At 73.2% G+C, this 114,439-nt stretch carries 103 protein-coding genes and 4 pseudogenes (1 of these 107 only partly in view); 55 read left to right on the top strand and 52 right to left on the bottom strand.

The genetic code is table 11. From position 1 onward, the window contains the following. Both QCD66_RS13175 and QCD66_RS13180 read left to right on the top strand, forming a co-directional pair. Window positions 1-511 carry the 3' portion of a methionine ABC transporter permease gene (locus QCD66_RS13175; protein ID WP_364217725.1) on the top strand. 146 nt of this gene lie to the left of the window's left edge, so 511 of the gene's 657 nt are visible here — the last part of the coding sequence; its start codon lies off the left edge, out of view; its stop codon occupies window positions 509-511. Window positions 512-578: 67 nt separating this feature from the next. Beyond that, entirely contained in the window at window positions 579-1,397 is an 819-nt protein-coding gene (locus tag QCD66_RS13180; RefSeq protein ID WP_357534798.1) for a MetQ/NlpA family ABC transporter substrate-binding protein, read from the top strand. 98 nt (window positions 1,398-1,495) lie between these two features. Here the strand turns inward: QCD66_RS13180 and QCD66_RS13185 are convergent, their stop codons facing one another. Further along, window positions 1,496-2,332 (bottom strand): siderophore-interacting protein, encoded by an 837-nt coding sequence (locus QCD66_RS13185; RefSeq protein WP_375736212.1) that lies wholly within the window; start codon window positions 2,330-2,332, stop codon window positions 1,496-1,498. Between the two features lie 88 nt (window positions 2,333-2,420). Beyond that, a complete protein-coding gene (locus QCD66_RS13190; protein ID WP_375736211.1) occupies window positions 2,421-2,654 on the bottom strand; it encodes a hypothetical protein in 234 nt (77 codons plus the stop codon). A 111-nt stretch (window positions 2,655-2,765) separates the two neighbouring features. On the opposite strand from QCD66_RS13190, the gene QCD66_RS13195 reads away from it, so the two are divergent. Further along, the gene (locus QCD66_RS13195) at window positions 2,766-3,431 is read left to right on the top strand and encodes a hypothetical protein (protein ID WP_407567143.1); all 666 of its coding nucleotides are present in this window, start codon (window positions 2,766-2,768) and stop codon (window positions 3,429-3,431) included. A gap of 9 nt (window positions 3,432-3,440) precedes the next feature. Here QCD66_RS13195 and QCD66_RS13200 read toward each other — a convergent pair whose 3' ends face one another. Continuing rightward, complete coding sequence (locus QCD66_RS13200; protein ID WP_407567144.1) at window positions 3,441-4,205, bottom strand: ATP-binding protein; 765 nt, start codon at window positions 4,203-4,205, stop codon at window positions 3,441-3,443. 123 nt (window positions 4,206-4,328) lie between these two features. After that, entirely contained in the window at window positions 4,329-5,534 is a 1,206-nt protein-coding gene (gene hppD / locus QCD66_RS13205) for a 4-hydroxyphenylpyruvate dioxygenase (protein WP_375733757.1), read from the bottom strand. Between the two features lie 136 nt (window positions 5,535-5,670). Between hppD and QCD66_RS13210 the strand changes: the two genes are divergently transcribed. After that, complete coding sequence (locus tag QCD66_RS13210) at window positions 5,671-6,225, top strand: Lrp/AsnC family transcriptional regulator (protein ID WP_375733758.1); 555 nt, start codon at window positions 5,671-5,673, stop codon at window positions 6,223-6,225. A gap of 292 nt (window positions 6,226-6,517) precedes the next feature. Here QCD66_RS13210 and QCD66_RS13215 read toward each other — a convergent pair whose 3' ends face one another. The 3 genes from QCD66_RS13215 to QCD66_RS13225 all read right to left on the bottom strand — a co-directional run bounded on the left by QCD66_RS13215 (window position 6,518) and on the right by QCD66_RS13225 (window position 9,883). After that, window positions 6,518-7,489: a hypothetical protein gene (locus QCD66_RS13215; protein WP_375733759.1), complete on the bottom strand. Its 972-nt coding sequence runs from the start codon at window positions 7,487-7,489 to the stop codon at window positions 6,518-6,520. Window positions 7,490-7,520: 31 nt separating this feature from the next. Next, window positions 7,521-8,177 carry a hypothetical protein gene (locus QCD66_RS13220; protein ID WP_375733760.1) on the bottom strand — a complete coding sequence of 219 codons (657 nt, stop codon included), beginning with the start codon at window positions 8,175-8,177 and terminating at the stop codon, window positions 7,521-7,523. A gap of 65 nt (window positions 8,178-8,242) precedes the next feature. Further along, a complete protein-coding gene (locus QCD66_RS13225) occupies window positions 8,243-9,883 on the bottom strand; it encodes a fibronectin type III domain-containing protein (RefSeq protein WP_375733761.1) in 1,641 nt (546 codons plus the stop codon). Window positions 9,884-10,230: 347 nt separating this feature from the next. Between QCD66_RS13225 and QCD66_RS13230 the strand changes: the two genes are divergently transcribed. Next, window positions 10,231-10,749, top strand: coding sequence for a hypothetical protein (locus QCD66_RS13230; protein ID WP_364217743.1), 519 nt, complete (start codon window positions 10,231-10,233; stop codon window positions 10,747-10,749). A 90-nt stretch (window positions 10,750-10,839) separates the two neighbouring features. Beyond that, window positions 10,840-11,139 (top strand): hypothetical protein, encoded by a 300-nt coding sequence (locus tag QCD66_RS13235; protein ID WP_364217745.1) that lies wholly within the window; start codon window positions 10,840-10,842, stop codon window positions 11,137-11,139. On the opposite strand, the gene QCD66_RS13240 is transcribed toward QCD66_RS13235, so the two are convergent. Continuing rightward, the gene (locus QCD66_RS13240; RefSeq protein ID WP_375733762.1) at window positions 11,055-11,516 is read right to left on the bottom strand and encodes an STAS domain-containing protein; all 462 of its coding nucleotides are present in this window, start codon (window positions 11,514-11,516) and stop codon (window positions 11,055-11,057) included. The genes QCD66_RS13235 and QCD66_RS13240 overlap by 85 nt on opposite strands. Next, window positions 11,513-11,908, bottom strand: coding sequence for an STAS domain-containing protein (locus tag QCD66_RS13245; protein ID WP_364217809.1), 396 nt, complete (start codon window positions 11,906-11,908; stop codon window positions 11,513-11,515). The genes QCD66_RS13240 and QCD66_RS13245 overlap by 4 nt, the downstream gene beginning before the upstream one ends. Before the next feature lie 199 nt (window positions 11,909-12,107). On the opposite strand from QCD66_RS13245, the gene QCD66_RS13250 reads away from it, so the two are divergent. Genes QCD66_RS13250 through QCD66_RS13260 form a run of 3 tightly spaced genes read left to right on the top strand, consistent with a single transcriptional unit; the run spans window position 12,108 to window position 15,773 of the window. After that, on the top strand, window positions 12,108-13,973 hold the full coding sequence (locus QCD66_RS13250) for a PP2C family protein-serine/threonine phosphatase (protein ID WP_375733763.1): 1,866 nt from the start codon (window positions 12,108-12,110) through the stop codon (window positions 13,971-13,973). After that, window positions 13,970-15,001 (top strand): B12-binding domain-containing protein, encoded by a 1,032-nt coding sequence (locus tag QCD66_RS13255; protein WP_375733764.1) that lies wholly within the window; start codon window positions 13,970-13,972, stop codon window positions 14,999-15,001. The genes QCD66_RS13250 and QCD66_RS13255 overlap by 4 nt, the downstream gene beginning before the upstream one ends. A gap of 1 nt (window position 15,002) precedes the next feature. Next, the gene (locus tag QCD66_RS13260; RefSeq protein WP_364217753.1) at window positions 15,003-15,773 is read left to right on the top strand and encodes a DeoR/GlpR family DNA-binding transcription regulator; all 771 of its coding nucleotides are present in this window, start codon (window positions 15,003-15,005) and stop codon (window positions 15,771-15,773) included. A gap of 9 nt (window positions 15,774-15,782) precedes the next feature. On the opposite strand, the gene QCD66_RS13265 is transcribed toward QCD66_RS13260, so the two are convergent. Then, entirely contained in the window at window positions 15,783-16,943 is a 1,161-nt protein-coding gene (locus QCD66_RS13265; protein ID WP_407567145.1) for an SRPBCC domain-containing protein, read from the bottom strand. Between the two features lie 90 nt (window positions 16,944-17,033). Beyond that, complete coding sequence (locus QCD66_RS13270) at window positions 17,034-17,246, bottom strand: hypothetical protein (protein WP_364217757.1); 213 nt, start codon at window positions 17,244-17,246, stop codon at window positions 17,034-17,036. Window positions 17,247-18,084: 838 nt separating this feature from the next. Here QCD66_RS13270 and erm point away from each other — a divergent pair. Next, entirely contained in the window at window positions 18,085-18,846 is a 762-nt protein-coding gene (erm, locus tag QCD66_RS13275; protein ID WP_375733802.1) for an ErmE/ErmH/ErmO/ErmR family 23S rRNA (adenine(2058)-N(6))-methyltransferase, read from the top strand. A 244-nt stretch (window positions 18,847-19,090) separates the two neighbouring features. On the opposite strand, the gene QCD66_RS13280 is transcribed toward erm, so the two are convergent. Next, a complete protein-coding gene (locus QCD66_RS13280) occupies window positions 19,091-20,824 on the bottom strand; it encodes a family 16 glycoside hydrolase (RefSeq protein WP_375733767.1) in 1,734 nt (577 codons plus the stop codon). 237 nt (window positions 20,825-21,061) lie between these two features. Between QCD66_RS13280 and QCD66_RS13285 the strand changes: the two genes are divergently transcribed. Beyond that, entirely contained in the window at window positions 21,062-22,177 is a 1,116-nt protein-coding gene (locus QCD66_RS13285; protein ID WP_364217761.1) for a geranylgeranyl reductase family protein, read from the top strand. 26 nt (window positions 22,178-22,203) lie between these two features. On the opposite strand, the gene QCD66_RS13290 is transcribed toward QCD66_RS13285, so the two are convergent. Continuing rightward, entirely contained in the window at window positions 22,204-23,238 is a 1,035-nt protein-coding gene (locus QCD66_RS13290) for an NAD(P)-dependent alcohol dehydrogenase (protein WP_375733768.1), read from the bottom strand. Window positions 23,239-23,432: 194 nt separating this feature from the next. Between QCD66_RS13290 and QCD66_RS13295 the strand changes: the two genes are divergently transcribed. Then, entirely contained in the window at window positions 23,433-23,972 is a 540-nt protein-coding gene (locus tag QCD66_RS13295; RefSeq protein WP_364217765.1) for an ATPase, read from the top strand. Here the strand turns inward: QCD66_RS13295 and QCD66_RS13300 are convergent. Then, a complete protein-coding gene (locus QCD66_RS13300) occupies window positions 23,956-24,765 on the bottom strand; it encodes a hypothetical protein (protein ID WP_364217767.1) in 810 nt (269 codons plus the stop codon). The two genes, QCD66_RS13295 and QCD66_RS13300, sit on opposite strands and share 17 nt — an antisense overlap. A gap of 302 nt (window positions 24,766-25,067) precedes the next feature. Here QCD66_RS13300 and QCD66_RS13305 point away from each other — a divergent pair, with 302 nt between their 5' ends. Continuing rightward, entirely contained in the window at window positions 25,068-26,021 is a 954-nt protein-coding gene (locus QCD66_RS13305; protein ID WP_375733769.1) for an endonuclease/exonuclease/phosphatase family protein, read from the top strand. Window positions 26,022-26,046: 25 nt separating this feature from the next. Here the strand turns inward: QCD66_RS13305 and QCD66_RS13310 are convergent, their stop codons facing one another. Next, the gene (locus tag QCD66_RS13310) at window positions 26,047-26,481 is read right to left on the bottom strand and encodes an OsmC family protein (RefSeq protein ID WP_357534879.1); all 435 of its coding nucleotides are present in this window, start codon (window positions 26,479-26,481) and stop codon (window positions 26,047-26,049) included. Between the two features lie 350 nt (window positions 26,482-26,831). Between QCD66_RS13310 and QCD66_RS13315 the strand changes: the two genes are divergently transcribed. Beyond that, window positions 26,832-27,431 (top strand): signal peptidase II, encoded by a 600-nt coding sequence (locus QCD66_RS13315; protein WP_375733770.1) that lies wholly within the window; start codon window positions 26,832-26,834, stop codon window positions 27,429-27,431. Here the strand turns inward: QCD66_RS13315 and QCD66_RS13320 are convergent. The 3 genes from QCD66_RS13320 to QCD66_RS13330 all read right to left on the bottom strand — a co-directional run bounded on the left by QCD66_RS13320 (window position 27,370) and on the right by QCD66_RS13330 (window position 30,890). After that, window positions 27,370-28,290 (bottom strand): S1C family serine protease, encoded by a 921-nt coding sequence (locus tag QCD66_RS13320; protein WP_375733771.1) that lies wholly within the window; start codon window positions 28,288-28,290, stop codon window positions 27,370-27,372. The genes QCD66_RS13315 and QCD66_RS13320 overlap by 62 nt on opposite strands. 391 nt (window positions 28,291-28,681) lie before the next feature. Beyond that, entirely contained in the window at window positions 28,682-30,157 is a 1,476-nt protein-coding gene (locus QCD66_RS13325; RefSeq protein ID WP_375733772.1) for a sensor histidine kinase, read from the bottom strand. Beyond that, window positions 30,135-30,890, bottom strand: a complete 756-nt coding sequence (locus QCD66_RS13330; protein ID WP_364217813.1) for a response regulator transcription factor — start codon at window positions 30,888-30,890, stop codon at window positions 30,135-30,137. Before QCD66_RS13330 ends, QCD66_RS13325 begins: the two co-directional genes overlap by 23 nt. Before the next feature lie 321 nt (window positions 30,891-31,211). Here QCD66_RS13330 and QCD66_RS13335 point away from each other — a divergent pair, with 321 nt between their 5' ends. Beyond that, a complete protein-coding gene (locus tag QCD66_RS13335; RefSeq protein ID WP_364217777.1) occupies window positions 31,212-32,105 on the top strand; it encodes an arginase family protein in 894 nt (297 codons plus the stop codon). Between the two features lie 80 nt (window positions 32,106-32,185). On the opposite strand, the pseudogene fecE reads toward QCD66_RS13335, so the two are convergent. Continuing rightward, window positions 32,186-32,361, bottom strand: a pseudogene (fecE, locus tag QCD66_RS13340) (Fe(3+) dicitrate ABC transporter ATP-binding protein FecE); the annotation flags it as partial. A gap of 75 nt (window positions 32,362-32,436) precedes the next feature. On the opposite strand from fecE, the gene QCD66_RS13345 reads away from it, so the two are divergent. Next, window positions 32,437-32,637, top strand: coding sequence for a hypothetical protein (locus QCD66_RS13345; RefSeq protein WP_357534844.1), 201 nt, complete (start codon window positions 32,437-32,439; stop codon window positions 32,635-32,637). Window positions 32,638-32,643: 6 nt separating this feature from the next. Next, window positions 32,644-33,375 carry a helix-turn-helix domain-containing protein gene (locus QCD66_RS13350; protein ID WP_375733773.1) on the top strand — a complete coding sequence of 244 codons (732 nt, stop codon included), beginning with the start codon at window positions 32,644-32,646 and terminating at the stop codon, window positions 33,373-33,375. A gap of 124 nt (window positions 33,376-33,499) precedes the next feature. Here the strand turns inward: QCD66_RS13350 and QCD66_RS13355 are convergent, their stop codons facing one another. Next, complete coding sequence (locus tag QCD66_RS13355; RefSeq protein ID WP_375733774.1) at window positions 33,500-33,895, bottom strand: VOC family protein; 396 nt, start codon at window positions 33,893-33,895, stop codon at window positions 33,500-33,502. Between the two features lie 210 nt (window positions 33,896-34,105). Between QCD66_RS13355 and QCD66_RS13360 the strand changes: the two genes are divergently transcribed. Beyond that, window positions 34,106-35,389, top strand: coding sequence for a citrate synthase (locus QCD66_RS13360; RefSeq protein WP_375733775.1), 1,284 nt, complete (start codon window positions 34,106-34,108; stop codon window positions 35,387-35,389). A gap of 454 nt (window positions 35,390-35,843) precedes the next feature. Here the strand turns inward: QCD66_RS13360 and glgB are convergent, their stop codons facing one another. Together glgB and QCD66_RS13370 are read right to left on the bottom strand one after the other, a co-directional pair. Continuing rightward, window positions 35,844-37,709, bottom strand: coding sequence for a 1,4-alpha-glucan branching protein GlgB (glgB, locus tag QCD66_RS13365; protein ID WP_375733776.1), 1,866 nt, complete (start codon window positions 37,707-37,709; stop codon window positions 35,844-35,846). Between the two features lie 125 nt (window positions 37,710-37,834). Continuing rightward, the gene (locus tag QCD66_RS13370; RefSeq protein WP_375733803.1) at window positions 37,835-39,259 is read right to left on the bottom strand and encodes a glycosyltransferase family 4 protein; all 1,425 of its coding nucleotides are present in this window, start codon (window positions 39,257-39,259) and stop codon (window positions 37,835-37,837) included. Window positions 39,260-39,625: 366 nt separating this feature from the next. Between QCD66_RS13370 and glgX the strand changes: the two genes are divergently transcribed. The 3 genes from glgX to treZ are packed head-to-tail and all read left to right on the top strand — an operon-like array spanning window position 39,626 to window position 45,847. Continuing rightward, window positions 39,626-41,743 (top strand): glycogen debranching protein GlgX, encoded by a 2,118-nt coding sequence (gene glgX / locus QCD66_RS13375; RefSeq protein WP_375733777.1) that lies wholly within the window; start codon window positions 39,626-39,628, stop codon window positions 41,741-41,743. A 1-nt stretch (window position 41,744) separates the two neighbouring features. Then, window positions 41,745-44,111 (top strand): malto-oligosyltrehalose synthase, encoded by a 2,367-nt coding sequence (gene treY / locus QCD66_RS13380; RefSeq protein ID WP_375733778.1) that lies wholly within the window; start codon window positions 41,745-41,747, stop codon window positions 44,109-44,111. Beyond that, window positions 44,108-45,847 carry a malto-oligosyltrehalose trehalohydrolase gene (treZ, locus tag QCD66_RS13385; RefSeq protein ID WP_364217792.1) on the top strand — a complete coding sequence of 580 codons (1,740 nt, stop codon included), beginning with the start codon at window positions 44,108-44,110 and terminating at the stop codon, window positions 45,845-45,847. The genes treY and treZ overlap by 4 nt, the downstream gene beginning before the upstream one ends. A gap of 45 nt (window positions 45,848-45,892) precedes the next feature. On the opposite strand, the gene QCD66_RS13390 is transcribed toward treZ, so the two are convergent. Further along, complete coding sequence (locus tag QCD66_RS13390) at window positions 45,893-46,948, bottom strand: DMT family transporter (protein WP_407567146.1); 1,056 nt, start codon at window positions 46,946-46,948, stop codon at window positions 45,893-45,895. Between the two features lie 215 nt (window positions 46,949-47,163). Here QCD66_RS13390 and QCD66_RS13395 point away from each other — a divergent pair, with 215 nt between their 5' ends. After that, complete coding sequence (locus QCD66_RS13395; RefSeq protein WP_375733780.1) at window positions 47,164-47,502, top strand: DUF3817 domain-containing protein; 339 nt, start codon at window positions 47,164-47,166, stop codon at window positions 47,500-47,502. A gap of 40 nt (window positions 47,503-47,542) precedes the next feature. Here the strand turns inward: QCD66_RS13395 and QCD66_RS13400 are convergent, their stop codons facing one another. Then, window positions 47,543-48,088: a hypothetical protein gene (locus tag QCD66_RS13400; protein ID WP_364217798.1), complete on the bottom strand. Its 546-nt coding sequence runs from the start codon at window positions 48,086-48,088 to the stop codon at window positions 47,543-47,545. A 214-nt stretch (window positions 48,089-48,302) separates the two neighbouring features. Between QCD66_RS13400 and QCD66_RS13405 the strand changes: the two genes are divergently transcribed. The 3 genes from QCD66_RS13405 (at window position 48,303) to QCD66_RS13415 (ending at window position 52,442) form a co-directional block, all read left to right on the top strand. Continuing rightward, window positions 48,303-49,427: a Vms1/Ankzf1 family peptidyl-tRNA hydrolase gene (locus QCD66_RS13405; RefSeq protein ID WP_375733804.1), complete on the top strand. Its 1,125-nt coding sequence runs from the start codon at window positions 48,303-48,305 to the stop codon at window positions 49,425-49,427. 162 nt (window positions 49,428-49,589) lie between these two features. Further along, the gene (locus tag QCD66_RS13410) at window positions 49,590-51,002 is read left to right on the top strand and encodes a hypothetical protein (RefSeq protein ID WP_375733781.1); all 1,413 of its coding nucleotides are present in this window, start codon (window positions 49,590-49,592) and stop codon (window positions 51,000-51,002) included. 234 nt (window positions 51,003-51,236) lie between these two features. Further along, window positions 51,237-52,442, top strand: a complete 1,206-nt coding sequence (locus QCD66_RS13415; protein WP_357535654.1) for a SigB/SigF/SigG family RNA polymerase sigma factor — start codon at window positions 51,237-51,239, stop codon at window positions 52,440-52,442. Between the two features lie 666 nt (window positions 52,443-53,108). On the opposite strand, the gene ctaD is transcribed toward QCD66_RS13415, so the two are convergent. The 3 genes from ctaD to QCD66_RS13430 all read right to left on the bottom strand — a co-directional run bounded on the left by ctaD (window position 53,109) and on the right by QCD66_RS13430 (window position 56,178). Continuing rightward, the gene (ctaD, locus tag QCD66_RS13420; protein ID WP_375733782.1) at window positions 53,109-55,112 is read right to left on the bottom strand and encodes a cytochrome c oxidase subunit I; all 2,004 of its coding nucleotides are present in this window, start codon (window positions 55,110-55,112) and stop codon (window positions 53,109-53,111) included. 86 nt (window positions 55,113-55,198) lie between these two features. Next, a complete protein-coding gene (locus QCD66_RS13425) occupies window positions 55,199-55,552 on the bottom strand; it encodes an STAS domain-containing protein (RefSeq protein WP_375733783.1) in 354 nt (117 codons plus the stop codon). A 137-nt stretch (window positions 55,553-55,689) separates the two neighbouring features. Beyond that, window positions 55,690-56,178 (bottom strand): DUF4383 domain-containing protein, encoded by a 489-nt coding sequence (locus QCD66_RS13430; RefSeq protein WP_375733784.1) that lies wholly within the window; start codon window positions 56,176-56,178, stop codon window positions 55,690-55,692. Between the two features lie 237 nt (window positions 56,179-56,415). Here QCD66_RS13430 and QCD66_RS13435 point away from each other — a divergent pair, with 237 nt between their 5' ends. From QCD66_RS13435 to QCD66_RS13445, 3 genes are all read left to right on the top strand, one after another. Then, window positions 56,416-58,194, top strand: a complete 1,779-nt coding sequence (locus QCD66_RS13435; RefSeq protein WP_375733785.1) for an ABC transporter ATP-binding protein — start codon at window positions 56,416-56,418, stop codon at window positions 58,192-58,194. Window positions 58,195-58,258: 64 nt separating this feature from the next. Continuing rightward, window positions 58,259-60,553, top strand: coding sequence for an accessory Sec system translocase SecA2 (gene secA2, locus QCD66_RS13440; RefSeq protein ID WP_375733786.1), 2,295 nt, complete (start codon window positions 58,259-58,261; stop codon window positions 60,551-60,553). 184 nt (window positions 60,554-60,737) lie between these two features. Then, window positions 60,738-61,244 (top strand): DUF2231 domain-containing protein, encoded by a 507-nt coding sequence (locus tag QCD66_RS13445; RefSeq protein ID WP_357543895.1) that lies wholly within the window; start codon window positions 60,738-60,740, stop codon window positions 61,242-61,244. 73 nt (window positions 61,245-61,317) lie between these two features. Here QCD66_RS13445 and QCD66_RS13450 read toward each other — a convergent pair whose 3' ends face one another. The 3 genes from QCD66_RS13450 to QCD66_RS13460 form a co-directional block, all read right to left on the bottom strand. Then, window positions 61,318-61,995: a nucleotidyl transferase AbiEii/AbiGii toxin family protein gene (locus tag QCD66_RS13450; protein ID WP_375733787.1), complete on the bottom strand. Its 678-nt coding sequence runs from the start codon at window positions 61,993-61,995 to the stop codon at window positions 61,318-61,320. Further along, window positions 61,992-62,339: a hypothetical protein gene (locus QCD66_RS13455; RefSeq protein ID WP_375733788.1), complete on the bottom strand. Its 348-nt coding sequence runs from the start codon at window positions 62,337-62,339 to the stop codon at window positions 61,992-61,994. Before QCD66_RS13455 ends, QCD66_RS13450 begins: the two co-directional genes overlap by 4 nt. 273 nt (window positions 62,340-62,612) lie before the next feature. Then, a complete protein-coding gene (locus QCD66_RS13460) occupies window positions 62,613-63,308 on the bottom strand; it encodes a DUF305 domain-containing protein (protein ID WP_375733789.1) in 696 nt (231 codons plus the stop codon). Between the two features lie 145 nt (window positions 63,309-63,453). Between QCD66_RS13460 and QCD66_RS13465 the strand changes: the two genes are divergently transcribed. Continuing rightward, window positions 63,454-64,968: a hypothetical protein gene (locus QCD66_RS13465; RefSeq protein WP_364218694.1), complete on the top strand. Its 1,515-nt coding sequence runs from the start codon at window positions 63,454-63,456 to the stop codon at window positions 64,966-64,968. A 177-nt stretch (window positions 64,969-65,145) separates the two neighbouring features. Here QCD66_RS13465 and QCD66_RS13470 read toward each other — a convergent pair whose 3' ends face one another. Continuing rightward, window positions 65,146-66,291, bottom strand: coding sequence for a cellulose binding domain-containing protein (locus QCD66_RS13470; RefSeq protein ID WP_375733790.1), 1,146 nt, complete (start codon window positions 66,289-66,291; stop codon window positions 65,146-65,148). Between the two features lie 204 nt (window positions 66,292-66,495). Here QCD66_RS13470 and QCD66_RS13475 point away from each other — a divergent pair, with 204 nt between their 5' ends. The 4 genes from QCD66_RS13475 to QCD66_RS13490 all read left to right on the top strand — a co-directional run bounded on the left by QCD66_RS13475 (window position 66,496) and on the right by QCD66_RS13490 (window position 70,323). After that, window positions 66,496-67,200 carry an MBL fold metallo-hydrolase gene (locus QCD66_RS13475; RefSeq protein ID WP_364218690.1) on the top strand — a complete coding sequence of 235 codons (705 nt, stop codon included), beginning with the start codon at window positions 66,496-66,498 and terminating at the stop codon, window positions 67,198-67,200. 120 nt (window positions 67,201-67,320) lie between these two features. Beyond that, window positions 67,321-68,865, top strand: a complete 1,545-nt coding sequence (locus tag QCD66_RS13480; protein ID WP_364218688.1) for a ricin-type beta-trefoil lectin domain protein — start codon at window positions 67,321-67,323, stop codon at window positions 68,863-68,865. Window positions 68,866-68,933: 68 nt separating this feature from the next. Then, a complete protein-coding gene (locus QCD66_RS13485) occupies window positions 68,934-69,656 on the top strand; it encodes a TetR/AcrR family transcriptional regulator (RefSeq protein ID WP_375733791.1) in 723 nt (240 codons plus the stop codon). Beyond that, window positions 69,649-70,323: a hypothetical protein gene (locus tag QCD66_RS13490; protein ID WP_375733792.1), complete on the top strand. Its 675-nt coding sequence runs from the start codon at window positions 69,649-69,651 to the stop codon at window positions 70,321-70,323. The genes QCD66_RS13485 and QCD66_RS13490 overlap by 8 nt, the downstream gene beginning before the upstream one ends. Here the strand turns inward: QCD66_RS13490 and QCD66_RS13495 are convergent. Beyond that, the gene (locus QCD66_RS13495) at window positions 70,260-70,937 is read right to left on the bottom strand and encodes an isochorismatase family protein (RefSeq protein WP_375733793.1); all 678 of its coding nucleotides are present in this window, start codon (window positions 70,935-70,937) and stop codon (window positions 70,260-70,262) included. The genes QCD66_RS13490 and QCD66_RS13495 overlap by 64 nt on opposite strands. An 11-nt stretch (window positions 70,938-70,948) precedes the next feature. Further along, on the bottom strand, window positions 70,949-72,322 hold the full coding sequence (locus tag QCD66_RS13500; protein WP_364218680.1) for an aminotransferase class I/II-fold pyridoxal phosphate-dependent enzyme: 1,374 nt from the start codon (window positions 72,320-72,322) through the stop codon (window positions 70,949-70,951). Between the two features lie 156 nt (window positions 72,323-72,478). On the opposite strand from QCD66_RS13500, the gene QCD66_RS13505 reads away from it, so the two are divergent. The 10 genes from QCD66_RS13505 to QCD66_RS13550 all read left to right on the top strand — a co-directional run bounded on the left by QCD66_RS13505 (window position 72,479) and on the right by QCD66_RS13550 (window position 81,526). Then, window positions 72,479-73,318 (top strand): nitrilase-related carbon-nitrogen hydrolase, encoded by an 840-nt coding sequence (locus tag QCD66_RS13505; protein ID WP_375733794.1) that lies wholly within the window; start codon window positions 72,479-72,481, stop codon window positions 73,316-73,318. A 14-nt stretch (window positions 73,319-73,332) separates the two neighbouring features. Next, a complete protein-coding gene (hydA, locus tag QCD66_RS13510; RefSeq protein ID WP_375733795.1) occupies window positions 73,333-74,733 on the top strand; it encodes a dihydropyrimidinase in 1,401 nt (466 codons plus the stop codon). A 20-nt stretch (window positions 74,734-74,753) separates the two neighbouring features. Further along, the gene (locus tag QCD66_RS13515) at window positions 74,754-75,782 is read left to right on the top strand and encodes a TIGR03842 family LLM class F420-dependent oxidoreductase (RefSeq protein WP_364218675.1); all 1,029 of its coding nucleotides are present in this window, start codon (window positions 74,754-74,756) and stop codon (window positions 75,780-75,782) included. 70 nt (window positions 75,783-75,852) lie between these two features. Next, window positions 75,853-76,731, top strand: a complete 879-nt coding sequence (locus tag QCD66_RS13520; protein WP_364218672.1) for an ABC transporter permease subunit — start codon at window positions 75,853-75,855, stop codon at window positions 76,729-76,731. Window positions 76,732-76,801: 70 nt separating this feature from the next. After that, window positions 76,802-77,626 carry an ABC transporter ATP-binding protein gene (locus QCD66_RS13525; RefSeq protein WP_364218670.1) on the top strand — a complete coding sequence of 275 codons (825 nt, stop codon included), beginning with the start codon at window positions 76,802-76,804 and terminating at the stop codon, window positions 77,624-77,626. Continuing rightward, window positions 77,623-78,465 carry an ABC transporter permease gene (locus tag QCD66_RS13530; protein ID WP_375733796.1) on the top strand — a complete coding sequence of 281 codons (843 nt, stop codon included), beginning with the start codon at window positions 77,623-77,625 and terminating at the stop codon, window positions 78,463-78,465. The genes QCD66_RS13525 and QCD66_RS13530 overlap by 4 nt, the downstream gene beginning before the upstream one ends. A 79-nt stretch (window positions 78,466-78,544) precedes the next feature. After that, window positions 78,545-79,681, top strand: coding sequence for an ABC transporter substrate-binding protein (locus QCD66_RS13535; RefSeq protein WP_364218666.1), 1,137 nt, complete (start codon window positions 78,545-78,547; stop codon window positions 79,679-79,681). Window positions 79,682-79,832: 151 nt separating this feature from the next. Next, a complete protein-coding gene (locus QCD66_RS13540) occupies window positions 79,833-80,294 on the top strand; it encodes a cysteine dioxygenase family protein (RefSeq protein WP_364218664.1) in 462 nt (153 codons plus the stop codon). Between the two features lie 28 nt (window positions 80,295-80,322). Beyond that, window positions 80,323-80,820, top strand: coding sequence for a rhodanese-like domain-containing protein (locus QCD66_RS13545; RefSeq protein ID WP_375733797.1), 498 nt, complete (start codon window positions 80,323-80,325; stop codon window positions 80,818-80,820). A 46-nt stretch (window positions 80,821-80,866) separates the two neighbouring features. Next, complete coding sequence (locus tag QCD66_RS13550; RefSeq protein WP_364218660.1) at window positions 80,867-81,526, top strand: winged helix-turn-helix domain-containing protein; 660 nt, start codon at window positions 80,867-80,869, stop codon at window positions 81,524-81,526. 22 nt (window positions 81,527-81,548) lie between these two features. On the opposite strand, the gene QCD66_RS13555 is transcribed toward QCD66_RS13550, so the two are convergent. Beyond that, window positions 81,549-82,472, bottom strand: a complete 924-nt coding sequence (locus tag QCD66_RS13555; RefSeq protein WP_375733798.1) for an AEC family transporter — start codon at window positions 82,470-82,472, stop codon at window positions 81,549-81,551. 199 nt (window positions 82,473-82,671) lie between these two features. On the opposite strand from QCD66_RS13555, the gene QCD66_RS13560 reads away from it, so the two are divergent. From QCD66_RS13560 to QCD66_RS13585, 6 genes are all read left to right on the top strand, one after another. Then, complete coding sequence (locus QCD66_RS13560) at window positions 82,672-83,343, top strand: winged helix-turn-helix domain-containing protein (RefSeq protein WP_375733799.1); 672 nt, start codon at window positions 82,672-82,674, stop codon at window positions 83,341-83,343. Between the two features lie 5 nt (window positions 83,344-83,348). After that, window positions 83,349-83,978 (top strand): uridine kinase, encoded by a 630-nt coding sequence (locus QCD66_RS13565; RefSeq protein ID WP_375733805.1) that lies wholly within the window; start codon window positions 83,349-83,351, stop codon window positions 83,976-83,978. Between the two features lie 126 nt (window positions 83,979-84,104). Beyond that, entirely contained in the window at window positions 84,105-84,497 is a 393-nt protein-coding gene (locus tag QCD66_RS13570; protein WP_364218654.1) for a TraR/DksA C4-type zinc finger protein, read from the top strand. Between the two features lie 15 nt (window positions 84,498-84,512). Further along, a complete protein-coding gene (locus QCD66_RS13575) occupies window positions 84,513-85,382 on the top strand; it encodes a DUF72 domain-containing protein (protein ID WP_364218652.1) in 870 nt (289 codons plus the stop codon). A 113-nt stretch (window positions 85,383-85,495) separates the two neighbouring features. Further along, window positions 85,496-85,924 carry a DUF2267 domain-containing protein gene (locus QCD66_RS13580; RefSeq protein WP_357543920.1) on the top strand — a complete coding sequence of 143 codons (429 nt, stop codon included), beginning with the start codon at window positions 85,496-85,498 and terminating at the stop codon, window positions 85,922-85,924. A gap of 307 nt (window positions 85,925-86,231) precedes the next feature. After that, window positions 86,232-87,110, top strand: coding sequence for a bifunctional 5,10-methylenetetrahydrofolate dehydrogenase/5,10-methenyltetrahydrofolate cyclohydrolase (locus tag QCD66_RS13585; protein ID WP_375733801.1), 879 nt, complete (start codon window positions 86,232-86,234; stop codon window positions 87,108-87,110). 996 nt (window positions 87,111-88,106) lie between these two features. On the opposite strand, the gene QCD66_RS13590 is transcribed toward QCD66_RS13585, so the two are convergent. Next, window positions 88,107-88,295, bottom strand: coding sequence for a DUF2795 domain-containing protein (locus QCD66_RS13590; RefSeq protein WP_364218645.1), 189 nt, complete (start codon window positions 88,293-88,295; stop codon window positions 88,107-88,109). Window positions 88,296-88,631: 336 nt separating this feature from the next. Between QCD66_RS13590 and QCD66_RS13595 the strand changes: the two genes are divergently transcribed. Then, a complete protein-coding gene (locus QCD66_RS13595) occupies window positions 88,632-89,492 on the top strand; it encodes a dioxygenase (protein WP_375736553.1) in 861 nt (286 codons plus the stop codon). Between the two features lie 52 nt (window positions 89,493-89,544). After that, window positions 89,545-90,327 (top strand): hypothetical protein, encoded by a 783-nt coding sequence (locus QCD66_RS13600; protein WP_375736554.1) that lies wholly within the window; start codon window positions 89,545-89,547, stop codon window positions 90,325-90,327. Window positions 90,328-90,505: 178 nt separating this feature from the next. Here QCD66_RS13600 and QCD66_RS13605 read toward each other — a convergent pair whose 3' ends face one another. The 12 genes from QCD66_RS13605 to nhaA all read right to left on the bottom strand — a co-directional run bounded on the left by QCD66_RS13605 (window position 90,506) and on the right by nhaA (window position 103,755). Continuing rightward, a complete protein-coding gene (locus tag QCD66_RS13605; RefSeq protein ID WP_375736555.1) occupies window positions 90,506-91,201 on the bottom strand; it encodes a hypothetical protein in 696 nt (231 codons plus the stop codon). After that, the gene (locus QCD66_RS13610) at window positions 91,198-92,166 is read right to left on the bottom strand and encodes an NAD-dependent epimerase/dehydratase family protein (RefSeq protein WP_364218637.1); all 969 of its coding nucleotides are present in this window, start codon (window positions 92,164-92,166) and stop codon (window positions 91,198-91,200) included. Before QCD66_RS13610 ends, QCD66_RS13605 begins: the two co-directional genes overlap by 4 nt. Next, a complete protein-coding gene (locus tag QCD66_RS13615) occupies window positions 92,163-93,464 on the bottom strand; it encodes a nucleotide sugar dehydrogenase (RefSeq protein WP_375736556.1) in 1,302 nt (433 codons plus the stop codon). The genes QCD66_RS13610 and QCD66_RS13615 overlap by 4 nt, the downstream gene beginning before the upstream one ends. Window positions 93,465-93,504: 40 nt before the next feature. Then, window positions 93,505-94,425 carry an endo alpha-1,4 polygalactosaminidase gene (locus QCD66_RS13620; RefSeq protein WP_375736557.1) on the bottom strand — a complete coding sequence of 307 codons (921 nt, stop codon included), beginning with the start codon at window positions 94,423-94,425 and terminating at the stop codon, window positions 93,505-93,507. Continuing rightward, window positions 94,422-95,321 (bottom strand): NAD-dependent epimerase/dehydratase family protein, encoded by a 900-nt coding sequence (locus QCD66_RS13625; protein WP_375736558.1) that lies wholly within the window; start codon window positions 95,319-95,321, stop codon window positions 94,422-94,424. The genes QCD66_RS13620 and QCD66_RS13625 overlap by 4 nt, the downstream gene beginning before the upstream one ends. Beyond that, window positions 95,318-96,046 (bottom strand): nucleotidyltransferase family protein, encoded by a 729-nt coding sequence (locus QCD66_RS13630; protein WP_364218629.1) that lies wholly within the window; start codon window positions 96,044-96,046, stop codon window positions 95,318-95,320. Before QCD66_RS13630 ends, QCD66_RS13625 begins: the two co-directional genes overlap by 4 nt. A 21-nt stretch (window positions 96,047-96,067) precedes the next feature. Then, a complete protein-coding gene (locus tag QCD66_RS13635) occupies window positions 96,068-97,474 on the bottom strand; it encodes a hypothetical protein (RefSeq protein WP_375736559.1) in 1,407 nt (468 codons plus the stop codon). Next, complete coding sequence (pelF, locus tag QCD66_RS13640) at window positions 97,471-98,718, bottom strand: GT4 family glycosyltransferase PelF (RefSeq protein WP_407567147.1); 1,248 nt, start codon at window positions 98,716-98,718, stop codon at window positions 97,471-97,473. Before pelF ends, QCD66_RS13635 begins: the two co-directional genes overlap by 4 nt. Continuing rightward, window positions 98,634-98,906 (bottom strand): DUF3492 domain-containing protein, encoded by a 273-nt coding sequence (locus tag QCD66_RS13645; RefSeq protein ID WP_407567148.1) that lies wholly within the window; start codon window positions 98,904-98,906, stop codon window positions 98,634-98,636. The genes pelF and QCD66_RS13645 overlap by 85 nt, the downstream gene beginning before the upstream one ends. Next, window positions 98,903-101,095, bottom strand: coding sequence for a hypothetical protein (locus QCD66_RS13650; protein WP_407567149.1), 2,193 nt, complete (start codon window positions 101,093-101,095; stop codon window positions 98,903-98,905). The genes QCD66_RS13645 and QCD66_RS13650 overlap by 4 nt, the downstream gene beginning before the upstream one ends. Window positions 101,096-101,333: 238 nt before the next feature. Then, window positions 101,334-102,281, bottom strand: a complete 948-nt coding sequence (locus QCD66_RS13655; protein ID WP_375736563.1) for a spherulation-specific family 4 protein — start codon at window positions 102,279-102,281, stop codon at window positions 101,334-101,336. Between the two features lie 142 nt (window positions 102,282-102,423). Further along, window positions 102,424-103,755 (bottom strand): Na+/H+ antiporter NhaA, encoded by a 1,332-nt coding sequence (gene nhaA / locus QCD66_RS13660; protein WP_375736564.1) that lies wholly within the window; start codon window positions 103,753-103,755, stop codon window positions 102,424-102,426. 213 nt (window positions 103,756-103,968) lie between these two features. Between nhaA and QCD66_RS13665 the strand changes: the two are divergent. Next, window positions 103,969-104,213, top strand: a pseudogene (locus tag QCD66_RS13665) (hypothetical protein). Next, the gene (locus tag QCD66_RS13670; RefSeq protein WP_375737272.1) at window positions 104,210-105,544 is read left to right on the top strand and encodes a cupin domain-containing protein; all 1,335 of its coding nucleotides are present in this window, start codon (window positions 104,210-104,212) and stop codon (window positions 105,542-105,544) included. Before QCD66_RS13665 ends, QCD66_RS13670 begins: the two are co-directional and overlap by 4 nt. Here the strand turns inward: QCD66_RS13670 and QCD66_RS13675 are convergent. From QCD66_RS13675 to QCD66_RS13695, 5 genes and pseudogenes are all read right to left on the bottom strand, one after another. Continuing rightward, window positions 105,510-106,163 (bottom strand): hypothetical protein, encoded by a 654-nt coding sequence (locus tag QCD66_RS13675; RefSeq protein ID WP_364218724.1) that lies wholly within the window; start codon window positions 106,161-106,163, stop codon window positions 105,510-105,512. The genes QCD66_RS13670 and QCD66_RS13675 overlap by 35 nt on opposite strands. Before the next feature lie 171 nt (window positions 106,164-106,334). After that, window positions 106,335-109,033, bottom strand: a pseudogene (locus tag QCD66_RS13680) (FtsK/SpoIIIE domain-containing protein). Continuing rightward, window positions 109,026-110,063, bottom strand: coding sequence for a hypothetical protein (locus QCD66_RS13685; RefSeq protein ID WP_375737342.1), 1,038 nt, complete (start codon window positions 110,061-110,063; stop codon window positions 109,026-109,028). The pseudogene QCD66_RS13680 and the gene QCD66_RS13685 overlap by 8 nt, the downstream one beginning before the upstream one ends. A 6-nt stretch (window positions 110,064-110,069) precedes the next feature. Beyond that, window positions 110,070-110,330, bottom strand: a complete 261-nt coding sequence (locus QCD66_RS13690) for a hypothetical protein (protein WP_364218610.1) — start codon at window positions 110,328-110,330, stop codon at window positions 110,070-110,072. Between the two features lie 223 nt (window positions 110,331-110,553). Continuing rightward, window positions 110,554-110,916, bottom strand: a pseudogene (locus QCD66_RS13695) (hypothetical protein); the annotation flags it as partial. Window positions 110,917-111,066: 150 nt separating this feature from the next. Between QCD66_RS13695 and QCD66_RS13700 the strand changes: the two are divergent. Continuing rightward, entirely contained in the window at window positions 111,067-113,616 is a 2,550-nt protein-coding gene (locus tag QCD66_RS13700) for an ATP-dependent Clp protease ATP-binding subunit (RefSeq protein ID WP_364218608.1), read from the top strand. A 123-nt stretch (window positions 113,617-113,739) separates the two neighbouring features. After that, entirely contained in the window at window positions 113,740-114,090 is a 351-nt protein-coding gene (locus tag QCD66_RS13705) for a DUF3140 domain-containing protein (RefSeq protein ID WP_364218606.1), read from the top strand. Window positions 114,091-114,439 lie beyond the last annotated feature (349 nt).

Genomic DNA, 114,439 nt, shown 5'->3' on the forward strand with positions numbered 1-114,439 from the left:
CGCCCGGCCGGTCAACGCCCTGCTCGGCCTGGTCGTCAACATCGGCCGCTCGCTGCCGTTCATCATCCTGCTGGTCGCCGTGATCCCGTTCACCCGGGCGGTGGTCGGGACCACCATCGGCACCACCGCGGCGATCGTGCCGCTGACCATCGGCGCGATCCCGTTCTACGCCCGGATCGTCGAGACCGCGATCCGCGAGGTCGACCCCGGCGTGGTCGCCGCCGCCCGTGCCATGGGCGCGTCGCGGACCGCGATCGTGGTCAAGGTCCTGCTCCGGGAGGCCCGGCCGGGCCTGGTCGCCGGTCTCACCATCACCCTGGTCGCCCTCGTGGGCTATTCCGCGATGGCCGGCGCGGTCGGTGGCGGCGGCCTCGGCGACCTGGCCATCCGCTACGGCTACCAGCGCTTCGAGACGGAGGTCATGATCGCCACCGTCGTGCTGCTCGTCGTCTTCGTGCAGCTGACCCAGAGCTTCGGCGACTGGGTCGCCCGCCGCCTGTCCCACCGCTGACCGCATTCCCGCATTGCTCGCCAACCGGTGGAGAAGCCACCGGCGAACCGAAAGAAAGGCCTTTCCCGTGCGACGCACCGTCCTCACCCTGCTCACCGCGGCCACCCTCGTCCTGGGTGCGGCCGCCTGCGGCTCCGACTCCGGCGACGGCGCGGCCGGGACCGGCCCGCTGAAGGTCGGCGTCAGCCCGGTGCCGCACGGCGAGATCCTCAAGTACGTCCAGGACAACCTGGCCGCCGCCGAAGGGCTCGAGCTGGAGATCGTCGAGTTCAACGACTACATCCAGCCCAACGTGGCCCTGCGCGACGAGCAGCTCGACGCCAACTACTTCCAGCACATCCCGTACCTCGACGAGGAGAAGGCGGCCAAGGGGTACGACTTCACCGCCCTGGCCCCGGTGCACATCGAGCCGCTCGGCGTCTACTCCAAGAAGGTCAAGAGCCTGGCCGAGGTGCCCGACGGCGGCGTGGTCGCCATCCCGAACGACCCGGCGAACTCCGGCCGGGCGCTGAACCTGCTGGCCGTGAACGGCCTGCTCACCCTCAAGGACGGCGTCGGCGTCAAGGCCACCGAGGCCGACATCGTCACCAACCCGAAGAACCTCAAGTTCGAGGCGCTGGAGGCCGCGCAACTGCCGCGCAGCCTCGACGACACCGCGATCTCGGTCATCAACGGCAACTACGCGATCGCGACCGGGCTCAACCCGGCCACCGACGCGCTGGCGCTGGAGAGCGGCGAGAACAACCCGTTCGCGAACCTGGTCGTGGTGCGGGCCGGCGACGAGACCGACGAGCGGATCGTGAAGCTGGAGAAGCTGCTGCACTCCGCGCAGGTCAAGCAGTTCATCGCCGACAAGTACCAGGGCTCGGTGCTGGCCGCGTTCTGATCCCACCCGGCGGGTGCCGCGGGCGTACGGACGCCCGCGGCACCCGCCGTTCGCGCAACCCCGCCGGTGGCGGTGGATGAGGGCGTCGCGCCCGGCGGTCAGCCGACCGCGGCGGCCTCTTCCTCTTCCACCCGGCGGTTCCAGTCCGCCTTCGACGACTGCCAGCCGTCCTCGTCGGCCCCGAGCCGCCAGTAGCCCGAGATCGACAACTGCTCCCTGGTCACCCCGTGCTCGACCCGCAGGAACCGGCGCAGCTCCTTCACGAAGTGCGCCTCGCCGTGCACGAACGCCTGCAGGGTCCCGGGCGGGAACTCCAGCGCCCGGACCGCCTCGACCAGCGCCGCGCCGACCGGCCGGTCACCCCGGTGCAGCCACACCACCTCGGCCCGCCCGTACGTGGAGAGCTTCTGCTCCTCGTCCGGCCCGGACACCTCGATGAACACCTTCGCCAGGGCTCCCGCGGGCAGCCGCTCGACCGACGCGGCGATGGCCGGCAGGGCACTCTCGTCGCCGGCCAGCAGGTGCCAGTCGGCGTCATCGGCCGGGGCGTACGCGCCACCGGGGCCGAGGAACATGATCTCGTCACCCGGCCGGGCGGCGGCCGCCCACGGGCCGGCCAGCCCCACGTCGCCGTGGTGGACGAAGTCGACCGTCAGCTCGCCGACCGTCGGGTCCCAGCGGCGCACGGTGTAGGTCCGGGTTCGCGGCCACTGCTCGCGCGGCATGTCGCGGCGGATCGCCGCGATGTCGAACGGGGCCGGGTAGTCGACCCCCGGGACCGGGAACAGCAGCTTCAGGTAGTGGTCGGAGTAGGTGCCGGCGCTGAACCCGGCGAGCCCCGGACCGCCGAACACCACACGGATCATGTGCGGCGTGAGCCATTCGGTGTGTACCACCGTGGCCTGGTGGACCTGAGGCGTCCTGCGATCCGTCATAGGGTTAGGTTAACCTAAGTCGGCCGGTAGTCGAGAGGGCACCGAGCGTGGTTCTCGGCGATCCGGTGTCGGAAACTCGCCATCACGCTCACCGCCCGGCCCGGTCCAGCCGGTGTGCCAGCAGCACCTTGCCCCGGTCGCCGGCCCGCTCGCCGTCGTCGCGGACCCCCCGCAGCCACCCCGCCAGCTCGGCGTCGCCGGCCCGGTCGGCCTCGCGCGCGTACGCGTCCATCCGCCAACTGTTCTCCAGCACCAGTTGCAGCGCCGTGATCAGGTCGGTCTCGGTGTCCTCGACGGGCTCCACCAGGTCCATCACGCGCATCACGCACCTCCGTCCGGCGCCTTCCCGCCGGCAGCCGGACTATGCCGGCGGGAGGCGCGGGGCACCCGGGATGGCACGACTACGCCGCCGTGGCGCGGGTAGCCGACCGGTATGGCAGCACAGATCCCGGACCGGCGCCGGTTCGTACGGCAACTCGTCCGCCACGGCGGGCGCGGCTTCGCCGAGGAGTACGGCCTCCCGGTGCTGAACAACCCGGCCAACCTCTACCAGTTGCTCAGCCTGGCCCAGATCCTGCGCGGATCGGCCGACCACCGGCGGGCGACCGCCGCCGCCCGGGCACTGCGCGACCGGGGCTGGAACACCGCCGCCCGGATGGCCGCCAGCCCGGACGGGGAACGGGCCGCCGTGCTGCGCGCGTACGACCAGCGGGCCGCCGGCACGCTCGCGCGACGGCTCGGCGCGACCGCGGCCGCCCTGGCCGAACGGTACGGCGGCGACCCGCGCCGGCTGCGGACCGCCGCCCGCCGCGACCCGGCCGCCGAACGGGCTCTGCTGCGCGAACTGCCGGGCGTCGACGACGGCGTGATCGACCTGTTCTTCCGCGACGTCCAGGTGCTGTGGCCGGAGATCGGCCCGTTCGCCGACCGGAACGCCCTCACCGCCGCCCGCCGGCTCGGGCTCGGCAGTTCGGCACAGGACCTGGCCGACCTGACCGGGCGCCGGGAGTCGGAGAAGCTGGCCTGGCTGGTCGGGGCGCTGGCCCGGATCGAACTCGACGGCAGCTACGCGCAGGCCCGCCAGCTCGCGACCGCCTGACGCGACGCGCTATCCGCGTGCCGTCGGCAGCGCCGCCCAGACGATCTTGCCGCCCTGGGCGGGGATGACCCCCCAGGCACGCGACTGCGACGCCACCATCGGCAGCCCACGGCCCCGCAACGCGACCGGCCCGGCGACCGCCGGGCCGTCGCCGTCCCGGGTCGCGGGCACCGGCGCCATCGCGCTGCGGTCGGCCACCCCCAGCCGCAACAGTCCCCGGTGGCACCGTACGGTCACGTCGATATCGGTCCCGGCGTGCTCGACGGCGTTGCTCACCAGCTCGGAGACGATCAGCTTGGCGTCGTCGACGACGTGCTCCAGGCCCCAGCTCCGGCAGGCGCCGTCGACCAGCTCCCTGGCCCGGCCGGGGGCCTGCGGCGCCGCGGCGAGCCGGGCGTGCGTCCGCCGGACGCCGGGCACGTCGGGCAGCGCGCCGGCCGCCGCGACCGCCTGCGCCCGGGCCGGGAGCACCCGGGGCCCGTGCCGGCCGGCCGCCAGCCGACCGGCGAGCCTCGGCGTGGCACCGTGTGCCAGCACCGACACGCCGGGTAGCCGGGCGCCGCGACGCAGCACCACCGGCAGCAGCGTGGCCGGCACCGCACCCACCATCACCACGTCCGACAGGTCCACGACGACCGCCCGGGGGAAGTGCGCCAGGCACCGCTGCAGGGCGAACCGCGACGCGGCCACCGCCGGCATCGTCAGTGGCCCGCGCAGGGTGAGCAGAAGCGCCCCCGAGTCCACGTCCGCCGACATCACCGCGAAGGCCCTCATCGCCCGTCCACGCTCAAACCCCGTCCACGCATATCCAGCCGCCGGGGATCGAACAGAGCGAGAGCCGACCCGGCGCGCGGGTACAGGTACCCACCGGACGGGCCGGCCTACACCTGATGCCGGTCAGAGATTGCCGCGCCGCTCCTGCTCGCGCTCGATCGCCTCGAACAGCGCCTTGAAGTTGCCCTTGCCGAACCCGAGCGAGCCGTGCCGCTCGATCAGCTCGAAGAACACCGTCGGCCGGTCCCCGACCGGCTTGGTGAAGATCTGCAGCAGGTAGCCGTCCTCGTCCCGGTCGACCAGGATGCCGCGCTTCTTCAGCTCCTCGATCGGCACCCGGACCTGCCCGATCCGGGCCCGCAGCGCCGGGTCCTCGTAGTAGGAGTCCGGCGTCGACAGGAACTCCACGCCCTCGGCCCGCATCGCGTCGACGGTGCGGACGATGTCGTTGGTCGCCAGCGCCAGGTGCTGCGCGCCCGGTCCGCCGTAGAAGTCCAGGAACTCGTCGATCTGCGACCGCTTGCGGGCCACGGCCGGCTCGTTGAGCGGGAACTTCACCCGGTGGTTGCCGTTGGCGACCACCTTGCTCATCAGCGCCGAGTAGTCGGTGGCGATGTCGTCGCCGATGAACTCGGCCATGTTGACGAAGCCCATCACCCGGTTGTAGAAGGCGACCCAGTTGTCCATCTCGCCGAGTTCGACGTTGCCGACCACGTGGTCCAGCGCCTGGAAGAGCCGCTTCGGCGCGCCGTCGCGCCGGACGTACTCGGACTGCCGGGCGACGTAACCGGGCAGGTAGACGCCGGTGTAGCGGGACCGGTCGACCAGCGTGTGCCGGGTGTCGCCGTACGCGCCGATCGCGGCGATCCGCACCGTGCCGTGCTCGTCGGAGACGTCGTGCGGTTCCTCCAGCACCTTCGCCCCCTGCGCGCGGGCGTGCGCCACGCACCGGTCGACGTCGGGCACCTCCAGCGCGATGTCGCTGACCCCGTCGCCGTGCCGGCGGTGGTGGTCGTGCAGCGGGCTGGCCGGGTCGACCCCACCGGAGACCACGAACCGGCACGAGCCGCTCTTGAGGACGTACGCCTTGTGGTCGCGGTTGCCGGTCTCCGGTCCGCTGTACGCGACGAGTTCCATCCCGAACGCCGACTGGTAGAAGTGCGCGGTCTGGGTCGCGTTGCCGACGACGAAGACGACCGCATCCCAGCCGGTGACCGGGAACGGGTCGCCGCTCGCGTCGTACTCGACCAGGCCCACGAGCTGCTTGAGCTGCTGGAGGTCCAGGTCGGCCTGGCGTTCCTGCGGGGTGAGGGTCGGCTGGATCGTCATCGGTCCACCTCCGGGGTTGGTCGTCGTACGCCGATGTGGCGAGCGAACCGCACCCTCCGGTGTTGTGCAACAGTTCGACCGTGTGCTGGTCAGGGTGTACAGAATGCGAAGCCACCTCGTCGGATCACTGTGCAGGATGACTATCGTGGTGCGGGTGAGTGCGGAACTCGACCATCTCGACGCCCGGCTGCTCGACCTGTTCAGCCGCGAGCCCCGGATCGGGGTCCTCGAAGCGTCCCGGCAACTGCGGGTGGCCCGGGGCACGGTCCAGGCCCGGCTCGACCGGCTGCTCGCCCGTGGGGTGATCCGCTCCTTCGCCCCGGAGGTCGACCCGGCGGCACTCGGCTATCCGGTGACCGCGTTCGTCAGCGTCGAGATCACCCAGTCGGTGGGGCACGAGGCCGTCGCCGGCCTGCTGGTGGACATCCCGGAGGTGCTGGAGGCGCACACCATCACCGGCACCGCCGACATGCTGCTGCGGGTCGTCGCCCGGTCGAACGCCGACCTCCAGCGGGTCATCGACCGGCTGGTCGCCACCGCCGCGATCGAGCGGGCCGCCAGCACCATCGCGCTGCAGACCCAGATCCCGTACCGGGTGCTGCCGCTGGTGCACGAGGCGGCGGCCGCCGATCCGGCCGGCGCGCCGGCCGGGGTCAGGCGACGACCTCCCGCACCGGGTGCTCCTGGATGACCGGGCGGTCCCGGTCCCGTTCGGACGTACGACGAGAACCGGGTCGACGTCCCTCCGGCGGGGGAGACCTGCCGGATCGCGAACATGATCTGCGGCATGTCCCAGTCCGGCGACTACGGCCGGTCCCACCGCCCTGCCGCCGCTGACCCAGCTCAACCCGGGGGCCGCGGTCCTCGCCGCGATCGGGATGGTCACCGGCGCCCGGCGCCGGGCCTGGTCCGACCACCGGATCATGGAGTACATCCCGGGCTGAGCGGGCCCGGGGCACCCTCCGGTGCCCCGGGTTCCGCCGTCAGCCGGCGAGCGAGCCCGCGGCGGCGACCAGGTAGAGGCAGCCGCCGATCGCGACCGCCACCCCGGCGGCCGCGGGCAGCCAGGCCACCAGCGTCGACGCCCAGGCCCACCGGCTCGTACGGCCGGACAGCAGCGCGAAGCCGCGGATGGTGATCACGCCGACCCCGGTGAGGGTGAGCGCCATGCCCACCCCGAAGGCGATGACGAGCAGGACGGCGTCCAGCGCCCGCCCGGTGAGCAGGCCGCTGACCAGCACCAGGAAGGCCGAGGGGGAGGGCAGCAGGCCGCCGGACAGGCCGAGGGCGACCAGGCCACGGCGCGACCACGGGTCGGTCGGCGCGGGGGCGGGGGCCGCGGGCTCGGCGGGCGTGGCCGGGGCTTCGGCCGCCCGCTCGGCGACGACGACCTGGCCGGCCTCCTGGCCACCGGCCGGGCCGGCCGGGGAGTGCGGGTGGTCGTGCCCGTGCCCGTGGTCATGCGAGTGGCCGTGCCCGTGATCGTGCGAGTGGCCGTGGCCGTGGCCGTGCCCGTGCCCGTGCGAGTGCCCGTGATCGTGCGAATGGCCGTGCGAGTGGCCGTGGCCGTGCGAGTGGGAGTGGCCGCCGCCCCTGATGTGGCGGTAGGTGAGGTGCACCCCGACCCCGATCACCACCAGGCCGGCCAGCACCTGCATCCAGGCGGTGACCCGCTCGGTGCCGAACCCGGCCAGGCCGCTGACGCCGACCCAGGCCACCGCGAGTACCAGCACCGAGAAGGTGTGCATGATCGCGACGATCAGCCCGAGCCGCAGCGCGTCCCGGTACCGGCCGCGGGTGCCGACCAGGTACGCCGCGGTCACGCTCTTGCCGTGTCCGGGGGCGACCGCGTGGGCGGCCCCGACCCCGAGCGCCACCAGCAGTGCCAGCCAGAACACGGCACCGCTGTCGAAGAGGGCGACCAGCCGGCCCTCGATCCCGCCAAGCCCGTTCATCGCCGGGGTTCCTCTCGGTCGCTGGGGTCGTTCACGCCCGCCGCCCGCGACGGCGGCGTACGAGGAAGAAGGTGATGATGCCGATCGCGGCGACCCCGGTGCCGGCCGCGACCGTCGTGACGGCCGTGGTCATGCCGCCGCCGGACGGGTCGAACCGGATCTGGTGGGTGGTCGCCTCGGCGGTGAAGAGGGTCTGTGTCGGCGCCGCCTTGGCGGTGAGCATCGTGCGGTACGCCGGGTTCAGGTCGGTCAGCGTACGCAGCGTGACGTCGACCTCGGTGACCGGCGCGGGGCAGTCGAAGGTGAACCGGGCACCGCGCTCGAGCAGCCGGTCGAGGGTGTCCAGCGACCCCTCGCAGGCGTTGCCGGTCTGGCTGACGGTGAGGTTCGCCAGCAGGTAGCCGCGTACGGCCTCGGAACGCTCCAGCTTCTGCTCGCCGGTCAGCGTGACGTCGACCGGGCCGGTGGTCGGGTCCTCGAACGCGCCGAGCGACTGGCCGAGCGCGACCCAGTCGTCCTCGGCCGCCTTCCACACCAGTTCGATCCGCGAGCCGTCGACGCGTACGTCGGCGGTCGACGGCGGCCCGAACGGGTGAGCCGAGGCGGGAGCGGCCGGGGCGAGCGACAGCGCGCCCACCAGCCCGGCCGCGGCGGCGAGCAGGGCGCCCGCCAGCGTACGCGTCGTCACCGCGTATCTCCTGTTCCGTGCCGACCGGGGGCGGGCCGGTCGCCCGGCCCGCCCCCGGCACGGTGTCACTTGGTGATGGTGAGAACCGGGCTGGTGATCTGCTGGTTCTTGCTGACCAGGTACACCTGGTAGGTGTCGCCCGGCTTGGCACCGGACGGCAGGGTGAAGGTGTAGTTGAACTTGCCCAGCTCGTCGGCCTTCTTGACCGCGATCCGGGTGCCGTTCTTGTCCTCCGGCTCGGTGGTGCGCCGGAAGTACACCGTCACGTCCTCGCCCGGGTCGTAGCCGTAGGCCTTGAAACCGAGCTTGCTGAGCTGCTGGATGTCGGTCTTGGCGACCTCGACCTGCTCACCCTTGGTGTTCTCCGGGGTGCGGAAGTCGTTGACGGTCCGCTCGCCGGCGTCGTTCTTGCGGATGGTGAAACCGTCGTGGTGCTCGCCGTTGGCGTAGCGGGCCTCGAACCGGATCTGGTCCTTGTCCACGTCGATCATCTGGTAGAGCTGGGTGTTCTGGCTGGTGCTGCGTACCTCGGCACCGTTGCCGGTCCAGTTCTGACCGTTGTTGAGGGCGTACATCTTGCCGCCGGACACCGAGACGACGTAGGCGACACCGTTGTGGACGGTGGTCGACTTGCGCGCGGTCTGGAGGTTGCCCCGGCCGTACGAGTGGTCGTGGCCCTGCAGGACGAGGTCCACGCCGTACTTCTCGAACAGCGGGCCCCACTGGGCACGCACGTTGGGGTTGTTGCGCGAGCCGGTGGTGGAGTAGACCGGGTGGTGGAAGGTGACGACCGTCCACTTGTTCGGGTTGTCCGCCAGCACACCCTCCAGCCACGCGGTCTGCGCGGCCATCAAGGTGGCGTTGCTCTGGTAGTTCGTGTCCAGACCGACGAACCGCACGCCCTGGTAGTCGACGTAGTAGACGGTCTGCTTCAGCTCCGCGGCACCCGGGCCGTTGTCCGGGTACGGGAACTGCGGCCGCCAGAACTGCGACAGGCCACCGCTGTACTCGTGGTTACCCGGCACCGAGATGCTGTTGATCTGGCTGTTGATGAAGCCGTCGGCGTTGTGCCACTGGCCCCACTGCTCTTCGCTGTTGGCGTGGTCGATCAGGTCACCGGCGTTGACGATGACCTTGGCCTCCGGCCGGTCGGCGAACGCCTGCCGGAAGACCCGCGGCACGGCGGTGTCGATGTTGTTCTGCGCGTCACCGTAGTAGATGAACGAGAACGGCGAGGCGTCCGCGGCGGCCGTGGTGAAGTCGATCCACTCGCTCCAGTTGGTGCCGTCACCGACCCGGTAGGAGTAGCGGGTGTCCGCCTTCAGGCCGGTGAACTCGACGGTGTGGTGCGTCGAGGCGTAGCCCAGCGAGGTGTTGACCGAGTTGGTGGCCGAGGCCATCACCTTGGTCGCGGTGGTGCCGGACGGGACGTTGCCGTTCACGAAGGCCCGCGGGGCCTCGATGATCTCGGCCTGCGCCCAGTTCGCCGGCGCCTCGGCGCGCCAGGTCACCTTCTGCGAGGTCGACGGTGTGGTGGTCGGGATGAGGATGATCCGGTCCGGAACCGGGCTCGGCTTGTGGATCTCCGCGGCGGGGAACTTCGCCGGCGGCGAGTCACCGAACGCGGCCGGGCTCATCGCGAAGCCGCCGACGAGCAGCGCGGCGGCGCCGATCGCGGCGAGCTTGGCCTTGTTCGGCGCGCTCACCCACCGTGTCTTGATGTTGCTCAAGGGGTCGTCACCCTTCTCCGATTGCAACTGGCCCACCGGCAGGGGTGCCGGCGGACAACCGCATTCAGCCGGGAGCGACCGACGCAGGTGCGACGTCAGGTTGGCCAACAGATGAATTGATCATGGTCCTGACCAGCTTGAACGGTCCCGTAACCGGGCGGCCGTCCATGATCAACCTGAGGTCCGTGAACCGTTCACCCTGGGCCGCCTAGGATCCGGCGAGCGGTCCGAACGGAACGCTCTGAGCAGGGTGTACGCCCCGGCCGGACGCCATCGACGCGCGTCGCCGCGGGCGGGTGCCCCGGATCCGTGGGAGGTCGGGCGTGGTTGGGGAGGAAGCGGCGTCGGATGCGACCACGGCGCCCGGCTGGCGCCGGCTGCGCTGGCCGCTGCTCGGGCTGGCCGTGGTGCTGGCGCTGCTGCCGGCGACCGAGCCGCTGCGGGCCGCGCCCGTCAAGGGCGACAACTTCATCGACGCCCAGACCGCCGGCATCCTCGACATCGAGGGCGGCGAGTGCTTCTCCGACCCGGCATACCTGGCCCGTGCCGGGGACGTCGTCGTGCTCTACCGGTCCTGCGACGACGGGGCCTACAACCAGTCGTACGGCTTCCTGCACGCCCCCGACGGCCCCTGGAACCGCCCGGCGCTGGCGGCGTTCGCCTGGGCCGGCTGTGAACGCGACTTCCAGGCCCGGTGGGGCAGCCGTGACGAGTCCGGCCTGGACTTCTACCCGATCCTGCCGACCGAGGAGACCTGGGCGAACGGCGACCGGGACGTGATGTGCGCGGTCCACAACCCGGAGGGGGCGCTCGGCGGCTCCAAGCTGCCGCTGGCCCGCTGACCCGACTCATCCGCACCGGGGGAGGGCCGGTCACCCGGCGCGGCGCGACGATCGTGGCGGAAGCCATGATCCCGCGTCGAGAGGCCGGCCATGAAACGCATCATCGAGATCGTTCCCGCCCGACCCGGCTGGTACGCCCGCTGGCGGCAGTCGCCGGAGGCGACCCGCTCGTACCCGGTCACGGTGTGGGCGCTGGTCGAGGACACCGACGTGCCGACGCGTGAGGTGGTCGGGGTCGACTCGATCGGCCAGTGGCCGGGCGCCGACGACAACGAGAGCGGGTGGGACTTCGTCCGGTATGTCTATCAGGCGCCCGAGGCGGGCGAACCCGACGACGCGTCCAACCCGGTGGGTGCCGACGTCGAGGGGCCGAGTCCGGTGCGTGCCTGAATCTCGAACACCTCGTCGAGCCCGGTACGCGCCAGCAGTTGCCGCAGGTGAGGGCCGGCCCCGGCGAGCCGCATCCGGCCGTCGGCGGTGCGGCACAGGTGGGACACCTCGATCAGGGCCCCGAGCCCCGACGAGTCGCAGATGCCCAGCGTGGACAGGTCGACGACCAGGTCTCGGCAGCCGTCGCGCACCACCTGCCCGGCCACGCGCAGCAGGTGGTCGGCACTGTCGTAGTCGAGGTCCCCGGAGAGGCTCAGCCGCGCCGACCGGGGCGGCCGGCGGACGACCTCGACGGTGAGCGTGTCCGGTGCCATCGGGGAGTGATACCCGTCCTCGGACGGGCCGGAAACCTGTCCTGGATTCCGCATGTCGCTCATCCGGTCGACTCCCAGGCGCCTTCGGCGGCACCCCACGCCGCGCCGGGCCGGCCCGGCGGCCGGGCGAGGAGGTCGCCGACGCCGGTGACCTCCAGGATCGCGGCCAGGAACGGCGGCGTGCCACGCAGTTCGAGGGTGGTGCCCGCCTCGTGGCCGACCCGCCAGCCGTGCACGATCACGGCCAGGCCGGTGCTGTCGATGAACCGCAGGCCGGCCACGTCGACGGTGACCAGCGACGGCTCGCCGGCGACCAGCCGGGCGAGTTCGTCCTGCAGCACACCGGAGGTCTGGAAGTCGAGGTCGCCGCCGACCGTCACGACGGGGCGGGTGGGGTCGGTCACATCGACGCGGACGGCGAGCGGCGTGCCTCCGGCGCGTTCGCCACGAAGCATGCCAATCACGCCCTTCCGGACCTTCGAGTGGCGGGATAGAGCCGGATGATGGCTCAGCCTAACCCGAGCCCGCCCGTCCGTACGGGCCGGTCCCGGCCCGGAACCACCCCGGCGGTGCTCCGGTGGCGGCCCGGACGGATCGGCGTAGGGTGGTTGACGCGGGCCCCGGCGACCCGGCCGCCCCACACAGCAGACGTAGTTGTCCAGCGAAGGAGTGGGGCCGGAGCAGGTGGACACCGAGGCCAGGGACACTGACCCGGGCGGGACCCGGATCCGCACGTCGGATCCGGGCGACGCGCCGGGCCGGGCCCGCACGGCTCCGGCCACCCCGTCCGCGCCCGCCGCCGGAGCCGGCGGTGACGCCCCCGACGCGGCCGGCTGGCCCCGGGTCGCCGACAACTTCCGCGAGGGCCTGGTCATCTGCGACGCCGCGCACGTGGTCCGCTACATCAGCCAGGTCGCCGCCCGGCTGCTGCCCGAGCTGACCGCCGGAGAACTCGTCACCGTGGGTCCGCTGCGCGACGCCCCCGGCGGCGACGACGTGCCGGCCGTCGAGTTCGGCCACGGCGGCCGCCGGCTGCGGGCCCGCCGGGTGCCGCTCACCTCCCACCGCTTCGCCTGGTACGTCGAGGACGTCACCGACTCCGTCGAGCGCGCCGACGCCCTTCTCGCCGAGCGGTCCCGGTCCCGGTTCCTGGCCAGCGCCAGCCAGAAGCTCGGCAACCCCCTGCACGAGGACCGGGCGGCCCGCGCCGCCGTCCGTCTCGCCGTACCCACCCTCGGTGACGTCGCCGTACTGGTGCTGTCACCCCGCAAGGGCCGGGTCCGGTGGTGGCGCGCGACCGGGGCCGACGACGACACCACCACCGTCGACGGCGGCACCCTGCCCGAGGACGCCCTGCCCGACGCCGTCGCGCAGGCGCTCGCCGGGGTCGAGGCGCACGCCGCCGACTGGCTCGAAGACCAGCTCACCGAGGCCGGCTGGCTGCCCGGACTGGCCGTACCCGACGTCACCGCCCGGGCGGTCACGCTGCCCGGCAGCGGCGCGCCGACCGGCGCGCTGGTCGTCGCCCGGCCCGCCGACGAAGCGTTCGACGACCCCGACCTGCAGACCCTGCGCGGCTTCGCGGCCCGCGCCGGGGCCGCCCTCAACGCCGCCGTCCTCTACCGCGACCAGGCCGAGATCGCCGAGACGCTCCAGGCCAGCCTGCTGCCCGCACAGCCCGAACCGGTGCCCGGCCTGCAGTGGGGCACCGCCTACCGGCCGGCGCAGGCCACCCTGCGCATCGGCGGCGACTTCTACGGCGCGCACCCGCTGCCCGACGGCGGCTCGCTGTTCTTCCTCGGCGACGTCTCCGGCAAGGGCGTGGAGGCGGCCGTCTTCACCGGCCAGCTCCGGCAGGGCATCCAGGCCCTGCGCCGGGTCGAGAGCGACCCGAGACGGCTGCTGCAGCTGCTCAACGACTCCGTCCTCGAATCCACCCGGGCGCACGGGCAGGGCCGCTTCGCCACCATCGTGCTCGGCGTCGCCCATCCCGCCCGCGACGGCGGCCTGACCCTCACCCTGGCCGGCGGCGGCCACCTGCCACCGCTGCTGCTGCGCGCCGACGGCGAGATCGAGGCCGTCACCCTCAAGGGCATGCTGATCGGTGTCGTCCCCGACCCGCGGATCGGCCAGGCCACCGTGCACCTCGCGGCCGGCGAGACGTGCCTGCTCTACAGCGACGGCGTCACCGAGGCCCGCGGCGGCCGCTACGGCGACGAGCAGTACGGGGCCACCCGTCTCGTCGAGGCCGTCACCGGCTGCCACACCATGCCCGCCCCCGCCCTCGCCGAGCGCGTCGAACAGGTGACCTGCGACTGGCTCGCCGGACGCGACCACGACGACATCGCGGTGCTGACCGTCAAGGCCCACCCGGCCGGCGGCCGCCGCACGTCGGCCGCCCGGCACCTGCACGCCGTACCCGATCAGCGGCCCGGGCCCGAACCGGCCCCGTCCGCCCGGCCGGCCGCCGCCGAGGCGGGCCCGCCCCGCGCCACCGCACCGGAGGACCAGCGCCAGTGACCGCCCCCGCACCGACCGCCGCCGGCCCCGTCGAGGCATATCCGGAATTCCTCGACTGCCTCGCCGCCGCCGACGAATACGCCGCCACCGACGTCGCCCTGCGGCTGCTCGAAGAGGGCGTACCCGCCGAACGGGTGCTGCTCGACCTGATCGCGCCCGCCCAGGAACAGGTCGGCCGGTGGTGGCAGCGCAACGTGTGGTCGGTCGCCCAGGAACACGCCGCCACCCACGTCAGCGAGCGGGCGGTCGCCGCCGTCGCCGCCCACACCCGGGTACGCCCGCACCTCGGCCGGGTCGTCGTGTCGTGCATGGACGGCGAGTGGCATGCCCTGCCCGCCCGCCTGGTCGGCGAGGTGCTCCGGCTGCGCGGCTGGGACGTCGCGTTCCTCGGCGCCAGCGTGCCCGCCGCCCACCTGGTGTCCTACCTGCACCGCGACGACGCGCACGCGGTCGCGCTGGCCTGCGCGCTGCCGATGCGGCTGCCGCACGCCCACCGGATGATCGAGGCGTGCCGGCGCGCCGACGTACCGATCCTCGTCGGCGGCCGCGGCTTCGGCCCCGACGGCCGGTGGGCCCGTCGCCTCGGCGTCCACTGGGCCGGCGACGCGACCGCCGCCGCCGACCTGCTCGCCGACGAGCGGCGGCTGCACCGGCCGCCGTCGGAAGACCTCGACCACCTCGCCGACGACGAATACCCCGGCCTGGTCAAGAGCCGCGCCGACCTCATCGACACCGGCCTGCGCGACCTCACCGCCCGGGTGCCCTCGATGGCGGACTACACCACCGCCCAGTTCGACTCGACGGTCAGCGACCTCGGCCACATCGTCGACTTCCTCACCGCCGCCGTCTACGTCGACGACGACGCCCTGTTCACCTCGTTCATCGCCTGGATGGTCGAGGTGCTCGACAGCCGGAAGGTGCCGCCGCGCACCCTCGACCGCGTCCTCGACGTCTACGCCGAGACGCTGCACGACTTCCCGCGCGCCCACCGGTTCCTGCACGCCGGCCGCGCCGCCGTACGCTCCTAGGATGCTCGCCCAGCAGCGCCAGGCGGTGATCCTGGACCGGGTACGGCTCACCGGCGGCGTACGCGTCACCGACCTCGCCGCCGAGTTCGGCGTCTCCGACATGACGATCCGCCGCGACCTCGAGGTGCTCGCCGACCGCGGCCTGCTCGCCAAGGTGCACGGCGGGGCGACGACCGTCCACCCCGGCGCCACCGACGAGCCCGGATTCGCGGCCAAGTCCGACCGCCAGCGCGGCGAGAAGGCCGCGATCGCCGCCCGCGCCGCCCACCTCGTACGCCCCGGCATGGCCGTCGCCCTGTCCGCCGGCACCACCACCGCCGAACTCGCCCGGTGTCTGGTCGACGTGCCCGGGTTGACGGTGGTGACGAACTCGATCCCGGCGGCCGACATCCTGCACCGGGCCGCCCGGCCCGACCACACCGTGGTGCTGACCGGCGGCGTACGCACCCCGTCCGACGCCCTGGTCGGGCCGGTCGCGGTGGCCGCGATCCGGACCCTGCACCTGGACCTGCTGTTCCTCGGCGTGCACGGGATGAGCGTGCGGGCCGGCTACACCACGCCGAACCTGATGGAGGCCGACACCGACCGGGCCCTGGTCGCGGCGGCCGACCGGCTGGTGGTGCTCGCCGACCACACCAAGTGGGACACCGTCGGGATCTCGTCGATCGCGGCCCTGGACCGGGCACACACCGTGGTCACCGACCCCGGCACCCCGGACGACGCGCTGGCGGCCCTGCGTGAACACGTGCCGGACGTGGTCGTCGCCGGCTGAGGCGCGGCGTCACAGGCCGCTGCACGGCCGCCCGTCGATGGTGCAGCCGGCGGGGCGCTTCGGGCCGAACACCGACTCGCCGGTGACGTCGAACCGGAACCGGGCCGACCCGCCGGGCGGCGCCGCCGCGCCGGTGAACGTCACCGTACGACCCTCCTGGGTGTACTCCGCCCCGGTGACCCCGCCCACCGTCCCCGAGTCGGTGAGGGTGATCGTGACCGTCCAGCGGGCGGCGGTGTCTCCCGGATTCTCGACGGTGACCTCGCCGCGATAGCCGAACGCCGCCGTCGACAGCCGGTTGAACTCGGCCTGGAGGGGTACCGCGGCCGGCACGCCGGCGGTGGGCCGCGCCGACGAGGACCCGCTCGGGCTCGCCGACGGCGACGCCGTGGGCGCGGCCGACGCCGCCAGCGGCGGCCGCGTCGGGGTCGCCGTCACCTCGCCGGGCCCCGACGTCAGCGGCGCCGGCAGGTAGGGCCCCGAGCCGGGCGCCGGCCTCGCCGACCGGTCCGCGTCGTCGCCACCGGACAGCGCGACCACCGCGACCAGCCCGGCGGCGAGCAGGGCGACCGCGACCGCGCCGCCGGCCAGCACCGCGCGCCTGTTGCCGGCCAGCACCGCGCGGCCCTTGCCGGCCAGCGTCGCCAATGGTCCCGACGGCAGCGCCCGCCGGGCACCGCCACGCCGCGTCACCGGGCCCACCCCGTCGGCGTCACCCGCGCCGGCCGGCTCGGCCGGGCCGGCGAGATCGACCTCGGAGAACGCGAGCCAGTCGAGCACGGCCGGCAGGCGCCCGGTCAGGACGTGCTCGTACGTCTCCTCCAGCTGCTCGCGGTGCTCGTCGTACCACTGGTTGACGAAACACGACTGGTGCAGGGTGAGCCGGGAACCGGCGTCGGTCGGCTCCAGCTCGTAGACGACCAGGGTCTGCACGCGGTCCAGCCGCCACTCCATGGACAGCCGGCGCGGCTCGCCGTACTCGAGGAGCCGAGCCACGACCGGGCCGTTGAAGCCGGGCATGTCGGTCGGGCGTAGCTGGAACTGCGAGCCGATCCGCGGGACCATGTCCGTCTCCCCGAACCACTGCCCGAGCAGGCGAGGCTCGGTCAGCGCACGCCATACCCGGGTGGCGGGGTGGGATAGGTCCACATCTACCCGTATGTCAGCCACCGGGCGACTTTACGGCCTCGGTCCAGGCGGCCGAAACCGGCCTCCCCCGGCTGCCTCCACCAGCGCCGACGGCCACCGCCGCCGGGGCGGTCAGTCGGTCTGCGGCAGCCTGTCGAGATCGGGATCCCAGCCGTCGTCGTCGATGTCACCCTCGGTGGTCTCGCCCGGCGCCGACGCCGGTTCCGGCGCCGGATCGGCGCCCGGGACCGGGCCCCCGCCGCCGACGTTGGGCAACACCGCCGTCGGGAACTCCACCGATCCGGGCTCGTGCACGTCGTACCGTCGCGCCGTCATGACTGTCACGCCCACGAGCGTATGCAGCCACCCGTCCCCACCGGGCCGTTTTCCCCCGCACCGCCCCCGTGCCGTCCGCGTACCGTCCGCAGGGTCGGCGCGGGGTCGGGGCGTTGATCAAGGAGAAGTTACGCGACAAATCCGGCGAACCGCCCACGTCTTCTCCTTGATCGGGCCGGGCCGGCGGGGGCGGGCCGACGGGGCGGGCCGGCGGGAAATCGGTTGGGGGACGGCGTGGGGTTGGCTTAGCGTGGCCGCCATGGCAGCCACGCACGCTCTGATCAACAGCGCCGCGCCGGTCCGGTACGGCTCGCTGCTCGTGTCGCGCCCCCGGATCCGGCCCGCCCTGGCCCGCCAGGACGCGTCGGCGACTGACTGACCTCACCCAGCTTCCCGCGCGTCACCGCGCACGCCAGGGCCATCCGAGTCCAGATCCGCTCGGACAGGCCCCGCTTCGTGCTGCCTGTCCACGCCCGCCGCCCGGCGTCCCCGCCGGCCGGCAGACAGGACACCGGCTGTGGCACCACGCGCTTCGCGCCCCAATCTCCCGAACCCCGGGCGGCGACCCGCCGCCTCCCACCCCCCGCAGCACTCGGAGTCGTACCCGGACACTCCCGGCACCGGGCGATCCGACGACGTCGGCCGCCAGCCCTCGGCATCCGACTTCCGGCGGCGCTCCGCCGCGCCGGACTCCGATCGACGTGCCGGCCGTGAGCCGGACCCGGGTCGACGGCCCGTCCCTGATCCGGCCCCCGGTCGGCACACCGTTCCCGCCCCGGACCGGCAGTCCGGCGGCTTCCCACCGCGCCGGGCGCCGAACCGTACCGGTGTCGACCGGACGCGCCGGATCCTGTCGCAGAACTTCCTCACCGACCCGGCCGTCGTCGAGAGCTTCGTACGCGCCGCCCGGCCCGGCCCGGACGACGTCGTCGTCGAGGTCGGCGCCGGTCGGGGCCACCTGACCCGGGCGCTGGCCGGCGCCGCGGGGCGGGTCGTCGCGTACGAGGTCGATCCCGGTCTCGCCGCGGACCTGGCGGCGACGTGCCGGACCCTGCCCAACGTCACCTGCCGGATCGAGGACTTCCTGCTGGCCCGGCCGCCGCGCGGACCGTTCGCGCTGGCGGGCAACATCCCGTGGGCGATGACCGCCGCGGTCGTCGACTGGTGCCTGGCCGCGCCGACGCTGACGGCGGCGACCCTGCTCACCCAGTGGGAGTACGCCCGCAAGCGCACCGGCGGCTACGGCCGGTGGAGCCGGCTGACCGTGCTCACCTGGCCGTCGTTCGAGTGGCGGCTGGCCGGCCGGGTGCCCCGTACGGCGTTCCGCCCGGTGCCCCGCGTCGACGCCGGGGTGCTGCGGTTGGAGCGCCGCCCGCGGCCGCTGCTCCCATCCACGGCGTTGCCGGCGTACGAGCGGCTGGTCGGGATCGGGTTCGGCGGTGTCGGCGGTTCGCTGTACGCCTCACTGCGCCGGCACCATCCGGTCGGCCGGCTGGATGCCGCGTTCCGGGCGGTTCGGCTGGACCGGGCCACGGTCGTCGCCGACGTGTGGCCGGAGCAGTGGCTGACCCTGTTCCGCCTGCTGCACGCCCCCACCCGCCGCCACTGACCCCAAGATCCGCGTGATCAGGGAGTAAGTCGGGCGTGTCGTCGGCGCGCCTCACCACAAACTCCCTGATCACCGGGATCTTGCCGCCGCCCGCCGCCCGCCGCCCGCCGCCCGCCGCCCGCCGCCCGCCGCCCAGCACGAAGATCCGCGTGATCAGGGAGTTTGGATCGAGGCGCGCCGACGACACGCCCGACCTACTCCCTGATCACGCGGATCATGAGGTGGGACGACTTGGGGCTACGGGTCAGGGGATTCGGTCGGCGCCGGGTACGCCCGCGCCGGCCGCCGGGGGAGTGGCCGACGCGTTGCCGGCCGGGTAGCTGTACGGCGGCCGGGCGACGGTGTCGTCCTCGCGCAGCCAGTCGTCCTTCTCCTTGCCGCTGTCGTTGGCCCGGGTGATGGTGGCCGGGTCGTACCAGTTGTTGTCCGTCCAGGTCAGCCGGGTGTCGCCGAAGTCCTCGGTGATCGTCTTGGCGCTCACCACGTAGTTCGCGTCGGCGTACACCTGGCCGCCGACACCGAGCCCGACAAAGTAGTCGTCGACCTCGACGTAGTTGGCGAAGAGGTGGGCGTAGCCGAACCGGACCCGCGGGTGCCGGGTGTTGGAGCCGTCCATCCAGTTGTGGTGGTACGTCACCCGCAGGTAGCCGCGGTCCTGGGCGCCGTTGTTGTCGCTGTGGCCGAGCAGCATCGACTTGTCCGTGCCGACGAACCGGTTGTACGAGGCGGTCACCAGGTCGGAGCCGCGCTTGATGTCCAGCGAGCCGTCGTTGGACGGGTGGAACGTGTTGTGGTCGATCCACACGTGGTGCGAGTAGCACTGCACGTTCACCGAGTCGTCCGGCGAGTTGCGGAAGGACAGGTTGCGGACGATCACGTTCTGGACGGGGGTGAACCGGTCGCGTTCGGCGGGGTCGCAGATGTCGCCGCCCCACGCGATCTCGTCCGGCCCCCAGCCGTTGATGTCGAGCCCGAATCCGCTGATCGTCGCGTTCGTGCCGACGCCGATGATCGTCTTGTTGGAGCCGATGTCGAGCATGTCGGCGCCGGAGCCGGTGATGGTGCCGGAGACGCGGACGATCCGTGGCACGTCGTCGGCGACGGCGGCCGCCAGTTGCGCGTAGCTGGTCACGGTCACGGTCGGCCCGCCGGCGCCGCCGGTGGTGCCGGTACGGCCGTACCCGCTGACGGTGGCGAAGCCGATCAGACCGTCCACGTTGCCCGGCTGGCCGGTCGGCGGCGGCGTGGTCGGCGGCGTCGTCGGGGGCGGGGTGGTGGGCGGGGGAGTCGTCGGCTGGCCGGTCGGGGGCGGCGTGGTCGGCGGTGGCGTGGTGGGCGGGGCCGTGCCGCCGCTGGTCACCACCACGTCGTCGAAGGAGGCCGAGGAGTACGACGTCTGCAGCCCGATGCGGCCCGCGGACGACACCGAGCTGGTGCCGGAGGCGAACTGCGCGCCGTTGACCGACCCGCTGACGGTGGTGCCGTTCGTGGTGATCGACAGGGTGTACCAGGTGCCGTTCGCGACGGTGCGCGAGGAACTGCCGAGTACGGTCACCGAGCTGCCCCGGACCGCCTGTAGTTCGGCCCGGCCGGGCAGCAACGCCAGCCGGTAGAACGTGGTCGACCCGGAGGCCCGTGACAGCAGGCCGACGAATCCGTTGGAGCCGAGGCTGACCGGCTTGACCCGGGCCTGGACGGTGTAGTTGGTCAGGCTGGTCGAGGCGTTGAAGAGGCGGGCGTTCTCACTGTCGGTCTTGGACTGCCGGGCGACCTGCGATCCGTCGGCGACGACGGCCCAGGTGCCGCCGGACTTCGCCCAGCCGCTGATGTTGCGGTCCTCGAAGTTGGCGCTGAACTCGGTGGCCGCGCTGGCGGCGGGGGAGAAGGCGACGGCGGCGGCGGTCAGCGCGCCGATCGTGGCGGCGACGACGGGTATCTTCCGCCTGGATTTCGGGCGCGGGAGACCACGCTGATCCATGGTGGACCTTCCTTGAGCGGGAATTCGGACCGTCCGTCCGGATAATGTGAACTGACTAGGAAAGCGCATTCCTGAAATCAGAACGTAACTTCCGATTTGATGGGTGTCAACGTTATGCAACAATCCTGCAAATCCGTTTCCTGGCGCGCTTTCCGCCCCGGCGGCCGGGGCCGCCCCCGCGCCGGATACCCGGCGGCCTGATCTTGCCCGCCCAGCCGGGTGCCTTACGCTGCCCGCGTGACCGCGTATGACGTAGCCGTCGTCGGCGCCGGGCCCGCCGGCCTTTCCGCCGCCTACACGGCCGCCCGCGCCGGGGCGGGCGTGATCGTCCTGGAGCGGGCCGAACACCCGCGCTACAAGACCTGCGGCGGCGGCCTGATCGGACTGTCGCTCGACGCGCTCGGCGACCGGATCGAGATCCCGGCCCACGACCACGTCGACGCGGTCACCTTCACCCACGACGGCCGCCGCGAGTTCACCCGCCGCGAGCCCGGCCGCACCCTGGTCGCGATGGTGCGCCGGGAGGAGTTCGACGACCGGCTGCGCGCCGCCGCGGTCGCCGCCGGTGCCGAGGTCCGCCAGCGGGTCGCCGTCCGCGCCCTCGAACAGGAGACCGACCGGGTACGGGTACGCCTCGCCGACGGCTCGGAGGTGACCGCCGGCGTGGTCGTCGGCGCCGACGGCTCATCGGGGATCACCGCCCGCCACGTCGGGGTCGAGTACGGCCAGGTCGACCTCGGCCTGGAGGTCGAACTGCCGGTGTCGCGCGACGTACAGGGGCGGTGGTGCGGGCGGCTGCTCATCGACTGGGGCCCGATCCCCGGCTCGTACGCGTGGGTCTTCCCCAAGGGCGACCGGCTCACCGTCGGCGTCATCGCCGCCCGTGGCCAGGGCGACGAGACCCGCGCCTACCTGCGCCGCTTCGTCGACCGGCTGGGCCTGTCCGGCATCGAACCGGCCCACGACTCCGGCCACCTGACCCGCTGCCGCACCGACACGTCACCGCTGCGCGCCGGGCGGGTCGTCGTCGCCGGTGACGCCGCCGGACTGCTCGAACCGTGGACCCGCGAGGGGATCAGCTTCGCGCTGCGCTCGGGTGCGCTGGCCGGAGCGGCCGCCGCCCGCGGCGACCTCGACGGCTACGTGACGGCCGTACACGATTCGCTGGTGCCGTCGATGCGGGCCGGCCGCGACCTGCTCGCCGCGTTCACCCGCCGGCCCGGGATGTTCCACCGCGTGCTCGCCACCCCGCCCGGCTGGCGGGTGTTCACCCGCTTCTGCCGCGGCGAGCCCGGATTCGACCGCCTGGTACGGCGGGCGCCGGTCCGGGCCGCCCTGTCGATGCTCCGCTGACCCCGGCCGGCGCCCGGCCGGTCCGCTCAGGGCACGATCACCGCCCGGCCGCGGATGTCGCCGGCCCGCAGCCGCTCGTACGCGCGCACGGTCTCCTCCAGCGGGAACGTCTCGACCTCGGTGTGCACCCGCCCCAGCCGGGCCAGCGCGATCACCTCCTGCAACTCGGCGCGGGTGCCCCAGAACGGGATCCGGGCGGTCACCTCCAGCGGCACCGGCGGCGGCTCCTCCGCGGTCGGCTTCAGGGTGAGCTGGCCGCCGCCGAGCCCGACCAGCAGCAGGTGCCCGCCGGTGGCGACCACGGTCCGGCCGAGCCGGGTGGTGGCGTCGACGGAGACGAAGTCGAGCACCACGTCCGCGCCGTCCGGCGGGTCGTCGACCAGGGCACGGATCCGGCCGGCCGCCTCGGCGTCGGAACGGAACGTGTGGTGGGCGCCGACCCGGGTCGCCAGTTCCAGCGCGGCGTCGCTGGTGTCGACCGCGATGACGGTGACCGCGGTCGTCGCGGCCAGGATCTGCACCGCCATGTGGCCGAGACCGCCGATGCCGATGACGACGCAGAACGTGCCGGGCCGCAGCGCCGGCCGGACCAGTTCGACGGCGTGGTACGGGGTCAGCCCGGCGTCGGTCAGCGGCGCCGCCTGGGTCAGCTCCAGGTCGCCGGTGGGCAGCAGCCGTGACGCCGGCACGACGACGTACTCGGCGAGCCCGCCGTCGCGGCTGAGGCCGACCCCGCCGACCGGCACCGTCCGGCACTGGTTCTCCCGCCCGCTCAGGCAGCCCCGGCAGTGCCCGCAGCCCTGGATGCCGTAGATCGCGGCCCGGTCGCCGGGCCGCCAGGCGGTGACCCCGTCACCGGCCCGGTCGACGGTGCCGGCGATCTCGTGGCCGAGCGTCATCGGGACCGGGTACGCCCCGGCCGGCGCGTCGAGGATGTGCAGGTCGGAGTGGCAGGCGCCGGCCGCACCGACCTTGATCCGCACCTCGCCCGGCCCCGGCTCGGGCACCGGCACGTCCATCAGCTCCAACGTTCCCGGCCCGGTCAACCGTACGGCGCGCATCACGTTCCCCCCGGCAGGTGGCGGCCGTCGGCCGTACCAGCGGGCCGACGACCTCCACTACCCGCCACGCGACCGATGATGCCCGAACACGGGGCGTGGAAATCGGCCGTGAATTCCCAGAGTGCGGGCTCTACTGCCCGGGTTTTCCGGGAATGCCGCGCGGACCGGTGAAGCAGCGATGCCAGGAGGGGACGATGTCTGGCGGTGTACGGGAACAGGGCATGGAGTTCGCGGTCGTGGACGGGGGCTACGACCCGGAGCAGGTCAACTGCTGCCTGGCCGATCTGGGCCGGCAGCTGGCCCGGCTCAGTGCCCAGACCGAGCAGGTCGAGGCGGCGTACGGCGAACTGGGTGACGCCCGCGCGGAGATCCGCCGGCTGCGCGCCATGCTGCACGGCCGGCCGGCGGTCTACCAGGGTTCGCAACGCATCCAGCAGATGCTGACGATGGCCGAGGAGGAAGCGGCCGAGATCGTGTCGCAGGCGTACGACGAACTCGCCGACGCCCAGCGGGCGGCGATCGAACTGCGCGAGCGGACGTACGAGGAGGCGGTGCAGGCCCGCCGCGACTTCGAGGCCGCCCTGCACGCCCGCCGGTGCCGCGAGCGCGACACGGACCGCGTCCTGCGGATGATCGACGGCTTCCCGGAGCCGGTCGGCGAGGTGGAACTCGTCGCCGACGAGGAGGACGTCTACCGGGCGGGGGAGGCGGTGCCGGTCAGGTCAGCGCCTTGACGATCGTCGTCGCCCGGCTCTCGTGCTTGGCGTACGCGCCGGGGTAGGCGGACTTCTGGACGGCCTGGGCGGCGGCGGTGAGGCTGAGCCGCTGCCAGCCGTCGACCTTCTTCAGTGCCTCGTAGAAGCGGCGGGCGGCGTACTCGGGGTCCATCAGGTCGCGGACGCTGCCCCAGCCGGTGCTCGGCCGCTGCTGGAACAGGCCGACCGAGTCGTGGTCGGATCCGGTGCCCTCGTGCGGGTACTTCTTCGACTCCGGCACGACGTCGCTGGCCAGGTTGCGCAGGTTGGTCTCCTGCATGGCGGTGGCGACCGCGACGACCAGCCCGTCGGTGGGGATGTCGAGTTCGCGGCCGACCTTGACGATCGTGTGCGCGTTGTCCATCTGGGTCTGGTTGAGCCCGGCGACCGGCTTCGGTTTCGCCGGCGGCGCGGGGCTGCTCGGTGCGGCGCTGGCCGACGGGCTGGGCGACGGGCCGGGTGCGGGTGAACGGTCGTACGACCGGGACGCGGCGTCGTCGCCGGCCGCGGCGGCCCGGTCGGCGACGGCGGCCCGGTCGGTGCGTACGTCGTCGACGGCCGGGTCGAAGTCGCGGAGCTGGGCCACCGCCACGACGCCGAGACAGCAGGTCAGGCCGGCGGCGAGGCAGATCCGGACCGGGGTGGAGGTCCGCCGGCGGTGCCGTGCGGCGCGGTGCCGGCCACGGCGACGACCGTCGGACCCCGGCTCCACCGAACGGGTATGCCAGGGGGCGGGGGAGGGCTGCTGATGGGGGGCGTCGTCGGGGTGCACCCGCCGAAACTAGGCAGGATCCCGGCCAGCGAAAACCGTACCGGTTATGGCTCTTCCCACAATTTTCACCAATGGGATGCCAGTAATAGCTTCAAATCAGGGTCAATGTAGCCAGTCGATCAAATCTGGCATGTCCGGCTTACCGGGTGGGCCGGGGTGATTCCGTCGGCCGTTTCCTTCGGTCGGTGCGATCCGGGCGCCTCGCCCGTCCGGCCGACCCGCGACTCGGCTGAGTGGCTGATAGTCGGGTCGGTCGGGCGGGTGGCGGTCTTGCTCACCCTTTTGCCGGGTACGATCCTGCCGTGGTCTTGAGCAAGATCAACAACTCGGCCGGCCGGCCACCGGCACCCACCCCGTCCCGTCGCGGCGGACTCGTCATCACCGCCGCGCTGCTCCTGGCCCTCCTGCTCGCCGGCTACCGTTTCGTGCCCAACGTGCGCGGCCTGGGCAGCATGCTCGACAGCGTCGCCCCGTTCCTCGGCATCGCCGTACCGATCCTGGCCCTGATCGCCCTGCTGCGCCGGGCCCGCCTCGCCCTGGCCGTCGTCCTCGTGCCCGGCCTGCTGTGGGCCGGCCTCTTCGGCGCCGCCTGGCTGCCGTTCGGCGGCGGCGGGCCGGTCCAACTCCGCGTCGTCAGCCAGAACCTCCAGGCCGGCAACCCCGAGCCGGACGGCGCCGTACGCGCCCTCGTCGACATCGACGCCGACATCATCGGCCTGCAAGAGGTGTCCGGCGGCATCCGCGGCACCATCGCCGACACCCTCGCCGACCGCTACCCGCACCAGGCGTACGTCTCCACCGTCGCACTGTGGAGCCGCTTCCCGATCCGCGGCTACGTCGGCGTCGACACCGGCCTCGACTGGACCCGCGCCCTGCGAGCCGTCGTCGCCGCCCCGCAGGGCGACGTCGTCGTCTACGTCGTCCACCTCGGCTCCGCCCGGATCGGCGACACCAGCGTCCGCGACCACACCATCGCCACCCTCGCCGGCCAACTGCGCGGCGACGACGCCGAACGGCTCGTCGTCCTCGGCGACCTCAACACCGCCGCCAGCGACCGGGTGATCACTCCACTGACCGACCAGCTCTCCGACGCGCAGGCCGACGCCGGCTGGGGAATGGGGTTCACCTGGCCCTCGGCACTGCCGGTCACCCGCCCCGACCACGTGCTCTACCGCGGCCTTACCGCCGCGTCCGCCGGCGTGGTGCGTACCGCCGGCAGCGACCACCGCGCGGTCACCGCCGGCTTCCGCTTCTGACCGCCGCCACATCCGCCGGCGGCCGTCACCCGCCGGAGACGACCGCCGGTACGACGGTCAGCGTGTGCCGCGGCTCGCCGGTGCTCGGGAACGGCCACAGCCGGTCCGCGCCCCGCGCCAGATCGGTCAACTGCTGCCGGGTCAGCCCCGCCGAGCCGACCGTGGCCTGCACCTCGGCCCGGTAGCGCCCGTCGGGGTCCCGGGCCAGCCTCGCCCGCGCGTTCACCCGTACGGTGTGCGACTCGTCGCCGATGCCCGCCGCCGCCTCCACCGCCGCGTGATGCAGGCAGGACGCGAACGCGGCGGCGAGAAGCTGCTCCGGCGTCAGCCCGGTGCAGTGGTCCGCCAGCGGCGACGCCAGCGCCGTGGACAGCTCCCCGTCGTCGGTACGGACCCGGCCGCCCTCGGCCGTCGCGCTGGCCTCGAACGCCCCGTCCCCGGTCGACTCCCTGTGCGCCATGGTCACGACCTCCCGCTTCTCCGCCATCGGGCCTACCCGCCCAACGCCCCACCTAACGACCGCACCCCACCCGCGCCGGCGGGCCGGGAGCGCGCGTCGCGGGAGCGCGGGTCGCGGGAGCGCGGGTCGCGGGAGCGCGCGCGGCCGGGAGCGTTGATCAAGGAGTTGTTGTGCGACGAAAAGTGCGAACCGGGCACGATTGGTCCTCGATCGGCGGGGGGTCGGCCCGCCGAGCCTGCACGCAGGGCGGGCCGGGGCCGGCACGCGGGCGGGGCCGGCCGGGCGGAGGGCGGGGGGCGGCGCGGAAGGCGCCGGGCCGGCCTGCGGACGAACAGTGAGAGGATCGTCGGGTGACGGACGAGCAGTCGAAGACCGACGACGCCGCCCCCGCGGCCGTCGACACCACCACCACCACGACCACGCCCCAGGCGCAGCGGTGGACCCACCACGCGCCGTGGATCGCGGCCCTCATCGCGGTCACGGTGATCACCACCGACCAGCTCTCGAAGATGTGGGCGGAAGGCAGCCTCACCCGTGGCGAGCGCACCCCGCTCGTCGGCGACGCGCTGGGTATCCAGCTCACCTACAACCCGGGCGCGGCCTTCTCGATCGGCTCGGGCGCGACGTGGATCTTCACGGTCCTGACCGCCGTCGGTGTGGTCGCGGCGGCCTGGTACGCCTGGCGGGTGCGGTCCCGGGTGTGGGCGATCTGCCTCGGCCTGGTGCTCGGCGGGGCGACCACCCACCTGCTCGACCGGCTGCTGCGTGAGCCGTCGTTCGGGCAGGGACACGTCGTCGACTTCATCGCGTACTTCGACTGGTTCATCGGCAACGTCGCCGACATCGCCATCTTCTTCGGCGCGGTCATGTTCTTCGCGCTCACCGTCTTCAACATCGCGATGCACCCCGCGCCCGCGGATGAGCCGGAGCCGTCCACCAACGGCGCCTAGCACCCGCCACCAGCTCACCCTGATCCGCGTGATCAGGGAGTACGTCGCGCGTGTCGCCGGCGCGCCCCGCCCGAAACCCCTGATCACGCGGATCATCACGAGCCCTGACCGGCCTGCGCGAGCAGCCGGGTGACGACCGACCCGGCGAGGTGTCCGACGGGATCGCGAAGCCCACACCGATGTTCCCGGTGTCCGCACCGGTGGTGGCGATCGCCACCGTGATCCCGACGACCCGCCCGGCGGTGCCGACCACCGCCCCACCGGAGCTGCCGGCGTCGACCGGCGCGTCCGTCTGGATCAGACCCGTCAGCCAGTCCGCCGTACGGTCGACGGCCGACACGATCCCGGCCGTCACCGTCCCCTCCAGCCCCAGCGGGCTGCCCAGCGCCAGCACCGTGCCGCCGACCCGTACCGCCGGGCTGTCCCCGAACACCGCCGGCGTCAGCCCGTCGACCCCCTCGGCCCGCAACACCGCCAGGTCGGTCTCCGGATCGCCGCCGACCACGGTCGCCCGCGCCGTACGCCCGTCCGCCAGCCGCACCGTCACCGGCCCCGTCGCGTCCGCCACCACGTGGTCGTTCGTCAGGATCCGGCCGTCGTCGCTCAGGACCACGCCCGATCCGGTCACGGCGCCGCCGCGGGTGGCGACCTCGACGGTGACCACGCTCGGCGCGACCGACGACGCGACGGCGGCGAGATCCACCACACCGCCCGTCGAGACCGTGCCGGCGGTGACGACCGACGTCGTACGCGGCTCGGCGAGCCGGGCCGCGAGCGCCCCGCCGCCAGCGCGACCGCCACGACCAGGATGCGCCGCCGGCCCGGCCGCGCCGTCGCGACCGGTGGTACGGCCGGCCACCGGTCGGTACCGGCACCGGACCGGCGGACCACGTCACCGAGGCCGGCCCGTGCGGCCCACCCGGCACCGAGGGGCCGACGGTGACGGGGGCACCGCCGGCGGCGAGCGGGATCCGCCCGACGGCGGGCGTCCGCCCGGACAGGTGGTCGGACCGCTGGGCTGCGTCATCGAGTTCGTCATGTCATCCACCGTGGACCCGCCGCCTTCCGGCCGGCTTCGCCGACGCTGTGCGGATCCTGTGCTCCCGCGCCGGACACCGCCGGCCCTCTTCCGGCCTGGGTCCCGGCTGGCCGCGGACTCCTGTGCGACAGTGGGCTCCTGTGCGGCGGTGGGCTCCCGTTCGGCGCCGGGGTTCCGACCCGTCGCCGGCGCAGGTCCGGCCAGCGCGGACCTAGGCCGGCAGCCGCACCGTGAAGACCGTCCGACCCGGGCGGCTGTCCACACCCACCCGCCCGGCATGCGCCTCCACCACCGCCGCCACGATCGCCAGGCCCAGCCCCGTACTGCCGGCCGCCCGGGACCGCGACGTGTCACCCCGCGCGAACCGCTCGAACACCTCCGGCTGCAACTCCGCCGGAATCCCCGGCCCGTCGTCGGCCACCGTCAACACCGCGCCACCCGCCGGCTCCGCCGCCAGCGTCACGGTCACCGTCGTCCCCGCCGGGGTGTGCGTACGCGCGTTCGCCAGCAGGTTCGCCAACACCTGGTGCAGCCGTGCCCGGTCCCCGGCGACCGTCACCGCCTCCTCCGGCAGCACCAGGTTCCACCGGTGCTCCGGACCGGCCACGTGCGCGTCACTGACCGCGTCGACGACCGGCGCCGACAGGTCCACCGGCTCGCTCGCCAGCGGCCGGCCGGTGTCGAGCCGGGCGAGCAGCAGCAGGTCGTCGACGAGCACCGTCATCCGCAGGCTCTCCGACTCCACCCGGCGCAGCGCGTGCGCCACGTCGGGCGGCACCGCGTCCCGCCCCCGCCGCGTCACCTCCGCGTAGCCGCGGATCGCCGCCAGCGGCGTACGCAACTCGTGGCTGGCATCGGCGACGAACTGGCGTACCCGGGTCTCGCTGGCCTGCCGCGCGGCGAGCGCCGCCCCGACGTGCCCCAGCATCCGGTTCAGCGCCGCGCCCACCTGACCGACCTCGGTCCGCGGATCGGTGTCCGCCGCCGGCACCCGTACGGACAGCGCCACCTCGCCCCGGTCGAGCGGCAACTCGGCGACCCGGCCCGCCGTCGCCGCGAGCCGGCGCAACGGCCGCAACGCCCGGCCGATGATCAACACGCCGGCGCCCCCGGCCAGCAGCAGCCCGGCCCCGGCGATCGTGGCCTCCGCCGCCACCATGCCGAGCAGGGTGTCCTCGACGCTCGACAGCGGCAACCCGGTCACCGTCACGGCACCGTTCGGCAGCTCCCTCGCCAGCAGTCGGTAGCGGCCGAGCGTACCCAGGTCGCGGCTGCGCGGCTCGCCGTCCGGCGGCAGTGCCGCCAGCGTCACCCGGGCGTCGCCCGGCACGTCCGACACACCACTGGTGCTGTCGACGTCGCGTACGGCCGCCGCCACCCGCCCGTCCCCGACGACCGCGGCCAGCGTGCCCGGCGGCTGGCCGACGAGCTGCCGTCGCAGCTCGAAGTCCGGGCGCAGGTCACGCGGCGGCCCGCCACGCCGCTCGGTGGCCGTCAACTGCCGGTCGACCTGGGCGACCAGCGTGTGCCGCAACGCGACCGTGGTGACCACACCCACGCCCAGACAGACGGCGGCGAGCAGCCCGATGACGGCGGCGAGCAGCTTCGCCCGCAACGACCACCCGGCCAGCGGCCGCCACCGCCGGCCGCCCTCCGGCCCGCCGTCAGACCGCGGGCTTGAGGACATACCCGGCGCCGCGCAGCGTGTGGATCATCGGCTGCCGGCCCACGTCGATCTTCTTCCGGAGGTACGAGATGTACAGCTCGACGACGTTGGCCTGCCCCCCGAAGTCGTAGCTCCACACCCGGTCCAGGATCTGCGCCTTGCTCAACACCCGGCGCGGATTACGCATCAGATAGCGCAGCAGCTCGAACTCGGTCGCCGTCAGCGTGATCAGGTCGCCGCCCCGGCGCACCTCGTGGCTGTCCTCGTCGAGACTCAGGTCGCCGACGACCAGCACCGCCTCGTCCCGGGCCGTCACGCCGACCCCCGACCGCCGCATCAACGCCCGCAGCCGCGCCACGACCTCCTCCAGACTGAACGGCTTGGTGACATAGTCGTCACCGCCGACCGTCAGCCCCGCCACCCGGTCCTCGACCGCGTCCTTCGCCGTCAGGAACAGCACCGGCACCGACGGCGCCTGCCCCCGCAGCCGCCGCAACACCTCGAACCCGTCCAGGTCCGGCAACATCACGTCGAGTACGACCGCGTCCGGCTGGAACTGCTTCGCCGTACGCAGCGCCGCCATGCCGTCCGGGGCGCTGCGCACCTCCCAGCCCTCGTAGCGCAGCGCCATCGACAGCAGGTCGGCCAGCGTCGGCTCGTCGTCGACGACCAGCACCCGTACGGGATCACCGTCCGGGCGCCGCAACTCGACATGCTTGGTGGATCGGGCGGCACCGGCCGATCGGGCATCCATGGTCACCATGCCCTCATCCTGGCCGCGCCCGCTGTGCCGGCACTGGATGTTCTCTGTGTAGCACCTGTGCGGGCCATCGGATGTCGTATCCGCCGTGCTCAGCAGGTACGGGACCGGCCCGGATCCGAACCTGGGTGCCGCTCAGGGGCGGGGTCGGGATCGGTGAAAGACCGGCCTGGGCACGGAACCTGCCGTTAGCGTGCAGGCCAGGTGTGCGGGCAGGGCGGCAGGCGCGGCTGGAGCGACCCGGCCGGCGTGGTGGTGCGGCGCGTGACGGCGTGCGGAAGTGGTCCGCGCGCCTTGCTGGCGAGGGGGTCGACGGTGCCGGAACTGGCGATGATCGAGGCGCCGTCAGTGCTGGGGCTGCGGCCCGGTGGCGTGGAGGACCTGCCGGCGGCGCTGCTCGACGCCGGTCTGCGAGACCTTCCTGGAGCGGTGCCGGGCGGCCGGGTCGAGGCGCCGGCGTACGACCCGGAGCGGGACCCCGAAACGGGGATTCTCAACGGCGGCGGGATCGCGCGATACAGCGTCGCGCTGGCTGACGTGGTCGGCGCGGCCCTCGCCCGCGGTCGCTTTCCCGTGGTCCTCGGCGGTGACTGCACCATCCTGCTCGGCAACCTGCTCGCCCTGCGCCGCCGTGGGCATCACAGCCTGCTCTTCGTCGATGGGCACACCGACTTCTACCAGCCGGCCGTCGAGCCGACCGGCGAGGCGGCGTCGATGGATCTCGCGCTGGCGACGGGCCGAGGGCCGCAGGTGCTCAGTGACATCGAGGGTCGCGGGCCACTGGTGCGCGACGAGGACGTAGTGGCCTTCGGCTTCCGTGACAGCGCGGAGTCGGCGCGGGCCGGGATGCAGCCGCTGCCGCCGTCGCTGCGCACGATCGATCTCGAGGGTGTACGCGCAGCCGGCGCGGCGATGGCGGCGCGGCAGGCCGTCGACTGGCTTTCTGCCGGTCCCGGCTCCGGCTACTGGGTCCATCTCGACGTCGACGTCCTCGACGACGCCGTCATGCCCGCCGTTGACTACCGTCTGCCTGACGGGCTGACCTGGGCCGAGCTGGAGACCGTACTGCGGACGGCGATGTCGAGCGGTCAAGCGGTCGGCCTCGACGTGACAATCTTCAACCCCCGCCTCGACCCCGACGGACGAATCGCCGTACGGCTGGCCGAGTGTCTACGCCAAGGGCTGTCGGCTCTGCCCGACCGTGTTTGACCGCGCGTCGGATCAGGCTCGAAGAGCAGGCGGTGGCGAGGCGTGACGGGGGTGGCGGTGTGGACGGTGTTCAGGCTGCGGCGGGCCGCGGGTACGACGAGCGGGCTGCCGGTCTCCGGGTCGGGATGACGCGGCAGGGCAGGCCGAAGACCTCGCCTACGACGTCAGCGTCGACGATGTCGGCGGGGGCGCCCTGGGCGACGATGCGACCGTCGCGCACGGCGACGAGGTGGGTGGCGTAGCGGCAGGCGTGGTTGAACGGCGCCGACCTGCGGTTCGGCGGCGGGCGCGGCAGGGAATGATGTCCTCAACAGGACCAGGGAGGGCTCTCGTGGAAGGCAAGGGCGGTTCGCTCGCCACCGGAATGGTGTTCGGCATCGTGATGGGCGCCATGATCGGCTTCGCCATGGACAACCTGGCGATCGGGCTGGGGATAGGTGTCGCCCTCGGCGTGGCGTTCGGGGTCGCGGTCGGCGCCGGCGGCGGCCGTGGCAGCGGCGCCGACCAGGGCACCGATCCCGACCGGCCCTGACACACCGTGTACGGCGAACAGCCCTCCGCCGTCCCCGGCACGGTCCGGTGGCGCGGCGCTGGCGTCGGTGACGACCACGAGGTGCGGGTCCTGCCGGACGGCTGCATGGACCTGATCTGGTCGGATCGGGGCGGAGACGACGGCGGGCTGCTGGTCGCCGGCCCGGACACGGTGGCGTACCTGGCGACCCGGCGTGCCGGGGAGACCTCGATCGGGCTACGGTTCCCGCCCGGCACCGGCCCGGCCGTGTTCGGGCTGGCCGCCCACGAGTTGCGTGATCAGCGGGTGCCGCTGGCCGACCTGTGGCCGGCCGCGGACGTACGCCGGCTGGCCGGGCTGGTGGCCCGCTCGCCGTACCCGGGTCGGGTCCTGGAGGCGGCGGCGCTGGACCGGCTGCGGGCCGGACCGGGCCCGGACCCGCTCGCCGGTGAGGTCGTCGCCCGGCTGCGCGCCGGGCGGTCGGTGGCCGCGACCGCCGCCGCGGTCGGCCTGGGGGAGCGGCTGCTGCGCCGCCGCAGCCACGCCCTTTTCGGGTACGGCCCGAAGACGCTGGCCCGGATCCTGCGGATGCGTCGGGCGCTGGCGCTGGTCGACGCCGGCCGGGCGGCGGCCGAGGTGGCCGTGACCGCCGGGTACGCCGACCAGGCGCACCTGGCCCGGGAGATCAAGGCGCTGGCCGGGGTGCCGCTCGGGGTGCTGCGCCCGCGGCGACCTGACCGGCCGATCGCGGCGGCCTGACCGGCCCACCGCGGCGGGCAGACCAGCCCGCTGCGGCAGCGAACCGGCCCACCGCGAGGGGCAGGCCGGGCGCGGTGGGCTGACCGGCCGACCGCGGTCCGGGGCGCGGTCGCGGCGGTGCGGGTCAGCCGAGCGCGGCGTAGAGGTCGACGCTGTTGCCGTCCGGGTCGTAGACGATGGCGTACCGCTGGCCCCAGAAGGCGTCCCACGGCTCGCGGTGGCTCTCGTGGCCGCTGGCGGTCAGCTCGGCGTGGACCCGGTCGACGTCGGCCGGGCTGTCGCAGCGGAAGGCGAGGCTGATCCGGCCCGCCCTGGCCGGCGGCGGGGTGAAGCCGGGATCGATCTGGCGGGCCACCTCCTCGGTGTCCCAGGCGAGCCGGAAGCCGCCGTCGAGGGTGACCTCGACGTGCTGCTCGGTGTCGGCGGCGGCGGGGATGCCCAGGCCGAGGCGCCGGTAGAAGGCGAGCGAGCGGCCCATGTCGGCGACGAGAAGTCCGATAAAGTCGAATTTGACTGCCATGTGGCTCACGCTAGCGGCGGTCGGGGGGCGGGGTCTTGAACGAATCGGACCGGTGTGCCGCGCAACCCCTCCGGGTACCCGGTTCGGAACCGGTTCGCAACATGCGTGACGCAGACCTCACCCAAAACCATCGCTGTCGGGTTTCCGTCACGCACGTTTACCGTAAACATGGGCTTTCAACGAAGATCTGCCGGCGAAGCGAGGGACCACATGACAGATGTCAAGCTCGAACACCCTGGCGGACAGCTTTCGATGCCGGTGAACCCGGCCGTCGAGGGTCCCGCGGGAATCGGCGTCGGTAAGCTCCTGGCGGAGACAGGTCACGTCACATACGACCCGGGGTTCGTCAACACGGCGGCCTGTTCGTCGAAGATCACATACATCGACGGTGACGCCGGTATCCTGCGTTACCGCGGCTACCCGATCAACGAGCTGGCCGGTAAGGCGTCGTTCCTGGAGACGTCGTACCTGCTGATCTACGGCGAGCTGCCGACCGCCGACCAGCTCGCGGCCTTCACCGAGAAGGTCCAGTTGCACACGATGCTGCACGAGGACTTCAAGCGGTTCTTCGACGGCTTCCCCCGCGACGCCCACCCGATGCCGGTGCTGTCGTCGGCGGTCTCCGCGCTGTCGACCTTCTACCAGGACAGCCTCGATCCGTTCGACGCCGACCAGGTCGAGATCTCCACGGTACGGCTGATGGCGAAGGTGCCGACGATCGCGTCGTACGCCTACAAGACCTCGATCGGCCAGCCGCTGCTCTACCCGGACAACGCGCTCGGCTACGTCGACAACTTCCTGCGCATGACCTTCGGGGTGCCGGCCGCGCAGTACGAGGTCGACCCGGTCGTCGCCAAGGTGCTGGACATGCTGCTGGTCCTGCACGCCGACCACGAGCAGAACTGCTCGACCTCGACCGTACGGCTGGTCGGCTCCGGCCAGGCCAACCTGTTCGCGTCGGTGTCGGCCGGTGTGAACGCCCTTTTCGGCCCGCTGCACGGCGGCGCCAACGAGGCGGTCCTGCAGATGCTCGGCGCCATCCAGGCCGACGGCGGTGACGCGGCGAACTTCGTACGCCGGGTCAAGGCCAAGGAACAGGGCGTCAAGCTCATGGGCTTCGGGCACCGGGTCTACAAGAACTACGACCCGCGGGCCGCGATCGTCAAGCAGGCCGCCCAGGACGTGCTGTCCCGGATGGCCAAGCCGGACCCGCTGCTCGACATCGCGATGAAGCTCGAGGAGATCGCGCTCGCCGACGACTTCTTCGTCTCGCGCAAGCTCTACCCGAACGTCGACTTCTACACCGGCCTGATCTACAAGGCGATGGGTTTCCCGACGAAGATGTTCACCGTGCTGTTCGCGCTCGGCCGGCTGCCCGGCTGGATCGCGCAGTGGCGGGAGATGATCAACGACCCGGAGACCAAGATCGGTCGCCCGCGCCAGCTCTACATCGGTTCGCCGGAACGCGAGTTCGTCCCGATCGAGAAGCGCTGACCCGACGCTCGACCCGGCCGCCGTGCCGCCCGTGTAGGCACGCCGGCCACCGCGCCACCTCCGCCGCCGCCCGCGCGCCGATCAAGGGGATGTATCGGACGGGTCGCCCCGTGTGACCCACGATTGCTCCTTGATCAGCGCACCCGGGCGGCGGTCGCGTGTGCGCGGCGGATGGCGGTCGCGTGCGGGGTCGGCGGGCTCTGTGCGTGGGGCGCGCCGCAGTTCTGGCGCGATCAAGGGGATGTATCGGGCAAAGCGGCCGCCGCGACCCACGACTAGTCCTCGATCAACGCGAGCGGGGCGGGTCCGCCGCACCTCCGGCGATCAAGGGGATGTACCGGGCAAAACACCCGGAGCGACCCACGACTTCTCCTTGATCAACGCGCGCAGAGGCTGCCCGCGCGCAGAGGGCCGCCTGGGCGCAGAGGGCCGCGCGCGCAGAGGGGCGCGCCGGTCACTCCTGGGTGGGCTTTGACGGGCGGAACCAGACCGCGGCGTACGGGCCGACCTGCACCGTCGCCGACGTCCGCAGGCCGTGCGTCGCCGGCCCGTCGGCGTCGACGGCGCCGAAGTTGCCGACCCCGGAGCCGCCGTACGTGGCCGCGTCGGTGTTGAGGACCTCGTCCCAGCGCCCCTCGACGGGCAGCCCGATCCGGTAGTCGTTGCGCGGCACCCCGGAGAAGTTGACCACGCAGGCGAGCACCGACCCGTCGGCGCCGTACCGCAGGAAGCTGAGCACGCTGTTGGTGGCGTCGTCGCCGGCGATCATCCGGAAGCCGGCCGGGACGGTGTCCTGCGACCACAGTTCGGGGCCGTCGCGGTAGATCCGGTTGAGGTCGCGCAGCAGGTCGGTGACGCCGCGGGCGCCGGGATCGGCGAGCAGGCCCCAGTCGAGGCCGCGGTGCTCGCTCCACTCGCGCTCGTCGGCGAGTTCGCTGCCCATGAAGAGCAGTTGCTTGCCGGGGAAGGACCACATGTAGGCGAGGAAGCCGCGCAGGCCGGCGAGGCGCTGCCAGCGGTCGCCGGGGAACTTCGCGGTCAGCGAACCCTTGCCGTGTACGACCTCGTCGTGGCTGATCGGGAGCAGGAACTGCTCGTCGAAGGCGTAGATGCCGGGGAAGGTCAGTTCGCCGTGGTGGTAGGAGCGGTAGAGCGGGTCGCGCGACAGGTAGTGCAGGGTGTCGTGCATCCAGCCCATGTTCCACTTCAGGCCGAAGCCGAGGCCGTCCCAGTCGACGGGGCGGGAGACCTTGGGCCAGGCGGTGGACTCCTCGGCGATCATGACGACGCCGGGGTGCAGCCGGTAGACGGCGGAGTTGAGGTCGCGCAGCAGGGCGATCGCCTCGGTGTGCGAGTTGCCGCCCTCGGCGTTGGGCAGCCACTGCCCGTAGCCGCGGGAGTAGTCGAGGTAGAGCATGGAGGCGACGGCGTCGACCCGCAGGCCGTCGATGTGGAACTCCTCCAGCCAGTACAGCGCGTTGGCGATCAGGAAGTTGCGGACCTCGGGCCGGCCGTAGTCGAAGACCAGGCTGCCCCAGTCGGGGTGTTCGCCGCGGCGCGGGTCGGGGTGCTCGTACAGCGGGGTGCCGTCGAAGCGGGCCAGCGCCCAGGCGTCGCGCGGGAAGTGGGCCGGCACCCAGTCGAGCAGTACGCCGATGCCGGCCCGGTGCAGCCGGTCGACGAGGTAGCGGAAGTCGTCGGGGGAGCCGAACCGCGCGGTCGGGGCGTAGTAGCCGGTGACCTGGTAGCCCCAGGAGCCGCCGTACGGGTGCTCCATGACCGGCATCAGTTCGACGTGGGTGAAGCCGAGGTCGGTGACGTACGCGGTGAGCTGGTCGGCGAGTTCGCGGTAGTTCAGGCCGGGGCGCCAGGAGCCGAGGTGCACCTCGTAGACCGACATCGGGCGGGCGTGGTGGTTGGTGGCGACGCGGCGTTCGGCGAGCCAGTCGCCGTCGTCCCAGCGGTACCGCGAGGTGGTGATGACCGACGAGTTGAACGGAGGGCTCTCGGTGCCGCGGGCCATCGGGTCGGCGCGGTCGACCCACTGCCCGTCGGCGCCGTGTATCCGCAGCTTGTAGCGCTGGCCGGGTTCGGCGCCGGGGACGAACACCGACCAGACGCCGCTGTCGCCGACGCGGTCCATCACCGCGCCGTCGTACGGGCCCCAGCCGGTGGCGTCGCCGACGACCCGTACCTCGCGGGCGTGGGGCGCCCACACCGAGAACCGGGTGCCGCCGTCGCCGGGGTGGGCGCCGAGCATCTGCCAGAGTCGTTCGTGGCGGCCCTGCGCGAACAGGTAGAGGTCGAGTTCGCCGATCATCGAAACAGTATTGGGCACCGGGGCCGATGCCGCGTGCGGCACGTCGGTCCCCGACGCGGTATTCGCGGGCCGGCCCACCGCGGCGGGGTGCGCCGTGGCGGGCCGGGCCGGGTGCAGCGGGTCGGTCATCGGCCGCCGACCGCCGCGAGCAGGTTGCCCTCGCGGATCTTGAGCTGGGGGCGGCCCTGGGCCATCCGGGCCTCGGCCTGCTCGGCGGCGAACGCCGGGGCGTGCGCGATGGCGGCGGAGTACGTCGCGGCGGTGCGGTGTGCGATCGACGACCAGCCGTACCGGTCGTGGACCATGGTGCGGGCCTCCCGGGCGAGCCGGCGGGCCCGGTCGCCGTCGGAGAGCAGGGAGCTGACCGCGTCGGCGAGGCCTTGCGGGTCCTTCGGGGCGAAGGTCATGCCGTTGACGCCGGGTTCGATGATCTCGGCGAGCCCGCCGGTGGCGGCGACGGCCAGCGGTACGCCGGCGGCGGCGCCCTCCAGCGCGACCATGCCGAACGGCTCGTAGATGCTGGGCACCGCGAAGCAGTCCGAGGCGGCCATCATCGCCGGCAGTTCGACCCCGCCGAGGAAGCCGGGGAAGCTGACCGTCTCACGCAGTCCGAGGCGGTCGATGTCGTTCTCCAGTTCCTGCCGGTACGGCCCGTCGCCGGCGATGACGACGCGCAGGCCCGGGTGCTGTTCCTTCAGCTTGGGCAGGCCGGCGATCAGGTGCTGGACGCCCTTCTCGTAGACCAGCCGGCCGGCGAAGGTGACCAGCGGGCCGTCGCCGGCGAAGCGCTGCCGGGCGGCGGCGACGGCGCTGGCCGGTACCTGCCAGCGGTGCGTCTCGACCCCGTTGGGTACGACGTCGACCCGGCCGGCCGGTACGTCGAACAGGCCGGTGACCTCGTCGCGCATGTAGCCGGAGCAGACGATGACCCGGTCGGACTCCTGCGACAGCCACCACTCCATGGAGTGGATCGACCGGTTCATCTCCTCGGGCAGCCAGCCCTGGTGCCGGCCGGCCTCGGTGGCGTGGATGGTGGTGACCAGCGGCAGGTCGAGGTGCTCGGACAGCGAGACGGCGGTGTGCGCGACCAGCCAGTCGTGGGCGTGGATGACGTCGTACTCGCCGGACTGCGCGGCCCGCAGCGCGGCCCGGGTCAGGGTGTGGTTGAACGCCATGGTCCAGGCCAGCAGGTGGGAGGTGGCCAGCGGGAACGTCACCGGGTCCTCGGGGGCGCGGACGATGCGGACCCCTTCGGCGTACTCCTCCAGCGGCGCGCCCTCGGCGTGCCGGGTGACGACGGTGACCTCGTGGCCGGCGGCGGCCAGGGCGACGGAGAGCGCGTGTACGTGACGACCCAGCCCGCCGACGAGTACCGGTGGGTACTCCCAGGACAGCATCAGGATGCGGCGGCGGCTGTCGGGGGCCATCCCGCCGGCGGTCGGCAGACCGGTGGCGGGGGCGGCGTGGTGCGTGCGGGAGGTGAGGTTCGGACGGCAGGGGCCGTCCGTCGTGACCGGGGCGTTGTCGGCGCCGACCCGCAGGGTCGTCACATCGATCTCCATCCATGAATTGGCGCGTGTTTCGCCGGCACCACTGACGGCGCGAGCAGGTTGAGGTGTGGCCGAACGGCCTGGTGGGTTGGAAAAGGGTGGCCGAAAGGCCGGGTGGGTCCGGCGCCGCCGCGGTGCGTCGCTCGTTCCCGCTACAAGGAAACGGCACGCCACCGCGAATCGCATCCTGAAACGCCCGGATGGTGACCGATGACACCCGATCGATTGTCATGGTGCAAGCGTGGGCCTGTCGCAATCGGTCGAACGGCTGGATTGAGGCTACCGTCGACTGGGCATTAGTCCTGCCGCACGCCGGTGGCCCGCGTCACCGGCGTGCTTGGCGACCCCGCGTAAACGAGGAGCACCATGCAGGTCTGGCCGGGTCAGCGGTATCCGTTGGGCGCCACGTACGACGGCACCGGAACCAACTTCGCGATCTTCTCCGAGGTCGCCGAGTCGGTCGAGCTGTGCCTGTTCGACGAGTGGGGGCTGGGCAACGAGCGCCGGGTGAAGCTGCACGAGGTCGACGCCTACGTCTGGCACGGCTACCTGCCCGGCGTCCAGCCCGGACAACGCTACGGCTACCGCGTCCACGGCCCGTACGACCCGGCGCGGGGACTGCGGTGCAACCCGAACAAGCTGCTGGTCGACCCGTACGCCAAGGCGGTCGACGGTGACGTCCACTGGCACCCGGCGGTCTACGGCTACGAGCTGGACGACCCCGGCCGGATGTCGCAGGCCGACTCGGCGCCGTACGTGCCGAAGTCCGTCGTGGTGAACCCGTACTTCGACTGGGCCAACGACCGGCTGCCGAGGATCCCGTACCACCGTTCGGTGATCTACGAGGCGCACGTGCGCGGGCTGACCATGCGCCACCCCGCCATCCCGCCGGAGCTGCGCGGCACGTACGCCGGCATCGCGCACCCCGACATGATCAAGCACCTCACCCGTCTCGGCGTCACCGCGATCGAGCTGATGCCGGTGCACCAGTTCGTCCACGACCACCGGCTGGTCGACATGGGGATGCGCAACTACTGGGGCTACAACACGCTCAGCTTCTTCGCCCCGTACCACGGCTATTCCGCCCTGGGGAACCTCGGCCAGCAGGTCCAGGAGTTCCGTGGCATGGTCCGGGCCCTGCACGCCGCCGGCATCGAGGTCATCCTCGACGTGGTCTACAACCACACCGCCGAGGGCAACCACCTCGGCCCGACGCTCGGCTTCAAGGGTGTCGACAACCGCAGCTACTACCGGCTGTCCGAGGAGTCCCCGGAGCACTACGTCGACTACACCGGCACCGGCAACAGCCTCAACGTACGCAGCCCGCACTCGCTGCAACTGATCATGGATTCGCTGCGGTACTGGGTGCAGGAGATGCACGTCGACGGGTTCCGGTTCGACCTGGCCGCCACCCTCGCCCGCGAGTTCTACGACGTCGACCGGCTCTCGACGTTCTTCGAGGTCATCCAGCAGGACCCGGTGATCAGCCAGGTCAAGCTGATCGCCGAACCGTGGGACATCGGCCCCGGCGGCTACCAGGTCGGCAACTTCCCGCCGGTGTGGACCGAGTGGAACGGCAAGTACCGCGACACCGTACGCGACTTCTGGCGCGGCGAACCGAACACCCTCGCGGAGTTCGCCTCCCGGATCTCCGGCTCCGCCGACCTCTACCAGGACGACGGCCGCCGACCGGTCGCCAGCATCAACTTCGTCACCTGCCACGACGGGTTCACCCTGGCCGACCTGGTGTCCTACAACGACAAGCACAACCAGGCCAACGGCGAGGACAACCGCGACGGCGAGAGCCACAACCGGTCCTGGAACTGCGGGGTCGAGGGACCCACCGACGACCCCGACGTGCTGGCGCTACGGGCCCGGCAGCGGCGCAACTTCCTGGCCACCCTCATGCTGTCGCAGGGCGTGCCGATGATCGGGCACGGCGACGAACTCGGCCGCACCCAGCACGGCAACAACAACGCCTACTGCCAGGACAGCGAACTGGCCTGGATCGACTGGGACAACGTCGACGAGCAGTTGATGGCCTTCACCCGCGAGCTGACCGCCTTCCGGGCCCGGCACCAGGTCTTCCGCCGCCGCCGCTTCTTCACCGGGCTGCCGGTCAGGACCCGCACCGCCGGGGCACCGCTGCCCGACCTGGCCTGGTTCACCCCCGGCGGGCGGGAGATGACCGGCGAGGACTGGGGCAACGACTTCGGCCGTGCCGTCATGCTCTTCGTCAACGGTGAGGGGATCAAGGAACGCGGCCCGTACGGCCAGCGCCACGTCGACAGCTCGTTCCTGCTGCTGTTCAACGCCCACGACCAACCGCTGGACTTCGTCGTACCCGGCCACGACCACGGCCAGAAGTGGGAACGGGTGATCACCACCGCGGAGCCCGGACCGGACGAACCGAAGGTGGTCGAGGCCGGCGGGACGGTCGTCGTACCCGACCGCTGCCTCGTCGTGCTCGACCGGACCATCTGAGATGCCCGCCGCCGCATCTCCGCCCGCCGACGGCCTCGGCCCCGCCGGCCGCACCGCGCCGACGGCCACCTACCGGGTGCAGGTGCGGCCCGGCTTCGACCTCGGCGCGACCGCCGCCCTCGCCGACTACCTCGCCGACCTCGGGGTCAGCCACCTCTACACCTCGCCGCTGCTGACCGCCGCCCCCGGCTCCGCGCACTGCTACGACGTCGTCGACCACCGGCGGGTCGGCCCGGAGATCGGCGGCGAGGCCGGCCGCCGGCAGCTCGCCGCCGCCCTGCGCGACCACGGCCTGCGGCTGCTGGTCGACATCGTGCCCAACCACGCCGGCGTCGCCGTACCGGCGGCCAACCCGGCCTGGTGGGACGTGCTGCGCGCCGGCCGCGAATCGCCGTACGCCACCTGGTTCGACATCGACTGGTCCCGCGGCCGGCTGCTCCTGCCGGTGCTGGCCGACCAGCCCGACGCCCTCGACGACCTCAAGATCGTCGACGGTGAGCTGCGCTACCACGAACACCGCTTCCCGATCGCCGACGGCACCGGCCCGGACGGTGCCCCGGACACCCCCGGCACCGCCCGCCGGGTCCACGACCGGCAGCACTACGAGCTGGTCTCCTGGCGGCGCGGCGACGCCGAACTGACGTACCGACGGTTCTTCGCCGTCTCCGAACTGGCCGGCCTGCGCGTCGAGGACCCCGCCGTCTTCGCCGCCACCCACGCCGAGATCCTGCGCTGGGTCGCCGCCGGCGACGTCGACGGGATCCGGGTCGACCACCCCGACGGGCTGCGCGACCCGGCCGGCTACCTCGCCCGGCTGCGCGCCGCCGCCCCGCACGCCTGGCTGCTGATCGAGAAGATCCTCGAACCCGGCGAGGAACTGCCGGCCTGGCCGGTCGACGGCACCACCGGCTACGACGCGCTCGCCGAGGTGACCGACCTCTTCGTCGACCCGGCCGGCGAGGCCGCCTTCACCACCCTGGACACCCGGCTCACCGGGCGGGCCACGTCCTGGCCCGAACTGACCCACGCCGGCCGGCTCGCCGCCGCCACCGAACTGCTTGCCACCGAACTGCGCCGGCTCGCCCGGCTCGCCCCCGACCTGCCCGACGCCGGGCCGGCGCTCGCCGAACTCGCCGCCAACTACCCCGTCTACCGGTCGTACCCGCCGGACGGGCTGCGACATCTCGCCACCGCCCGCGCCGAGGCCGGCCGGCGCCGGCCCGACCTCGCCGCCACCCTCGACACGCTGACCGCCCGGCTGCGCGACCCCGGCGACGAACTCGCCGCCCGGTTCCCGCAGTTTTCCGGCGCCGTCATGGCCAAGGGCGTCGAGGACACCGCCTACTACCGGTGGACCCGGTTCGTCGCCCTCAACGAGGTCGGCGGCGACCCGGCCCGCTTCGGCCGCCCCGTCGCCGACTTCCACACCGCCGCCGCCCGCCGCCAGGAACGGTTCCCGCTCGGCATGACGACGCTCTCCACCCACGACACCAAACGTGGCGAGGACGTCCGGGCCCGGCTCGCCGTACTCGCCGAGATGCCCGGGACCTGGGCCGCCGCCGTCGACCGGTGGACGGCCGCCGCACCGCTGCCCGACCCGGCCTTCGCCCACCTGCTGTGGCAGACCGTCGCCGGCGCCTGGCCGATCGAACGCGAACGGCTCCACGCGTACGCCGAGAAGGCGGCCCGCGAGGCGGCCACCTCGACGAACTGGACCAGCCCCGACGTCGACTTCGAACGGACCCTGCACGCCGTCGTCGACCGGATCTACGACGACCCGGCGCTGCGCGCCGACGTGACCGACCTGGTCGACACGATCACCCCCGCCGGCTGGTCGAACGCGCTGGGGCAGAAACTCGTGCAGCTCACGATGCCCGGCGTACCCGACGTCTACCAGGGCACCGAGCTGTGGCAGAACAGCCTCGTCGACCCCGACAACCGGCGCCCGGTCGACTTCGCGGCCCGCCGCGACCTGCTCGCCCGCGTCGACGCCGGCCGGCAGCCCGACGTCGACGCCACCGGCGCGGCGAAACTGCTGGTCGTGGCCCGGACCCTGCGGCTGCGCCGGGACCGGCCCGACCTGTTCACCGGATACCGGCCGGTGGCCGCCGACGGGCCGGCGGCCGACCACGTCGTCGCGTACGACCGGGGCGGCGCGGTCGCCGTCGCCACCCGGCTGCCGCTCGGCCTGACCCGCCTCGGCGGATGGGATCACACATTCCTTCCCTCATCACGGTCCGTTGTCGATACGTTCACAGGACGGGTCTACAGTGAGTCCCGGATAGCCGTTGCCGAACTGCTCGACCGGTATCCCGTCGCCCTGCTCACGCCCGCCGAAACCCCTGCTCGTCCACTGGTGAGGCCATGACTGAATTCTGTGTTTGGGCGCCGGCGGCATCCCGGGTGCGCCTGCGGATCATCGGAGAGCCCGACCGCGACCTCACCGCCGGTGACGGTGGCTGGTGGACGCTCGACGTACCCGACGCCGGACCCGGCACCGACTACGTCTACCTGCTCGACGACGACGAGCAGGCCCTGCCCGACCCCCGTTCGGCCTGGCAACCGGCCGGCGTGCACGGGCCGAGCCGGGTCTACGACCACGCCACCCACCGCTGGGGCGACCAGGGCTGGACCGGCCGCCAACTGCCCGGCAGCGTCCTCTACGAGCTGCACATCGGCACGTTCACCCCGGAGGGCACCTTCGACTCGGCGATCGAACGCCTCGACCACCTCGTCGAACTCGGCGTCGACCTGGTCGAGTTGCTGCCGGTCAACGCCTTCAACGGCGACCACAACTGGGGCTACGACGGCGTCTGCTGGTTCGCCCCGCACCAGATGTACGGCGGCCCGGACGGGCTCAAACGCTTCGTCGACGCCTGCCACCGGCGGGGCCTGGGGGTGGTCCTCGACGTCGTCTACAACCATTTCGGGCCCTCCGGGGCGTACGCGCCGATGTTCGGGCCGTACCTGGCCGAGACCGGCGGCAACACCTGGGGACGCACGATCAACCTCGACGGCCCGCACTCCGGCGAGGTACGCCGCTACATCATCGACAGCGTGCTGATGTGGCTGCGCGACTACCACGTCGACGGGCTGCGCCTCGACGCCGTGCACGCGCTCCGCGACCACGGCGCCGTGCACCTGCTCGAGGAACTCGCCGTCGAGGTCGAGGCGCTGTCGACGCACGTCGGCCGGCCGTTGTCGCTGATCGCCGAGTCCGACCTCAACGACCCCAAGCTGATCACCCCGCGCGAGGCCGGCGGCCACGGCCTGCACGCCCAGTGGAACGACGACGCCCACCACGCCCTGCACAGCCTGCTCACCGGCGAGCGGCAGGGCTACTACGGCGACTTCGGCTCGCTGCAGTGCCTGTCCGACGTGCTCACCGGCGCCTTCTTCCACGCCGGCACCTGGTCCAGCTTCCGGGGCCGGGTGCACGGCCGGCCGGTCGACCGCACCCGCACCGCCGGCCACCGGTTCGTCGCCTACCTCCAGAACCACGACCAGATCGGCAACCGGGCCACCGGCGACCGGATCTCGGCCACCCTGTCGCCGCACCTGCTGCGGGTCGGCGCGACGCTGCTGATGACCGCCCCGTTCACCCCGATGCTGTTCATGGGGGAGGAGTGGGGGGCCACCACGCCGTGGCAGTTCTTCACCAGCCACCCGGAGCCGGAACTGGCCGCCGCGGTCGCCGACGGCCGGCGCCGCGAGTTCGCCGCGCACGGCTGGCCCGAGGGTGACGTGCCCGACCCGCAGGACCCGGGCACGTTCGCCCGGTCCCGGCTCGACTGGGCCGAACTCGACAAGCCCGAGCACCGCGAAACGTACGACTTCCACCGGCGGCTGATCGCGTTGCGCAAGAGCCGGCCGGATCTCACCGATCCCCGGCTGGACCGGGTCGAGGTGCGCCACGGCGACCAGTTCGTCGTCGTACGGCGCGGCCGTACCGTGGTCGCCGCGAACCTGGCGCCGCGGGCGCAGCGGATCACCCTGCCCGGCCTGGTGCGGTCGGTGCTGCTGGCCAGCCGCGGCGGGGTCACGGTGATGCGGGACGTGGTCGAGCTTCCGCCGGAGTCGGCGGTGGTCGTCGCCGCCTCCTGAACCGCCGCCGGTTCCGGGCGTCCGGGCCGGGGCCGGCCCCGCCGGTCAGCCGCCCGCCGGGCCGGTGGCCTCCACCGCCTCGGCGACGACCGGGCCGGCCGCGACCGGGGCCGCCGCGACCGGGGCGACGATGATCGCCGGCCCGGTGGCAGTGCCCGGTTCGGCGTGCCCGGCGACGCCGGCCGGAACCGGAGCGGGTGGCGCCGGTGCCGGGGCGGGGCGGGACAGCAGGACGACGCCGTGCGCGGCCAGCGCCGCCGCGGCCAGTGCCACCAGCGCACCGGCGAAGCCGGCGACCGACCCCTCGCCGAGCATCGTCACGCCGATCACCGCCGAGGCGACCGGGTTGGAGAGCGTGACCACGGCCAGGGGAGCGCCGAGCCCCGACCCGCGGTAGGCGACCTGCGACAGCAGCAGCCCCGCGGTCGCCATGGCGGCCAGCGCCACCGACAGCGGCGACAGCAGACCGGCCGTCCCGTCCTCGGCGAACCGCCGGGTGACGGTCTGGGTCAGCGCGGACGCGACCGCGAACGACACCCCGGACGCGGTCGCGTACAGCACCGCGCGCAGCGCCGGCCGGGCGCCGCGGGCCAGCAGGCACAGCGTGACGACCGCCGCCGTCGCGACCGCCACCACGGTCCACGCCCCGCCGGTGCCGAGCGACTCGCCGCCGCTCGCCGGCGCGATCAGGAGCAGCAGGACGACCAGGCCGGCCACCGTCGCCAGCGCGCCCTGCCAGTGCACGGCCGCGACCCGCCGCCCGACCAGGAACGCGCCGATCGGCAGCGCCAGGACCAGGGTGAGTACGCCCAGGGGCTGTACCACCGACAGCGGGCCGTAGGCGAGGGCGCCGACGTGCAGCAGGCCACCCGCGCCGTTGAGCGCCACCGAGTACCACCAGCCGCGCCGGGTCATCAGCCGCAGCAGCGGCGCCGGGCCGGCCGCCAGCCGCTGCTGGAGCACCGCGCCCAGCGCGTACGCGCCCGCCGACGCCACCGCCAGCGCGACCGAGATCAACAGGGCGCCCGCGGGCAGGTCACCGGCGGGCAGCGGGGCGGCGGCCAGCAGGCCGCCGGGTGTCGGAAGGTCGCCGGTGTTCACGGGCGGGTGACCTGGAGGCGGATCATGAACACATGATGCTCGCCGGGCGGGCCGTCCGCGTCCACCACCCGGTGGCAGTCGGCGTACGCCGGCTGTCGTACGTCGTACCGTCGTCTCCTACCTCAGGGTGACCGGGCTCTCGCCGGGGTGCGGCCGGTGCCGGCCGCCGCGCGCCGGCCGCCTAGGATTCCGGCTCGACGACTTCGGGAGGAACCATGCGCCGTACGGCGTTGACGCTGTTCGTGGTCGCGGCGATCGCGGAGGCGATCTCCTGGCTGGCCCTGCTCGCCGGCATGGCGGCCAAGTACGGCCCGCCGCAGAACGAGATCGGGGTGCAGATCTTCGGCCCGATCCACGGCGGGCTGTTCATGGTCTACGTCGCCCTGGTGCTGGTGGTGTCGCGGCTGAACCGGTGGAGTTGGCCGGCGACGCTCGTGGCGCTGGCCTGCGCGGTGCCGCCGTTCGCCACGCTGGTGTTCGAGCGGTGGGCGCAGCGGCGTGGGATGCTGCGCGCCGGGCGTGAGCCCGAACCCGCCCCGGCACCGGCCGGCTGAGCGGCCGGTTGCGACGCCGCCGGCTCCGGCCGCGTGGCTGTCAGCGGGTGAGGGTGCAGGCGGCCACCGCGCCGACCAGCATCAGCCCGAGGATGGCCTGCAGCACCAGCGCCGGCCCCAGGTGCGACCAGACGGTCGGGATCCGCGGGGTCAGCAGTTGGCCGGTGGTCAGGTTGACGATCCGTTCCACCCGCGGCGGCAGGTCGCCGTCCTTCTGCCGGCGTACGGTCACCTGGATGTGGTCGGCCGGTTCCAGGGCGCTCTGCGGCAGGTGGCCGTGGATCTCGACCTCGTGCAGGACGCCGTCGCCGTCGCGCATCCGCAGCGGCGTGACCAGGAACTCCGGTCCCTTACGCAGCTGCTTCCAGCGCCGCCGGGTGCCGGCGCGGCCGGTGCCGGCCTGGAGCACCGACTTGACCAGCAGCGCCGCCATCTGGGCGACGCCGGCGGCGGCGAGGACCGCCATCAGCACGGGCTGGCCGACCTTGATCTCGCGGGCGTAGCCGGGGTTGAGCCGGCTGACCCGGCCGGTGACGATCCGGGCGCGGGGATGCACCACACGTTCGGGAAAGAGTTCCCTGTCCATCCCGCCCCCCCCAAGCATCGGTCGGCCGCTTCGCCGGTCGGCGACCACCCGTCGGACCGCCGCCGTCACCAGCTATCGCTAGCACCCAGCGTCCGCGATCCCTTACGGATTGTATCGATCGGTGTGGGTGAATGGAATGAATGAATTCCGCTCATGTTCCGGTGACAGGCCGTCCGGCGCGGGTATGCCGCTCCCAGACGGAGAGGGGTTGACCATGGACCTGTCGTTCCTGCAGCCGATCTACGCCCGCCCCGGGCCGTGGGCCTCGGTCTACCTGGACGCCTCCCGTAACACCGAGGACGGCGCGATCAGCTTCGAACTGCGCTGGCGGGGCCAGCGTGAGCAGCTCGAGGCCGCCGGAGCCCCGGCCCACACCGTCCGCGCCCTCGAACGCGCCGTACTCGGACACTCGCCCCGTACCGGCACGTACGGCATCGCCGCGTTCGCCGCCGACGGCGAGGTCGCCCTCCTGCAGTACCTGCCCGCCCCGCCCCGCGTCGACCTGGCCGCGTACGCCCCGCTGCCGCACGCCATGCCCGCCGTCGCCGGCCGCGGCGAGGAGGTCGCCTGGCTGCGCGTCGTCGCCGACCGCACCGGCGCCAGCGTCGACGGCGTACACAGCGGCTCCCTCGCCCGGCGCGCCCAGATCCGGGGCAGCGAGAGCTACCCCATCCGGCGGGTCAAGCCCGGCGGCTGGGCCCAGTCCCGCTTCCAGCGCGAGGCGGTCACCGTCTGGAAGCGCAACGCCGGGGACAGCGCCGCCGCGACGGCCGAACTCGCCGGAACCGTCGGCGCCGAGGTCGTCGTCGTCGGCGGCGACCCGCAGGCCCGCCGGATGCTGGTCGACCAGCTCCCGGCCTACTGGCGCAGCCGGGTCGTGGAGACCGACATCGGCTCCCGGGCCCCCGGCGGCGATCGCGGCCACCTCGACGACATCACCATCCAGGCCGTCGCCGACATCGCCGAGCGGCACACCACCGACGCCCTCGACCGGTACGGCGTACAGCAGGAGGCCGCCACCGGCCTGACCGCCGTCGTCGACGCCCTCCAGCGGGCCCAGGTCGACACGCTCCTGCTGGTCGACGACCCGTCCTCGACCGCCCGGCTCTGGATCGGCCCCGAACCGACCCAGATCGCCACCGACGCCAACCGGCTGCGGCAGATGGCCGTCGCCGACCCCGTCCAGGTACGCGCCGACGCCGCCCTGGTCCGTGCCCTCGCCGGCACCGACGCCGACCTGGTGCTCGTCGACCCCGACGAGGCACCCCTCGACGACGGCCTCGGCGCCGTCCTGCGCTACGTCGACGCCAGCACCTCCACGGTCCACCAGCGGCCGTGACGACCCGCCCCGGCCGGCCCACCCACCCGGTCGGCCGGGCCCGCCCACCACCCGCGTCGCCCCGCGAATGCCGGAACGTGCCGAACCGGACCCGGAACGTTTGAAGTCCGGTCCGACGGGAAGCCGCGCCGCGACAGGAGCGCGAGGAGAGGCGGGCACCCGGTGCGGGAGATGCAGGACTGGCTGGTCACCGGCGGCCCACCGGAACCGGAACGGGTGATGGCGCCCGACAGCACCAGCCGGGTGCTGCTGGCCGCCACGTCCCGGGCACTACGCGGCCGGGACTGCGCCGACCTGGCGTACCTGCCGCTGCTGACCCGCTTCCGGGGCGCCCCCGAACCGGTGCGCCGGGCCGCGGTCGCCCGCGCCGGCACCCGCGCCGCCCTGGCCCCGCCACAGGTCGCCGAGGTCGACGTCGAGGCGGTTGCCCGCTGGATCGTCGACCACTACCCGCGCCGCGACTACCCCGGCGTCGTCATCGGCTCACCCCACGGGGCGGCCGTACACCTCGCGACCGCGCTCGGCGTGCCATGGCTGCCCGCCGGGTTCGAGATCTCCGTACAGTGGCCCGGCGGCGCCGTCGACGACCCCGCCCGCGCGCTGGCCCACGGCTCCCGGGTCGCCCCCGGCCTGCTCGCCGCCAACCCCGCGGCCATCGCCGTACGGCAGGTGCACGACCCCGCCGGCCGTGGCGTGCTCGCCGGCGCCACCCTCACCCTCTTCGTACGGTGGTCGCGGCTGCCGGACGCCTACCGCGGCTTCCTGCGCGACCGGCTCGCCCCGGCCACCCCGGTCCTGCTGCTGCGCGACGCCCGGACCTGGCCGGTACTCGACGCCGGCGGCGGGCACACCTTCCAGGTCGGCGCCCCCGGCAGCGGCCTCGACGCCGCCGAGCTGCGCTGCCACAGCGACCTGTTCGACCGGGTGCTGCGCTCCGTCGGAGGCGACGGGGCACGCTGGGACCCGCCCGCCGCGTCCTGCCCCGACGCGTACGCCGAACACGGCATCGACCCCGGCCTGGAGACCAGCCTGCGCGACTGGCTGGCCGGCGCCGGCCGCCCCCTGCACCGGGTGCTGTTCACCCGCCCCGACGCGCTCAGCGCGGCCACCGCCGACGTCTACCGCCTGTGGTTGCGCGCCGCCGGCAAGAGCGGCGACCGCGCCGTCGTCGAATGCGGGCGGCAGCTCGACCCGTGGCAGGTGGTCCGGGCCGGCCTGGTGCCGTACTGGTGCGAGAACGCCACCCGGCGCAGCGTCGCCGGCGCCGAACTGTGGCTCGCCGGCAGCTCGGCGTTCAGTTCGGTCGACGTACTGCCCGACCCGCCCGGCATGGCGTCACCGGTGCTCGCCGGACTGCCGCAGTGGCGGGCCGCCGCCTCGTTCGGCCGCCGCCGGGGCGCCGTCGACCGGCTCGCCGCCCGTGGCTACCCCACCTCGGCCGTACCGACCCGGCACGCCACCGAGGTGCTCCGCAACCAGCCGTACGACCTGCCGGCGCCCCAGCGCCTGCGGATCGTGGACGCGCTGACCGGCCTGCGGGACAGCGGTACGCAACAGGGCCTCCTCATATGCTGACTTGTCGCCGCTTGAGGTGGTTCCTGGGGGATTTTCTGACTGGCGAAACTTATCTTGGCCCGAATACGACCCCCCGGATCGGGAAGTAGCGTGCTTCATGGGTGGAGCACGGCGGCCACGGGCCGGTGCTCGAACGCTTAACCCGACGCCAATTCGCTACCAGCCCGGCTGTCGCGGTCTGCCGACTGCCAAGGCGGATCCACGCTGGGCGGGCAACCTTTCCAGGGGGCGCGAATGTTCGGAACCACCGCCACGACCGGCACCGTCAAGAGCGGCACCGGCACGGCTCGCACCACCGGCAACGCGGGCACCGGCACCACGACCGCACCGCCACCGAACGAACGGGTACTCGAAGACCTCGACAGCGCCGCACTCGCGTACGCGGCCCGCATCGCCGGCCTGCCGCCCAGCGGACGCCAGGCCGCCCGCGACGACCTGGTGCGCTTCGCGCTCCCGTTCGCCGGCCGCCTCGCCCGCCGCTACCGCGGCCGCGGCGAACCACTGGAGGACCTCGAACAGGTCGCCCGACTCGGCCTCGTCAACGCCGTCGACCGGTACGACCCCGAACGCGGCTCGTTCACCGCCTACGCCGCCATCACCATCGTCGGCGAGATCAAACGACACTTCCGCGACCGCACCTGGGGCGTGCACGTACCCCGCCGGCTGCGCGACCTCATCCTCGAGGTCGGCCAGACCACGGCCGCCCTCACCAGCGAACTGTCCCGGGCACCGACGATCGCCGAGGTCGCCGGACGGCTCGACACCCCGCAGGAGGAGATCCTCGCCGCCCTCGAGTCCGCGGCCGGGTACAGCCCCGCCTCGCTCAACGCACCCGTCGGCGGGGAAAGCTCCGCCGAGTTCGGCGACCTCGTCGGCGAATGGGACAACGACCTCGAATCCGTCGACGACCGGGTCACCGTCAGCGGGCTGCTGCACCGGCTGCCGTGGCGCGAACGACGCATCCTCGCCATGCGCTTCTACGGCAACCAGACCCAGGCCGAGATCGCCGCCCGGTTCGGCATCTCCCAGATGCACGTCTCCCGGCTGCTGTCACGCGCCCTCACCTGGCTCCGGCAGGCGATGCTCAACGAGGCCCCGCCGCCCTGGCACGCCAGCCCCACCGACACCGACCCGCACGACCTGCGCGTCACCACCCGCCGTACCGGCGACCACGTCGTCGTCGAACTCGGCGGCGAGATCGACCGCGACAACTCGCACCGGCTCCGGCAGACCGTCGTCGAGGCCGTCACCACCGGCCGGCCCGCCGAGGTCGTCGTCGGACTCGGCGACGTGCCGCTGCTCGACGCCACCGGCATAGCGGCACTCTTCGCAGGCCAGGAGGCCGCCCGCAGCACCGGGGTACGGCTACGACTCACCGGCGCCCAGCCGTACGTCCGCCACGCCCTGAACGTCGCCGGCCTGGCCCGCCTGATGGAGTGAGCTTGCTGGCCTCGCTGAGCTTGTTGGTCCTCGCTTCGCTCGGACGGCTCGCTCCGCTTCGCGCCGCCTGAATGCACCGTCTTCACCCTGCGGGCATGACGGCTTCGCCGCATGTCCTCGGGCTCCAGACGGTGCGGCGGCGCTCGGTCGACTCGCAACCTGGGTTGCGGTTCAGGGCTGTCCGTCGCTTGCTTCGCCGAACGTCGCGGGTCCGCGACCGATCGCCCCGGTAGGACCCGCTGGCGCTCACCCTGACCGCCGCAGCGCCGCCCGCAGCCCTGACCGGAACAAAAGGGACAACCGTCACGGCGACCTCTCGCGGGTACTGCCGGGCGTGACGTTGATCTGAGCGGGAGAGACCCTACCCGCGCCGGATAAGGTCCCTCCCGCTCAGATCAACAACGTTCACCGCCCACGATTACGACGAAGTGGACAGTGGCCGCCAGTTGTGCGACGGCGGTCACCACCGAGGACCCCGGACATCTCGACGAAGCAAGCGACGGACAGGGCTGACCGCGACCAGAGTCGCGAGTCGACCGAGCGCCGCCGCACCGTCTGGAGCCCGAGGACATGCGGCGAAGCCGTCATGCCCGCAGGGTGAAGACGGTGCACTCAGGCGGCGCGAAGCGGAGCGAGCCAGCCTCGCCGGAGGCGAGGCCAGCTAACTCAGTCTTCTTCTTCGGAGTGGCGGCCGGTGCGCCAGCGTTCGTTGGCGAGCCGACCACCACGGTCCTCACCGCGCAGGTGTTCGTCGGGCTCGCTGGGTTCGAAGTGTTCGCGGCGTACCTCGTCGGGGTCGGGGACGTTGACGGAGCGGGCGCCGGAGTGCGGGTCGGGGTGCCAGTCGCGGGCGGCGTGGGCGCCGTGGGCGCCTTCGGCACTGGGTGCGATGTCGGCCGGGGTGGGCCGGGCGGGGTGGAGTTCTTCGGTGATGTCCTGCGGCGGTTTGGTGGACCGCTGCGGGAGGTCGCGGCCGAGGTCGGCGACGAGTGGGCCGTACTTGGCGTCGAAGGCGGGGCGTTCGGAGCGGATGCGGGGCATCTTGTCGAAGTTGCGCAGCGGCGGCGGGCAGGTGGTCGCCCATTCCAGCGAGTTGCCGAATCCCCACGGGTCGTAGACGTCGACGGCGCGGCCGAACCGGTACGACTTCCAGACGTTCCAGATGAAGAAGAGGGTGGAGACGCCGAGGACGAAGGAGCCGATGGTGGAGATGGCGTGCCAGGTGGTGAAGCCGTCGGTGGGCAGGTAGTCGGCGTACCGGCGGGGCATGCCGGCGGCGCCGAGCCAGTGCTGGATGAGGAAGGTGATGTGGAAGCCGACGAACATGGTCCAGAAGTGGATTTTCCCGAGCCGCTCGTCGAGCATGCGTCCGGTCATCTTGGGGAACCAGAAGTAGATGCCGCCGAACGCGGCGAAGACGATCGTGCCGAAGAGCACGTAGTGGAAGTGCGCGACGACGAAGTAGCTGTCGGTCACGTGGAAGTCGACCGGCGGGCTGGCCAGCAGCACCCCGGACAGGCCGCCGAGCAGGAAGGTGACCAGGAAGCCGGCGGCGAACAGCATCGGTGTCTCGAAGGTCAGTTGGCCCTTCCACATGGTGCCGATCCAGTTGAAGAACTTGATCCCGGTGGGTACGGCGATGATGAAGGTGGCGCCGGCGAAGAACGGCAGGAGGACCACTCCGGTGGCAAACATGTGGTGTGCCCACACGATCATGGAGTAGGCGAAGATGGCGATGATGGCGAAGACCATGCCCTTGTAGCCGAACAGCGGCTTGCGGGCGAAGACCGGGATGATCTCGCTGATGATGCCGAAGAACGGCAGCGCGACGATGTAGACCTCGGGGTGGCCGAAGAACCAGAACAGGTGCTGGTAGAGCACCGGGCCGGCGTGCGACGGGTCGTACACGTGGGCGCCGAGCTGGCGGTCGGCGAACAGGGCGAGCAGGGTCGCGGCCAGGAACGGGAAGACCACGATCGCCATGAGCGCGGTGATCAGGATGCTCCAGGTGAACAGCGGCATCCGGAACATCGTCATGCCGGGGGCGCGCAGGATGACGATGGTGGTGATGAGGTTGACCGAGCCGAGGATGGTGCCGAGGCCGGAGAGCACCAACCCGATGATCCACATACTGGCGGCGGGACCCGGGCTGTGGGCGGAACTGCTGAGCGGCGGGTACGCGGTCCAGCCGAAGTCCGGGGCACCGCCCGGGGTGAGGAAGCCGCCGACGACGAGCAGCCCGCCGAGCAGGTAGAGCCAGTACGCCAGCGCGTTGAGCCGGGGGAACGCCACGTCCGGGGCACCCACCTGCAGCGGTACGACGTAGTTGCCGAACCCGAACACCAGCGGGGTGGCGAACAGGAACATCATGATCGTGCCGTGCTGGGTGAACATCTGGTTGTACTGCTCGGGGGAGAGGAACTGCATCCCGGGCTGACCCAGTTCGGCGCGCATCAGCAGCGCCATTATGCCGGCGATCAGGAAGAACCCGAACGACGTGATCAGGTAGAGCATCCCGATCTGCTTGGCGTCGGTGGTGCCGAGCAGTTTGGCCAGCGCGGAGCCGCGCGGGCTGCGCCGTACCGGACCGGGGTAGCCGGTGATGCGGCCCGGCGCCACGATGATCGGTGTCCGGCCGCGCTCCTCGGTCGGCGTCCCCTGCCTGGCCATACGCCCTCACCCCGTCCACGACCGCGCGAAAAGTCGGCCGTGCCTACCCCTTCGCGGGACGTCGAAACATCCGGGGTGGAAAAAGGTCAGGCGGGCGCTATCCGCGCTCCCGGGCCGTCGCCGTCGGGCGGCAGGCCGAGCAGTTCGGCGACACCGGTGATCCGCAGCACCCGGTCGACGACGGGTTGCGGGTCGCGTACGGCGAGGGCGGCGCCGCGGGCCAGGGCGGTCGATCGGCCGTCGAGCAGCACGCGTACGCCACTCGAGTCGAGGAACGGCACCTCGGCGAGGTCGACGGTGACCTCGGTGACGCCAGGCCGGGACAGCGCGGTGGTCAGTTCCTGACCGAGCCGCTCCTCGGTCTCGAGGTCGACGTAGCCGCGCACCCGGACGACCACCCTGCCGTCGCCGGCGGACTCGGTCCGTACGTCGAGCGCCATACCACCCCCACCTCCGCTGCCACCACTGCGGCGACAACCGTACCCATTGGCCTCAAAGGCCATGCCAGCAGGCGACCGCCGCCTCCCGACGGAGCGGGAGGCGGCGGGGTCGTCCGGGCCGGCGCGGCCGGTAGCGGTCAGCGGCGGGCCGGTGGCCGCTGACCGGCGCCGCGGCTCGAGATCAGGCCCAGGGCGATCAGCCCGACGCCGAGGCCGAGGTGCAGCCAGTTGTCGGCGGTGTTCAGCGGGATGAAGTTCGCCGGGCTGTCGTAGCTGACGGCGAGCCCGTAGAGCCACAGGATCAGGTAGATCGCACCACCGCCGATCAGGAACGTGCGGGCGGCGGCGGCCGTACGCGACATCGCCAGCCCGGCGACGCCGAAGGCCAGGTGCACGATGTTGTGCAGTACCGAGGTCTGGAAGATGCCCAGCAGCTTCGCCTCGGAGTGGTGCCCGGCGAACTGCAGGGCGTGGTAGTCCGTGGTGATGCCCGGTATGAACCCGAGGATCCCGATAATCAGGAAGATTGTGCCGGCCGTGGCCGCGAACGTACGGGCCAACGGTCGTCCCGTCGTGCTGCGGGCCATCGTGGCCCGGGCAGTCGGGGCACCGCTTCTGCTCACCATGTCGCTTCACCTCCATCGACGTGATCCGGTCACGCGTTCCCGTCCGCCCCGGTCACAAACGACCGTCCGCCGCGATCGCGGACGCGGCGCCGGACGGATCCGGCGGATCGGGGCGAGGTGGCGGGAAGGCGGCACGGGGAACGGGGCGGCGCCGGGAGGCGGATAACGTATCGGCATGACCGAGCGGAGCGGGGCGGGTGCGTGACCGAGCGGGGCGGGGCCACGAAAGGGCTCAGGGTGCGTCGGACGGCCGGCGGGCGCGGTGCCGGCGGCGGCCGGCGGGTCGGGCTGTCGGCCCTGTTGCCGTACCTGCGTGACCACCGCGGCACCCTCGCGGTCGTCGCCGTGCTCTCCCTGGTCGGCGCCGGGGCGTCGCTGGCCCAGCCGCTGCTGACCCGGGCCGTGCTCGACGGCATCGGTGCCGCCCGGCCGGTCGCCGGCGTCGTCGCCCTGCTCGTCGTCCTGCTGGTGGTCGGCGCCGCCCTGTCCGGGCTGCGCGACTACCTGCTGCAACGCACCGCCGAAGGGGTCGTCCTGCACACCCGGCGGCGGCTCGCCGGCCACCTGCTCCGGCTGCCGATCACCGAGTACGACCGGCGCCGCACCGGCGACCTGCTCTCCCGGGTCGGCGCCGACACCACCCTGCTGCGCGCGGTCGTGACCTCGGGCATGTTCGAGCTGGTCACCGGCTCGATCATGGTGGTCGGCGCGACCGTCGCGATGCTGCTGCTCGACCCGCTGCTCTTCGGGGTCACCGCGGTCGGGGTGTCCGCCGGGCTGACCATCGGCCTCGTCTTCGCCCGCCGGATCCGTGGCCTGTCCCGCGAGGCACAGGCCCGGATCGGCGAGATGACCTCCACGATCGAGCGCGCGATCACCGCCGCCCGCACCATCCGGGCCTCCCGCGCCGAGGACCGGGAGACGGCCGGGGTCACCGGCAGCGCCACCGAGGCGTACGACGCGGGCCTGCGGGTGGCCCGGTTGCAGGCCCTGATCGGCCCGGCCAGCACCACCGCCATCCAGGGCTCGTTCCTGCTCGTGCTCGGCGTCGGCGGCGCCCGGGTCGCCAACGGCGCGATCAGCGTCGGCGACCTGGTCGCGTTCATCATGTTCCTGTTCTTCCTGGTCCTGCCGCTCGGGCAGGCCCTGCGCGCCTACACGCAGTTGCAGAGCGGCCTCGGCGCGCTGGAGCGCATCGAGGAGATGTTCGAGCTGCCGGTCGAGGGCGCGACCGACCGGCCCGGCGCCGTCCCGACCGGCACCGCTGCCGCCGCCGCGTCGGCCGGGGCGGCCCTCGAGTTCGACCGGGTCGGATTCGGGTACGCCGGCGGGCCGCCGATCCTGCACGACGTCAGCTTCGCCGTGGCCCCCGGCACCCGTACCGCGCTCGTCGGCCCCTCCGGCGCCGGCAAGTCGACGCTGCTCAGCCTCGTCGAGCGGTTCTACGAGGTGGACAGCGGGACGGTACGGCTGGCCGGCCGCGACATCCGGGACCTGCCCCGCGCCGCGCTGCGCGCCCAACTCGGCTACGTCGAGCAGGAGGCGCCGGTGCTCGCCGGCACGCTGCGCGAGAACCTGCGGCTGACCGCGCCCGAGGCGACCGACGCCCAGATGTACGCCGTACTCGACGAGGTCAACCTGCGCGGTATCGCCGACCGCGCCCCGGAAGGGCTCGACGTCCAGGTCGGCGAGGGCGGCGTGCTGCTGTCCGGCGGCGAGCGGCAACGGCTGGCCATCGCCCGTACCCTGCTCGCCGGCCCGCCGATCCTGCTGCTCGACGAGCCGACCAGCAACCTCGACGCGCGCAACGAGGCGGCGCTGCGCCGGGCGATCGACGCGGTGGCCGTACGCCGGACGCTCCTGATCGTCGCCCACCGGCTGTCGACCGTGGTCGACGCCGACCAGATCGTGGTGCTCGACCACGGCCGGGTCGTCGCCACCGGCACCCACCGCGAACTGACCGAATCCAGCGACCTCTACCGCGAACTGGCCACCCACCAACTCCTCGTTCCCTGATCCACGCCGATCCGGCGGAGGTGGGGACTGGAAGCCGGCGAGGTTTCGCGTACCGTTTCCGCTCATGGGTGTGTCGCAACGGTTGAAGAACAGGGTCCGGCGTTTCCTCCAGCGCCCGGGGACCACGGTCGATCTGGCCCCGCTGGAGAAGCTCCTGCCGGCGATCGAGAAGCGCGAGGACGAGCTGGCCGCGCTCGACGACGCCGAGCTGACCGAGGCGGCCGGCAAGGCCGAGAGCTTCACCGACATCTGCGCGGTCGGGCGTGAGGCCGCCAAACGCGGCCTCGACCAGCGGCCGTACGACGTCCAGCTCCTCGGCGCGATGTCGCTGCTCGCCGGCAAGGTCGCCGAGATGGCCACCGGTGAGGGCAAGACGCTGACCGCCACCATCGCCGCGTACGGCCACGTCCGGCGCGGCAACGGCCCGGTGCACGTGCTGACCGTCAACGACTACCTGGCCCGCCGCGACGCGCAGTGGATGGAGCCGGTCTACACCCTGCTCGGCCTGTCCGTCGGCTGGGTCACCGAGGCGTCCACGCCGGAGGAGCGCAAGGAGGCGTACGCCAGGGACGTCACCTACGTGTCGGTCAGCGAGGCCGGCTTCGACTTCCTGCGCGACCAGCTCGTCACCGACATCGAGGACAAGGTCCGGCCGCCGCTGGCGACCGCCATCGTCGACGAGGCCGACTCGATCCTGATCGACGAGGCCCGGGTGCCGATGGTGCTCGCCGGCTCGGTCCCCGGCGAGCAGGACCCGGTGCACTCGGCCGCCGAACTGGTCAAGGGCCTGCGCCCCGGCAAGCACTTCGAGGTGGCCGAGGACGGCCGCAGCGTGGCCTTCACCAGTGACGGCCTGGCGACCGTCGAGGCCAAGCTCGGCGACATCAACCTCTACGCCGACGAGAACGTCGCCCAGTTGTCGGCGGTCAACGTCGCCCTGCACGCCCACGCGCTGCTGCACCGCGACGTCGACTACATCGTCCGCAACGGCGGCGTCGAACTCGTCGACGAGATGCGCGGCCGGGTCGCCCAGCGGCGCCGCTGGCCGGACGGCCTCCAGGCCGCCGTCGAGGCCAAGGAGGGCTTGAACGCCACCGCCGAGGGCGAGGTGCTCGGCACCATCACCGTCCAGGGCTACATCGCGCTCTACCCGACGGTCTGCGGCATGACCGCGACCGCCGTCCTCGTCGGCGACCAGCTCCGCGAGTTCTTCAAGCTCGAGGTCGCGGTCATCCCGCCGAACACCCCGTGCATCCGCGTCGACGAGCCGGACCGCATCTACGCCACCCGGGCGGAGAAGGACGAGGCGCTGATCGACGAGATCGCCCGCTGCCACCAGGAGGGCCGGCCGGTGCTGGTCGGCACCCTCGACGTCAAGGAGTCCGAGGCGCTGGCGAAGGGCCTGGAAGCCGCCGGTGTGCAGTGCGTCGTCCTCAACGCCAAGAACGACGACGAGGAGGCGGCGATCATCGCCGAGGCCGGCGCGTACGGCGCGGTCACCGTCTCCACCCAGATGGCCGGCCGCGGTGTCGACATCCGGCTCGGTGGCAGCGACCAGTCCGATCGGGAGCGGGTTGCCGAACTCGGCGGTCTCTACGTGATGGGCAGCGGGCGGCACGACAGCCGCCGCGTCGACGACCAGTTGCGTGGCCGGGCCGGCCGGCAGGGCGACCCGGGCGCCTCGGTCTTCTTCGTCAGCCTCGAGGACGACCTCGTCGTACGGCACGCCCCGGACGCCGTACCGGCCTCGCCGCGGATGAACGCCGACGGCCTGGTCACCGACGACCAGGTCGACTTCGCCGTCGAGCACGCTCAGCGCATCGCCGAGGGCGTCAACCACGAGATCCACCGCAACACCTGGCGCTACAGCGTCGTGATCGAGCAGCAGCGCAAGGCCCTCGCGGAGCGGCGCGAGCGGCTGCTCACCAGCGAGGTCGCCGCGCTGATGCTGCTCGACCGCTGCCCGGAGAAGGCCGGTGACCTCGACGAGGACATTCTGTCCCGGGCGGCCCGGTCGATCGCGCTCTACCACCTCGACCGGCTGTGGGCCGAGCACCTCGCCGAGTTGTCCGAGGTGCGTGAGGGCGTACACCTGCGGGCGCTCGGCCGTCTCGACCCGCTCGACGAGTTCCACCGGGCCGCGGTGCCCGCGTTCAACGCGCTGATGCCGGCGATCGAGGAACGCACCGTGGAGACGTTCGAGGAGACCGAGTTCGGCGACGACTGGGAGCCCGACGAGTCCGAGCTGACCCGCCCGAGCGCCACCTGGACCTACCTGGTCCACGACAACCCGTTCGGGTCCGAACTCGACCGGCTCATCGCCGCGGTCGGCCGCCGGCTCACCTCCGGCGGTCGCTGACCGTACGACGTACGCCGGGCCGCTTCCGTCATCTCGGGAGGGGCCCGGCGCCGGCCGTCCTCCGGTCGGGTGATGCCCGAATACACGCTCCAGGCATGTCTGTCCCGTGCGGGGTGGTTTCTGCCACCCTGGCAGGGGTACCGATGGCAACGGCACTGTTGACGGACCTGGGGGAGTGGTCACGGTGAATAGTCGTCTGAAGGTGTCGGGCCATCCGATCCAGCCGATGCTGGTGACGTTCCCGCTCGGCCTGTTCGTGTGCGCGACCCTGTTCGACATCGCCGACGTCGGCGGCGGGCCGGCGTTCCTGGGCGAGGTCAGCTACTGGATCACCGTGGCCGGGCTGGTCGCCGCGGCGCTCACCGCCGTCGCCGGCATGATCGACCTGTGGGACGTGCCGGCCGGCCCGACCCGCCGTACGGTCGTCACGTTCAACCTCGTCAACGCCGGCATGGCCGCGCTGTTCGTGCTGGTGTGCCTGATGCGGGCCGGCACCGCCGACCGGGGCGCCAACGGCGGGCTCGTCGCCGTCGAACTGCTCGCCCTCGCCGTCGGCGCGTTCGGCGTACGGCTGGGCGCCATCCTGGTGCGCCGGTTCGACGAGGCGGCCGACGACGCCACCACCTTCGACGCGCTGCGGCCGACCGCCGAGATCGGCCGGGGCACGATCTACCGCGCCACCGCCCGCTGACCGGCCCGGGCCGGGATCGCGGCCGCGCCGCCCGGTCGCCCGGGTTCGGCCGGCGGCGTGGTCCGGCCCGGTGTCAGGCGGCGTCTGCGGGACGGGGCCAGCCGGCCAGCTTGGCCCGCAGCTCGGCGATCGCGGGCGGGGTGAGCCCGTAGCGGCCGAAGAGCCGGTCGTCCATCGCGTCCAGGTGGGCGCCGACCCGGACGACGTCCTCGGGATCCAGCGCCGGATCGGCGCGGTGCCCCAACGCCAGCAGTTCGCCCAGGTCGTAGCGTTGCAGCGCCGCGGCCGCGTCGATGTAGTCGCGCACCTCGCGCCGGTTGACCAGCGCCGCGATCTTGCCGGCCACCAGGTCGTCGATGTGCATGACCGGCCCGAGGTCCATCACCACCGGCGCCCGGTGCCGGTCGAGGCGGCCCAGCGTCAGCCGCAGCTCCCGGCCCTCCCGCCCGACGACCAGGTCGGCGAGGTCGTGGTCGAAGCCGTGGAACAGATCGCCCAGCTCGCTGTCCGGCTCCTCGGCCCGTACGTCGAAACCGGCCGCCTCGAGCGCCGCCCGCACCTCGTCACGCGCCGCGCCGACCGGCGCGTCGATGTCGCTGAACAGGTCGATGTCCTCGGTCGGACGGTGCACGACGCCGTGCAGCACCAGCGCGAGACCGCCACCGAGGGCGAAGCCGTGCCGGCGGGCGACCCCCAGGGCGATACGGGCGACGTCGGCGAAGATCGGGTCCAGGGATGGTGCGGTGGTCACGTCGCGCGGCGCAACTGGGCGTGCCGGCCCTCCCAGGCCCGGCGGACTCCGCGGGGCAGGTTGAGGGTCGGCCACAGCCGCACGAGGGTGTTGCCGTCGAGCCAGCGGCGCAGTTCGTCACCGCGGATCGCCTCGCGCAGCACGTTCTCGTACATCCAGCGCAGCTCGACGGGATCGTCGAGGTCGAAGGTGCGGTCCGGCGCCCAGAACAGCCGGACGGGCAGCTCCACGGTGCCGCGGACCGGACCGCGCAACTCGGCGAGGTCGCCGATGACGCGCGCGGCGCGACCGGGCCGGGCCGGATGGAGCACGGCCCCCGGCGGCTGACCCGTCACGGCACCCATGCGTCACAGCGTAGGTCCTGCTCGACCGCCCGCACCACCTCGTCGCGCCGATCAAGGTGAACTTGCGCGACAAACCACCTCAAATCCGGCCCATCGTCTCCATGATCGCGCATCGGGGAGACGGGGTCGCCTCAAGATCCGCTTGATCCGGGGGCTCGTGAAGATCCGCGTGATCAGGGGCCCTGTACCCCGACGCGCCGACGACACGCCCGACCTGGTCCCTGATCACGCGGATCATGGAGGCGGGCGGGCGGGCGGGGTGGGGAGTGGGGGTCAGGTTGGTAGGAGGGCGCGCATTCGGGTGATCTCGGCGGCCTGCTCGGCGGCTACGTCGTTGGCGAGCTTCTCCACCTCGACGTCGATGCCGGCCCGCAGGACGTCGGTGGCCATCCGGATCGCGCCCTCGTGGTGGCTGATCATCATCGCCACGAACTTCCGGTCGAAGTCCGCGCCCCGGGCGGCGGCGAGGTCCCGCATCGCCCCGGGGGTCTGCATGCCGGCCATGCCCTCGCTCTGGTGACCGTGCCCCGCCGCGTCGGCGTCGATGCCGCGCGCCTCCAGCCAGGCCCGCATCACCAGGATCTCCGGGGCCTGGCTGGACCGGATGCGGTCGGCGATGGCGACCAGGCCCGGGTTCTCGGCCCGGTCGGCGGCGAGCGTCGCCATCTGGAGTGCCTGGGTGTGGTGCGGGATCATCATCCGCAGGAACCAGGTGTCCATGGTGTTGTAGGTCTGGCCCGGGTTGGTCGGGATCTGGTCGGGGGCGACGACCGAGGCCGACTCGCCCGGGCGGCCGGGCACCACGACCGGGGCCGCCGGTTCGACCGGCGTCGGCGACGCGGCCGCGGTGGGCCGGGCGGCGCCGGTGTCGTCGCCGTCACCGCGCAGGAAACCGGCCATGACGATGCCGACGACCAGTACGGCCGCGCCCGCGATGGCGGCGATGGTGCGCCGGTGCGTCGACGTCACGGGCACCTCCGGTGCGGGTGGGGATTGTCGGGAGTGTATTGGTTCCCGAAAGGTCATCAATGTGACCCACATCACATCGATGGCTGCTGGTCGTCGGTAAGGTGTCCAGCATCATCAATCCCTTATCCCTGTGAGGGGTGCCGCTATGAACAAACCTTCCCTACCTGGGGCGCGGCAGTTCAAGTTCTTGGCGGTGGGGGCGGCAGCCCTCCTTTTCGTCAACCTCGTGGCCGCCGTACCCGGCAACGCGCAGGCACCGGTCGACCAGTGCGCCCCACTCGTCGGATCGGGTGACGACTTCGCCGAGCTGTGCCTGACCGAGCAGGAACTCACGGCGATGGACACGACCGGCGCCGATCTCGGTGTCGACGAGATCGCCAGCAGCCGCAACATGCGGCAGATCGCCAACGTCCCGAAGCAGGCGCCGTTCAACACGCAGGCCGCCCTGGGGACGGACATCGCGTTCCAGGGGCGCTACGCCTTCGTCGGCAACTACGACGGGTTCGTCATCTACGACATCAAGAACCCGCGCTCGCCGAAGATCACGTCGCAGGTGCTCTGCCCCGGCGCGCAGAACGACGTCTCGATCTACGGCGACCTGCTCTTCCTGTCGACCGACTCGTCGCGCAGCGACGACTCCTGCTCCAGCGTCTCCCAGACGGCGAGCAACGCCGCGTCCTGGGAGGGCATCAAGATCTTCGACGTCAAGGACAAGCGCAACCCGCGCTACATCAAGTCCGTCGAGACCAACTGCGGTTCGCACACCCACACGCTGGTGCCGGGCAAGGACCACCGCAACGTCTACCTCTACGTCTCGTCGTACGGCCCCAACGCGTCGTTCCCCGACTGCCAGCCGCCGCACGACCTGATCTCGATCGTCAAGGTGCCGGTGCGGGCCCCGACCGACGCCCACGTGCTGTCGGCCCCGGTGCTCTTCCCGGACGGCGGCAACCCGGGCGGCAACGGCAGCTCGACGACGAGCGGCTGCCACGACATCACGGTCTTCCCGAAGAAGGACCTCGCCGCGGGCGCCTGCATGGGCGACGGCGTGCTCTTCGACATCGCCAACCGTGAGGCGCCGCGGGTGATCCACACCGTCCGCGACACCACCAACTTCGCGTTCTGGCACTCGGCGACGTTCACCAACGACGGCAGCAAGATCGTCTTCACCGACGAGCTCGGTGGCGGTGGCGCGCCGACCTGCAACCCGACCATCGGCCCGACCCGCGGCGCCAACGCGATCTACCACCTGGAGGGGCGGGGCGACAACCGCAAGCTGGTCTTCAAGAACTACTGGAAGATCCCGCGGACCAACGGCCCGACCGAGAACTGCGTGGCGCACAACGGATCGCTGATCCCCGTCCTCGGTCGCGACATCATGGTCCAGGCCTGGTACCAGGGCGGAATCTCGGTGTGGGACTTCACCGACTCCGCCCGGCCGTTCGAGATCGGCTACTGGGAGCGCGGCCCGGTCGACGCGAACCGCATCGTGACCGGCGGCGCCTGGTCGACCTACTACTACAACGGCTACATCTACTCCAGCGACATCCAGAAGGGACTGGACGTACTGGAGATCAACGACTGGCGTACCTGGACCGCCAAGCTCCAGTGGTTCCCGGAGCTCAACGTCCAGACCCAGCCCGGTTACTGGGACTTCTGATCCGCCACCGGCGGACCGACCACCGGCCCGGCTCCCCGATTCGGGGAGCCGGGCCGGTCCCGTTTTCCCGCCCCTCACGGGCCGCAGCCCGGGGATCAGGGAGTAGTCCTGAACCGGACGGATCCGGCACGACTACTCCCTGATCGCGGGAGAACACCCGCCGGACGGGGGCGGGCGTCAGGGGCTGGTGCAGGTCGCCGCCGGGGTCGCGGCGGGGGTGCCGGTGCCGAGGTAGCCGAACGTCACCGACGTACCCGGGTTGAGCGAACCGTTCCAGCCGACGTTGCCGGCGGTCACCGCCCGGCCGGTCTGGGTGACGGTCGCGTTCCACGCCTGGGTGACCTGCTCGGCGCCGGCGTAGCTGAACCGCACCGTCCAGCCGCCGATCGACGCCGTCCCCGCGCGTACGGTCACCTCGCCCTGGAAGCCGCCCTGCCACTGGTTGACGATCCGGTGGGTGGCGGTGCACCCGCCGACCGGCGGCGGGGTGGTGGGCGGTGGAGTGGTTGGCGGCGTCGTCGGTGGCGGGGTGGTCGGTGGCGGGGTGGTCGGGGTGACCCCGCCGAGGGCGGCGGTCAGGGCCGGCAGCCACCGGTCGGCGATCCGCCGGTCGCCGGCGGCGTTGGGGTGCACCCCGTCGTAGGTGTCGGTGGCGGTGCTGAATCCGGTCCACTGGTCGACGACCACGACCGGCGATCCCGCCCTGCTCTTGGCGGCGGCCCAGGCCGGGATCGCCGCGTTGAGCGCGACCACCCGCTGCCCGCACTCGCCACAGGTGGGCGGCGCCATCGGGATGAGCTGCGCGACGAGAACCGTCGTCGCCGGGTTGCTGGCCCGCATCTGGTCGACGAGCTTGTCGTACGCCGCGATGATGGTCGCCGTCGGCACGTTGCTCCAGGCGTCGTTGGTGCCGAAGTGCATCAGGACGATGTCGGGGCGGGTCGCCGACAGCCAGTTGGGCAGCTGGTTCTGGTTGGCGACCGTGGTGACCAGTGCGCCGCCGTGGCCCTCGTTGTCGCCGTCGTACGGCACTCCGCAGCCCTGCGGGCCGAGCGTGCCGACGAAGTCGATGTCGGTGTGACCGGCGGCGGTCAGCGAGTTCCACAGCATGGCGCGCCAGCAGCCGGGCGAGCCGGTGATGGAGTCGCCGAGCGGCATGACGCGGGTGGGGGCGGCGGCCGCGAGGGCGGCGGGGCCGGATGCGGGTCGTGGGTCGGGCGTGCCCGCGACGGCGGGCAGGGCGGCCACCGCGGTGGCGGCGAGCAGGCCGAGCACGGTGGCGACCGCGGCCGGGAGTGCCCGGCGGGTGGGCCTTCGGAGCATGGGGAACCGTCTCCTGTCACGGTGATGGAGAAAGTGAGGTCTGACGGCCCGGTGCTCCCGCCGTATTCAATCAGCTCCCGTCGATGACAGCAATGCCGGCCGTGGTGCGGGATGGCAGCAATGCCGGCCGCGGTGCGGCATGACAGCAATGCCCGCCGGCGGGGCGGAATGGCGGCGCGGGCCGGGGCGGGCGAGGATGGGGCGGTGACCCCGCATGCAACCGTGTCCAGGCTGGACCTGGGATATTTCGTCCGACCGGCCGACGAGGTCGGCGGTCCGCTGCCGAGGGTGGAGCCGGTGCTGGCCTACCTGGTGCGCCGGCCGGAGGGGCTGCTGCTGTTCGACACCGGCATCGGGGCCGCCGACCCGGAGACCGAGGCGCACTACCGCCCGGTGCGGCGCCCGCTGGCCGGGGCGCTGGCGGCGGTCGGGGTGGCCGTCGACGACGTGTCGGTGGTGGTCAACTGCCACCTGCACTTCGACCACTGCGGCGGCAACCCGCTCTTCGCCGGCCGGCCCATCCTGGTCCAGGCGACCGAGTTGGCCACCGCCCGCGCCGGTGACTACACGTTCCCGGAACTGGTGGACTTCGCCGGGGTCAGCTACCGGGAGGTCGACGGCGAGGCCGAGATCTGGCCGGGGGTCCGGGTGGTTCCGACGCCCGGGCACACCGCCGGGCACCAGTCGCTGGTGGTCCGGGAGCCGGACGGCACGGTGGTGCTCGCCGGGCAGGCGCACGACTTCGCGTCGCAGTTCGGGTCGGACGAGCTGGCCCGGCGGGCCGGGCGCGACGGTGTGGCCGCGCCGCTGCCGGACTACCGGCCGTGGGTCGACCGGCTGCTGGAGTTCGATCCCCGGCGGGTCGTCTTCGCCCACGACGGGGCGGTCTGGGAGCCCTCCGGGAGCTGACGACCTGCTTCTATCGGCGGGTTTGCATGTATTGACAGGTCGTGTCGAAACAGTGAAGACTCTTTAGAGAGAGCGCTCTCACGTCCTCGTCAGTACGCCGTACCCCCGAAGGGAGTCCGCATGAGACGGACCCTGAGTGCGTTCGCGTCCGCGGCCACCGTCGCCGCGACGCTGGTGGCGATCCCGGCCGCCCCCGCCCTCGCCGCGCCCGCCGAAGCCCCGGACGCCGCCCCCGTCGTCGTCGCCCCCGTCGACGTGCCCGCCCCGATGCTCGCCGCCATGCAACGCGACCTCAAGCTCACCGCCGAGCAGGCCAGAGCCCGGCTGGCGACCGAGGCCGCCGCGCCGGCCCTGGAACGCCGGCTGCGCGCCAGCCTGGGTACGTCCTTCGGCGGCGCCTGGCTCGAGGGCGACGGCAGCCGCCTGGTGGTCGGCGTGACGTCGGCCGCCGACGCCGCCGCCGTACGCGCCGCCGGTGCGCAGCCGCGCCTGGTGACCCGTACCGAGAAGCAGCTCGACTCGACCCGGGCGACGCTGGACGCCAACGCCCGCAAGGCCGGTTCCGCCGTCCACGCCTGGTACGTCGACCCGGCCAGCAACAGTGTCGTGGTGGTCGCCGAGGGTACGGGCGCCGCCGACTCGTTCGTCCGCGGCGCGGGCGCCGACGCCCGCGGGGTGCGGGTCGTCGCCTCGACCGAGGCACCCCGCACGATGTACGACATCCGGGGCGGCGACCAGTACCTGATCAACGGCAACACGCTGTGCTCGGTCGGGTTCTCGGTGGTCGGCGGGTTCGTGACCGCCGGGCACTGCGGCGGTGTCGGCAGCGGCACCGCCGGCTACAACAACGTCGCGCAGGGCACCGTGCGCGGCTCGTCGTTCCCCGGCAACGACTACGGCTGGGTGCAGACCAACGCCAACTGGACCCCGCGGCCGTGGGTCAACAACTACGCCGGTGGCAACGTGACCGTGGCGGGCTCGCAGGAGGCGGCGATCAACGCCTCGGTGTGCCGTTCGGGCCGGACGACCGGCTGGCGCTGCGGCGTGATCCAGGCCAAGAACGTCACCGTCAACTACGCCCAGGGCGCGGTATACGGGATGACCCGTAGCAACGCCTGCGCCCAGGGTGGCGACTCCGGCGGGGCGTGGGTCTCCGGCAACCAGGCGCAGGGCGTGACCTCCGGCGGTTCGGGCAACTGCACGACCGGCGGCACGATGTACTTCCAGCCGGTCAACGAGATCCTCGGCGCGTACGGCCTCACCCTGGTCACCACCGGTGGCGGCAGCACCAGCCGGATCATCGGATACGCGAACAAGTGCATCGACGTGCCGAGCTCCAACGGGGTCGACGGCCAGTACCTGCACCTGTGGACGTGCAACGGCACCAACGCGCAGAACTGGACGTTCCCCGGCGACGGCACGATCCGCGCCTTCGGGCTGTGCATGGACGTCGCCTGGGGTTCCACCGCCAACGGCGCGGTGATCCAGTTGGCGCGCTGCAGCGGCAACCCGGCCCAGCAGTTCGTCCTCAGCGGCGCGGGTGACCTGGTCAACCCGCAGGCCAACAAGTGTGTCGACGTGAGCGGCTGGAACTCCAACGACGGGGCCCGGCTGGTCCTGTGGGAGTGCCTCGGCGGCGCCAACCAGAAGTGGCGGCGCGGCTGATCCGGTAGCGGAGCCCCTTCCGCGGTCAGGCGCGGGAGGGGCTCTTTGCCGCGTGCTAATTTGGTCGAGTGACTAAGTTAGTCGACCGACCAAATGGTGCGGATGACACAGGTGGTGAGAACGGCCCAGGTGATGGGCTTGGCCCAGGTGGTGAGAACGGCCCAAGTGACGGGAGCGGCCCAGGGGGTGGCGACCCGGCGGGCGGTGGCCCGGGGTCCGACGGTCCGGGGCGCGGTGACCGGCGGCGGACCGACCTCGTCGAGGCCGGCCTCGACCTGCTCGCCGAATCCGGCTGGCCGGCGGTGACCAGCCGGCTCGTCGCCGCCCGCGCCGGCGCCAACGTCGGGCTCGTCCACTACCACTTCGGCGGCATGCCCCGGCTCCGCGTCGAGATCGCCCGCCGTGCCACCGACCTGCTCGTCCGGCCCGTCGTCGACGAACTGGTCGGCTGCCCCGACCCCCGGGCCGCCGGCGAACTGGTCCGGGCCGCGGCCGGACTGCCCGGCGACGACCGGGCGGCCCGGCTCACCGTCGAGATCACCGCCGCGGCCATCCGCGAACCCGAGGTCGGCCAGGTGCTGCGCGAGGCGTTCGCCGACGCCCGGCGGCGGATCGCCGACTGGCTCGGTCAGCTACATCCACACTGGACGACCGCCCGGCGGGCCGACACCGCGACGCTGCTCACCGCCGCCCTCGACGGCCTGCTCCTGCACCGGATGCTCGATCGCGACCTGGCGGCCGACGGCGCCGTCGCCATCCTCGCCACCCTGCTGGAGGCCGACGATGACTGACCACCCGCTGCCCGCCGCCGTGCCGCCGAGCCGGAGCGGGGCGGCCGGCCGGCCCGGAGCCGGCGGCTGGCTCTTCGGTCCCGGCGCGACCCGGGCCGAGCAGGTGTTCGCCTGGTTGGCCGCCGCGGCCGGCCTGGCCGCCGTCGGCGTCGCCGCCCTCGATCTGGACTGGTCGTGGTGGCGGGTGCTGGTGGCGGCCGTGCTCGTCGTCGACCTGGCCGGCGGCGTGGTCGCCAACGGGCTCGACTCCGCCAAGCGCTTCTACCACGGTCCGCCCCCGGCCCACCTGCGGGCGACCGGCCGGTTCCTGCACCACCCGGTCGGCTTCGCGGCCGTGCACGTCCAGCCGATCGCCATCGGGCTGCTCTTCGCCGGTGGCGTGTGGTGGTGGGGAACCCTCTGGTGGGCCGTCGCGCTGGCCGGCACCGTACTGGTGAACCGGCTGCCCGCCCACCTGGCCCGCCCGGCCGCCCTACTGGTGGTGACCGGGACGGTCTTCGCCGCACCGGCGGTGCCGGGACCGGACGGCTTCTGGTGGCTGCCGGCCGTACTGACGCTGAAACTGGTGCTCGCCCACGCCGTCCCCGAAGGGCCGCGCCGGACTCAGGACGCCTCGATCATCGCGACGACGTCGACGGTGGGCCGCACGTCACCGAACGTGCGGTAGATCGTGTGGAGCGCGGCGTTGTGATCCCGGTCCCGTAGTGCCGCGTTGGCGTCGGCGACCATGATGACCCGATAGCCCAGGGTGCTGGCGTCCCGCGCGGACGATTCGTAGCAGACGTTGGTGACCGTGCCGGTGATCAGGACCGTGTCGACACCCCGTGCGGCGAGCAGGTCGGGCAGCGGGGACCGGCCCGGGAAGAAGGCGCTCGCCGCGGTCTTCTCGACCAGCAGGTCGCCGTCGTGGATCTCGAACTCGTGCCACAGCCGGTCCCGAAGCGGGCCGGTGCCACCCGAGCGTCGGTACATCTCGGCGACCCGCGGCCCGTAGAACTCGACGGCCACCGCCGGCTGCCCGTCCGCCCCGGGCAGCACCCAGGCGACCGTCCCGCCGGCCCGGCGCAGGGTGTCGGCGATCCGGCCGATGTTGGGCACCACGCCCCGGCAGTATTCGTTCTGCGTCACGAAGAACGGCACCATGTCGACGACCACGAGTGCCGTCCGGTGTGGATCGAGGTGGCCGAACGCGTGCCGCCGGCCGCGCCGCGCCTCCTGCCGGGCGTACTCCCGATCCTCGATCAGCCATGCGTGGACCCTGCGCTGCCCGTCGGCCGCCATGGCGGTCGACCCTACCGGCCGCCGCGGTACAGCGCCCGGGTGCGGCGGCCGCTGGCCCTCCGGGGTGCGCCGGCGGCGGCCGCGAGCACGGTGGCCAGCTCGTCGAAGCCGCCGCGGACGAGGCCGGCGGTGACCCGTACGTGGTCGCCGCCGAGCGGTCCGACCTCGAACGGCGTACCGGGGGCGACCGCGATCCCGTGGCCGGCCAGCGCCAGCATCGCCACCTGCTGGTCGTGCACGGGTAGCCACAGGTTGATGCCGTCGGCGGCCGACGCCCGCACGCCGTGCCCGGCCAGGGCGGTGAGCAGCCGCACGCGGCGGCGGGCGTACTCGGCGCGCGCTGTGGCGACGGCCCGGAGCGCGTCCGGGTCGGTGAGCAGGTCGAGCAGTACGCCCTGGAGCACCCGGCTGGACCAGCCGGGCCCGAGCAGCCGGCGGTCGGCGACCGCGGTCACCACCTGCGCCGGGCCGCCGATCGCGGCGAGCCGCAGGTCGGGGCCGTGCGACTTGGAGAAGCTGCGGACGTGTACGACCCGGTCGGGCAGCCATTCGCCGAGCGACAGCGCCGGTGCCGAGGCGATGTCGCCGGCGTGGTCGTCCTCGATGACGGTGAGCCCCGGGTGGGGGCGCAGGACGGTGGCGAGCGCGGCGGCCCGCGCCGCCGACATCGAGATCCCGGTCGGGTTCTGCGCCCGTGGTTGCAGGACCAGCGCGGCCGGCTCGTCCGACAGGGCGGCGGCCAGTGCGGTCGGGTCCAGGCCCTCGTCGTCCATCGGCACCGGTACGGGCACCGCGCCGACCGACTCGAGCAGGTCGAGCATCGGCGGGAAGGTCGGGTTCTCGACCAGGACGCGGTCGCCGAAGTGGACGGTGCGGGCCAGGATCCGGTCCAGCGCGTCGAGCGCGCCGTCGACGACGGTGAGCCGTTGCGGCGGGTACGGCCACCGTTCGCGCAGCGCCTCCTCGAGCCGGGGCAGCACCGGCTCCTCGAGGTAGCTGGGGGTGAGCCGGGTGTCGCCGATGCGGCGCAGCGCCGGGGCGAGGTCGGGCAGCAGGTCGTGGTCGGGTACCCCGGTGGACAGGTCGTGCGGCAGGGTCGCGGGGCTGGCGGTGAGCCGGGCGTACCGCATCCGGTGCCGGGGCCGGATCGGGGCGAGGACGTAGGTGCCGGAGCGCCCCCGGGTCTGGATCGCGCCGGCACCGGCCAGCGAGCGCCACGCCTCGCTGACCGTGGTGGGGCTGATCCCGAGTTCGCGGGCGACGACGCGGACCGTCGGCAGGCGGGTGCCGGCGGGCAGCGTGCCGTCGCGCACCAGACGGCTCACCGCCGCGGCGATCCCACGGGCGGTACGGTCGTTGACCGCTTCGGCGATGAGCTGCAGCATGTTACTTCTCCGCAATCCGCCGTAACGAATTGGTTATTGTCCACCCGGACTTGTGTCACTAAAGTCCTACGCCATCCGTCCGGAAATCCACAAGGTCCGAAAAAAGCTCCACGCCGACGAGCGCCGCGACGACGCGGCGACGAGGAGGGATTGGTCATGGCGGACATCGTCCGTGCCGCGATCGTGCAGACGAACTGGACCGGTGACAAGGAGTCGATGATCAAGGCCCATGAGGAGTACGCCCGCCAGGCGGCCGCCCAGGGTGCCAAGGTCATCTGCTTCCAGGAACTGTTCTACGGCCCGTACTTCTGCCAGGTGCAGGACAAGGAGTTCTACTCGTACGCCGAGTCGGTGCCCGGCCCGACCACCGAGCGGTTCCAGGCCCTCGCCGCCGAGTTGGGCATGGTCATGGTGCTGCCGATGTACGAGCAGGAACAGCCCGGCGTCCTCTACAACACCGCGGCCGTGGTCGACGCCGACGGCAGCTACCTCGGTAAATACCGGAAGACCCACATTCCGCAGGTCAAAGGCTTCTGGGAGAAGTTCTACTTCCGCCCCGGCAACCTCGGATACCCCACCTTCGACACCGCGGTCGGCCGCATCGGCGTCTACATCTGCTACGACCGGCATTTCCCGGAGGGCTGGCGCGCGCTCGGCCTGGCCGGCGCCAAGATCGTCTTCAATCCGTCGGCGACCAGTCGCGGCCTGTCGGCCTACCTGTGGAAGCTGGAGCAGCCGGCCAGCGCGGTCGCCAACGAGTACTTCATCGGCGCGATCAACCGCACCGGCGTCGAGGACCTGGGCGACAACGACTTCTACGGCACGTCGTACTTCGTCGACCCCGAGGGCAAGTTCGTCGGCGAGGTCGGCGACGACCACAACCCGGAACTGATCGTGCGCGACCTCGACATGGGCCTGCTCGACGAGGTACGCGACCGGTGGGCGTTCTACCGCGACCGCCGCCCGGACGCCTACGACAGCCTCGTCAAGCCGTAAGGGAGCCGACCACCATGTCCCTGCTGATCACCGGCGGCACCGTCGTCGGCCCGAGCGGCTCGTACCCCGCCGACGTGCTCGTCGAGGGCGAGAAGATCGCCGCGCTGTTCGTTCCGGGCGGCGGCCCCGACGGCGTCGAGACCGTCGACGCCACCGGCAAGTACGTCATTCCGGGCGGGATCGACGCGCACACCCACATGGAGCTGCCGTTCGGCGGCACCAACGCCTCGGACACCTTCGACACCGGCACCCGGGCGGCGGCCTTCGGCGGCACCACCACCATCATCGACTTCGCCGTGCAGCGCACCGGCGAGGTGGTGCAGGACGGGCTCGCCGCCTGGCACGCCAAGGCCGAGGGCAACTGCCACGTCGACTACGCCTTCCACATGATCCTCGGCGGCGTCGACGACGACTCGCTCAAGGCGATGGACCAGCTCGTCACCGACGAGGGCATCTCCAGCTTCAAGCTGTTCATGGCGTACCCGGGGGTGTTCTACTCCGACGACGGCCAGATCCTGCGGGCGATGCAGAAGGCCCGCGACAACGGCGCGATGATCATGATGCACGCCGAGAACGGCATCGCGATCGACGTGCTCGTCCAGCAGGCCCTGTCCCGCGGCGAGACCGACCCGGTCCACCACGGGCTGACCCGACCCGAGGCGATGGAGGCCGAGGCGACCCACCGGGCCATCCGGCTCGCCGAGGTGGCCCAGGACTGCCCGCTCTACATCGTGCACCTGTCGGCCAGCCAGGCCCTGGAACAGGTCGCCGCGGCCCGCGACGCCGGCCGCAACGTCTTCGCCGAGACCTGCCCGCAGTACCTCTACCTGACGCTGGAGGACCAGCTCGGCGCGCCCGGCTTCGAGGGCGCCAAGTGGGTCTGCTCCACCCCGCTGCGCAGCGGCAAGGAACACCACCACCGCGACCTGTGGAAGGGCCTGCGCAGCAACGACCTGGCGATCGTCTCCACCGACCACTGCCCGTTCTGCTTCAAGGACCAGAAGGAGCTGGGCCTCGGCGACTTCTCCAAGATCCCCAACGGGATCGGCGGTGTCGAGCACCGGGTCGACCTGGTCTACCAGGGCGTCGTCGACGGCAAGCTGTCGCTGGAACGCTGGGTCGAGACGATCTCCACCACACCGGCCCGGATGTTCGGCCTCTACCCGCGCAAGGGCGTCATCGCCCCCGGCTCCGACGCCGACATCGTGCTCTACGACCCGGCCGGCCGGACGCGGATCAGCGTCGAGACCCACCACATGAACATGGACCACTCGGCGTACGAGGGGTACGAGATCGCCGGCAAGGTCGACACCGTGATCTCCCGGGGCACCGTCGTCGTCGCCGGCGGCGCCTACCACGGCCGCAAGGGCCACGGCCGCTACCTGCCCCGCGGCCTGTCGTCGTACCTCGTCTGAGCCCGGGGGAGTTGAACATCATGGACATCGGTGTCGTGTTCCAGTGCGACCCGCCCGCCCGCGAGGTCGTCCGGCTGGCCCGGCAGGCCGAGGCGGCCGGCTTCAGCCACGTGTGGACGTTCGACTCGCACCTGCTGTGGCAGGAGCCGTTCGTCATCTACTCGCAGATCCTGGCCGAGACCTCCCGGGTCATGGTCGGGCCGATGGTCACCAACCCCGGCACCCGGGACGTGACGGTGACCGCGTCGCTGTTCGCCACCCTCAACGAGATGTACGGCAACCGCACCGTCTGCGGCATCGGCCGGGGCGACTCGGCGCTGCGGACGCTGGGCTACCAGCCGACGACCATCGCCGAACTGCGGGACAGCGTCAACGTCATCCGCGACCTCGCCAACGGGCGGGCCGCCACCTACCGGGGCGCCCAGGTGCACTTCCCGTGGGCGGCCGGCGGCGAACTGGAGGTGTGGGTCGCCGCGTACGGGCCGCGGGCGCTGGCCCTGACCGGTGAGGTCGGCGACGGTTACATCCTGCAACTCGCCGACCCCGATCTCGCCGCCTGGATGATCTCCACGGTGCGTTCCGCGGCGGAGCGGGCCGGCCGCGACCCGGCCGCGATCAAGTTCTGCGTGGCCGCGCCCGCCTACGTCGGCGACGACCTGGCCCACCAGCGCGACCAGACCCGCTGGTTCGGCGGCATGGTCGGCAACCACGTCGCCGACATCGTCGCCCGGTACGGCGCCAGCGGCGCGGTACCGCCGGCGCTCACCGACTACATCCGGGGCCGGCAGGGCTACGACTACGCCGAGCACGGCCGGGCCGGCAACAGCCACACCGACTTCGTGCCGGACGAGATCGTCGACCGGTTCTGCGTCCTCGGCCCGGTCGAGGCGCACCTGGAGAAGTTGCGGGTGCTGCGCGAACTCGGCGTCGACCAGTTCGCCGTCTACCTCCAGCACGACGACAAGGAGCACACCCTCGCCGCGTACGGCGAGCACGTCATCCCGGCCCTGCGCGGCGAGACGCCGAAGCCCACCCCGGCGGCCGCGTGAGCGAGCGTGGCGGGCGAACCATCGGGCTCGGTGGTTGGCACGCGGCGGCCGAGCGTAGCGAGGTCGCCGCGTGAGTCTCGGACAGACCTGGCGGCGCCGGGCGCGGGTGGCCCTGGGCGTCGTCGGGGCGCTGGTCGTCGGGGTGCTGCTGTGGGAGGGCTACAAGGCGGTCGGTGACCCGGACGGGACGGTGGTGCTCGGGGTACGGCTGCTGCCCCGGGCCGACGACGCGGCGATGCCGCACGTCGCCGACATCGTCGGCCGGTTCGCCGACCCGGAACTCGCCGGCGGCGACCCGATCGGCCTGGTCGTGCTGTCGGCGTGCCTGTTCACGCTGCGGTCGGTGGCGGTCGGGTTCGGACTCGGGGCACTGGTGGGGCTGCTGCTCGCGGTGCTGATGCAGCGGCTGCGGGTGGTCGAGCGGGGGCTGCTGCCGTACGTGGTGCTGTCGCAGACGGTGCCGCTGATCGCGCTCGCCCCGGTCATCGCCGGCTGGGGCGGCGGGCTGTCGCTGGGGGCGTACCCGTGGCAGCCGTGGATGTCGGTCGCCACGATCGCCTCGTACCTGGCGTTCTTCCCGGTCGCGGTCGGGATGCTGCGCGGGTTGCAGTCGCCGGCGCCGATCGCCGAGGAACTGATGCACAGCTACGCGGCCGGCTGGTGGCGGACCCTGGTCAAGCTCCGGTTGCCGGCGTCGCTGCCGTACCTGTTCCCGGCGCTGCGGCTGGCCGGCGCCGCCGCGGTTGTCGGCGCCGTGGTCGGCGAGATCTCGACCGGTACCCGGGGCGGCATCGGCCGGCTGGTGATCGAGTACTCCCGGGAGGCGACCGCCGACCCGGCGAAGGTCTACACCGCGATGATCGGCGCGGCGCTGCTCGGGCTGGTGGTCGCGGCTGTCGTCGGCGCGCTGGAGTTCCTGTTGTCCCGACAGCGGAAGGTTTTCCCGTGACCGAGCGGAGCGAGGGAACCGGTTGGCTCAGTGGATGGCACGGCGGTGCCGAGCGGAGCGAGGTGACGCCGTGACCGAGACCGCTGTCGCGCTGACCGGCGTGACCAAGGTGTTCAACCCGGGCCGCCCCGACGAGGTGACCGCCCTGACCGGCGTCGACCTCACCGTCGGCCGGGGTGGCTTCGTCTCGCTGATCGGCCCGTCCGGCTGCGGCAAGTCGACCCTGCTGCGGCTGGTCGCCGACCTGGTCGCGCCGACGACCGGTACGGTGACCGTCGCCGGTAAGCCGGCCCGGACGGCCCGCCTCGACCAGGAGTACGGCATCGCCTTCCAGCAGGCCGGGCTCTTCGAGTGGCGGACCGTGGCGCGCAACGTGGAACTGCCGCTGGAACTGCGTGGCACCGGCCGCCGCGAGCGCCGGGAACGGGCCCGGGAGATGCTCGACCTGGTCGGTCTCGCCGACTTCGCCGACCACTATCCGGCCCAGTTGTCCGGCGGCATGCAGCAGCGGGTGGCGATCGCGCGGGCCCTCGCCGTGCATCCGCCGCTGCTGCTGATGGACGAGCCGTTCGGCGCGCTCGACGAGATGACCCGGGAACGGTTGCAGGACGAGCTGTTGCGGATCTGTGCCAGCACCGGCACCACCACGATCTTCGTCACGCACTCGATCCCGGAGGCGGTCTACCTGTCCGACCGGGTGGTGGTGATGTCGGCCCGGCCGGGGCGGATCACCGAGGTGGTCGAGGTCGATCTCGGCCCGCGTGGGGAGGCGACCCGGCAGTCCGAGGAGTTCTTCGCCGGTATCACCCGGGTCCGGCGGGCGCTGCGCGGTGGCCCGGCGGACGGTGCCGTACCCGCCGCGGCCGGTCCGGCGACGCCGGTGGGGGAGCGGTGACCAGCACCGTCGACCCGGTGGTGGCCGCCGATCCGGCCGCGCCGGTCGCCGCGTCCCGGCGCCGCCGGTCCGGTCGCGGCCCGCTGGGTACGGTCCTGCCGCCGCTGATCTTCGGCGTCGGCGGGCTGCTGCTGTGGGAGGCGACCGTCGTGCTCGGCCGGGTGGCGCCGTTCATCCTGCCGGCGCCGTCGGCGATCGGGAGGGAGTTCGGCGGCAACCTCGCCGTCATCTGGCAGGCCGGTCTGGCCAGTGGCGCCAACGCCCTGGTCGGCCTGGTCGCCGGGGCCGTGGTCGGCATCCTCGCCGCGATGCTGGCCGGCCGGTTCCGTTTCCTGGGCGAGGTGTCGGTGCCGGTGGCGGCCGCGCTCAACGCGCTGCCGATCATCGCGCTCGCCCCGATCCTCAACAACATGTTCGAGTCCACCAGCAGCATCCCCCGGCGGCTGGTGGTCGCGATCGTGGTGTTCTTCCCCGTGTTCGTCAACACGTCGCGCGGGCTGCGCCTGGTCGACCCGACGCACCGGGAACTGATGGACAGCTACGCGGTGCGGGGCTGGACCTTCACCCGGCTGGTCCGGCTGCCCGGCGCGCTGCCGTTCGTCTTCACCGGACTGCGCCAGGCCTCCTCCCTGGCGGTCATCGCGGCGGTGGTCGCGGAATACTTCGGCGGTCTCCAGGACGGCCTCGGTTCCCGGATCACCTCGGCGGCGGCGCTCACCGCGTACCCGCGGGCCTGGGCCTTCGTGGTCGGCGCGTGCGTACTCGGGCTCGTCTTCTATCTCGTCGCACTCGGCCTGGAACGTCTCGCGACGCCGTGGCGCGCGCGGCGGCCCGGTTGAGCGGACCCGCTCCGCACCTGCCCGCCCGGTCCGCCACCCCCGGCGGCCGGCGGTCGAACCCCCAACAGTCGGAGGACCGATGAGTTCCAACACCCGGCGGCTGGTCGCCGGTCTACTGATGTGCGCCGTACTCGCCGGCTGCGGTACGGCCGACAACGGCCCCGCGGCACCCACCACGAGCGGCGGCCTGACCAAGGTCAAGTTGCAGTTGCAGTGGTTCGTGCAGGCCCAGTTCGCCGGCTACATCGCCGCCGTCGACCGGGGCTTCTACAAGGAGGAGGGTCTCGACGTCGAGATCCTCGAGGGCGGCGTCGACATCGTGCCGCAGACCGTCCTCGCCCAGGGCAACGCCGACTTCGCGGTGGCCTGGGTACCCAAGGCGCTGGCCTCGCGCGAGCAGGGTGCCGGCATCACCAACATCGGCCAGATCTTCCAGCGGTCCGGCACCTACCAGGTGAGTTTCGCCGACAAGAACATCCGTACGCCGGCCGACCTGAAGGGCAAGAAGGTCGGCAACTGGGGCTTCGGCAACGAGTTCGAGCTGTTCGCCGGCATGACGAAGGCCGGCCTCGACCCGGGCCGGGACGTCACCCTGGTGCAGCAGCAGTTCGACATGCAGGCGCTGCTGCGCGGCGACATCGACGCCGCACAGGCGATGAGCTACAACGAGTACGCCCAGTTGCTGGAGGCGAAGGACCCGGCGACCGGGCAGCTCTACCAGCCGTCGGCGTTCACGGTGCTGGACTGGAACGTGGTCGGCACGGCGATGCTCCAGGACGCGCTGTGGGCCAACACGGCCCGGCTCGACGACGCGGCCTACCAGGACGTCGCGGTCCGGTTCCTCAGCGGCACGATCAAGGGCTGGGCGTACTGCCGGGACAATCCCGAGCAGTGCCGGGACATGGTCGTGGCCAAGGGCGCCAAGCTGGGGGCGAGCCACCAGCTGTGGCAGACGAACGAGGCGAACAAGCTGGTGTGGCCGGCGCCGAACGGCATCGGCGTCATCGACGAGGCGGCGTGGAACGCGACCGTCGACCTGTCGCTGACCACGCGCAACCAGGACGGTCAGACGGTGCTGACGAAGCAGCCCGAGGGGCTGGCGTACACCAACGACTACGTGCGCCGGGCGCTGGACGCGGTCCGGGCGGACGGGATCGACGTGACCGGCGCCGGCTTCCAGCCGTTGACGGTGACGCTGGCGGAGGGCGGCGTCTGACCGGCCCGGCGTAGCGCTCGACAGTGGGGGTGGCCACCGCCGGTGGCCACCCCACGGCGTCCCACCTCTTGGAATTACCTATCAAACCTATAGGTTTTCTGGGCTAGTCTGGAGCGCGGTTGCACCGCACGAGAACCGCGAGGACTGGTTCATGACTCTCACCTCCCCGGCCCCGACCGACCTGCACGCGGTCGCCCGGCGCCACGCGGCCGACCCGGCGTCCTGGCCGGTACGACCCCACTTCGACCCGGTCGACCGCTGGTACCACCGGCTCGCCGTCGCCGACGACCACGAGGTCTGGCTGCTGACCTGGCTGCCCGGCCAGCACACCGACCTGCACGACCACGGCGGCTCTTCGGGCGCCTTCGTCGTGGTGTCGGGCACCCTGACCGAGGAGGTCGTCGCCGGCGGCCGGCTGCGGCCCGCCCGGCTGCCGGCCGGCGCCGGGCGCCGGTTCGGCGCGCACCACGTGCACCGGGTCGCCAACCGCGACGACGAGCCGGCCGTCAGCCTGCACGTCTACGGTCCGGCCCTGCGCACCATGACCCGCTACCGTCTCGCCGGCGGCCGGCTGCGGGTGGCCGAGGTGGAGATGGCCGGCGTCTCCTGGTGACGACAGCCCGCGAGAAAGGCGCAGACAAGTGAGCGTCCGGCAGAAGACCCCCGACCTGAGCTGTCCGGCCCGGCCACCGGCCGGTGCCCGCGGCATCGACCAGATCCTCGAACAGGCCCGGACCCGGCTGCACCGGATGGACCCGGAGACCGCCCACCTCGCCCACCGGGGCGGCGCGGTCCTCGTCGACATCCGGCCGGCCGCCCAGCGGGCCGCCCACGGCACGATCCCCGGTGCGCTCGTCGTCGAGCGCAACGTCCTGGAGTGGCGCTTCGACCCGCGCAGCGGCGCCCGGCTGCCGGTCGCCGACCGGTACGACCTGCCGGTGGTGGTCTTCTGCCAGGAGGGCTACACCTCGTCCCTGGCCGCCGCCTCGCTCCAGGACCTGGGGCTGCACCTGGCCACCGACATCGCCGGCGGGTTCGCCGCCTGGCGGATCGCCGGGCTGCCGGCGTTCGGGCCGACCGACATCTACGCGCACCTGACCGTTGCACCCGCGGCGACCGCCGCAGGGGTGAACACCTGATCTCCCGCGCCATCCCGCGAGGGGTCACCACCACCGAGGAGGACCCATGACGGTCACCGCGATCTCCCCACGCGCGACCCAGTCGCCCGGCCACCCCCGCCCGGCGCTGTCCCGGCGCCGCCCGGCCACGCCGCCGGAGGCGCCACCGCAGCGGGAGCGGGACACCCTGGCGGCCCTGACCGTGACCGTCGACATCAGCCTCGGCGCCGGCGGCACCTCGCCGGAGGCCACCCAGCTCCTGGAGATGGTCCGTGACCTGGTCGAGCGCGGTGGCGGCACGGTGACCGTGGCGCCGCACCCGCAGGACCGGCCGGCCGGCGCGCTCCCGCCCCGTCCGGTGACCGGCGCCGACGACGCCGACCCGACGGTCGGGGCCGGGCCGGAGCCCGCCGACGACGACCCGGAGGTGCTGCGCGTCTTCGCCTCGTCGCGGGTGGTGACCCGGGCCGGCGCCGAGGTGCCGCTGACCCGGCTCGAGTTCGACCTGCTGCTGTTCCTCGCCGAGCACCCGCGCCGGGTCTTCACCCGCCTCCAGTTGCTCAACAGCGTGTGGGGCTACGACCACGCCGTGGCCCGCACCGTCGACGTGCACGTCCGCCGGCTGCGCGCCAAGATCGGCGAGCGGGTGCCACTGGTGACCACCGTGTACGGGGTGGGCTACCGTCTCGCCGACGAGGCCCGGGTGCACATCCGGCACGGGGCGTGAACCGACCCCGCCATGCTCACAGTCAGGCCAGCCAGGCGGCCGCCAGGGCCAGCGTGACCGCGCCGGCGAGCGTCGACAGCACCACGGTGTCGCGGGCCAGGCCCGCCGACCGCCGGTAGCGGGTCGCGAACACGAACACGTTCTGCGCGGTCGGCAGGGCGGAGGTGACGACCGCGGCCAGCAACGCCGGCCCGGAAAGGCCGAGGGCGTACCGGGCGACGACGTACGCCACCAGCGGCTGCACCAGCACCTTCAGCGCGACGGCCAGGTAGCGGTCGCGGGTGTCGTCGGCCGGCGCGAACGGCTTGCTGCCCGGCAGCGACACGCCCAGCGCGATCAGGGCCAGCGGTACGGCCGCCGAGCCGACCACCTCGACCGGGGCCAGCAGGGCGTCGGGCGGCCGCCACCCGACCGCCGACACGAGCAGCCCGAGCGCGGAGGCGAGCATCACCGGGTTGCGGACCGGCATCAGCAGGAGCCGCCGGGGCGACGGGCGCCGGCCGGTCGTGGTCACGTCGAGCACGGCGAGCGCCAACGGGGCGGCCAGCAGCACCTGGAAGAGCAGCACCGGTGCGATGAACGACACGTCGCGAAGGACGTACGCGGCGATCGGGATGCCGAGGTTGCCGGCGTTGACGTACGACGCGGCCAGGGTGCCGATCGTCACCTGCCCGGCGTCGCGGCGCCACCACAGCCGGGCGACCAGCGCATACGCCGCGGCGACGGCGAGCGTGCTGGCGACGAACGCGGCGAGCGCGGGCGTGAGCACGTCGCCCGGTGACGCTCCGGCCAGCGTGACGAACAGCAGGGCCGGCGTCGCCACGTAGAAGGCGAGCCGGGCCAGCACCTCGGCGCCGTGCGGACCGAGCAGGTCGCGCCGCCCGACGAGATATCCGAGGGCGGTGACCGCCCAGATGGTCGCGAATCCGGTTAGTACCCCAGGCATCGGACCATCCTCCCGGCCCGCTACTATTTTCCCGTCCTCGGTACGCAGAGCGAGCAATCGATTCCCGTGTGTCGGTTGTTTGTCACATTCCCGCAACGCCGAAGACCCTTGACCGCTGCTCCGGTGGCCGGAAGCATCGGTTCGTGCCTTGGGGGAGGTCCCTGCGGCGCACCCGACGTTCGGACCCGCAAGGAGGACCATGTCGGTCAGCCCCGCACCATCGCGTGCCGGATGGCACATGCCGCAACCGGCAGGTCCGGGCCGCCCACCGGCGGCCTCCCGCCGGCCCGCCAGTTCGGCGAGCACCGGCAGCCCACCGGCCGGCGGCCCCGCCGGTCCAGCCGCTTCCACCGGTACGGCCGGTCCCGCGCTGACGGTGACCCTGTCGATCCCGCTCGCCAACGAGGAGGCGCTGACGCCGCCGGCCCGGCGGCTGCTCGACGCCGCCCGGGAGTTGCTGGCCAGCGGCGACGGCGCGGTCAACGTCGTGGTCGCCGGCGAGCCGCGGGTCGACGTGGTCGCCCCGCGCCGGCCCGTACGCGCGGCCCCGCCCAGCCCGGCACCCGGCCCCGGCCTGCACCTGATGCTCGCCTCGCGGACCGTCATGCTCGACGGTGAGCCGCTGCCGCTGACCAAGCTGGAGTTCGACCTCCTGCACCACCTCGTCGCGCACCCCCGGCGGGTCTTCACCCGCCAGCAACTGCTCGACGCGGTGTGGGGATACGCGCAGACCGGCGAACGGACCGTCGACGTCCACATCCGACGGCTGCGGGTGAAGATCGGCGAGCGGGTGCCGCTGGTGACGACCGTCTACGGTGTCGGCTACCGCCTCGCCGACGACGCCCCGATCACCATCGACCACAACGGCTGACCATCCTGAACGTACGTCCCATCGCGCCGGTGCGGCTCGTCGACGAACTCGTCGACCGGCTCGCCGACGAGCACCCCGGCCACCGGCTGCGGGTCGCCGTCGACGGCGCGCCCGCCGCCGCACCCGACCAGCTCGCCGACGCGCTGGTCGACCCGCTGCGGGCCCGGGGCCGGCCGACGCTGCGGGTGGCCGCCGGCGACTTCCTGCGCCCCGCCTCCCTGCGCTACGAGCAGGGCCGCACCAACCCGGACTCGTTCTACTGGGGCTGGCTCGACGAGGCCGGGCTGCGCCGCGAGGTGCTCGACCCCGCCGGCCCGGACGGCACCGGCCGGATCCTGCCGTCGCTGTGGAACGCCGAGACCGACCGGGCCAGCCGCGCCGACTACGCGACCCTGCCACCCGGCGGGATCGTCGTCGTCAGCGGCGCCCTCCTGCTCGGCGGCGGCCTGCCGTTCGACTTCTCCGTCCACCTGGTCCTGTCGGCGGCCGCCCTCGCCCGGCGCACCGCCGCCGACGAGGCGTGGACGCTGCCCGCCTACGCCCGATACGCCGACGAGGTGGCACCGCAGTCGTTCGCCGACGTCGTCGTACGGATGGACGACCCGCGCCACCCGGCCCTGGTCGAGCCCACCTGACCGGGTGGATCTTCCGCCGGAGTGGTTTGGCGGAGCTCGGGCCGGGGTATCCCGCCGGCTCAAGGTGGTCAACGGTGCACGCACCCGACCGGTCACCGTCACTTCTCCTGAAAGGCCAGGCAGCGCATGCTCGTCAACGAAGCGGTCGGCACGCGCCAGGTCGACGTCGACCAGATCCGACTCTCGCTGCAGGCTCGTCACGACGAGCTGACCAACGAATACGAGGAGGCGGTCGCGCAGAGCCAGGTGCTCCGACTGGTCGAGGTCGGCGACACGGCCGGCGACGACCAGGCCGACAGCGGTACCAAGACCGCGGAGCGGGACACCGCACAGTCCCTGCTGCGGACCATCCTGGACCGCCGGGCCCAGTACGAGCACGCCCTGAGCCGCCTGGCCGAGGGCACGTACGGCCGGTGCGAGGGTTGCACCGAGCCCATCCCGGTCGAACGGCTGGAGATCTACCCGTCGGCGACCACCTGCGTGAAGTGCAAGCAGACCCGCGAACGGCGGGCCGCCTGAGCCCCGTCACCCGTCGTGGGTGACATCCTGGTCGGTACCGCCTCCTGGACCGACCGCACCCTGCTCGACTCGGGCTGGTACCCGGCCTCGGCCGACACACCCGAGAAGCGGCTGGCGTACTACGCCGGCAGGTTCCCGATCGTCGAGGTGGACGCGACGTACTATTCGCCGCCGGCGGAGCGGACAGCGCAGTTGTGGGCTGCCCGCACGCCGGCGGCGTTCACGTTCAACATCAAGGCGTTCAGCCTGCTCACCGGCCACCCGACGAAGGTGTCGGCGATCTACAAGGACCTGCGGCCGCAGACCGACAAGCGCAACGTCTATCCCGACGACCTGCCCCCGCAGACGTACGAGGAGATCTGGACCCGGTTCCTGTCCGCGCTCGATCCGCTGGCCGACGCCGGCAAGCTCGGCGCCGTCCTCTTCCAGTTCCCACCCTGGTACGCCATCTCCCGCGCCCACAAGGAATACCTGGTCGAGGTACGCGACCGCTGCCGCCCGCTCCGGGCGGTCTTCGAGTTCCGGCACGAATCCTGGTTCAAGGGCGCCAACCGCGACGAGACGCTGGACTTCCTGCGCGGGCACCGGCTGCCGTACGTGGCCGTCGACATGCCGCAGGGCCACCGGTCGTCGGTGCCGCCGGTGCTCGCCGCCACCGCCGACCTCGCCGTCGTCCGGTTCCACGGCCACAGCGACAAGTGGACCAGCCGCGACATCCACGAGAAGTTCGGCTACGACTACTCCGACCGGGAGTTGCGCGACTGGGCGCCGAAACTGCGCGAACTCGCCGACTCGGCCGACCGGACCCACGTGCTGATGAACAACTGCTACCGCGACTTCGCCCAGCGCAACGCGCGTACCCTCACCGAACTGCTCGCCGGCTGATCCCGGCCCGGTTCGTCCGGGCCGGGTGAGGCGGGCTCACCCGGCGCCGGGGGAGGCTGGCGACGGCCGGTGGCACCCGGGTCGCCGTCGTCGGAGAGAGGAGTGGTGCCGCGATGAGCAAGACGCCGCAAGCCGCCATCGACACCTCGATGGACAAGCTCAACCTCATCCTGAAGGAGATCGAAGAGGCGTACGGGTGGCCGAAGGAACGCCGCGCCCAGTCGTACGCCGCACTCCGGTCGGTCCTGCACGTGCTGCGTGACCGCCTGCCGGTGCAGGAGAGCGCGGAGTTCGCCGCGCAGCTGCCGCTGATCGTCCGGGGCCTGTACTACGAGGGCTGGGACCCGGCCGCGGTGCCGATGAAGATGGGCCGCGAGGAGTTCCTCGACCGGGTCCGCCAGGACTTCCGCCGCGACCTGCCGGGCGGCGCCGAACTGCTGGTGCAGACCACGCTGCAGGCGCTGCACCGGCACGTCACCGAGGGCGAGTGGCAGGACGTGAAGAGCGACATGCCCACCGAACTCGCGGCCATCATCCCCTGACCGGGGCGGGGCTCACCGGCACCCGCGGGTGGGGTGCCTGCCGGGGTGCGTGCGGGCGCGTTCCGGTGATCGTCTGCGGTTCGGGCGGCGCTGGAACGGCGTGTCGAGTGCCGTGACCGCAGACGATCACCTGTCGCCCCGCCGGGGCCGCCCGGGCGGGGACTAAGGTGGACGGGCGGACCGTGACTGGCGACGGCGCCCGACCGGGGGCCGGGGTGGATCACCACGGGGGAGCGGCCGCGCCGAACCACTCCGCGCGCCGTACGCCTGGGCACCGGGACCGACCATCGTCGAGAGGTCCCCGCCCGTGTCCGAACAGGTCACCACCACCGCCCGTCCGCTGCCCGGCGCACCCGTCGCCGAAGCCGTCTACGCCGAGGTCACCGACCGGGTCGCCGCCCTGCGGGCCGCCGGTACGGTGCCCGCGCTGGCCACCGTCCTGGTCGGCGACGACCCGGCGAGCGCCGGCTACATCCGGATGAAGCAGCAACGAGCCGCCGACCTCGGCTTCGCGTCACCGCACCTGCACCTGCCCGCCGACGCCTCCACGGCCGACCTGGCCGCCGCGATCGACTCGCTCAACGCCGACCCGGCCGTACACGCGATCCTGGTCCAGCACCCGATCCCGGCCCACCTCGACTACGCGCGGGCGCTGCTGCGCATCGACCCCGCCAAGGACGTCGACGGCCTGCACCCGACCAGCCTCGGCCGGCTCGCCGCCGGACTTCCCGGCCCGGTGCCGTGCACGCCCGCCGGCATCGAGGCGCTGCTCGCCTTCCACGGCGTGCCGGTCGCCGGCCGCGACGTCGTCGTGCTCGGCCGGGGCACCACACTCGGCCGGCCGCTGGCGATGCTGCTGGCCCAGAAGCGGGCCACCGCCGACGCGGCGGTCACCGTCGTGCACAGCGGGGTACCGGACTGGGCGCGGCACACCCGCCGGGCCGACATCGTCATCGCCGCGGTCGGCGTACCCGGCATCCTGTGCCCGGAGCACATCCGGCCCGGTGCGGTCGTCGTCGGAGGCGGGGTCCGCTACGAGGGCCGTCGCCTGCTGCCCGACGTCGACGAGGCGTGCGAGGCGGTGGCCGGAGCGATCACGCCCCGGGTCGGCGGCGTCGGCCCGACCACGGTCGCGATGCTCTTCCGCAACGCCGTCGAACTGGCCGAGCAGGCAACCCACCCCTGATCCCGCCACCCCACCCCGGCCACCCGGCCACCCGCCCCGAGGCCGGCCCCCGGCGCCCCCGGCGCGCCCCGGCGCCCCCGGCGCCCTCGCCCACGCCCGCGCCCTTGCCCCGCCGCCGCCCCCGGCGCACTCGCCCGCGCCGTCGCGCCCGCCGCCCGCCCCCGGGTCCCGCCCGCCCTCCCGGACGTGCGCGGAGCGCACCGCGCCCGCTGTCCACCCTCCCCGCGCCCGCCGCCGCCTGCCCCTCAGCGTTGATCAAGGAGTAGTTGAGTCACAAACGGCCCGAAACGGGCACGGTTGCTCCTCGATCGCGCGTCGAGTGCGTCGAGTGCGGCGGGTGCGGCGGGTGCGGCGGGTACGGCGGGGTGCGGCGGGCGTGGCGGGCGCGACGAGTGGGACTTTGCGTCGAGAGCGGCGAGAGCGACGAGCGCATCCAGTGTGTCGGGGTGGCTGCTCGCGGGGCGGCTGCACAGTGCCAAGCTGTACGGCTGCGCGGTGGGACGCCTGTGGGTGGGACGACTGCGCGGGTACGCGGTGGGACGCGGCTCGGCCCGGTCCTCCGTGCCGTCGGGCATCCCGCCGACCGCTTACTCCGGCCGATGTAGAACGTTTGTTGTCGTCCCCGGGACAACAAACGTTCTAGATCCGCCGCTCGCATGCGGTCACCGCTCGAGCATGTGCGAGGCCATTCGCGTCGGACTGCCCGGCCCGGCCGAGGCAGAACGTGGCGACGAGGCCGTTCAATTGACGGTTCTGCAGCCAGCCGTTGCTGTTGATCTGGGCGGGAAAGACCTTACCCGGGGTGGATAAGGTCTCTCCCGCCCAGATCAACGTCTCCTTGTCGGGCGGGCGACCCGCGAAGACGCACCCTTCGCTGCGCGGGCTCGATCGTTTGCGGTTCAGGTGCTCGCCACGCCGTACCAGGAGTGTCTGAACCGCAAATGATCATGACGGCGGACCGCTGGCGACCACTGGGCGGGCGAGCGCCGCAGCGGGTCACGGGTGGTCGGGCAGATCGGTGAACTCGCTGGAGGTCTTGTAGTCCGTGTCCGGCAGCGTGCGCAGCAGGTCGAGGACCGGGTGGTCGGCTCCGTTGCGCTGGGCGTAACGGATCATCTCCTGGCGGCTGGCCGGAAACTCCAGCCCCTTCAGGTACGGGCGCGCGGCGGACAGATCGGCGGTCATGGGATATCGACTACCCCTCGGGCGCGCGCATACACGGCGTCCGCGGCGGGACCCGGGAACATGTCGGCCCGCGTCCACGGTTCCCACCCGTCAACATGCCGGGCCGCGTTCACCGGTGGGACCCGGCGGGCCGCGTTCACGGGTGGGACCCGAGAGCAATGGCGGGTCGCGTCCGCGGCGGGACCCGCGGCGGGCCACCGCACCCGGCGCCGTACAAGATCCCGGTGATCAGGGAGTTCGCGGCCCGACGCGCCGACGACACGCGCGACCCAATCCCTGATCACGGGGATCAAGGTGGAGGTTGAGGGTTCAATTAGATGGGGCTATCGTGGGCGGGTGGTCACCTACCCGCTCGACCGGCACCTGGCCGCCGCGGTCCCGGCCAGCCGCGCCCAGCACACCTGGACCCCGGCCGACGGCCCGCTGCCCACGCTCTACCTCAGCCACGGCGCCCCGCCGCTGTTCGAGGACACCGAATGGATGGCGCAGCTCTTCGGCTGGGCGCACCGGCTGCCGAAGCCGAAGGCGATCCTCATCGTCAGCGCACACTGGGAGTCGGCCCCGCTGAGCCTGTCCAGTTCCGCCGCCGGCACCCCGCTCGTCTACGACTTCGGCGGCTTCGCCCGTCGCTACTACGAGATGACGTACGCCACGCCGGACGCGACCGCGCTGGCCAGGCGGGTGGCCGCCGCGATGCCCGACACCGAGCCGGTGCACGAGCATCGCGGGCGGGGGCTCGACCACGGGGCGTGGGTGCCGCTGAAGGTGATGTACCCCGACGGCGACGTGCCCGTACTCCAGTTGAGCCTGCCCACCCACGACCCGCACCGGCTGCTCGAACTCGGCCGGCGGCTGCGGCCGCTGCGCGACGAGGGGGTGCTCGTCGTCGGCTCGGGATTCATGACGCACGGGTTGCCGTTCCTGCGCCGCGCCGACGTCGAGGGCACCGCGGGGCCGCCGGGCTGGTCGCGGGACTTCGACGCGTGGGCCGCCGACGCGCTGGCCCGCGGCGACGTCGAGACGCTGGCCGACTACGCGCACAAGGCGCCCGGAATGCCGTACGCGCACCCGACGGTCGAGCACTACACGCCGCTGTTCGTCACCCTCGGCGCGGCCGAACAACCCGACAAACCGGTTACCACCACCATCGACGGCTATTTCATGGGACTGTCGAAGCGGTCGTTCCAGACCGCCTGACGCCGGATCCCGGCGGCCGGCACCGACCTGAGCAGCCGATCGGGGGAGAGCCGTGCGAGCCAGCGTCGCCAGCGAGTCCGGCCGGCCCGACGGGCGTAACGAGGACTGGGCAGCGGCCTCGCCGGCCGGTGTCGCGGTGGTGCTCGACGGCCTGTCCGAGGCCGGCGGGACCGGCTGCCGGCACGGCACCCCCTGGTACGTGCACCAGCTCGGCGCCCGGCTGCTCGGCAACGCCGGTGTCGCCGACCGGCCGCTGGCCGACGCGCTCGCCGGTGCGATCGCCGACGTCGCCGCCCTGCACGACGGCTGCGACCTGACCCATCCGGGCACTCCGGGCGCGACCGTCGCGGTGCTGCGGGCCACCGCCACGGCCTGGGACTACCTGGTGCTCTCCGACGCCGTGCTCGTCGTCGACGGCGGGGCCGAACCGGCCGTGGTCACCGATCGGCGCGCCGACCACCATCTCGCCGAACTGTCCGCCGCCGCGGCCGCCGAAGACGGGTCGATCACCGATCTGGTCCGCGCCCAGCAGCTCATCCGCAACCGGCCCGGCGGCTACTGGGTGGCCCAGGTCGACCCGGCCGCAGCCGGGCACGCGGTCACCGGCACGATGCCGCCCGGCCGGGGTGCGCTGCTGCTCAGCGACGGTGCCGCGCTGGCGGTGACCGACTTCGGCGCGATGGGCTGGCGGGAACTGCTCGACATCGGGTACGCGGGCGGGCCCGAGGCGGTCATCGCCGCGACCCGTGAGCTGGAGTACCGCGACCCGGACCGTACGGTGTGGCCGCGCTACAAGCGGCACGACGATGCGACCGCGGTCCTCTGCCGGCCCTGACGGCCACGCGGCCGGCGCGCCGCGCCGCACCACCCACCGCCCCGGCCGTCCCCGGCCCGCCCCACCGGCCCAGACCGGCCCCGACGGGCCGCACCGGCCCCGACGGGCCGCACCGGCCCCGACGGGCCGCACCGGCCCCACCGGCCCCGATCAGGGCCACCCCAGGGCGGTGGGTGGATCACAGCCGCGTCAGGGCCCGGTCGCTGACGAAACTGTGCAGCCCGAACCGCCGGGCCCGCCGGCGGGCGAACTCGGCCAGCCCCTCGTCGTCGCAGTAGTCCAGGGCGTACAGGTCCAGGTCGAAGCCGAGCAGCCGCTCGGCGATCCGGGCGTGTGCCTCCAGGGTCGCCGGCGGCCACGGCGCGTACCCGGACGCGACCCAGGCCACCGAGAACGACTCGAACAGCACCCCATCGACCAGGTCGGCGAGCCGGGACAGCAGGGCGAAGCCCCGGTTCGCCAGCAGGTAGTCCGGCCGGGCCTCCTCGCGCACCGCCGCGATCAGCGTCAGCACGTGGGGCAGGTCCTCGGGAAACGTCAGCTCGACGTTGAGCGAGTTGAGGAACAGCCCGCCGAAGCCGCCGGCCATCATCGCCCGCGCCTGGTCGACGACGTGCTGCATCCAGCCGGGGTGGCCGACGTGGACGTACCGGCCGCCCCAGTCCGGGTTCCGGTCGTGCCGGTGCCAGGGCGCCGGCGGCCCGTGGTCCTCCGACAGCGACAGGTGCCCGAGCGGCTGCGTGCCGTACCGCCGCAGCCGCCCGAGTTCCTCGGCGGGGTAGGAGCCGGGCTGGAGCACCACCCGGTCGTAGCGGGCCAGCCGCTCCCACCCCGCCGCCGCGCCGTAGTAGACCGCGAGCGGCCCGCCGGTCATCGCGGCCAGAACTCCCGGTACCAGTCGAAGGTCCGCCGCACCCCCTCCTCCAGGGTCACGGCCGGCTCGTAGCCGGTCAGCGCCCGCAGCCGGGACAGGTCGGGGCAGCGGCGGGCGACCGCGCCCGCCGGCGCCGGCGCCGGGTCGAGGCGCGGGTCCACCCCGGCGGTACGCAGCACCAGCTTCGCCAGGTCGCCGATGTTGGTCTCCTCGGCGTCGTTGCCGATGTGGACGATCTCCGTCTCGCCGGTCGGCGGTACGGCCATCAGCCGCACCATCGCCTCCACGGCGTCGTCGACGTGGCAGAAGGCCCGGTGCTGGTCGGCGCCGTACACCCGGAACGGGTCCTCGCCGCGCAGCGCCCGCAGCGACAGCTCCGGGATGACGTGGTCGGCGCCCATCCGGGGGCCGTACACGTTGTGGAACCGGCCGACGACCGCCGGGAAGCCCTTGGCGCGGGCGGTGTGCACCACGGCGGCCTCGCCGAGCAGTTTGCTGATGGCGTAGCTGAACCGGGGTGCCCGCGGGTCGGCGACCACGACCGGTACGTCCTCGGCCGTCGGCACCGGCACGATGCCGAGGTCGACGCCGCCGGCGTACACCTCGCTGGTCGAGGCGAAGAACAGCCGGTTGCCGGCGTCGATCCAGTCGAGCAGGTGCAGGGCGGCGAGGCTGTTGACGCGCACCACCCGGGCCGGGTCCGACTCGACGTTGCGGACCCCGACGACGGCGGCGAGCAGGTAGGTCTGGTCGACGTCGCGCGGCAGCGCCGCCCAGGTGGCCGGGTGGGTGAGGTCGCCGGAGACGATCTCGACGCCGGGCCGGTCGCGCAGCCCGGCGAGTTCGCGGTCGTCGCGGCCCCGGGAGAAGTCGTCGACGATCGTCACCCGGTGGCCGTCGTGGACCAGCCGGCGGGCCAGGTGCAGGCCGATGAACCCGGCACCGCCGAGCAGCAGCGCCCTCACCGTGCCACCGCCGACCGGTAGCCGAGCCCGGCGTAGCCGACCCCGGCGGCGGTGATCGCCGCCTCGTCGAGGATGCGCCACGAGTCGTAGATCAGCTTGGGTCGGGCGGCGCCGAGCACCGAGTCGACCTGGATGGCCCGGTAGTCGGGGTGGTCGTTGACCACGAGTACGGCGTCGGAGTCGCTGAACGCCTTGTCGAGGCTGACCGGCTCGCCGCCGTACCGGCGGATCACCTCCGGGGCGACCAGCGGGTCGTGGCCGAGGACGGTGAGGCCGGCCGCCGCGAAGACCGGCATCATCGTCGCGATCGGGGTGCCGCGCATGTCGTCGGTGGCCGGCCAGCCCTTGTACGCCCAGCCGAGCACCGCCAGGCGGGCGCCCTCGGTCGTGCCGGTCCGTTCGCGGATCAGCCCGACGACCCGCTCGGCGACGTGGACCGGCAGGTGCTCGTTGAGTTCGCGGGCCCGTCCGACCAGGTACGGCGCCCGGTCACCGGCACTGTCGATCATGATGTACGGGTCCTTGGAGAGGCAGCCGCCGCCGACGTAGCCGGGCCGGGCCAGGTCGGGCCGGGGGTAGTCGATGTTCGCCGCCCGGATCACCTCCAGCGGGTCGAGCCCGTGCCGCTCGGCGACCAGCGCGATCTCGTTGCCGTACGCGTAGATCAGGTCGGTGTGGCAGTTGTTCGACAGCTTCACCAGTTCGGCCGCCTCCAGGCTGGACACCGGAACCAGTTGGGCCGCCAGCCCGCCGAAGAAGTCCAGTCCGGCGCGCAGGCTGTCGTCGTCGAGCCCGCCGACGATCTGCGGCAGTTCGACCAGTTCGCGCAGCGCCTGGCCCTGGATGGTGCGTTCCGGCGCCATCACCAGCCGGGCCCGACCCCACGCCCGCAGCAGCACCGGCAGCACGATCGCCCGGCTGGTGCCGACCGGCACCGTGCTGCGGACCACGACCAGGGTGTCCGGGCCGCACGAGCGGGCCACCTGCTCCGCCGCGGCGGCCAGGTTGGTCAGGTCGGGCCGGTGGGTCCGCTCGTCGACCGGGGTCGACACGCAGATCACCGCGACGTCGACGGTGCCGGCGGGAAGCTCGGTGTCGACCAGGACGGTGCGGCCGACGGTCTGCGCGAGCACGTCCTGCACGCCCGGCTCGAAGATGTGCGGCCGCCCGTTGGACAACGACTCGACCACCGCCGGCGCGGTGTCGGCGCCGTGGACGGTGAAGCCCTTGCGGGCCAGCGCGGCGGTCAGGGTGAGGCCGACGTATCCCATGCCGACGACTCCGATGGTGCTTGGCACTCGTGATCTCCTTCTGGTGGACGGTTTCGTTCGTGGCCGGTCAGGCGCAGGGTGCGCTGATCCGGTCGAGGCCCCGGGTCGTGACATAGCCCGCGAACCCGGTCTCCCGGTACCGCGCACAGGCGGCCCGGACGTTGTCGGCGTGGCTGGCGTAGTCGACCGCGAGCACGGTCTTGCCGGCCGCGCGCAGCGCCGCGGCGTGGTCGAGGTTGGTGGCGCAGAAGCCGGCGTCGCAGGGCTCGTCCGGGGCGCGGAAGAACAGTTCCTCCATGCCGACGCCGTCGACCGCGTCGAGGTAGCCGTCGTACTCGCGCAGTTCCGGCGAGTTCTGCGGGAAGACCAGCATCCCCGGCCGGCTGGCCCGGGCGTGCCCGCTGATCCGCCCGATCAGGTCGACCATCGCGCGGGCCAGGTCGTCGCGGCTGTGGCCGGGCACCAGCGCCAGGTCCAGTTCCTCGTACGCCAGCGGCGTGTCCAGGTAGATCCCGTCGAACCCGGCGGCGGCCGCCTTGTCGATCCGGGGCCGGACCACCCGGTCCCACCAGCGGGCGTCCCAGTAGCGGACGAAGAACTCCTCCGGCCAGTCCGGCCACCGGTTGAGGATCAGGTCACCGGCGTCGGCGCGCAGGCCCGGGTACTCCGGGCGGTAGGTCTCGATGGCGCCGATCTCGAAGTACGCCAGCACCACCTTGCCCGAGGCGCGCAGCGCCGCCACCTCGTCGGCGGTGAAGTAGTCGTCCCGGCCGTCGCGGGCCAGGTCGATGACGGCGAGCTTGTGCGGGGCGCGGGCCAGTTCGGTCAGCTGGCCGCCCGGGTAGCCCTGCAACTGGTAGACCCAGCTCTCGACCGGGCCGGGCGGGGAGACCGGTCCGGGGGTGCGGTCCGGTCCGGTGCACCCGCCCGCGGCCAGGGCGGCGACGGCCAGCCCGGCCGCCGCCCGCCGCCACCACGTACGGCTCAACGCTCGTCCACCCCGGCCCAGACGGCCTTGACCGAGTCGGGCAGCTCGTACGCCGGCGTCCAGCCGAGCAGCCGGGCCGCCCGCGAGCCGTCGCCCCGCATCCAGTCGACGGCCGCCGACCGGCCCGGTGCCGCCGCCCGCTCCTGGATCCCGCCGGTGAAGCCGGCCTCCGCGGCCAGCAGCCGGACCAGTTCGCGGGACCGGACCGCCCGGCCGCTGGCCAGGTTGAACACCCGGGCGCCGGGGTCGGGGGCGAGCAGCGCGGCGACGACCCCGGAGGCGACGTCGCGTACGTCGACGAAGTCCCGGTGGGCCGACAGCGGCCCGAGGCAGATCGAGCCGGCGCCGGACCGCCGCGCGTCGTGGATCAGGCGGGCCGCCCGGCCGAGCATGTTCTCCTCGTGCAGGCCGGGCCCGATCGGGTTGAACACCCGCACCGTGATCCCGTCGACCTGGCCGGCGGCGCTGGCCAGGTCGAGCAGCCGGGTCGCCGCGAGGTGGCTGACGCCGTACTCGCTGACCGGGTCGGTCGGGTCGTCCTCGGTGACCGACGTGTCCGGCGGCACCCGGCCGTACTCGCCGGCGGAGCCGAGCCGGACGAACCGGAGGCCGGGGGTCGCCAGCGTGATCGCCTCGACGAGTTTCGCGGTCACCGCGGTGTTGGCCCGGACCAGGTCGTGGCCGCTGCCGGACAGCGCGCCGGTGCAGTTGACGACCGCGTCGGGCCGGGTCTCGCGCAGCAGTTCGGCCAGCGCGTCGACGGTGCCGTCGAGCAGGTCGAGGCGGTCGCGGCCGGGCCGGACGACGACGTCGACCCGCGGGTCGGCGGCCAGTACCCGGCACACCTGCCGCCCGATGAACCCGGATCCGCCGAAGACGACGATGCGCCCGTTCATACCTTCTCCTCCTGCCGGTGCCGCAGCAGGATCGGCCGCAGCTCGTCGAAGTTGCGGTTGGCCTCGTCGTAGTCCTCGGGCTGTCCGATGTCGACCCAGTAGCCGGTGAAGTCGTAGCTGGTCGGCTGCTCGTCGCGGGCGAGCAGGTCGAGGACGAGCTGGTCGAAACCGAGGGCCAGCCCGGCCGGGTACGGCGCCAGCGTGCGCCGCGACATGCCGTAGACGCCCATGCTCACCCGGTAGCGGAAGGTGGGCTTCTCGGTGAACCCGACGATCCGGCCGTCGTGCAGGTCGAGCACGCCGAACTCGATCCCGACGCTGCGCGCCGCCGTCGCCACGGTCAGCGCGCCGCCGGACAGCGTGTGGGTGTGCAGCAGGTCGGCGAAGTCGAGGTCGGTCAGGACGTCGCCGTTCATCACCACGAAGTGCTCGGGCAGCCGGTCGCGCAGGGCGAACAGCGGCCCGACGGTCGACAACGGGACGCGTTCCTCGGTGTAGTCGACGTGCAGCCCCCAGCGGGACCCGTCGCCGACGAACGCCCTGATCAGCGGACCCAGGTGGTTGATCGCCAGGGTCACGGAGGTGAACCCGCAGGCGGAGAGCTGGTGCAGGACGATCTCCAGCACCGCGTGGTCATCGCCGATCGGGACCAGTGGCTTGGGCAGGGCGGTCGTGTACGGTCGCAGCCGTACGCCCTTGCCACCGGCCAGGATTACTGCGTGCATGTGTTGCCTCCGCCATCGTGATCATCGGTACCGCCAGGCCTGGGCGAGGATTCCGCCCAGCGCGGCGATGAGTGACACCTGCAGCAGCACCGCGCTGCCGAGGAAGAACACGGCGTCCTGGAGCGGGTCGGCGGTACCCGCCCCGATCTGCCGTGTCGTGAAGTGCGCGGCGAGGGCCACCGCGAGCGCCGCGCAGACCCGCGCGTAGCGGGCGTGGTTGGCGACGACGAAGACGAGGAAGTACGCGGCGCCGACGGCGACGTGGGCGGTGGCCAGCACCGCCCCGGCGTCGGTGAGCCGGCCGGTCGCGGACAGCAGCGCGAGCAGGACCATCGCCAGGCCGGACAGCAGCCCGGTGACGATGACGACCTCGGCGATCAGCCGGCGCCAGATCGCGGCGCCGAACTGGCGGGGGTAGCCGGTGCGGTGCAGCAGCCCGCGGGCGTGAACGCCGAAGGTGTGGGCCCGCCACTCGACCAGGCCCATGCCGGCGACCAGCGGCGCGGCCGCGACCGCCAGGTCGGCGGCCCCGGACAGGTACGGCGCGTTGGCGTGCAGCAGGAACGCGGCGGACAGTCCGGCGTACGCCAGCACGACCGGCAGCCGGGACAGTTCGGGGCGTACGGCGCGCGGGAACGACGGCTCGGGCCGGGCCGGGGCCGGTGGCCGGCCCGGGGCGGGCCGGGTGGTCCACCACACCGCGAACGCCAGCGCCGCGACGACGGACGTACCGCCGACCGTCACCGCCGGCCCGGTGGGTACGACGCCGGCGACGTACCCGAGTCCGGCCAGCACTCCGGGTGCCATCACCGCGAGCAGCGCGCCCTCGCGGCGGTGGAAGAGCGCCACGGTGGCCGCCATCTGGTAGGCGAGGATCGCGACGGCCAGCAGCACGAGCGGCCAGCCGCCGGCCGGGGAGGCGACGAGTCCGGTGCCGGCGGCGACCGGCGGGCCGACCAGCGCCGCGCCGCGTAGCAGCCGGCCGGAGGTGCGGTCCAGCCCGCGCCCGAGCAGCCGGTAGGCCAGCCACGCCGAGCAGGACGCCCAGACCCAGCCGAGCCCGCCGACGGCGAGCAGCGCGACCACCATGGTCCGGCCGCCGACGAGCGCGAGCGCCACCGGGAAGAGCGCGCTGGGCGCCAGGTAGAGCAGGCCGTGCGAGATGTCGCGCAGCGCCCGGCCCTCGCCGTGGCGGGCCGTACGCGCCGACCGCTGGGCCGGGACCGGGCCGAGCCGGCGCCACACCTCCTCGGCGAGCATGAACACGTCCGCCTGGCCGTAGTCGGTCTGCGCCGACCGGTCGGTGATCCCGATCGATTCCAGCGCCACGGCCACCTGCATCGCGTCGACCGGGCGCCCGAGCCGGGGCCGCATCCGCTCGACCAGCAGGTCCACCGGGTCGTAGTAGAGCTGTGCGGTGTCGGTCATCGGCCGGCCGCCAGCAGCGTGTCGCGGTAGATGCGCCGGTAGGCGTCGAGCGACTGGTCGACGGTGAAGTGCTCCAGCACCCGGGCGCGGGCGTCGGCGCCGAGCCGGGCCCGCAACTGGTGGTCGCGCAGCAGGTGTACGCAGGCGCGGGCGACCGCGGCCGGGTCGCGCGGCGGCACCACCATCCCGGTCCGGTCGACCGCCTCGGAGACCCCGCCGACGTTGGTGGCGACCACCGGCCGGCCGCAGGCCATCGCCTCGACCACGGTGTACGGGAAACCCTCGGAGATGCTGGTCAGGGCGACGATGCTGCCGTCGTGGTACGCCTGCGCGGGGTCGCCGGCGCGGCCCTCGAGGGTCGCCGCGCCGGTCAGGCCGAGTTCGGCGATCAGCTTCCGGCAACTGTCGAGGTATTCGAGGCCGTCGGCCGGTGCCTCGCCGAACATCCGCAGCCGGGCGTCGGGGATCTTCGCGCGGACGATGGAGAACGCCCGGATGAGGGTGTGCAGGTCCTTCAGCGGGTCGATCCGGCCGAGGAAGACGATGGTCGGGGCCGCCGGCTCGGTCGCGGCGGGCCGGAAGCGGTCGGCGTCGATCCCGTTGTAGACGGTCGACATCCGGTCCGGGTCGGCGCCGTTGCGCAACTGCCACCGGCGGTTGTAGACGGAGTGCGGCGCGAGCGTGTCGACCATCAGGTAGCCGGCCCCGGTCAGTTCCCGGAAGAAGCTCAGCACCAGCACCTTCACCGCGTGGGGGGCGTCCTCGTCGAGGAAACCGAGGTAGCGCTCGCGCAGGTACATGCCGTGCTCGGACATCACCGACGGGGTGCCGTACCGCCACCGGGCGGTCATCGCGACCAGCACGCTCAGCCCGTTCATGGCGGCGTGGACCAGGTCGGCGCGCACCGGCGGCGCCGACAGCGGCCGCAGCATGTGCTCGAGCAGCCACAGGGCCCCGACGGCGTCGCCGAGGGTGATGCGCTCGTCGGAGTCGATGTGCAGCGCGTGCCAGGCGTCCAGCGTCATGGTCAGCGCGGTGTTCGAGGTCAGGGCGCCGGTCAGGTCGCCGCCGGTGGCGGCGTACTCGTGCATCTGGCGCAGGGCCAGCAGGAACCGGTTGCGTCTGGCCTCGGCCTGGACCGGCCGCGGTTCGAGCGGGCTCAGCACGGCGCTGAGGAACGCCGCGTACGCCGCCCGGAAGTCCGCCCCGGGCGCGCCCGGCCGTGTGGCCGGGCGCGCCCCCATAGCGGGAGCGGGGTGAGCCGGTCGAGGTTGGGCGGTGCCGGCCACAGGGGTCGTTCCGACCCGTCGACCGACAGCGCCACCATCTCCCAGCGGTGTTCGGGCAGACCACGGATGAGCTGGTCGCACCAGACGCTGACCCCGCCCGTCACGTACGGGTAGGTGCCCTCGGACACCAGTGCGATCCTCACGGGCGCAGGCTCGGGGTGAAGGTGACCGTTCCACCCGCCGTCAGCGTGACGGGCGCCGACACGTCCGTGCCGTACGTGCTGAACCCGGTCGTGCGGGCACCGCTGACGGTGACCGTGCCGGCCGCCGGGGAGGTGACCGTGACCTGGTTCGTCGCCCGGTCCCACACCGCGTTCGCGCCGGCGGTGAGCTGGGCGAAGTGCCCGGTACGGGCGGCGGAGAGCGCGCCGAGCGTGCCCCACGCCGGGTTGAGCACCGGGACCTTGTAGTAGTTGCTGTACTTGCCCAGCAGGCTGTCCAGCCAGTCGTCGAGCAGGGTCTTGCCGCTGCCGTAGTTGCGCAGGTTGGCGATGTGGAACGTGTGCGTGTAGAGCGAGCCGCTGGTCATGTGGCTCAGCGCCACGTCCGTCTCGTACGACAGCATCTGCGCGTACGTCAGGTCGGTCGGCCAGAACGGGAACTTGCCGTTGGGGCCGTAGAAGGAGTTGTAGAAGTGGGTCTGCTCGGCCGGCGTCGTCGTGTGGTACGCGATGTTCGTCGGCCAGTCGGGCACCACCCACAGCGACGGCTCCAGCGGGTGCGCGATCGCGCAGTTGAAGCAGGACGGCTGGTGGCTGGGGAACGACATGTTGCCGTGCAGGTACTTGACGCCGGCGTTGCGGGAGGCCAGCAGGAACGCCGGGTTCGACGCCTCCAGGCCGTAGTCGGTCGGCGGGTCGACGTCGTTGTCCGGATCCGGGTGGTAGACGCCGAGCCCGGAGTACTCACCGGTCTTCAGCACGGTCCGGTCGACGCTCAGCCCCAGCGTGCCGGCGACGGTGATGTTGTTGTTGACCTCGGCGTAGCTGGTGGCGTAGTTGGTGTGGTTCATCTCCGGGTGGGTGAGCGTGTGGTTGAGCCACCGGAACCGCGGCGACAGGCACCGGGAGGTGGCGGTGAGCTGGGCGACGGTGCCGTTGGGGTAGCACGTGCTGGGTGCGGTCAGGTCGGCGTCGCCGCCGTTGTAGGCCATGTTGATGGTGAAGTTGTTCGCCAGCGGGTAGCGCGACCGCAGCGCGGTCTGCCGGGTGTAGGTGTTGTAGGCGTCGTGCGCCGACATCGAGAAGCCGTCGGGGACGACGGTGCCGTTCGACTGGTAGTGGTCGGCCGAGTTGAACCAGTCGTCGACGTCGACGTTCAGGTAGTGCCGCTGCTCACCGAGGAACAGGCCCCGGCTGGCCCACCGGAACAGGCCGTAGACCAGCAGGTCGGCCTGGAGCAGGTATTCGTTGGAGGTGAACGAGAGCGCCAGGCGCTGGCGACCGTCGGTCGACGGGCTGAGCACGCCGAGCGTGTTGCCGCCACCGGTGAGCACCGGCGTCGCCGTGCAGCCGGCGCGCACGCTGTTGCGGTAGACGTACGAGTCGGTGATCGGGATCTGGCCGTTGGTCTTCAGGTAGTCGAAGATCTGCGAGCCGGCGGTGGTGAGCTGGCTGACCAGCGGGGTTGCGCCGACCCCGCCCTCGCTGACGCTCTGCAGGCAGTAGTCCTCCGGGTAGGTGCCGTAGCTGGCGTAGAGGACCGCCTGGCGCACCGCGTAGTCCCGCTCGTACGCCCACAGGGTGTTCCACTCGGTGCCGTCGAACGCGCTGGTCCAGTTGATGTTGTCGGGGGTGTAGAGCAGGCTGGCGCTGCTCAGCAGGATCGCCGAGTAGCGGCCGGTGCCGTCCGGGTTGATCAGGTTGGCCGCGGTCAGCGGCGTGCTGCGGGCCAGCAACACGTCGTAGGCGGCGCCGACCCGGTCGAGCGTCTTCTTCCAGGTGGCCAGCCCGAAGTCGGCGCTGTCGAGCGCGATGACCAGGGCGCGTACGCCGACCTTGTCGGTGACGGCGTTGGTGCCGGCCCGGCCGTCCGGCGACGCCCGCCGGGGGTCGGGCCCGGGCGCGACGCGCAGGCCCTTGTCGATCGGCACCGACCCGCTGACCTTGGGCAGCGGTGCCGGCGGGGTCGGGGTGGGTCGGGCCACCTCGGGCCGCTCGCCGACGCCGACCGGGGGCCGGTTGGGCTTCGGCTTCGTGGCCCCGACGGACGGGTCGCCGCCGGGTCGTACGGGGTTGTGCGCCTGTGCCGGTGTCGCGGAGAGTAGCGCCGTGCTGGTGAGGAGGGCGACGCAGCCCACCGCCAGCCGTCTGGCGCGACGGGTAGGAACCATGGGGGAACCTCCGACCGTGAGACGGGAGTGTTGGGTTTCGCCGGAGGGGACGGCGATCCGGGGCCGGCCGGTCGTGTGCACCGGCACCGGACGTGGGGAAGCTACCAACGGTCCCAGCATGATCACTTAAAGTAATGTAAAGAAAGTGGTTTGCGGACCGGTCGGCGGACCCGCCTCCACCGAACCGCCGATGTCCGGCTCGCCGGATCATCGCCGGACGCCTCGCCGGGTGGCCCCGTCAGCGCGGCCGGGCCGCCGTGACCGGCACGGCCGGCGGCCCGACCACGCGGCCGTACGCCGCCGCCAGCTGGGCCCGCCAGTAGTCGTCGTCGGGCAGCCGGTCCCACGGGTGCCGCCGGCCGTCCGGGGTCAGGATCTCGCTGGTGACGTAGACGAAGCCCGCGTTGCGTCGCTTGCTGAGAGTGACCGCGCGGTGCATGCTCGCCAGGTCCGGCGCGTCGTAGACCAGGTGCCAGATCCGGTCGGCCGGCACCCACCGCTCCCACGCCGCCGGCCGGTGCGCCAGGTACTCCAGATAGGACCCCTCGAAGGTGACCAGCGTGTCGGCGATCCCCGCGTAGCACCGCTCGGTCGACCGTCCCGGGTTCATCACCACGTACGCCCCGGGATGACGGGACCGGATGCGGTCGACGACCGCCCGGTGCAGTTCGACGTACGCGTTGTCCGGTCCGCACAGCGCGGCGGTCTGGTCGAGGAAGATGCCGCCGAGCCCGTCGCCCCCGTACAGGGCGTACCAGTCGTCGACGTCCCGGTCGATCTGGGCCCGCCACGCGGCGAGGTCCGACCCGCCGCCGCCCGCGCCGTCCGGCCGGGTCGAGTGCGACCCCGGCCCGAAGTCGATCCCGAAGTAGCCGGTGTCGACGTAGCCCAGCGGCAGCGTGCCGCCGGCGCGTAGCGTGTGCACCGTCTGCGACCAGGCCGTATGGTGTGGCACCTCGGGGGCGCTGCGCGAGCCGTTCACCACCACGATCCCGGTGGCCGGGGCGGTGGCGGCGAGCCCGTCGAACATCGCCCGGCCGGCGGGCACCGCCGGGGTCCAGTAGGCCGGCACCGCGATCCGCTGTGGACGGCCGGTGGGTTCGGGGCGGTAGAGGCGGGCCACGACCGCCGACACGAGCCCGATCGCGGTGACGCCGGCGACGGTGACCGCCAGTACGCTCCTCATGGTTGCCCCAGTGTTCCCGTCGCGCGGCCGGCGCGTGGCCCGAACGGGCGTACCGCTGCCGTCGATTTCACGATTGGCACGCCTGCATGGCTCCGGTCTACGGCGAATGTCGGTATATGTGCATTCCCGCTTCGCCGTCCGGTCAGGGGCGCTGGAAGACGTCCGGGACGCCGTCGTGGTCCGCGTCGAGCGTCTCCCGCTCGCGCAGCCGGCGGTAGACGCGGTTGCGCCAGCGCAGCACCACGGTCGCCAGCAGGGCGGCGCACACCGAGGCGGTCAGCACCGCGGTCTTGGCGTGGTCGGCGGTGGCGCCGCCCGGCGCGAACGCCAGATCGGCGATCAGCAGCGAGACGGTGAACCCGATGCCGGCGAGCAGCGACAGGCCGAACACGTCCCACCAGGACAGGCTCTCGTCGAGGGTGGCCCGGGTGAAGCGGGCGAGCAGGAAGGTCGCCCCGAGGATACCGACGACCTTGCCGACCACCAGCCCGAGCGCGATGCCCAGGCCGGCCGGATCGGACAGCGCGGCCGCCGGCCCGCCGGCACCGAGGGTGACGCCCGCGGCGGTCAGCGCGAACACCGGTACGGCCACCCCCGCCGACACCGGCCGCCACCGGTGCTCGAACCGGGCCGACAGACTCTCCCGGCGCCCGCCACGGGCGACCGCCGGAACGGCGAAGCCGAGCAGCACCCCGGCGATGGTCGCGTGCACCCCGGAGGCGTGCATCAGCGCCCAGGCGGTCACCCCCAACGGGACCAGCAGCCACCAGCGGGTGACGCCGCGCCCGGTCAGCAGTGCGAAGACGGCGACGACCGCGAGCGCGCCGAGCAGCGGCAGCGGGTGGAGTTCGGAGGTGAAGAACACCGCGATGACGGTGACCGCGAGCAGGTCGTCGACGACGGCGAGGGTGAGCAGGAACGACCGCAGCGCCGCCGGCAGGTGGGTGCCGATGACCGCCAGTACGGCGACGGCGAACGCGATGTCGGTCGCGGTCGGCACCGCCCAGCCCTGCGGCGAGCCGCCGGCCCGGCTCAGGTTGACCGCGGTGTAGATCAGGGCCGGGGCGACCATCCCACCGACCGCCGCGACGATCGGCAGCGCCGCCCGGCGCGGCGAGCGCAGTTCGCCCTCGACGAACTCGCGTTTCAGTTCCAGGCCGACCACGAAGAAGAAGATCGCGAGCAGTCCGTCGGCCGCCCAGTCGGCGACCGACAGGTGCAGGTGCAGCGAGTGCGGGCCGAACTCGGCGCCGGTCAGCCGGTCGTACCCGGCCCGCCACGGCGAGTTCGCCCAGAGCATCGCGACCACGGCACCGGCGATCAGCAGCAGGCCGCCGACCGTCTCGCTGCGCAGGGCCCGGCCCACGGCCTGCGCCCGGGACCAGGTGGGCAGGCTGAACAGGCGGTTGCGTGGCGGCACGGCGGGCGGTGGCGGCACGGCGGGCGGTGGCGGCGCGGCGGGCGGGGGAGGCATCTGGCGGGCTCCTGGTGGCGGGGCGGGGCACGAAGGTCCTGGGACCTTGCCGACCAGACTCCCGGCACACCGGCGGCAATCATAGACCGCCGGTCGCCGGTCACGGCGCCGGGCGGCCGGGCAGCGGGGAGGATATGCCCGGTTTGCCAGAGTTGATCGGGGGTAGATGGAGTCGGCGCGACGACAGGCGCACGACTTCCCGAGGGGGCACCGATGAGTCTCGAAGACGACGACATCCGTACGAGCGGCACCGGCACCCCGGAGGGACCGGCCGACGGCGGTGCCACGCCCGGCCGGCAGGACGGCGGCGCCGACGGAACCGCCGAGGGACCCGCCGACGGTGGCGCCACCGTCGGGCAGCACGACGGCGGCGCGGACGGCAGCGCCGAGGGACCGGCCGACGGCGGCGCCACCCGGGCCAGCAGGACGGCGGTGCCGACGGCGGAGCCCGACGCTGAGCGGTCCGGCGCCGGACGGCGCCGACCGTCCGGCGCTCGCCCGGTGCGTCGCCGTACCGCCCGACCGGTTCGCGGCCGTCCACTGGGGACGGACACCGCTGCTGTCCCGGGCCGCCGCCCTCGCCGGCCCGGACGGCTTCACCGACCTGCTCGCCCCCGCCGACGCCGACGAACTGCTCAGCCGGCGCGGGCTGCGTACCCCGTTCCTGCGGGTGGCCGGCGACGGCCGGGTGCTGCCGGCCGGCAGCTACACCGGCGGCGGCGGGGCCGGCGCCGAGATCACCGACCAGGTCCTCGACGAACGGGTCCTCGACCTGTACGCCGGCGGCGCCACCCTCGTCCTGCAGGGCCTGCACCGCAACTGGCCGCCACTGATCGACTTCACCCGCCAACTCGGCCTCGACCTCGGGCAGCCGCTCCAGGTCAACGCCTACCTGACCCCGCCCGGCAGCCAGGGCTTCGCCACCCACTACGACACCCACGACGTCTTCGTCCTGCAGGTCGACGGCCGCAAACACTGGCGCGTCCACGAACCGGTGCTGCCCGAGCCGCTGGAACGCCAGCCGTGGGGCGGCCACGCCGACGAGGTCGGCGCCGTCGCGCGGGGCGCGCCCGTCCTCGACGTCGTACTCGAACCCGGCGACGCCCTCTACCTGCCCCGCGGCTACCTGCACAGCGCCCGCGCCCAGCGGGACAGCTCACTGCACCTCACCGTCGGCGTACGCGCCCTCACCCGCTACGCCCTCGTCGAGGAACTCCTCGGCCTCGCCGCCACCGACCGGCGGCTGCGGGCCACCCTGCCGTTCGGCGTCGACGTCGCCGAACCCGGGCAACTCGCCCCCGTGCTCACCGATACCGTCGAGGCGCTGCGCGACTGGCTGCGTACCGCCGACCCGGCCCAGGTCGCCGCCCGGCTGCGCGACCGGGCCTGGCCGGCCAGCCGCCCCGCACCGATCCGGCCGCTGGCCCAGGCCGCCGCGATCGACACTCTTCACCCCGACAGCCGCGTCGCACCCCGGCCCGCACTGCGCTGGCGCCTCGAACCCGACGGCACCGACCGCGTCGCGCTGCGCCTGCCCGACCGGACCATCAGCCTGCCCCGGTGGTGCGAGCCGGCCGTGCGGGCCGTACTGGCCAGCGGCGGATGCCGGGTCGGCGACCTGCCCGGCCTCGACGACGACGCCGACCGCCTCGTCCTGGCCCGCCGGCTGCTGCGCGAGGCGGTCGCCGTACCCGCGCCGCCGCCGGACACCACGGCGGCCCAGCCGGCGTGGACCACCGACCGCGAACCGGAACTCAGCGCAACGCCACCAGCAGCATCAGCGTGGTGACCGCACCGGCGACCACCACCACCAGCCCGGCCCGCACATCCAGCGACGCCTGCCGCCGGTCGGCGACCACCCGCGCGGGCGCCAGCCCGACCAGCGGCCCGAGCAGCATCAGCACCAGCGCCAGGAACGGCATCCCGACCGCCACGTCACCGCCGTAACCGGCGCCGGCCGCCCGCGCCGCCAGCCCCAGCGCGTACGCGGCCGCCGCACCCAACACCCCCAGGACCGCCAGCAGCGGGTAAGTCGACCGGGGCAGCTCCCGGTGCTGCCGGGCCGCGTCCAGCAGATCCCGGACCCGGCGCAACTGCGTCTGCGGATCCTCGTCGCCCGATCGGGCCGGCGCCGGTGCCCCCGCCGCCAGCCGGGCCGCCGCCGGGCCGAGCCGCTCCCGCAGCTCCTGCCACAGCACCATCGCCCGGGCCTCGGTCTCCTGCGCCTCCTGCCGCGCCACCTCGACCTCGGCCCGGGCCCGCTCCACCTCGTCCTGCGCGGTCCGGACCGCCCGGTCGGCGGCCGCGCACTGCCGGTCGTACCACTGCCGCGCCTCGGTCCGCTGCGCGTCGACCCGCGCGGTCACCTCGGCCAGCCGCCGCAGCAACTGCGGATACGAATCCGGCACGGCGCCCCTCCCACCGCGCTCCGGAGTGCCCTCCTTCAACCAGAGCTGCCCGGTGCCCTCGCCGCGCTCGGTCACGGTGCCCCCTCGCTCCGCTCGCGGGCACCGTGCTCCAACCTGAGCCAGATGGTGCCCTCGCTGCGCTCGGTCACGGTGCCCCCTCGCTGCGCCCGGTCACGTGAGCCCGTAGGGGATCAGGACCTGGGCGGTGCGGTGCACGGCCCGGTCGAAGAACAGCCCCCGCCACGGCCGCGGATACCAGTCCGGGCCGCCGGAGCCGCCCGGGTAGAGGGCCGACGTAAGCTCGGCGCCCTGCACGTCGAGCGCCACCCACGCCCCGATCTGGTCGGTACGCGACGCCGGCCCGCCCAGGTCGTCCCGCATCCGGGCCACGCCACGCCACCAGGCCAGCACGTGGGTACGCCGCTCCGGCCCGTGGTGCAGCACGTGCCGCAGGTGGGCCAGCCCGGTCGCGCCGTCCACCTGCGCCGACAACTGCCCGGTGGCCGCGTCGACGGCGTACAGCAGCAGGTAGTGCGGCTCGGCGGACCCGGACCCCAGCCCGGCCGCCGTCTCGGCCATCAGTTCGGCCACGCTCTCCTCGTCGTACCAGTTGGCGTCCGGCGACAACGCCTCGAAAAGGCTCCGGGCGGCCAGGTCGGCCTCCGGGTCCAGGCAGGCGATCGAGAAGCGGGCCGTGCCGGGCCGGTGCTGGCGGGCCAGCGACCGGCCGGCGGCGTCGAGCACCGCGCACGCCTCGTCGACCCGGGTGCCGAGGACGGCCAGGTTGCGGCCCGGCGCGCGGGGCAGCCGCATCCCGGCCGACCGCGCCTGTACGTCGATGATCTCGCCGAGCAGCGCGACCGGTCCGCGTCCGGGGGCCGGCGCACCGCCGTCGGCCGGCGGGGCCAGGGCGGCGAAGTCCGGCGCGTCGGCCAGCCTCGGCACCGCGTCGCCGTCGAAGAGACGGGCCGGCGCGGCGTGCGGCGGGCGCATCTTCCACAGCTTGTTCTGCAGCTCGCTCCACGTGCCCCAGTCGCTGGCGCCGGGGATCTTGGCCACCTCGTTGCCCTCGACCAGTCCCGACTCGGCGTTGATCACGGCGTGGTGGCGGGGCAGCGACTGGGCCGCGTCGTTGCGTTCGGCGAGGATCCGCAACGCCTTCGGCAGCGCGATCCGCAGCGTGAACTGCGCGACCAGCGCCGGCCGGCCCCACAGCGCCTCGATGCCGCGTACGTCCTGCGACGCCAGCACCAGGTGGATGCCCTGGGACCGGCCCCGCCGGGCCAGGTCCTCCAGCAGGTCGGCGGCCTCGCGGGCGACCGCGTCCCGGCCGGCGAGCAGCATCTGGAACTCGTCGACGACCGCGACGATCCGCGGCCAGCGGCCGTCCGGGTCGACCGCGCGCAACTCACCGAGCTTGGTCACCTCGTGCCGCTTGGCCGCGTCGGCGCGCCGGCGCAGTTCCTCGGCGAGGAACCGCAGCAGCGCCAGCCCGAACTCCCGGTCGGTGTTGACGTTGATGCCGACCAGTCGCATGTGCGGCAGCCAGCTCGGGTCCCGCTTGCCCTGCGCGAAGCGGGCGAACGACACCCCCTCCTTGAAGTCGAGCAGGTAGAACTCCAGCTCGTTGGGGGAGTAGCGGGCGGCCAGCGACCCGATCCAGGCGTAGATCAGGTTGGTCTTGCCGGTGCCGGACGGCCCCCCGATCAGCGCGTGCGGCGGATAGTCGCCGAGCGTCAGAAGGACCGGCCGGCCGAGCGGGCCGTCGCCGATCGGGGCGGTCAGGCCCGCCGACGACTCCTCGCGCCACATCTCGTCGTCGGGCGGCAGCAGGGCGGTGAACGGTGCCGGCGGCGGCCCGGCCGCCACGTGCGCGGCCACCTGCCGGCAGGTCTCGGTGACCAGGACCTGTGGCGGGGCCGGGTCGAGGCGGATCGGCAGGCCGCCGGACCCGTCGCGGGCGGTGCCGAGCCGGGCGCCGTCGCCGTCGACGGCGATCCGGGTGACCGACGGGTCGTCGGGCAGCGCGATCCCGCGGACGACCAGGTGCACGCCGCACGCCGGACCGGTGCGGACCACCCGCTCCAGTTGGGCGCGTTCGTGCCGGGACAGCTCGTCGCCGCCGAGCAGGACCGCGACCCGCCACGGCTCCGGTCGCCGCCCGGTCGCCGCCGCCAGCCGGCGCAGCGAGGCGTGCTCGCCGGCCAGCACCTTCTCGTTGATCCGCCGGATCTGGTCGACGAGGTCGTCGAGCAGCCCGGTCAGCCCGCCCGGCCCGACGAACGTCAGCAGCGCGGCCGGCGCCAGCGGGGCGAACCCGGCCAGCCCGCCGCCGAGATGCTCCGGGTCGTAGCCGGCGAGCCGCACCGCCCCCGGTACGGCGCCGCCGACCGCCCGCAGCAGCAGGGCGGCGACCACCGCGTCCGCGCCGCCCCGGTCGGCGCCGGTCAGGTGTACGTGCCCCCGGTCGAGCAGCGGCACCAGCGCCGGTACGGGCGCGATGCCCGGCAGCCGTACCGCGCCGATCCGCAGCGCGCCCGGCGATTCGTCGTACGGGGCGGGGTGGCCCGCCACGCCTCCCACGGCGCGCCCGCCGCCCCGGGCGCCTCCCGCGCGGCGGCGCCGGCGGCCCGGTCGGCCAGTACGCCGATCCGCTCGCCGTGCCGGTCGTCGATCTCGGCCAGCCGCTGGTCGCGTTCGGCGCCGACCCGGGGCCGGACCCGGGCCGCCGCCGCCCGGGTGCGCGCCAGCCGGTCCTCGGCCTCGTCGAGATCGGCCATGGCGTCCTCGACCCGGTCCCGGGCCGAACCGAGCGCGTCGGCGAGCAGCTCACGGACCCGGGTGGCGAGCTGGGTGCGTACGTCAGCCACCCGAGCCTCCGCCCGTGCGGTCGCCGCCGCGCGGCCACACCCGGGGAGCGTCCGCCTTCGGCGGGGGCGGCTTGCGGGCCGGACCGGGCCGGGCCGGTTTCGCCAGGCCGGGCGGGGGCGGCTTCGCCGGCCCGGGTTGCGTCGGGGTGGCCTGGCCCGGTGGCGGGGCGCCGTCCTTCGGCAGCACCGACTCCGGGTCGCGGCCGAGGCGTTGCAGCAGCAGCCCGGTCAGCACGCCCGCCGCCACCGCCGGGTCGGCGGGGTTCGTCGGCGGCGCGTCCGGGTCGGTGCGGGGCGGCGGCATCCGGCAGACCCGGGTCAGCACCGTCTCCAGGACCGGCTTGGGCAGGTTCGGCAGCAGGGCCCGCAGCGGGCCGTCGAACGCGTTGCGCAGGCGGTCCAGGTCCTGCGCCCGCGGCGGATGCCCGAGCAGGTCGGTGGCCAGGTCACGCAGCACCGGCGGGGCGGACGCGGCCAGCCCCAGCCCGACCGAGGCGTCCACGCCACGCAGCTCGCGGTGCAGCCGGTCCTTGTCGCCGGACCGTACCCCGGCGGCCACCCGGCGCAGCAGGTCACCGGCGTCGGTGGCGCCCTTCTCGGTGCCGGGATCGGACTCGTCGGCGCGGCCGGTCAGCTCGCCGACGCGTTCGGACCACCACCGGTGCACCGCCGCCGGCCCCGCCGGGGCGCTCTTCTGCGGTCCGCCGGGTTCCGGCTCGGGCTCCGGTCGCCGCCGCTCGCCGGACGGTACGGGGGCCGGTGGCCGCCCACCGTCCTGGCCCAGGCCGATGGCGGCCAGGTATTCGGCGAGCTGCTCCTGGGCCAGCCGCAGCGCGTAGCCGGCGCTCTCGGCGTGTTCGGTGGCCGCCGACAGTTCGGGTACGCCCATCGGGTTCGCCGACTCCTGCCGTACCCACCGCAGCCGGTCGCCGGCCTTCTGGAGATGGTCCAGGGCCCGGGCGACCTGGTCGGCGGGCAGGTCGTCAGCGGCGGCGCGGACCAGCGCCCCGATGTCCTCGATGATCGACATGATGGATCACAGCGTCGCTACGTATAGCTGGGCCTGCTCGACGGCGGCGAGGGTGGCCGACAGGCAGTCCTCCAGCTCCTGGCTCGCCTGCGACAGCGACGCCTGCGCGGCGGTGACCGTCTCGTGGCCGCTGCCCTCCAGCGCCCCGGCCAGTGTCATCTGCGCCTCGTTGAGCCGCTCGCTGGCGCCCTGCACCGCCGCCTGGGCGTCACTGATCTGCTGGAGGGCCGCCTCGATCGCGGATTTCAGCTCAGCAACGCTCGCCACGGAACCTCCTGGGGGCGGGGAGGACTGTCCCCACAACCCTATCCGTTTCCTGCCGGGGCGTCCGGATCAACGGCGCACGCGTCGCGTACCGGCAGGTCCGGCCGGCGTGTCAGCGGCCGCCACGGTTTCCCGACCGTCCATCGTGTTCGGACGCGTCGGCCGCCGGCGGCTCGACCGCCGCCGCTGGTCCGGCCGGCGGCCGCGCCCCGGCCGCCGGCCGGTCCAGGGTGCGCGGGCCGCGCACGGTGGCGCCCAGCGCCGTCACCCGCTCCCGCAGCCCCCGGTCGGCCGTCACCACCACGCACGGCCGGCCCGCGGTACGCACCAGGTCGACGATCGCGTCGTCGCCCGAACCCGGCGCGGACACCACCGCCACCCCGTCGACCGGCGGCACGCCCCGGGCCGCGCCCTCCACCACCAGCACCACCTCCACCGGCGGCGGCAGGTCCGCCAACCCGCGCGCGGCGAGCCCGGCCAACCGGTCCCGCAGCCGCGCCGTGGCGCCCGGCCGGTCCCGCCACCAGCCGTCCGGCCGGGACCCGACCACGTTGGCGGCGTCGACGACGAGCAGCACCTGCGTCTCCATACGGCCAGCCTCCCGTACCCCGGCCCCGCCGGCACGGCGCCGCACCGCCGCGCCCGGACGCGACGTTTGCGGTCGGCCGAGTCGGGTAGCCCGGCGCAACACCGGCGGCGTGGTCACGGCGGGGCCGCGCCCGTGACGAGGGAACGGCAGATGAGCAGTGGACCGTTGGGACCCGGCGAGCCCGGTAGCGACCCCTGGGACGAGTTCCTGTCCCGATACTTCGGCCGCGGTGAACCCCGCCGTCCGAGCAACCGGGTCGACATCACCCGGTTGATGAGCGCCGACGCCCGCGAACTGCTGACCGACGCCGCCCGGCGGGCCGCCCAGTCCGGCAGCGCCGACCTCGACACCGACCACCTGCTGTGGGCGGCCCTGCAGCGGCAGCCGCTGCGGGACCTGGTCCGCCGCGCCGGCGCCGACCCCGACCCCCTGCTCGCCTCGCTCAACGGCCCCGGCGAGGCGCCCCGTGGCGACATCCCGTCGAACATGTCGCTCACCCCGGCCGCCAAGCGGGCCCTGCTCGACGCCCACCAGCTCTCCCGGGCGATCGGGGTCACCTACATCGGACCCGAACACATCCTGATGGCGCTGCCGCTGAACCCCGAGTCACCGGCCGGCCGGATGCTGGCCGCCGGCCGGGTGCAGCCGGAGTCGTTGCAGGCCGCCGGCGCCGAACGCGCCGGCACCCGCAACGGGCACGGCACCCCGACCCTCGACCAGTACGCCCAGGACCTCACCGAACTGGCCCGCGAGGGACAGATCGACCCGGTCATCGGGCGCGCCGACGAGATCGAACAGGCCGTGGAGATCCTGTCCCGGCGTACGAAGAACAACCCGGTCCTCATCGGTGAGGCCGGGGTCGGCAAGACCGCCATCGTCGAGGGGCTGGCCCAGCGCATCACCGACGGCGAGGTGCCACAGACCCTGGTCGGCATGCGGGTCGTGCAGCTCGACCTCGCCGGCCTGGTCGCCGGCACCCGCTACCGCGGCGACTTCGAGGAACGGCTCAAGAAGGTCATCGACGAGATCCGCGAGCACGGCGAGGAGCTGATCGTCTTCCTCGACGAGCTGCACACCCTGGTCGGCGCGGGCGGCAGCGGCGCCGAGGGCGGGATGGACGCCAGCAACATGCTCAAGCCGGCGCTCGCCCGCGGCCAGCTGCGGGTGGTCGGGGCGACCACGCTCGACGAGTACCGCCGGCACATCGAGAAGGACGCGGCGCTGGCCCGCCGCTTCCAGGCGGTCGTGGTCCCGGAGCCGAGCGTCGAGGACACCGTCGCGATCCTGCGTGGCCTGCGCGACCGCTACGAGGCCCACCACCAGGTGCGGTTCACCGACGAGGCGCTGGTCGCCGCCGCCGAGCTGTCCGACCGGTACGTCACCGACCGTTTCCTGCCGGACAAGGCCATCGACCTCATCGACCAGGCCGGAGCGCGGGTACGGCTGCAGACCCGCACGCCCGCCGCGGACGTACGCGACCTCGAACGGCAGGTGGAGCAGCTCAAGCGCGACAAGGACCAGGCGGTCGCCGACGAGCAGTACGAGCGCGCGTCGTCGCTGCGCGACCGGCTGCGCGAGGCCCGCGAGCGGTTCGAGACCGCCCGCGGCGGCGGCGACGGCCGGGTGCCGCAGGTACGTACCCAGGAGATCGCCGAGGTCGTGTCCCGGGCCACCGGCATCCCGGTCAACCAGCTCACCGAGGAGGAACGCGACCGGCTGCTGCGGCTGGAGACCCACCTGCACGAGCGGGTCGTCGGGCAGGAGGACGCGGTCACCGCGGTCGCCGAGGCGGTCCGCCGGTCGCGTACCGGCCTGGCCGACCCGGACCGGCCGATGGGCAGCTTCCTGTTCCTCGGCCCGACCGGCGTCGGCAAGACCGAACTGGCGCGGGCGCTGGCCGAGGCGCTGTTCGGCGAGTCGGAGCGGATGGTGCGCTTCGACATGAGCGAGTTCCAGGAGAAGCACACCGTCAGCCGGCTGGTCGGCGCGCCGCCGGGCTACGTCGGCTACGAGGAGGCCGGGCAGCTCACCGAGGCGGTGCGCCGCCGCCCGTACGCGGTCGTGCTCTTCGACGAGATCGAGAAGGCACACCCGGACATCTTCAACGTCCTGCTCCAGGTGCTCGACGAGGGACGGCTGACCGACAGCCAGGGGCGGACGGTGAACTTCCGCAACACGGTCATGATCATGACCAGCAACCTCGGCTCGGACCTGATCACCGGCAGCCGGCGCAGTGTCGGCTTCGGCACCGACGGCGAGGGTGGGGGAGAGGACCGCGACCTGCGGGAGCGGCTGATGCGCCTGCTCCAGGAGTCGTTCCGGCCGGAGTTCCTCAACCGGATCGACGAGGTGATCATCTTCCGCCGGCTGGAGGCGCAGCAGTTGCGCCAGATCACCGAACTGATGCTCGACGAGACCCGGCGGCGGCTGCACGCCCAGAACATCAACGTCGACCTCACCCCGGCCGCGATCGACTGGATCGCCGAGCACGGTCACGAACCCCGCTTCGGGGCGCGACCCATGCGCCGGACGATCCAGCGCGAGGTCGACAACCGGCTGTCCCGGATGCTGCTCGACGGGACGCTGTCGGCCGGCCAGCGGGTACGCGTCGACGCCCGCGACGGCGAGCTGGTCTTCGACGTCTCGGGCACCGAGGCGGCCGGCCGCCACCCCGAACCCGCCTCGATCTCCGGCCGCTGACCGCCGCCCCGTTCCCCGCTCCTCTCCTTTTCGGCGATCTTGCAGTTGTCTCCCCCTTCTGTTCCGGTTTGTCGGGCGACAAGCGCAAGATCGCGGGGGAGTGGGCCTGACGACAGGAGTGACATGCCCACACCGGACCGCACCGACCCGGAGGTCAACGAACTCTGGGACGAGTTCCACGCGTACGTCAACGTCGACTCCGGGCAGTTGCGGAACTGGCTGCTGGTCCGGGCCTCCGACGAGGACGGGTTCCCCGGCCCGCCCGAGCAGACGATGCCGCAGCCGGGCGGGGCGATCCTCGACATCCTCGGCCGGCGCAAGGTCGACCTGACCAACGGCGACCTCGACGTCATGCGGACGACCGTGGAGCAGATCCAGGACCTGCTCGCCGACCGGCCGGAGGAGGGCGCCGGCAACGACCAGTGGCGCCACGCCCTCCTGGACCTCGGCCACGACCCCCTACGCGCAACCTGACCCGCCCGCGCCCCGGCAGCCAAGCACACGCCGAGCGCGTCACGCCGAGCGGGCGTCGATCACGCCGAGCGGGCGTCGATCACGCCGAGCGGGCGTCGATCACGCCGAGCGCGCCGGTCACGCCGAGCGGGCGTTGATCAAGGAGAAGTTGTGCGACAAATCCGTACGGGGCGGGCACGGTTCGTCCTCGATCGCGTCGCGAACGCCGAGTGGTCGACGGCGCGACCCCTGATCAAGGACAAGTTGGGCGACGAATCACCGCGAACCGGGCACGCCTTCTCCTTGATCGGCACCGCCGCCGGGGGATCGGCGCCGCCGCCGCCGCCGGGGGACGCGTCGCCGCAGGACA

This window comes from Polymorphospora sp. A560 (genome assembly GCF_045781765.1).
Lineage (GTDB): Bacteria > Actinomycetota > Actinomycetes > Mycobacteriales > Micromonosporaceae > Polymorphospora > Polymorphospora lycopeni.

Bases quoted from the DNA above. Each gene is read 5' to 3' on its own strand.
- QCD66_RS13550 (WP_364218660.1), top strand. From the start codon at position 80,867: ATGACGGTCACCGCGATCTCCCCACGCGCGACCCAGTCGCCCGGCCAC.
- QCD66_RS13415 (WP_357535654.1), top strand. From the start codon at position 51,237: ATGTTCGGAACCACCGCCACGACCGGCACCGTCAAGAGCGGCACCGGC.
- QCD66_RS13430 (WP_375733784.1), bottom strand. From the start codon at position 56,178: ATGGTGAGCAGAAGCGGTGCCCCGACTGCCCGGGCCACGATGGCCCGC.
- QCD66_RS13325 (WP_375733772.1), bottom strand. From the start codon at position 30,157: ATGTCCTCAAGCCCGCGGTCTGACGGCGGGCCGGAGGGCGGCCGGCGG.
- QCD66_RS13190 (WP_375736211.1), bottom strand. From the start codon at position 2,654: ATGCGCGTGATGGACCTGGTGGAGCCCGTCGAGGACACCGAGACCGAC.
- QCD66_RS13515 (WP_364218675.1), top strand. From the start codon at position 74,754: ATGGACATCGGTGTCGTGTTCCAGTGCGACCCGCCCGCCCGCGAGGTC.
- QCD66_RS13400 (WP_364217798.1), bottom strand. From the start codon at position 48,088: ATGGACAGGGAACTCTTTCCCGAACGTGTGGTGCATCCCCGCGCCCGG.
- QCD66_RS13235 (WP_364217745.1), top strand. From the start codon at position 10,840: ATGAAACGCATCATCGAGATCGTTCCCGCCCGACCCGGCTGGTACGCC.
- QCD66_RS13185 (WP_375736212.1), bottom strand. From the start codon at position 2,332: ATGACGGATCGCAGGACGCCTCAGGTCCACCAGGCCACGGTGGTACAC.
- QCD66_RS13555 (WP_375733798.1), bottom strand. From the start codon at position 82,472: ATGCCTGGGGTACTAACCGGATTCGCGACCATCTGGGCGGTCACCGCC.
- QCD66_RS13625 (WP_375736558.1), bottom strand. From the start codon at position 95,321: ATGAACGGGCGCATCGTCGTCTTCGGCGGATCCGGGTTCATCGGGCGG.
- ctaD (WP_375733782.1), bottom strand. From the start codon at position 55,112: ATGGCCAGGCAGGGGACGCCGACCGAGGAGCGCGGCCGGACACCGATC.
- QCD66_RS13290 (WP_375733768.1), bottom strand. From the start codon at position 23,238: ATGCGCGCCGTACGGTTGACCGGGCCGGGAACGTTGGAGCTGATGGAC.
- QCD66_RS13210 (WP_375733758.1), top strand. From the start codon at position 5,671: ATGACTATCGTGGTGCGGGTGAGTGCGGAACTCGACCATCTCGACGCC.
- QCD66_RS13490 (WP_375733792.1), top strand. From the start codon at position 69,649: ATGACTGACCACCCGCTGCCCGCCGCCGTGCCGCCGAGCCGGAGCGGG.
- QCD66_RS13650 (WP_407567149.1), bottom strand. From the start codon at position 101,095: ATGGTTCCTACCCGTCGCGCCAGACGGCTGGCGGTGGGCTGCGTCGCC.
- treY (WP_375733778.1), top strand. From the start codon at position 41,745: ATGCCCGCCGCCGCATCTCCGCCCGCCGACGGCCTCGGCCCCGCCGGC.
- nhaA (WP_375736564.1), bottom strand. From the start codon at position 103,755: ATGCCTCCCCCGCCCGCCGCGCCGCCACCGCCCGCCGTGCCGCCACCG.
- glgX (WP_375733777.1), top strand. From the start codon at position 39,626: ATGCAGGTCTGGCCGGGTCAGCGGTATCCGTTGGGCGCCACGTACGAC.
- QCD66_RS13705 (WP_364218606.1), top strand. From the start codon at position 113,740: ATGCCCACACCGGACCGCACCGACCCGGAGGTCAACGAACTCTGGGAC.
- QCD66_RS13540 (WP_364218664.1), top strand. From the start codon at position 79,833: ATGACTCTCACCTCCCCGGCCCCGACCGACCTGCACGCGGTCGCCCGG.
- QCD66_RS13495 (WP_375733793.1), bottom strand. From the start codon at position 70,937: ATGGCGGCCGACGGGCAGCGCAGGGTCCACGCATGGCTGATCGAGGAT.
- QCD66_RS13635 (WP_375736559.1), bottom strand. From the start codon at position 97,474: ATGACCGACACCGCACAGCTCTACTACGACCCGGTGGACCTGCTGGTC.
- hydA (WP_375733795.1), top strand. From the start codon at position 73,333: ATGTCCCTGCTGATCACCGGCGGCACCGTCGTCGGCCCGAGCGGCTCG.
- QCD66_RS13630 (WP_364218629.1), bottom strand. From the start codon at position 96,046: ATGCACGCAGTAATCCTGGCCGGTGGCAAGGGCGTACGGCTGCGACCG.
- QCD66_RS13395 (WP_375733780.1), top strand. From the start codon at position 47,164: ATGCGCCGTACGGCGTTGACGCTGTTCGTGGTCGCGGCGATCGCGGAG.
- glgB (WP_375733776.1), bottom strand. From the start codon at position 37,709: ATGATCGGCGAACTCGACCTCTACCTGTTCGCGCAGGGCCGCCACGAA.
- QCD66_RS13505 (WP_375733794.1), top strand. From the start codon at position 72,479: ATGGCGGACATCGTCCGTGCCGCGATCGTGCAGACGAACTGGACCGGT.
- QCD66_RS13425 (WP_375733783.1), bottom strand. From the start codon at position 55,552: ATGGCGCTCGACGTACGGACCGAGTCCGCCGGCGACGGCAGGGTGGTC.
- QCD66_RS13330 (WP_364217813.1), bottom strand. From the start codon at position 30,890: ATGGATGCCCGATCGGCCGGTGCCGCCCGATCCACCAAGCATGTCGAG.
- QCD66_RS13355 (WP_375733774.1), bottom strand. From the start codon at position 33,895: ATGGCAGTCAAATTCGACTTTATCGGACTTCTCGTCGCCGACATGGGC.
- QCD66_RS13260 (WP_364217753.1), top strand. From the start codon at position 15,003: ATGCTCGCCCAGCAGCGCCAGGCGGTGATCCTGGACCGGGTACGGCTC.
- pelF (WP_407567147.1), bottom strand. From the start codon at position 98,718: ATGGGGGCGCGCCCGGCCACACGGCCGGGCGCGCCCGGGGCGGACTTC.
- treZ (WP_364217792.1), top strand. From the start codon at position 44,108: ATGACTGAATTCTGTGTTTGGGCGCCGGCGGCATCCCGGGTGCGCCTG.
- QCD66_RS13310 (WP_357534879.1), bottom strand. From the start codon at position 26,481: ATGGCGCACAGGGAGTCGACCGGGGACGGGGCGTTCGAGGCCAGCGCG.
- QCD66_RS13455 (WP_375733788.1), bottom strand. From the start codon at position 62,339: ATGGGTGCCGTGACGGGTCAGCCGCCGGGGGCCGTGCTCCATCCGGCC.
- QCD66_RS13405 (WP_375733804.1), top strand. From the start codon at position 48,303: ATGGACCTGTCGTTCCTGCAGCCGATCTACGCCCGCCCCGGGCCGTGG.
- QCD66_RS13240 (WP_375733762.1), bottom strand. From the start codon at position 11,516: ATGAGCGACATGCGGAATCCAGGACAGGTTTCCGGCCCGTCCGAGGAC.
- QCD66_RS13200 (WP_407567144.1), bottom strand. From the start codon at position 4,205: ATGAGGGCCTTCGCGGTGATGTCGGCGGACGTGGACTCGGGGGCGCTT.
- QCD66_RS13580 (WP_357543920.1), top strand. From the start codon at position 85,496: ATGAGCAAGACGCCGCAAGCCGCCATCGACACCTCGATGGACAAGCTC.
- hppD (WP_375733757.1), bottom strand. From the start codon at position 5,534: ATGACGATCCAGCCGACCCTCACCCCGCAGGAACGCCAGGCCGACCTG.
- QCD66_RS13465 (WP_364218694.1), top strand. From the start codon at position 63,454: ATGAACAAACCTTCCCTACCTGGGGCGCGGCAGTTCAAGTTCTTGGCG.
- secA2 (WP_375733786.1), top strand. From the start codon at position 58,259: ATGGGTGTGTCGCAACGGTTGAAGAACAGGGTCCGGCGTTTCCTCCAG.
- QCD66_RS13535 (WP_364218666.1), top strand. From the start codon at position 78,545: ATGAGTTCCAACACCCGGCGGCTGGTCGCCGGTCTACTGATGTGCGCC.
- QCD66_RS13470 (WP_375733790.1), bottom strand. From the start codon at position 66,291: ATGCTCCGAAGGCCCACCCGCCGGGCACTCCCGGCCGCGGTCGCCACC.
- QCD66_RS13500 (WP_364218680.1), bottom strand. From the start codon at position 72,322: ATGCTGCAGCTCATCGCCGAAGCGGTCAACGACCGTACCGCCCGTGGG.
- QCD66_RS13590 (WP_364218645.1), bottom strand. From the start codon at position 88,295: ATGACCGCCGATCTGTCCGCCGCGCGCCCGTACCTGAAGGGGCTGGAG.
- QCD66_RS13570 (WP_364218654.1), top strand. From the start codon at position 84,105: ATGCTCGTCAACGAAGCGGTCGGCACGCGCCAGGTCGACGTCGACCAG.
- QCD66_RS13295 (WP_364217765.1), top strand. From the start codon at position 23,433: ATGTCTGGCGGTGTACGGGAACAGGGCATGGAGTTCGCGGTCGTGGAC.
- QCD66_RS13280 (WP_375733767.1), bottom strand. From the start codon at position 20,824: ATGGATCAGCGTGGTCTCCCGCGCCCGAAATCCAGGCGGAAGATACCC.
- QCD66_RS13605 (WP_375736555.1), bottom strand. From the start codon at position 91,201: ATGACCGGCGGGCCGCTCGCGGTCTACTACGGCGCGGCGGCGGGGTGG.
- QCD66_RS13655 (WP_375736563.1), bottom strand. From the start codon at position 102,281: ATGAGGAGCGTACTGGCGGTCACCGTCGCCGGCGTCACCGCGATCGGG.
- QCD66_RS13215 (WP_375733759.1), bottom strand. From the start codon at position 7,489: ATGAACGGGCTTGGCGGGATCGAGGGCCGGCTGGTCGCCCTCTTCGAC.
- QCD66_RS13360 (WP_375733775.1), top strand. From the start codon at position 34,106: ATGACAGATGTCAAGCTCGAACACCCTGGCGGACAGCTTTCGATGCCG.
- QCD66_RS13480 (WP_364218688.1), top strand. From the start codon at position 67,321: ATGAGACGGACCCTGAGTGCGTTCGCGTCCGCGGCCACCGTCGCCGCG.
- QCD66_RS13560 (WP_375733799.1), top strand. From the start codon at position 82,672: ATGTCGGTCAGCCCCGCACCATCGCGTGCCGGATGGCACATGCCGCAA.
- QCD66_RS13700 (WP_364218608.1), top strand. From the start codon at position 111,067: ATGAGCAGTGGACCGTTGGGACCCGGCGAGCCCGGTAGCGACCCCTGG.
- QCD66_RS13195 (WP_407567143.1), top strand. From the start codon at position 2,766: ATGGCAGCACAGATCCCGGACCGGCGCCGGTTCGTACGGCAACTCGTC.
- QCD66_RS13685 (WP_375737342.1), bottom strand. From the start codon at position 110,063: ATGTCGATCATCGAGGACATCGGGGCGCTGGTCCGCGCCGCCGCTGAC.
- QCD66_RS13245 (WP_364217809.1), bottom strand. From the start codon at position 11,908: ATGCTTCGTGGCGAACGCGCCGGAGGCACGCCGCTCGCCGTCCGCGTC.